Source organism: Corynebacterium amycolatum SK46 (assembly GCF_000173655.1).
In the GTDB taxonomy this organism is placed as follows: Bacteria; Actinomycetota; Actinomycetes; order Mycobacteriales; family Mycobacteriaceae; genus Corynebacterium; species Corynebacterium amycolatum_A.
In genome coordinates, this window is the sequence record NZ_ABZU01000001.1 from 1 (window position 1) to 115,343 (window position 115,343).

Sequence of the window (115,343 nt, forward strand, 5' to 3'; positions counted from 1 at the left end):
ACGCTAACTCCCTTGTGGTCCTCCACAAGGGAGTTTTTTGGCGAATCAAGGAAAAGGATGCTGCAGTGGATAGCTATTGCAGCATCCTTTCGTTTGAAGGATAATCCCTGATTAAACACCTTGTTTTCCGAGAGAAAGAACCACCTGCCATGTCAGAGTTCACAGCACAGGTTCAAGCACTTCGCTCGTTGATCGAGGCCGGAGAGTTTATCTCCGAAGACACTGATGGCCTCATCCAACTTGCTCAACCAGGCGTAACCCTTCCCTACTCCAACAGCACTCCCACCGACCATGGTTCGTACTTCGGTGGCAGGCCGTATCTTCCGGAAGGTGCGACATGGCCCATCGCAAAGAGCGGTCAGCCACTGCTCCACATCATTCAGCTGAATTTTGCGGATATTGTCGGTCATGTGCGTGCGGCGGGGGCGTCGACAAGCGAAGCAACTCTCGACGGATTGATTCCCGAATCAGGAATTTTTCAACTCTTTGTCGGCGCTGATCCCCTCAGCGGCGGATTTACTTCAGATTCGCCAGGAGACGGCATGGAGATTCGCTATATCCCTGAGCCTGCGGAAGGCTTTGGCAACCACAGCTTCCCTGGACCTCATACCGCGGAGCCAGCAGCCTTCGATGAAGAGCACGAGGATTACTGCTCCCCGTTCAACGAGGATATTGGGACGGTTATGAACTCTCCGATTTCCTTGTCTAGTGCAGTGGCAATGATCCCTCCCACTGACCAAGCAGTGTACGAGGCGTTGGAGTCCGAAAAGGACGATGACTTTCTTGATAACGATGACTACTTTGACGAGCTAGTTGAGTTGCGAGCCGCAGCCAGTAACCAAAGCAACATTATGCTTGGCGGTTTCCCCGCTTTCGCGCAAGACCCTTTTCAGCCTGATGGGTACGTTCACTTCCTAGAGATCGATTCCACATATCTCGAAGAAGAAGAGCTCCCCTTCGAGGCCATGTGGGGCGATCTAGGTGTGGCCCACGTATTCCTTCACCCAGACGCATTGAAGAAGATGCACGCCGGCGAGGCCGTGGTGTACCGCTCCGAAAATACTGGCACGACCGATGGTGCTGTTTTCTACTGGGATTGTGGCTAGGTTTGTTTTCCACAATCGCCCCATTTGGTTTGCCTTTAATCCAAACCACAGTTTCGACCATTACCTGGAGTAAATAAAGTGGTAGGCGACTTTCTTATATTCGCAGTTATTATCGTATTTGTATCCCTTTTAGTATTTTTTGTTGAATTCCGCGGATCCGATAAACCTGTGGAGTGGCCACAGGCGAATATTGGTGTTGGACAGATCGAATCCTTCAGCGTCACCGGCAAGCCCGATAAGAAGGGTTACTACACGGTCATCATGCAGATGGCAGTCGAGGCACAAGATGGGAGCCACTTTAAGTCGGTTTTGACCCGTCAACTACCGGAACATAAGCACTCCCTCCTGCAGCAAGGCATACTCGTCCCTGTGATGTACCGCCCAGACCGACCGGAGAAGGTCAAGATTGCCCGCGGCAGGCATGAGAAACGGGCTCAAGATTTCCTGAACCAAGTCAAGATTCGCGATGGAATTCTTGATCGCGAAATGTTAGAGGCTGATCTACGAGGACGTCCGACTTACTCACAGGTGAAATACATCAAAGACACCGGACGAAAAGTCCGTGGCCTCAATGAATATGAACTTGGACTGTCTGTCTTCCCGGCGCATGGTGAGCCCTACTCTGTCACTAAGACAATGGTGTTAATGAATTACGAGGCGGCAGCGGTAACCCCGGGGACCATCCTGCCGACACGATACCTTCCAAATCAACCAAACGCACTGGTAGTTAGCCTGCGTCCTAAGAATGAAAAGGCCGATGCAAAATGACGAACTATGAGTCGTGGGAAAACGAAGAACTAAATGAGCTGGAAAAATATCGGCGAACTGCAGACGTTGGCGGCCATAACCGTACCGGTACAGGTGCGAGCACCGGTGGCGACGGCAGCATTCCGGACTATTTCGACCAGTCGGACTTTGACTGTCCATTCTCTGAAACAGGAAGTTTTACCAACGGTTGGTGCGACGCTCTAAATTTCGGTGACGGCAGCGACAGCGGATACGGCGGGGACTCGAACAACAACAATAACAATAACAATAACAACAACAATAATAATGGCTAAGACAATACTTCCGTTACCGACGATTCCTACCGTCGGCGTGCCAGCACTTGATGAGACCGCTGCTGCGGACAACGCCACTTTTCAAGCAGCTGTAACCACTAAAGCTGGATTCAGACTTCACCACAAAGCAATTAAGCTGACCTTTGTTCCTAACCAGTATTGCAATCTTGGGTGCAGTTACTGCTACCTGGGCGATCTCACCGAGAACAAAGACAATCCTTCGGATGTAGTGTCACAATTCAATCGCATTGCGAACCATCTGGATCACCAGGGAATCCTCATCAGCTCGTTACTTTTGCACGGTGCAGAAATTTCGACTTTGCCAGCATCTGTATTGCGCGACCTGTTCAACGCATATACGGAGTATCGCTCTAAGTATCGCTTGCAGCTCAAAGCTTTAGGCAGCAACGGCGCAGCGATCCACATTAAAACCAATCTGTACAACTTCGATAAATTAAGGCCCCTCTACGAGGAGTTCGAAGTTTCCATTTCAGGCAGCTTTGATTTGCCATTTAGCCTGCATGAGAAACTGCGTACAACCAAGGCGGGGAAATCGACCCTCAAGCGAACAATTAACAATGTTTTGCTCCTTGGTGAATATCCATTCCGCAAGCAGATAAGCTGCGTAGTTGGGAAAGAACACCTCGAACGCATCGACGAGTTTATTCATGATATTGAATGGCTCGATGAACATGGTTTTGACATGGTTACCGACTTCTACATCATGTTTGCCTACGATAGCGTGAAGTCGGACTACACTTCCCAGCTCAACCAGCAGGAAATGGTTGAATTCTTCGAATCTTTGCGGCTCCATTTCGAAGGCACAAAGTTCGAACAAGCCATTTATTATGAGTGGTTCAAGGAATTTACCCACGGTTACTGCACTAATCAAATCAATTGCGGCACCAATAACTTTCTAGTGCAGAAGGACGGGGACGTTTACCCGTGCCACAGAGGTCAGGCAGAACCTGACTTGAAGTTTGGCAATATTCTCCAACTGGGAATGCCTGAGTTGATTACGCGCGGCGGCGATGCCATTCGCGCTTATGAGCGGGCCAATCCTGCTCTATCCAGTGACTGCATTAGCTGTGAGTATTTCTATCTCTGCCATGCCGGGTGTCCAATTCAACGCAACAACACCCAGCAGGACAAGGCCTATACCTGCGGTATCCAGAAGGCGCTTTATCGCGCCCAACCACATCGTTTTCCGCCCAAGCCGGAAGTTTCGCGCCGCCTTGTTGACTCATTCATTCGACAAAACCAGCCGCGTATTTACGATGACCTGTCAGTTCCTCGAGTAATTGAGTTTAATCCCGAGCTCTTCGAAGAGAAGAACTCGATTACATCGATTATCAACCGCGATTCTAATTTGGCAACGTTGTTCCGAAAAGGTGCGATACGTCTCCATGTCAACGAGGCGTCCTGTGACTTGTTCTCCAGCCGACTCTATGGTCGCATCACCCAGGCCAATATTTCGCCTAGCGATAGCATCAAGGTGTTTGTCGCAGACGACCTTTGGGCACTGAATGCAGGCGACGGCGCAATTAACGCGGTCCGGGTACAACTCTTGCGTGACAATCTCGTTGTCTATGGAGACGAGGCCCGAACAAAGATGGAGCACGTCGCCACGACCGATTTTTATGCCGCAGAACTGACTCGCGCGGAAGGTGGTTGGATTTTGGATTTAACCGGGTTTTTCAAGCAGTACGCACACACGTTCCTTCCCGATTATGGCAATCTCTTATCGATCACAACGATCAAAGCTCGTGAATACCACTACGCAAAGCACGCCAAAAACGCGTTCTACCACCTGGAAACGGTGAATCTTCCCTTCCACGAATTTCGGTTTGATTGGATGCCAGATCCGTCAATTGATATTCAGGCTACATAGAAACGACCGCCCCAGGAACTTCCCTGGAGCGGTCTTCTCTTTTCGAACTCACAAATCGAGTTTGACGTTAAGCTGCGTCGCGAGCGCCAAGCTCCCGGTCGATACGTAGCAGGCCAGCACCGTTGTCGCCGACAATCTCCAGGCGGCCGATGATGCCACGCACGGTGTCCTCTTCCTCAATCTGCTCAACCACGAAGCTGTCCAGCAGCGGGCGGGAGTCGAGATCACCCTCGCTATCAGCAAGCTTGCGGAGGTTACGGATAGATGCCGAAACCTTTTCTTCATGCTCAAGAGCGATGCGGAATGCATCGATTGCGGAAGTGACCTTCACCTCCGGTGCGTCGACAGCACCAATCTGCGGGTGGTTGTCGCGAGCATCGAGGTGTGCGATGAACTGGTTCGCGTGATCAACTTCCTCATCCGCCTGTGCACGCATCCACTCTGCCATGCCGGAGAGATCCAGCAGATCCAGCTCGATTGCCAGCTGGCGGTAGACGTGGGAAGCGGTGAGCTCCATAGTGATCTGGTCGTTGAATGCCTTCTCAAGAGTATCTGTTAGTCGCATGCCCCTACTATAAGCCCAACCCCCATAAATGACAACGATTATAATACTTCCCTTATAAGCCAGGCCTTGCCTATTTTGCAATCGTCGGCTTAACCTCGGCGGTATGGCTACACTCACCTCCAGAAGCCCATCAACCGATGAAGTTTTGCAGTTTCTTTCTCGACCTGCGCAAACGGCACATGATTCAGCAGCGGTACCCCTCGCCACCTCCACCGTCACTGCCATCGCCGTCACCAGCTTGGACGGACGCGGCGCCGTCGAAGGCACCTCAGGCCAGCTTGGGAATGACACCGATGCCACGGTTTTCAACACGCTTCGCGCGCTTGCCGACGTCGTTTTCGTTGGTACAGGCACCATCGCGGCTGAGGGTTACGGGCCAGTTGAGATACCGGAGTACCTAGAGACCGTTCGACAGAAGCTAGGTCGCTCCAAGCACGTGGCGATGTCCACACTCTCGCGCTCGTTGGATTTAGATATAAAATCCGACTTTTTCGCGAATGCAGAAGTCAATCCTCCGATAATCTTCACCCAGACTGAAGATGCTTTTAATGATGAAGAGGCAAAGACCGCTCACAAGGACAAAGCTAGAAAGATGGAATCGGCCGGGGCTCGCGTCGTTAAGCTCCCTGATCCCTCGGTAAAAGCGGCGTTAGCGTGGCTGGCTGAACATGGGTATCGAGACATTGTCGTAGAGGGTGGGCCGACGATGTATCGAGAAGCATTCGAAAACGGGTGCGTCGACGAACTGTTCCTGACGTTGTCGCCGATGTGGGTGGGTAACGGTCCCCTGACTTTCGGCGAGACCGCCCCTGATGAGGACTGGAACTCGACGAACCCGCAGGCTTTTGAAGTGCGGGATATCCTACGTTCCGACTCACACATCTTCCTACGCTATTCCCGCAGCTTCACCCAGTAGGGTGGAGTATTGTGAGTAAACCAAAAATCGACGTGAGCGCAAGCGCAACGGCATTAACGCAAACGTCCAAGGACACGCCAGAAACACCTTCGGTGGCTCGACGCCCTCTGACTCGGCAGGTATCACGAGGACTCAGCGCTTTCTTGTGGCCTATCGCAGCTGTGGTGATTTTTCACCGCACCTGGGTTTTGCCGAAAGACGTGTCTGGCACAGATGACTTTACGACGGTCTGGTCGGCAATTAATCGATTCGTATCGCAGGTACCCGTTTATTCGGAAGACTACGTAACAGCCGATCCGCACTATCTGTATTCCCCAGGCGCTACCCTACTTTTAGCCCCGATTGATTTGTTCGGCTCGCTCGAATCGGGCCGAATCTGGTTTGCGGTATTTCAGTCAGCTGCAATCATTGCGGCAATTGTGTTGCTACTCAGGTGGCTTGGTATTGCGCGCTCTGGCCCCATCATTCCAGCGTCGATAGCACTGCTCTACCTTACGGAACCCGTTACCAACACCCTTGACTTTACGAACGTCAACGGTTCACTGTTCCTTGCATTAGTGCTATTTTTTATTGCGTTGACCGAGCGACGCAATATCCTGGCCGGCCTGATTATCGGTATCGCAATCACTATCAAGCCCGTATTCTTGCCAATGCTGTTCCTACCGTTCATGCGCAGGCAGTTCTCTACGGTACTGACCAGTATCGGGGTGGTAATTGCAGCCAATGTCATTGCGTGGCCGCTCATGGTCCAACCACGTGACTACCTAGATATCACTGTCCCCTACCTGGGAGTTGTCCGTGACTTTGCAAATGCTTCGCTGACTGGGCAGCTTGTTTGGCTGGGTGCCCACCCGACACTGATTTTGCTGTGGCAAATCTTTTTCGGCATTTTCGTCTTGGTATCTGTCGTGCTCCTTCTTCGCTGGCTCGAAAGGGATGAGAAATTCTGGATTGCTACGACTTCCGGAGTTCTCTTCACCGGCGCGTTCTTCCTTTCCAGCCTGGGACAGCAGTACTACTCTATGACGCTCTTGCCAATGGTTCTCACCGTGCTTCGCCCATTGGTTTTGGATCGCGACAATGAAGGAAATATTGGTTCGACTGTCATGTTGAATTGGGGCGCAGGACTCGGAGTCGTACTCTGTTTCTTCTACGCCAATTGGTGGATTGATGAGGATGACCTGTTTTTCCCGTGGTTCATGGTCGCAATCGGCGGTATTGGATGGGCCGTTCTTATCCTCTCCATCACGGCAGCACTCATTCGAATGACGATTGTGGATGCCGTCAATGGGCGTAGCTTTGCATCCGGCTTCAGCTGGTTGAGCGACTGGAAGTTCGCAGGCAGGAAGTCTAATCAGGAATCTGATCTCAAGTCTGAGGAGACTATTCAGAATGGTTGATTCGCATAGCGAAGACTGGAATCTCAGCGAAGAAGAATGGCGCCAACGCCTCAGTGCCACGGAGTACCAAGTTTTGCGTCAGGCAGGTACTGAACGCGCCTTCACCGGTGAGTACACCGATACTAAAACTCAAGGTGTCTACCGCTGCCGGGCTTGTGGTTACGAGCTGTTTCGGTCGAACGAGAAGTTCGACTCTCACTGCGGTTGGCCATCCTTCTTTTCTCCACTAGCTGGAGACCGGATTATTGAGCGCCGAGACACGAGCCTCGGTATGGTCCGCACCGAAGTGCTGTGCAGTCGTTGCAAGTCTCACCTCGGCCACGTCTTTGAGGGGGAGGGTTACAATACTCCGACGGACCTGCGTTACTGCATCAATTCAATTTCACTCACTCTGGAACCGGACAAGACGGCTGAATAACTAGATAAAGAAGCAGCGCCGCTGGTCAAAATCCCGTCAGTTAACGGGCTTTGACCAGCGGCGCTGCTGATTCTCTCGTATAGCGCGCAGGCTACGGCAGAACGTTGATAATCTCCGCGATGTCATCGACGCGACGGCCCGTGTGGAACGGAATCTCTTCGCGGACGTGCAGACGAGCCTCGGTGTAACGCATCTTCCACATCAAGTCCACAATGCGGTCGAGCTCCGGCCCCTCGAATGCAAGGATCCACTCGTAGTCGCCGAGTGCGAACGCCGGGACAGTATTGGCGCGCACATCCGGGTAGTCACGACCGGCCATACCGTGTTCAGCAAGGATGCGGCGACGCTCGGTCGGCTCCAGCAGGTACCAGTCGTAGGAACGGACGAACGGGTAAACCGCAATCCATCGTCCCGGCTCTTCACCCATGATGAACGACGGCAGGTGCGACTTGTTGAACTCAGCTGGACGGTGCAGCGCAGCGTTCGACCAATGCGGAGTGGATGCCTGGCCCAGCGGAGTCTCGCGTAGGAAGGCGTTGTAGAACGCCTGCAGGTCTTCCATCTTCTCTGCGTGGATCCAGAACATGAAGTCAGCTTCAGCACGCATGGCCGAAACGTCGTAGAAACCACGGATGATCAAATCAGTGTCTTCGTAACGAGCTAGGAATTCCTTGGTCTTAGCCACTGCCTCTTCGCGGTTATCACCGAGTGCACCAGGGGTCACCTTGAAGGCAGACCACATGGTGTAGCGGATGGTGTCGTTGAGCTTCTTGAAATCGAGCTTGGCCATTAGTTGTCTCCTAGTTCGGTTGAAAAGTTTGTTTAAAATCGACGGTTCAGCGCCAGTTTCGTACTTAGCACTAACCTCGCAGCTTTATGCCAGCTCCGCAGCGATCTTGCTAGCCGCAGCTTTGGCGTTGGAAATACACTCCGGAATGCCCGGGCCACTGAGCCACGCCCCTGTTGCTGCAAGCTTAGGCACCTCGTCCAACTCCTGACGAGCAAAATCCATGAGGCCACCATGCCCCATATCGAAGCGCGGAATCCCCGCCCACCAACGCTGGACGAAAACCGCTGTCGGTTCAGCATCAAAGCCAGTCGCCTTAGCCAAATCCGCCTTTGCCCTGGCGATAAGGTCCTCGTCGCTGCGATGCACGTGCGAGTCATCATCAAAACGGCCGAAACTTGCCCTCACAACGGCACCGTAGCGCTCACCAATATGTGGCCACTTCCGGGACGACACTGTGAAAGCCTTCGCGGACAGATCCGCACCAATCTCGCACAACACGCCGTTGATCTCCGGCAGCCCTTCTGACGAGTCGAAACACATACCGACCACCGCCGAGTTCGACGTGTCTACCCCACCAATGAGCTCGGCCGCCTCTGGAACAAGGCTGCTCAACAGCTCCGATGTGGTTGCAGAAGGTGCCGCCAGCACAACACCGTCGACATCGATAGTGCTAACGCTCGTGCCGCTTTCCGACGGCAGTTCTACTGTCACCTCAAAGCCATTGTCATGCTGCCGCAGACCAGTAGCCTTCGTCGACAAGAGGAGTTCGGCTCCCGATTCGTCGACAAGCGTGTTGTAGAGAACCTCGAAGCCATCGCGGAACGTCTGGAAGACCACCGGTCGCTTCGTCTTCGTCGAATCTGTCGCAGCCTCACTGCTCAGACGCGCCTGCTGCGCCTGCTTACGTGCTTCCAGAACGCGCTGGACAGCACCGGTGAGGCTGACATGATCACCGACACTAGCCATTTCATCAAGCGCTGCCGCCAGCTGTGGGATGGTCGCACGCAGCCCCAGGTCGTATGCGGTGGTTGAGTAGACGCCCCCGAGCAGCGGGGAGACGATGCGATCGACGACTTCCTCACCGAGCCGCGCCGCGACCAACTGTCCGACATTCATGTCGTCTCCCAGTACCCAGTGCAAGGCTGGAGTGAGCTCGGAATTCGACTCGGCATCAATCTTGGCGAGGGTTGCCTCGCTGAGGAGGTAGTCCAACCCCTCCGAGCTTCCTGGAATACCGGTGACCGTGTTACGCGGAAGGTCCTTGAGTTCACCGCCAATGTAGAGCTTGGAAGGTAGCCCCGAAGGGGCGACTAGCTGATCCGCCAAACCGAGTTCCTTGAAAAACTCGGTGGCATCGTGACGGAATGCCAGGTACGCCTCAGCGCCCGCTTCAAGAGGGCCGTTAGCGCCTGGTCGAGTCTTCAGCTTGCCACCGACCCGTTCACTGGACTCGATGACAATTATTCTGGCGGCGGGTCCGAGCTTTTTACGCAACTCATACGCTGCGGTCAGGCCGGAGATACCGCCACCTACGACGGCAATGGTAGAAGGTTGTGCAACCACGGTATTTCGTACGCTTTCTCTGTGCCCGCACATCGAGCGGGCACGGTCGATAAGACTTGTAGGAAATTAGCTAGTGCGTGTTTTACACGCCTGTTGTGTCGGCTTTTACGTTGCGTGAATGATTTCAACGGCGCGCGTAATCGCGTCGGCGTCGGTATTCGGTAGTACCCCGTGGCCCAAGTTGAAGATATGTCCACGGGCGTCACCACGCTTTATTGCGCGGTCAGCCTCAGAGCAGATGCGCTGAATCTCTTGGGTCATTGCAGCTTCACCGGCAAAGAGAATCGCCGGGTCCAGGTTGCCCTGCAATGCAAGGCTGTTTTGCGCCGGGTCTGCGCCTCGGTGAACGTCGGAAAGCGTGGCACGAATGCGGTTGGCAGCAACGTCCAGTGGCACGCGCCAGTCGACGCCCATGACTTCTGGGCCGGTTTCAGCCATAGCACCGAGAAGCTCGCCGGTCCCCACACCGAAGTGGATGCGCGGAATGCCGGCGTCGGCGACGGCCTGGAAGATTTCCTTCGAGTACGGCAACACAAAGCGGCGGTAATCACGCTCGGTGAGATAGCCAGCCCAGGAGTCGAAGAGCTGAATAGCGTCCACTCCAGCACCAATTTGCGCGCGCAGGAAAGCAATCACCATCGGAGTGATCTTCTGCATCAGGTGATCCCACAATTCAGGGTCCGAGTGCATAAGCGCCTTGGTGCGCTCGTGATGGCGGGATGGACCACCTTCAATCAGGTACGACGCCAAGGTGAATGGTGCACCGGCGAAACCAATGAGTGCCTGAGTATCAGTCAGCTCTTGCAGAATGAGGCCGATACCCTCGGCCACCGGAGCGAGTTGCTCTTCCGTGACTTCCGGTAGCGCCTTGATGTCTGCTTCCGAGCGCACCGGAGTATCCATTACTGGACCGCGACCAGGAACAACATCCAGGTTGACACCCGCGGCCTTCAGCGGCACGACGATATCGGAAAAAAGAATCGCAGCATCAACGTCGTGCCTACGTACCGGCTGCATAGTAATCTCAGCGAGCAGTTCCGGACGGAAGCAGGAGTCCAACATACCGATGTCCTTGCGCACCTCACGGTACTCAGGCAGTGAACGACCGGCTTGCCGCATAAACCACACCGGGCGGCGCGAAGGAGTTCGACCGTAAGCTGCATCAAGAATCGGGGCATCAGTCAAAGTGCGACGATTGTTCATACGGACAATCATGCCCCACTTTCCTTAGAAATTAATGTGTGGGGTACTAAGAACAGGGAAATCGCTCGTCCTGCTGTGCGTTTTCGACGAACCGCTTGGTCGCTTTCCGCTCTTTTTCGGCGCGCCTCCCACTAACGCAAGCGTCATATGGCTAAGTTCAGGCGCGTGAATGGAACCGATTCAACGCCACAGAACTTCCGCGCCGCGGTCGAGTCAATGCACTCTGCTGAACTGCGACCTGAGATTGCTCTGGGCACCGTTCGGCCACCGCAGAAGCTGGCACCGTTTAGCCACGCTGTCTCGCTTGAGGTCACGCAGCCCGAAGCTGATATTGTCCCCGAGTCCTCGGACGATGATGCCTTTGGTCGTTTAATTTTGCTCCATGACCCCCGCAGCGAGGAAACCTGGGACGGCGACATGCGCTTGGTTGCATACATCCAGGCAGATATGGATGCCTCCCTCGCGGAAGATCCGCTGCTTCCCCAGGTTGCCTGGCAATGGCTCACCGAGGCTCTGGCTGAGAACAACGCCGAACTGTCGAACTTGGGTGGCACGGTGACAACTACGAACTCTGTCCGCTACGGCGAGATTGGCGGCAAGCCGCAGGCCTTTCAATTAGAAATGCGCGCATCGTGGACTGCTCGTGGCACCGACCTGCGCGCTCACGTTGAATCCTTCGCTCAGGTACTAGCGAACGTCGCTGGTCTGCCGCCCGTCGGCGTATCCCTACTGAGCTGATACCGGCAACTGCTGATACCGACGACCGAAGAGGCGTGCGATGAGCTCCGACGTGGAAACTGGTCCCGACGTAGAAGTAAGACTTGCCCCAGCCGAGGGAACTCCACGCGTGCTTTCCGACATCGACGACATTATTGACGCCGGTGAACAGCTGGCCAAAGGACACGGTTGGCTCGCAGTCGATACTGAACGAGCTTCGGCGTATCGCTACGACGACCGCGCCTTCCTGCTTCAATTTCGCCGCCGTGGAGCGGGTACCTTTCTCATCGATCCCGAAGACGGGCGCAAGGCGATGGCCGTTTTCGGTTCCTCAGTCAACAACCTGACCTGGATCATTCACGCAGCTCATTCTGACCTTCCCTGCCTCGCAGCTCTGGGCCTCTACCCCACCAAAGTCATTGACACTGAGCTGGCCGGCCGCCTTCTCGGACTGGAGCGAGTCAATTTAGCAGCTCTGACAGAAAGACTCCTCGGAGTTGGACTTGCCAAGGGGCACGGTCGAGAGGATTGGTCTACTCGTCCACTGCCGGCGGATTGGCTGGACTACGCAGCCCTGGATGTCGAGCTGCTCATCGAACTCGCCGAGGTTCTTTGTCAGGCACTGACTGAGCTCGACCGTTTGGAATGGCTAGAGCAGGAATGCGAACGCGAACTCGCTATCAACCGTAAATACCTCGATGGTCTACACGTCGGGCACTCGTGGCAAGGACTCAAAGGCATTGGGAAGCTGCGCACTCCCGAACAGCTTCACGTCGCCCGTGCACTGTGGACTGAGCGTGACGAAATCGCGCAGCAACGCGATGTCTCCCCAACACACGTCATGGGTCACAGCGTTCTACGTACAATCGCAGAACAACTTCCCGGTACGCAGCGTGAGCTGACTGCAATCCGTGGATTTCCACGTCGCCGTCGCGGTGCTGCGGACGCTTGGTTGAAGGTCGTTAATGAAGCCCGTCAGGAACCCAGGTCGTCATGGCCGAAGCCCCAGAAGCCGTCTCGCAACGAGATGCCCCACTTTCGACGTTGGGCTGAGCATGCCCCACAAGCCGCCGAGATTTTCGAAACCACGCGAGACTGCATCGACAACGTCTGTGCCCAAATACACCTGCGCAAGGACACACTCATCACTTCCGCGCAGACACGTGAACTGGTTTGGTGGATTCACAGCCGCGCAGTCGGCTCATTCGTTTTCCGCCACCACGACAACTACGCTGGCGGCCTGCCAGCCGTTACAGAAATCACCGCTCACCTCAGCGAACAGGGTTTCCGCCCATGGCAGGCACATTTGCTTGCCGACGTGATCGGTACCTACGTCCTTGCGCCCATGCGGCACCCTCTCTAGCTACAGCTGCTCCAGCACCGCGATGGTTTCAAAGTGATGCGTTAGACCAAATGCGTCCACGACCTCGAGGTGTTTCAACACGTAGCCGTAGTCAGTCCAGTACCGGGCATCGCGGGCAAAAGTCGCCGGATCGCAACCGAAATGTACGACCACGCGTGGCTTGGCCTCAGCAATAGCGGCGATAGCATCCTTACCAGCACCGGAGCGCGGAGGGTCGAGAACGACGATATCCGGATTTGGTGTTTCCTCATTAGCAACTTCGCGGCGCACTACCTTGGTGACATCCCCAGTAACGAACCGGACTGGTGCCGCAGGCGTCGCATTCCCACTGTGGTCAGCTGCAGTGAAGGCCTTGCGCCCTGCCGTCGCTGCCGCTGCAAAACCCTCTACAGAGAGTATTGAGCCCTCTTCGTCAACTAACTTGCGCAGGGCCGCCGACAGAACGCCTGCGCCACCGTAAAGATCCCAACCGCAGGAGAAAGACTGACCGGCCAATAGGTCAATGATGCGCGATCCATAGAACTCAGGGGCATGGCAATGGGCTTGCCAAAAACCGGTAGTCGGCACATCGAAAGTAATTCCGTGAACAGTGTGCTGTGTGGTTGGCTCGCCTTCAATCAACGTTTGCTTGCGGTTCCTCCCGCTGCCGAAAACGTACACAGCACTTCGGTTACCCTCCGTATCCATGGCCACATGGAGTTCTCCTGTCTGCGACTTCTTGCTCCCTCGACCGCGAGCTGGTTTAGCGACGGGGATGGTTCCGGCCGTCGAAAAGCCAGCGATGAGATTGGGAACTGTTTGGACACACTCGGAGACGATGACAAGCTCGTGGGAACGGGAACGACGTAACCCCGCTCGTCCCTGGGAATCCACGCCCAGCCGCACGCGCGAGCGCCAACGGGAGGTGGGAGCCAGTGGAAGGACATCGATAGCTGGCAGCTCGTCGGCGGTGAAACGTCCCAGACGGCGCAGGCAATCGGTCAAGACATCAGCCTTGAGGCGCGCCGCGTACTCAGGATCGATAAAACCCCAGTCGCAACAACCCGCGCCCTGCCGAGCTGCTTCGCAACTCTGCGGAATTCGATGCTCTGAGGCATCCAGAACCTCAACGACATTGCCGCGCCACAGCTTGGCATCAGGTTTGGCAATTTCGACAACAACGCGTTCGCCGGGGATACCGCCGGTGACGAAACCGATACGTCCGTCATAGCTGGCAATGAATTCTCCGCCGGCAGCGGGACGGTCAATAGTCACTTCGATGTTCACGCAGTGTGATACTACCCGTTGACAAGAGAAAAGCCGCCGTCGGGTGACGGCGGCGGACAGTGCACAGTGGCGCCGGTAGATTCTCTTCTACCTGGTCAAGCAGCTAGATTCTCTATGTTGGCGGGTTGACCAAACTAATTGGTGGAGCCATCCGGGTTGATACCTGTAGCGCCTGGCACCTGCCCGGGTTCATCTTCAGCTTGAGCAGCCTGGGTCTGCTGCTGGTATGCCTGACGAATCTGCTCGGCCATCTGGGACGGCAGCGTAACCGGAAGCGGCTGGCCTGCTGGCATCGGGTTCTCACCGCGAGAAACGAAGCTACGGGCAAGGAGACCGCGGGCGAGGTCCGCAAGTTCCTCCGCCCGATCAGCCGGACCGGAGGCCGTCATGCGAAGCATCCAACGCGGGCCGTCGGCGCCGATGATTCGCATTTCCATATCGGAGGTGCGACCTACGACCTCAGAACCCCACGGCCCCTGCTCGACGTGGACATCGAGGCCATCGGACTCAAGGCCGTCCTTGATTTCCTGAGCGGACTCCTCCCAGAGGCCACCCGACGTCGGAGCAGCGAATGCTACAGGAGTTACGCGGCCATGCTCAGTGGCGACGTGCAGCATGGTCGGACCTGTCGGCCCCATCTCCACCTGAATATCACCAACGTGAGGGATAGGCAGCAGCATCGAACCGAGGTTCAGACTGGCCTTCGCGAAGTCCGAAAAATCAAATTGCGTCGGGCTGGCGCTGTTGATGTCGAAGGGGCCGTTTGCTGGTGCATTCTCCGCGGCGGCTTCCGACGCGTCGTCATGCACGGTTGCGGTAGCTTCCTCAGAAGCTGGCGCCGCAGAGTCGGTGGTAACGGCCTCTGCCTCAGCAGCTGGTTCTTCTGGCTGGTTCTTCTTTCCAAATGGCCACATGGTGGTTTATTGACACCTCGCTAAAAAGAAATCTTTGTATACGCCTTTGCAAACGCTTAATTGAGCTCTTCACGCATTGAACCACACTTGGTGGGGTCCCCGCGCTGTCAGAGACGTTTTAAAGCGTCGTGGACACTCCGGTTGAGCCGTGACCGCCCGCACCGCGTTCAGTTTCATCGAGTTCATCGACTTCCACCATCGGGCTGAGCTCGACCTTCTGCACAACCAACTGTGCGATTCGATCGCCTTTGGCGATCTCCACCGCATTGGTCGGGTCCAAGTTGATCAGGCAGACTTTAAGCTCACCACGGTAACCGGCATCAATAGTGCCGGGAGCGTTGACGATAGATAGCCCCTTTTTGAAAGCCAATCCGGAGCGAGGATGAACCAATCCCACTGTGCCCGCCGGCAAAGCAATGGCAATACCGGTTCCCACGAGCGCCCGCTGCCCTGGTGCTAGGACGACATCCTCCACTGAGCTCAAATCCACACCGGCATCATCGGCATGCGCACGCTGGGGAATCACTGCGTCTTTAGCGAGTTTCTTCACTCGCACCGGGGCATAAGTCATCTCTTTGTATATCCTTCGCTGTCGCGTCTTTTAAGAACCGCACTTCGGCCTTGTCAGTACCGAGCATAGCCGTGCCCTAGAATGGATAACCGTGAGTGGAAAAGATAACCTGCAGCCTCGTCGCGACGACAGCTCAGCATCCGTCTCTGAAGGTGCGGCAATAGCAATGAGCTCGAGCGGAGATTCATCGATTGTCTATTCCGAAAAGCTCTGGGTTCCCTGGTGGTTCTGGGTACTCGGCGCTGCTGCTGTTTTTGTATGCACGGCCCAGATTGGCTTTAACCGTTCACCGATTTGGTTTGTCATCGGCGGCATTATTTGTCTGGCCGTGGGCGTGTGGGTGCTGTTGACTATGTCGAAGACCACGGTGTCCGTGGAAGTGGACAGCACTGGTGAACGCTGGCTTCACGCTGGCACGGCAGTTTTGCCAGCATCGGTTGTTGCCAAATCCCTGGTGGTCCCGAAGTCTGCGCAGCGCAATGCGTTGGGCCGTCAGCTCGATCCAGCAGCATTCCTGGTTACGCACACGTGGATTCCCACGATGGTGCTGCTAGTCCTCGACGATCCGGACGACCCCACCCCCTATTGGCTGGTCTCCACCCGCCACCCCGAGGCACTGCTTGATAGTCTCTTCGACCGCTAGGTCACAATCTCTCACCGCCGCTACACGCTTGCCGACGGCCCCAGCGCCGCCATAACCGTAGTAGTGGCGGTTTTCCTTTTCCTAGGAAGTTATCCCGGTTGTGCGGGGATTAGGCACAGTCCTGGCAGATGGGGAAACCATCGCCGTTATCGATTGCGATCATCGAGCGGTGCATCACCATGAAGCAGGAGCCACAGGTGAATTCATCTTCTCCCTTCGGGGCAACATCTATATCGAATTCTTCACCCGCGATGTCGGCGACCGGCAACTCGAACGGCTCGACAATTTCGCCGTCGTCAGTGTCGTCGATTTCCTTCTCAGCAGATGCAGCCTGAAGGCCCTCGAGGGAATCGGTCTCCAGCTCTTCGGTTTCACGAGTACGCGGGGCATCGTAGTTTACAGCCATGTCCCAAACCTTCTTTCTGGACCTTTGCTAGACATTGTGAACTGACTTTTTCTCGGAGAATACAACGCGTTGAGACGATTGACACCCTGTACTCTCCAGTGCCTTTCTCAGCGGATATTAAGGCAATTCACGCAATCTGTCATCTCTGCAGGTCAGAATAGGTTTCTATAGGTCAGAATAGGTTTCTATGCCTATTAGACGTGGAGACGATAACATGATGGCTATGAGTTCAGGCCCTGCGAGCACTTCGAGCGCATCACATCGACGAAAAATTGTTCCCTACGTGGTGGTTTCCGTAGTTGCTGTAGTGATTGCCGCTACGTCGTGGGTATTGGCATTCCGCAGCCAACCGGCCAGTTATCCGGTCCCCTGTTCCCTCCCCACAGCTGGCACCCCTGTTTCCTCCACCACGCTAATCGGAGAACACGTCGTTCCACCGTCGGATGTTCATGTGCGCGTCTATAACGCCAACGGCAAAGTCGGCCAGGCTACAACCGTCGCCGAGCAATTGCGGCAGCTCGATTTTGTTCTCGATGAGCAGGTTCCCTACGGCAACGACCCTATTGTGGAAAACCAAGACCTCGGCTGCTTCGGCCAGTTGCGTTATGGCGAACAGTTCAATGGCCACGCCGCAGCGCTTCACGCTCTTTTCCCCTGTTTTGAGCTCATCCACGATGGTCGGCCGGATGCAACCGTCGATGTGTCGTTGGGTAAGGGGTTTAAGGACCTCGAAGTAGCCAGCCAGGTTGAGGAAACGTTGTCCGCATTGAACCGTGGCGAACAAGCCGACCTAGAGGGGTTGAGCTCGTTAGGCTCGAGCACCTGCTCCTAGACCGACGCACTAATTCCTAGCCTTCGAGATAGCACCATCCAATGCCTCGTAGAACGCATCGGCAACTTCAGGGTTCGCCGCACCGACACCGAAGTTGAGCGGGTCTCCCTCCGGCCGGCCAGCAGCGTTGGCACACTCACTGAATTCCGGAATCCTAATCCTTGCGCCTGCTTCAGCCGCAATCAGAGCACCTGCTGCATAGTCCCAAATCTTGATGTCGTGTTCGTAATACGCATCAACACGGCCGTGTGCCACCATGCACAAGTCAAGCGCCGCCGATCCCATGCGCCGAATATCTCGACACTCCCCCAACAACTGCGACGCTATCCGACCCTGCACCTGCCGGAGACTAGCGGAATAGCTGAATCCTGTTGCCACAAGTGTTTTTTCCAGCTCGGTGGTTGGGGAACAGCTAAGCGCCTGCACAGTGCCGTCCCGCCGAGAAACCTGAGCACCCTCTCCCTTTGCGGCACAGTAAATCTCTCCCGAGTACACATTTGCCACTGCACCCGCCACTACCTCATCGCCTACGGCGCAGGCGATACTCACAGCAAAATTGGGCAGTCCGTAGAGGAAATTCACGGTGCCATCGATGGGGTCTACAATCCAGGTCACTGGTTCGGGCGCGTCAGTAGTTTGCGCTTGAGAGCCCGCGCCGTCGTCAAGCCCGCCTTCTTCGCCCAAAATACGGTCGGAGCTGCTAAACGCCTTGATGAGCGAACGAATGAGCTCCTCAGATTCACGGTCGACGACGGTGACAGGGTCCACAGCTGAGGACTTCGTTTCGGAACTTGCTAAAACGCCATCGGAGCCGAGTTCGACCCGACGACTGGCGATGTGCGCCGCGGCTGCGCGGGCGATAAGTACCGCGCGGTCACGCAATTCCCTGACGCTGGGCCGCACGGACCCGGGGCTATTCGGTGCAGCAGACCCCCTGCTATCCGCGCTGTTAGCGAGTTGTTCGGTGCCATGCGAGTTATTGCTCATGCCCCCATTGTGTCTGTTTCGTACAATTTGAGCTATGGGACAACGAATTGGATTTGGCATCGACGTCGGAGGCTCTGGAATCAAGGGGGGCCGCGTGGATCTTGATACTGGGCAGCTTATTGGCGACCGCATTAAGATTTTCACGCCACAGCCGGCAACTCCGGAAGCAGTTGCGAAGACCATTGCAGAAATTGTGGACATTGCGCAGTGGGATTCCGATGTCGGCATCACGATTCCGTCCGTCGTACAGAATCAGATTGCCTTGCTGGCCGCCAATATTGACGGTTCTTGGGTTAATACGAACTGCCAAGAACTCTTCGCTAAGCACCTGCCCAACAACAAGGCGCACGTGCTTAACGACGCTGACGCTGCCGGCCTCGCTGAAGTCCAGTTTGGCGATCCGGGCAATAAGACTGGCGCCGTCTTGTTGCTAACTTTTGGTACCGGTATCGGCTCCGCGCTTATTCATGACGGATTGCTATACCCCAATTCGGAGTTAGGCCACCTCATCATTGATGGCATGGAGGCCGAGCACTTTGCATCCGCAAGAGTTAAGGATGTGGAGGGGCTCGGCTTCGAAGAGTGGGCTGAGCGCGTGAGCAAGGTGCTTAAGACCTACGAGGCGCTGTTTTGGCCGTCACGGATTATCGTCGGTGGCGGAATCAGTCGCGAACATGAAAAGTGGATTCCGCTGTTGACATGTAAGACTCCAGTTGTCCCCGCAAGTTTGGACAATAATGCGGGCATCGCTGGCGCCGCCTTTGCTGCTGACCAGGGGATTTACCCTTAAGCAGTTTCATTTCTTATACGGGGATTGGTCGCTTCGTGGCGGGTGAGACACGTGGTTGAAGCCATGCCCCGTGGCGGCGATTTTCAGAATTGGTTTACAATAAGAAGTTGACTCACGGCACGGTTGAATAATCAACAGGCTCGAGGAGGATTGGGAAGATCGAATTCAAGCGCACTGCTTCGATGAGAATTTCACCGATTACTTCTTCGCTAGGAGCCAGAAAAGCAACACTGATGACCGTGGCACGAAATGGTCAGCTCTGAATGTTTTCCATTCGGCTAGCTGGCTATAGACGAAGTAAAGGCGCACCACTGGCGCGTTGAGCTTCTCTCTGACCGAGAGAAGCTGGCGGCGGCTTTGGCGGCGCACACAACGTACATCGTGAAAGGGCGTTCGTGGCAGGCAACGAACTGGGGCAAGCTCAGGACCAATCCACCGGGAGTGGCACCGGTTCAGCTACTCCTGCAAAGAAGGCTGTAAAGAAGGCCATCAAGAAGGCAGTGAAGAAGACTGCGGCAAAGAAGACTGCCGCGAAGAAAACTGCTGCCAAAAAGACAGCTGCTACCAAGGCTGCGGCGAAAAAGGCGACCGCTAAGAAGGCAGCGGCCAAGAAGACCGTGAAGAAAGCGGCTAAGAAGTCGGTCGCTAAAAAGACCACACGTAAGGCCGCCGCCAAGAAGGCAACTAAGCGGACAACGGCTGCGAAGGCCACCGCGGCCAAGGCTGCTGCAGCGAAGGCGAAGGACGCGCAGGCTCTCGACGCAACTGAGAACGAAGAGCTCGAGGACGAGGAACTCGACCACGACTTGGAGCAGGAGCGGGACTACGACCCGGATCTGGATGATGATCTCGAAGACGATGATCTTCACGACGATCTGGATGATGACGACCTCGAAGATGACGACCTCGACGACGATGAAGAAGGGGACGACGAGGACGAAAACGAAGACGAGGATGAAGAGGACGAGGGCGACGAGGTCTGGAACGAGGACGAGTCCGCTCGTCTGCGTCAGGCCCGCAAGGATGCTGCCCTCACCGCCTCCGCTGACTCTGTCCGCGCCTACCTCAAGCAGATTGGTAAGGTCGCGCTGCTGACTGCAGAGGAAGAGGTCAGCCTGGCTAAGCGTATCGAGGCCGGTCTGTACGCGCAGTACAAGATTGACGAGGCCAAGCAGGCCGGCGAGCGCATCGCCTACGCTCAGAAGCGCGACTTGCGCGAGATTTCTCGCGACGGTCAGCGCGCCAAGAATCACCTGCTCGAGGCCAACCTCCGTCTTGTGGTGTCCCTGGCAAAGCGTTACACCGGCCGTGGCATGGCTTTCCTAGACTTGATTCAGGAGGGCAACCTCGGCCTGATCCGTGCAGTCGAGAAGTTCGACTACACCAAGGGCTACAAGTTCTCCACGTACGCAACGTGGTGGATTCGCCAGGCCATTACTCGTGCAATGGCCGACCAGGCTCGAACCATTCGTATTCCGGTTCACATGGTCGAGGTCATTAATAAGCTCGGCCGTATCCAGCGTGAGCTGCTCCAGGATTTGGGCCGCGAGCCCACTCCGGAAGAGCTCGCTAAGGAAATGGATATCACCGAGGAAAAGGTTCTCGAGATTCAGCAGTACGCTCGTGAGCCGATTTCGCTGGACCAGACCATCGGTGACGAGGGCGACTCCCAGCTCGGTGACTTCATTGAGGACTCCGAGGCAGTCATCGCCGTGGATGCCGTTAGCTTCACGCTCCTCCAGGACCAGCTTGGCGACGTTCTGGAGACACTCTCCGAACGCGAAGCCGGAGTCGTCCGCCTGCGCTTCGGCCTTACCGACGGCATGCCACGTACGCTGGACGAGATTGGTCAGGTCTACGGTGTGACACGCGAGCGCATCCGTCAGATTGAGTCCAAGACGATGTCCAAGCTGCGTCACCCATCGCGTTCGCAGGTTCTGCGCGACTACTTGGAGTAACGCTTTCACTTGGCGTGTTAGTGAGCTAACAGCTAGACCCAGAGAATCGGGCTTGAATGAGGTTACACACCTTATTCGGGCCCGATTCTCTTTAAGGGGGGCTAGGGTCAGGGCCAGCGGGTTAATGACTGCGCTTATGGCTGGTGGCGGTGAGCAGGTGCGAGTTACTGACTGCGCTTATGTCAAAAATGGGCGGAAAAATGGCATGAAAGTGCTATAACCTCACACAGTTTCACATTTGCAGCCCAAAGCCCCGAACCACCACAGTGGAACGGGGCGAGGGGGAATCTAAGCAACACTAGGCGAAACAGTCCCATGGAGCGCCAACAAAATCAGCAAGCTCAATGCTGTATTCGTCTGTCCCTACCAAACGAATGTTTTCACGAACAATTGCGAACAGCTCATCGGGCACTTCGCCTCCGGTGAACTGTAGGCATTCCACAAGGCAATCATAAATCGCGTCTGCGGGCACTAGTACACGACGCCGAATACCCACTGCAGCAGGGTCAGCGAAGCCACCGAAATCACAATCAGTGCGATGATGTTCAGCCAGACACCGGCCTTGACCATGTTGTCCATGCTGACATAGCCGGAGCCGTAGGCGATGGCGTTCGGCGGCGTTGCAACCGGCATCATGAATGCCGAAGTAGCCGCCAGAGCAACCGGAACTGCGAAGATCATCTGGTCGTGGCCCAGGCCGATTGCCATTGCACCAACCAGCGGCAGGAAGGTCGCGGCCGTCGCGGTGTTCGAGGTGAACTCGGTCAGGAACAGCACAACGGCGCCGACGACAACCACGAGTGCCGCCACTGGCATCCAGCCGAGGGTAGACAGCTGTTCGCCAATCCAGTCCGACAGCCCAGAGGCACCGAACTGCGAGGACAGCGCCAGGCCACCACCGAACAGCAGCAGCACACCCCACGGTAGCTCCAACGCATTTTCCCAGCGCATGAGCTTCACGCCATCAGGACCGCCCGGAATAATGAACAGCGCAATACCCACGGTCATTGCGATAACCGCATCGACAATCTTGGTGTCGGGCAGCAGCACCGGAACAAAGACCCACGCCAGCGCAGCCGCGATAAATACCATGAGTACGCGACGCTCACCAGCCGACATACGGCCAAGGCGCTTCAGCTCTTCACGCATGAGTTCGCGCCCACCTGGAATATGCGTAATCTCCGGCTTAAACAGAACACTTGTCAGCAGGAACCATGCACAGAGCATGAGCACAACCGCCACCGGGACACCCAGTAGCATCCACTGGCCGAACCCAATGTTGACACCTTGCTCCGCCATGTAGGCCGCCAGCATCGCGTTCGGCGGAGTACCGATAATCGTGCCCAGCGAACCAATCGATGCCGCGTAGGCGATACCCAGCATCAGCGCGATACCGAAGTTCGACTTTGGCATCGGGTCATAGCTTGACGACGACTCCTCGGCCTCCTCCAGCGCATCCCCACCGGGGGTTTCGGCGACCGATTCACTCGCAGATCCCGCATCCTCTGCAGCAACTTTCTCATCGTGCAGCATTCGGACAATCAGGCTCAGGACGGACACACCGATTGGCAGCATCATCACGGCTGTAGCCGTGTTAGATACCCACATCGAGAGGAAGCCAGTAGCCACCATGAAGCCCAGAATCAGCATCTTTGGTGACGACCCCATGAACACCAGGACCCACAATGCGACACGCTTGTGTAGGTTCCAACGCTGCATCGCCAAGGCCAACAGGAAGCCGCCCATAAAGAGGAAGATGGTCGGGTCTGTGTACTTGCCCGAGAAATCCTTAATCTCCGCGAGGTTGAGAATCGGGAATAGCGCCAGCGGCAGCAGAGCCGTAACGGCAATCGGGATAGCCTCGGACATCCACCACACGGCCATAAGCACTGCTACACCTGCGGTTGCACGCAGGTTGTGATCGAGCTCAGCCGGCATAAAGAAGTACACCAGCAAGGACAGGATGATACCGAGTCCTAGACCGGTGCGCTTACGAAAAAGCTCCCGGCTGAGGTAACCACGATCTTGTTGGCCAGGTGACAGTTCCGGGGAGTTGTCGCGCGTAGATGTCGCTGCCACGATTCACGCTCCTATTTAATAATCAGCAGACATCCTGTATTGCACGTATGTTCAAACGTTTACCGCATGTAGGGGATGCCAAATGTGGGTACTTTCTGACACCAATATCATTACCAACACTCGGCCAAATATGAGATTTCACTAAGAAACCCCCGGTTGAAACTGCAGGCAGTTGGACTTCGGGGGTAATTTGCGGGGTTACTCTTTTTCGCGATTGTGCCTTTAGCGGCGGCCGATAGTGTTACTGGGACCGCACTGTGAATCTCAATCGCAACCGCTATTGCTACTACTAATCCTTCGGCTGGTCAGTGCCCATCTGCTTAGAAATACACTCGGCATACTCCGCCGTCGTACGCTCGTACTTCTCGCACTTAGACATGGCATCGGATGTCGAGGCGTACAACATCAAAGACACCACGACGGCAGCGATACCCGTCACAATGCCGACAATCCCCAGCCCGAACGAACCGCTAATAGCCGCTTCTCCCCCAGCGGCCTGCACGCGCTTTTTCACGCTCATTGCCTTCGCCATCGCGATGATGCCCAGAACAATGCCAAAGACTCCGAGGATGCCACCAACAATCATCCAGGACATCAAGAGTCCGCCGACGCCAAAGATCAGTGCCAGCACGCCAATAGTCCGACCGTCATTGCCTGGCACGGCCGACAAACCACCGACGGTCAATTCCGAGGGCCTCGACTTATCACTGCTTGCCGACATTCTTCTCTCCACCATAGATTGCTCAGTTCGCTTGAAACCCTACCAATTACGCAGGTAGCTAATGCGATCACGCAACTGTTCCTCCGTACACAGCGCAGTCGGCGGGCCACCACAGGCGCGCCGAACCTCATTATGCACCTGACCATGCGGCTTACCGGTTCGCGCCGCTGTCATCGACACCAGCGTATTGAGCTCCTTCCGCAACTTCGGCAACACCTCACTGGCCACCTTCTGCGGCCTCGGGTACGCCGATCCCTCAATGCGGTGCACCGCGCCGCCTTCGCCTCCGCTTGACGACGATTCCCTCGCCTCCTCGCGGGCTTCCTTCTCTCGGGCACTGGCGGCTTTAAGCTGTTCATCCTGTCGCTGACGCAGCAAGAGTCTCATCTGGTCGGCGTCGAGAAGCCCTGGCAACCCCAGATAGTCGGCCTCTTCGGCGGAACCGGCGATGGTTGCGGTGCCATAGGAGGAACCATCGTAAATCAGGTAGTCGAGTTCGGCATCCGCACCGATGGATTCGTAGGCAGGTAGTAGCTCGTCAGGCTCGTCCTTGCGACGATTGGCCTCGGCGACCAAATCGTCTTCCCACCCTTCCGAAGGGCGGTCCGGCTTGCCGAGCACGTGGTTGCGTTGCACCTCCATCTGCGAAGCCAAATCAAGCAACACCGGAATCGACGGCAGAAAGACAGAAGCCGTCTCCCCTGGCATGCGGCTTCGCACGAATCGTCCGATAGCCTGCGCAAAGAATAGCGGTGTCGAGGAGCTGGTCGCGTAGACGCCGACGGCCAGTCGCGGCACGTCAACACCTTCGGAGACCATGCGCACTGCCACCATCCACTCATCGGTGGACTCAGAGAACGTCTTAATTCGCTCCGACGAGCCCGGTTCATCCGAGAGCACTAGAGCCACCGGCGTGGAGGCAATCTGCTCGAGAATGCGTTTGTACGCACGAGCAGTTGCCGCATCGGAGGCGATAACCAGGCCACCCGCGTCCGGGATATGCTGCCTCATCTGCGAGAGACGGGTGTGCGCTGCCCGCAGCACAGATGGCATCCACTCGCCCTTTGGGTCGAGCGCGGTGCGCCAGGCTCGCGTAGTCTCCTCTGGACTCATCACGGTGCCCAGACGCGCAGCAAACTCATCGCCCGCACTATCACGCCAGCGGGCTTCACCGGAATAAGCCAGAAAGACTACCGGGCGGACGACGCCGTCGGCAAGCGCATTGGAATAGCCGTACGTGTAATCAGCGACAGAACGCGAGTAACCATCGCCGTCCGGCGAGTAGCGAACAAACGGAATCGCCGCGTCATCGGAGCGGAACGGCGTACCAGTTAGGCACAGGCGGCGTTCGACATCGCCGTAAGCTTCGGAAATACCGTCGCCCCAGCTCTTGGCATCGCCACCGTGGTGTACCTCGTCCAAAATCACCAATGTCGGCCGAGCGGTGGCTACGGCATGGTGCTTAAACGGATGCACTGCGACTTGGGCGTAGGTCACAACAATTCCCTGGTAGGAGGGGTTTACCACGCCCTTCGCGTTGGAGAATTTGGGATCCAACGCAATCCCCGAACGAGCAGCGGAGGCAGCCCACTGCACCTTCAGGTGCTCAGTGGGAACTACAACGATAATGCGCTCGACAATCCGGCGCGACAGCAACTCACTGGCGATACGCAGGGCGAAGGTCGTCTTACCTGCGCCCGGTGTCGCCACTGCAAGGAAGTCCTTCGGGTTAGTCGCCAGGTATTTGTCGAGGGCCTCCTGCTGCCATTTACGAAGCCCGCTCACTTGCGACGCAGGGACTTGTAAATCCGCTCGCAGTCAGGGCATACCGGTGAACCCGGCTTCGCCGACTTCTTCACCGGGAAGGTTTCACCGCACAGAGCAACGACGTAGGAGCCGTTGACCGCGGAGTTCACGATCTGGTCCTTCTTGACGTAATGGAAGAACTTCGGAGTGTCGTCCCTCGTCGACTCATCGACGCGGGTATCGGTGCGTTCAATCGTCTTTGTCGTCTTCAATGGAGTGCTCACAGATTCCAATTGTGCCCCATCGGTCAAATTATGCCTAGCGACCCAGGTGCTGGCCGCTGCTGACTGCTGACTTCCACAACCATCCACAACATCGCTACGACTACGCGAGCATGCGGCTGCAACGGGCATAGCCATTGAGACGACCCCACGCCACAGGCGTATGCTAGACAACCATGGCGCGAATCAATGACCGTCGCGACTCCGCGCTGCCGAAACGCGGAAGTTCCCGGCGACGCAAGAAAGACGCGGCGTTGATTACCGACGCCCGCGGCTCTCGGATTCGCAACTATGACCACCGCCGCCACGTCTACGCGGCCCTGCAATGGTCTCGCATACCGCTGCTGCTTCTTTCCGGCGCTTTTTATCTGTGGTGGGATGTGCCGTGGATCGCGGCGATTCTCATGGTTGTCTCCGTACCGATGCCGTGGATTGCGGTTGTCATCGCCAATGGCGTCGGAGAACCCGCTGACAAACGTAAGCCGCGCGTCTACAAGCCGGGAGTTGTACGCGAGCAAAACCGCAAGTGGGAGGAGCAGCAGCGCCAGCGCGCCCTCAAGGAAGCGGAGATGCGCGCTCTCAGTTCTGCCGCCAGTACCGAAGACACCGACGCACCGCCGCAGTCTGGAAACGAGACCATCTCAACCTCCTTCGATGACGCAAATGTCATCGATATGCCGGAAGAAGACGATCCGTCGTCAAGCTCCCCTAACTAGCCCCTCCGCCCCGCTTTACGACGAAGGTAGTGCCTACGATGACCTTTTCCCCCTCCACTTTCACCCCACCGACTGATCAGCAGCTTCGTGCATTTGTCGACTGCGCGGAGGAATTCGCCACCGCGCTCAGGCGCCTTGAGTTTTCCAGCGAGTCACTGCGCCGAGTCCTAGGAGCCGAAGGGTTGGCCGCGCTGGACCGCGGTGAGCCCGGTGTTGTCGATATTCTGCTTACCGAGACTGCGGGCGTTTCTGCGGATACCGTGACCGCGTTGCGTCTTCTCATCCTGGGCGACTTCGCCGACGCAGAGCAGCTATTTGGGGCTGAACTGACAGCCAAGTTGCTGGACAGCGGCATACTTGCCGGCACCGCCACCGACGCACAGGTGTGTATCGATGTGCGCCCGGTCGAGATTGCGGGAGCCGACCGTATTGTCTTTTCCGACCGCGACGCCTCTATGAGCGATCACGTTCCTGGACCCGATCATGTCTTAGGCGTAGGGAGGGCTTCCCGCTCCCTCCTCGATATTTCGCCGACCTCGGCGGTGGAATCCGTACTCGATCTCGGTGCCGGTTGTGGCATCCAGAGCCTTGCCCAGCCTGATGCAAAGTCGATTGTCGCGACGGACATTCACCCCCGGGCGCTGTTTTTTGCCCGCGCTACTTTCGCAGCAAATGGTTTCGACCAGGCGCAGGCCCTCGAAGGTTCGTGGTTTGAACCGGTTGCAGGACAAAAATTTGACCGCATTGTGGCCAACCCGCCGTTCGTCGTAGGGCTGCCAAGTGTGGAACATGTTTACCGTGACTCAGGATTGAATCTGGACGGTGCCACCGAGCTTATGATCCGCGGCCTGGCCGACCATCTCTCCGACTGTGGCACGGCGCATCTGCTCGGCGCTTGGGCCCATATCGAAGGCCAAAGTTGGCAACAGCGTATTGCCTCTTGGCTCCCTGCTGAGGGCCTCGAAGTGTGGGTAACGCAACGGGATGTCGCTACGCCGGCGGAATACATTGGCACCTGGCTTCGCGACGAGTCCATCGACCCCCGCAGTCCAGAGGGGTGCGAACGCTCCCGTGCCTGGCTGGAGCACTTTCGCAACAGTGGCGTGACAGGCATCGGGTTTGGCTACATCACGGTTCAGCGCATCGAAGGCCCGACTTCCGCCGTGTGTGAGGAAATGCCCCAGCCTTTGGGTGCTCCCTTCGCCGCCGAAGCCGAGGAGTATCTCGGCCGAGCCGAATGGCTTCGTACACAAACTCCTGACACCATCCTCGAAGCTGCCTTTACTGTGCGCCCCGGCGTCGCCATCGAGCGCGTTTCGCTTGCCGACGTCGAAAGCGGCCAGGGCTTCACTGAGTTCGATACGCGCATCTCACGCACCGATGGCCCCGCCTGGACACACTCAATCGATGAGTCCGTGGCAACCATTCTGGGAGCGCTGCATCCCGAAGCAGCTCTGGGCTCCGTCATCGACATCATGGCAATGTTTGGAGCCTTTGATGAGTCCGAAGTACCTGCCATTAAGGACGCCCTAGTTCCCATCGTCGTTGACCTGGTTCGCCATGGTCTGATTCTCCCCACCGAGCTCTTGGAGGATAAACAGTAAATGAAAGCCGTTCTTACCCGAGTTAAATCCGCGTCAGTCACTGTCGACGGCTCCGTTGTTGGCCACGTTGAGGGAGGCGATACCGGCGCCATTTTGGCGCTCGTAGGCGTTGGCCGCGCGGACGCAGCCGATGCTTGGGAAACGATGGCCCGCAAGATCGCGGAGCTGCGCATCCTGGATGGCGAGCTCAGCGCTGTCGATGCTGGCGCCCCGGTGCTCGTCGTTAGCCAATTCACGTTGATGGGGGCGACGAAGAAGGGACGGCGGCCGTCATGGGTAGACGCGGCTCCGGGCCCAGAGGCCGAACCCGTCATTGAAAAAATTGTCGAGAACTTGCGAAATCGTGGCTTAACGGTCGCAACGGGACAATTTGGGGCAATGATGGAGGTCGCATCAGTCAATGATGGCCCCTTTACAGTTCTCGTGGAATGCTAGTGACGGTAGTTTTTCTTAACATTATATTTGCATGGCAAAATTACCCTATTGACATTCATCAACTTTCACGGGAACATTTTCATGACTCCGTGCGTTGTAGTTTTTGAGTCCACTTAAAAATCCAGGAGGCAGATTCATGAAGAGTGCCGATATTCAAAATGACGAACTGGAAGGTCAGGCAAGGGACAAGGGGCGCCGCACTGGCAATAACTCCAACCCGTCCGCCGATTTGGTTCGTGTGTATTTGAACGGCATCGGAAAGACTGCTCTTCTCAGCGCTGAAGAAGAGGTGGAGCTTTCTAAGCGCATTGAAGCTGGCGTATACGCCGAGCATTTGCTGCAGACCGGCGCGAAAATGACCCGCGCAAAGAAGCGTGATGTCAAGATTTTGGCGAAGGAAGGTAAGGCCGCACGTGCCCACCTACTCGAAGCCAATCTTCGTCTTGTGGTCTCGCTGGCGAAGCGCTATACCAACCGCGGCATGCCGCTGCTGGATCTAATCCAGGAGGGCAACTTGGGCCTCATCCGCGCCATGGAAAAGTTCGACTACACCAAGGGCTTCAAGTTCTCCACCTACGCAACGTGGTGGATTCGCCAAGCTATTACCCGCGGCATGGCTGATCAGTCGCGCACTATTCGCCTCCCTGTCCATTTGGTTGAGCAGGTCAACAAGATTTCTCGTATCAAGCGTGAGCTCTACCAGCAGCTCGGCCGTGAGGCTACGAATGAGGAATTGGCAGAGGAATCCGGCATTCCAGAAGCCAAGATTGAGATGCTGCTCCGTCAGTCCCGCGACCCGGTGAGCTTGGACATGCCAGTGGGCACTGATGAGGAAGCCCCTCTGGGAGACTTCATCGAGGACTCAGAGGCAACTGATGCCGAGGAGGCAGTTGTCGCTTCCCTGCGCCACCACGATGTCCGCAAAGTTCTGTCCACTCTCGAGATTCGAGAGCAGGAAGTTATTAAGCTCCGCTACGGTCTCGACGATGGCCTGCCCCGCACGCTGGATCAGATTGGCCGCCACTTCGGCCTGTCTCGCGAGCGCGTCCGACAGATTGAGCGGGAAGTTATGTCCAAGCTGCGCGAGGGTGACCGTGCTGACAAGCTGCGTGAGTACGCAAACTAACGCCACATGGCGGTGACATCGATAGGGTTCCCGATTTCAGCCCTGAGATAGAGCTGGACTTCAATGCCGACCCCGTGCGGGAGTTTCATCCACACTGGCGGTCGGCGTTTTCGTCTGCAAGTCAAGCTTTCGACATCGCGTACGCTCCCTCCGTCTCAGCAGCGCCCACCGGAACCAAGCTTTTCACTGCCCAATCGGCACCAAAGCCACTGGATTTGCGAGCCCTAACACCTTTCTTACGCAAGTGTGGTTATCCTAATACTTGAGTGAAAACTTTTAAGACTGTGTTATCGGAGGAAAACCGTGAGGGATTTGGTTGACACCACGGAAATGTACTTACGTACGATTTTCGAACTCGAAGAAGAGGGCATCATTCCTTTGCGTGCTCGCATTGCCGAACGCCTTGAGCAGTCGGGGCCGACCGTTAGCCAAACCGTTGCGCGCATGGAGCGCGATGGCCTTCTCGTAGTTGCCCCAGATCGCAGCTTGCAGCTTTCCGACGAGGGCCGCAGGCTAGCCACGGCTGTCATGCGTAAGCACCGCCTAGCTGAGCGCCTACTTACGGATGTCATTGGCCTCGAATGGGACAAGGTTCACGATGAAGCCTGTCGCTGGGAGCACGTAATGAGTGACGAGGTCGAGTGCAAACTTCTCGACGTTCTTGACTCTTACACACGTTCCCCATTCGGCAATCCGATTCCCGGTTTGGAAGACCTCGGTGGGACTCAGTCACCAGAGCCCTTAGAGAACGTTCGCCGACTGTCCGACCTAAACCCTGGTGAACACACCATTGAAATCGTCCAGATTAACGAAATCCTGCAGGTCGAGCAGAGCTACATGAAGCGTCTCCACAAGGCCGGTATTATGCCGGGTAACGAGGCACTTGCCGAGGTTGCCGCCGGCCGCGTAACTCTCGCCCGCGGTGATCATTCTCTTGACATTCCGGATTCTCTATCTCACGCGATTATGGTGATTATCAAATGAAACTCCTAGTCACTGGTGGTGCCGGCTACGTCGGTAGCGTTTGCTCGGCAGTATTGATTTCTCTTGGCCACAACGTCACTATTCTGGACAACTTCTCTGTTGGCAACCGTGATGCGGTGCCGGAGGGCGCAACCCTAGTCGAAGGTGATGTGGAGGACAAAGCCTACGAGGTTTTGTCCTCCGACAGCTTCGACGGCGTCGTTCATTTCGCTGCGAAATCGCTCGTTGGCGAGTCCGTCGAAGTTCCTTCCGACTACTGGCACAACAATGTGGGCCAAACACTGAAGCTACTCGACGCGATGCGTGATACCGGTACGAATAACCTGGTGTTCTCTTCGACAGCTGCAACCTACGGTGAGCCAGAGAAGACACCAATTACCGAAGACATGCCAACCGCGCCGACCAACCCTTACGGTGCCACCAAGCTGGCCATGGACTACGCCATCGCGTCTTACGCCAAGGCATACAACATCGGCGCTACCAGCTTGCGTTACTTCAATGTGGCGGGCGCCTGGGGCGGTTTTGGAGAAAACCGTGAGGTGGAAACTCACCTCATCCCACTGGTACTGCAGGTTGCGCTCGGTCACCGCGACAAGATTATGGTCTTTGGCAATGACTGGCCGACTCCGGACGGCACCGCGGTTCGTGACTACATCCACATCAAAGACCTCGCCGATGCGCACGTCTTGGCACTGGAGTCCAACACGCCGGGTACGCACCGTATCTTTAACCTCGGTTCTGGCGACGGCTTTTCGGTTCGCCAGGTTATTGAGACCTGCCGTAAGGTCACCGGTCACCCGATTCCCGCTGAGGATGCACCGCGTAGAGCCGGCGATCCGGCAACTCTTATTGCCTCTTCTCAGCGTGCCATGGACGAGCTCGGATGGAAGCCCAATCACACGGAGCTGGAAACCATCGTCGCCGATGCATGGGAGTACACCAAGGCCCTCGGCGACCGAGCCCATTCGGCGCACCGCTAGGCACTGCAGCACAGAGTGCAGGGTCGCTAATCAATACGCGGCATTTTCACCTTGTATACCCTGCGCAGCACCTCTTGTGCTGCCCCAAGAATTGTGCCGATGCACCTCGGCACAATTTGATTGGCGACCGCAATTTCCAGCAACTGAGTCAGTGAATGATTCGGTTGCTCCCCCGCTGCCTCATCGAGGGCTGTTTGCGCATAGTTCTCCAGCCCAGCCGCGAACTTTGCGATGGCAAAACACGCTAAAGCGTTTGCACGCAGGCTGCCGCGGTGGACAATTGCGGCCTCGCGCCAAATTTCTCCCATTGGTTGCGCCAACTGCGTAGTAATGAAAATCATGGACATATCGCGCAAGGTGACGTTGGTCAGTGCTGCAGCAATGGCATATCCTGCGTTTTCATCGCGCACCGCCTCATGTGCATCCATCACACCATCGGCCACGTTTTCCACGGCGGTTTTTAGCATGTCGAAGTGCTCAATGAGCGCGGGATTGTCCGAACCAATTTTGAGTTTCCTCGGTTGCTCAACGGCTGTCGCTCGTTCCCGGAGGCGTTCAATCAGAGCCCTGTCTTTACTGTCGCGGAACTGACCACCTCGAAAATAGCTGCGGTACTCCTCATAGTTTTTGAAAATCTGCTCTCCCTGCCGAGAGATTAGATTTGCATTGTCGGTCATCAGGCTGTCACCGACAATGCCGACGATCTCTCCCTGCTCGTCCGTGACAACTTCCCCCGCAGCAATAGCGGCAACGCCCGCCAAACGCACCTCATGCAGGCCGCCTTCTCGCAGCCAGCCTGTAATGGGTGTGGAGTCTTTTTCAATCCCCCAGGATTCGTCGATAATAAACACATCTGCGTGAGTGCATCCTTCATCGAGCAGGAAATCCGCGGCTGCCCGCACCAAGTCAGGATTGCTCTCCATCGAGGCCACATCCTTGATCAGCATCGGGCCAGCATGCGCTGTCGGATCAAACTCGACCTTGCCATCGATGAGATCTTCGACCTGCTGACGATACAACGCCGCAATCACTACCTGCCCCCGCGGATAGAATCCAACGATTCCCGGCAGGTTCGTCAGAAATACGCTCGGCTCAATTTCAGGCATTTGTCCTGCACCGAAGTTCTTTTTGTTTCCCATTGATTCCTTACCCCTTTCCCCATTGGAATAGCTCGACAGAGGACACCCCTCTCGCCATCTGGTGGCTCTCATTGTTATCGAATCCGCAACAGCCTTGCTTGTGCGCGACCGGAAGAATCGGCCCATCTGTGGACTACTTTCAACTTGTGGATAACTGGAATAATTTCTGCGGTATCGTGGTTGTTTACTTCAAATGACGAAAAATGTGATGCAGGAGGTAGTCGTACGTGAGTAATCCGACCGACAAGCCTCAGGGCAATATGTACGAGGTAGTTTTTCCGGTTCCTGACGTAACGGGAAGCGAGGGGCATCTGACCCTGGTCATTGCACTTAGCGGTTATGCAGATGCCGGTAATGCCGTCTCGGAATCAGCCAGTTTCCTCTTGGATGCTCTCGAGCACCGCCCATTGGTGAACTTTTCTATCGACGAGCTGATTGATTATCGTTCCCGCCGTCCCGCTGTAACGATGAACCACGACCAGATTGTGGATGTATCCGATTTGAACCTGTCGCTCAATGTGGTTCGCGACAACGTCGGCAAGCCGTTCTTACTGCTTTCTGGCCCTGAGCCAGACATGCGGTGGGAGGCTTTTTCGACTGCCGTCGCAGATTTGGCAGAGCGCTACGATGTCGGTCGGACTGTGTCGCTGTACTCGGCGCCGATGACGGTTCCGCACACCCGACCGTTGGGCATCATCGCCCATGGCACAGATAAGCGGAAACTCAGTGATATGCATACCTGGGGCAACCGCGTCACGGTTCCGGGTGCTGCCAGCTTGAACATTGAGTACGAACTCGCAAGCCGCGGTTGTGATGCCTTTGGTTTCACCGCACAGGTGCCACACTATGTCGCGGCGTCTGAGTATCCGCTGGCGTCACTGCGACTGTTGCAGGAGGTAGCAAAGCTTGCCAAGCTCGAGCTCCCGCTTGAGGCGCTGGAGAAGGAATCCGCGCGGGTGGCGGAGCTGCTCAATACGCAGACGAATGATTCCGGCGAGGTCTCTCAGCTGGTCAATCTTCTCGAGGAACAGTACGACCAGGAAGTTCAACGTCGTCAAGAGCTGGAGACTTCTCCCCTGCTTGGGCCTGACGGCGAGATGCCTTCGGCCGACGAGATTGGCGCCGAGTTCGAGAAGTTCCTCGCATCTCAACCGCTGCGCCCAGTAGAAGATTCTTCCTCGCTTGACGACGGGGCGGAAACCCCGGCCAACGCGGATTCCTCGGCAACTACATCAGAGGACACTGACACACACTCGGAAGATCCCGAGTCGTCCTCTGCGGATGATAGGTCCGCGGAGTTTTCTGCAGACGACACTGCCGAACAGCCTGAGTCAGAACAGCCTGCGTCTGAACAGCTTCGGGACGAGCAGGCGGAAAGCGAAGAATCCGGTGAACCGGAAAAGCCTCGCCGTCGGCGCGGCTGGAAGCCCTGGTTCCGCTTCTAATCCGGGGTTACCGCTAGGGTGGGAAGCGTGTCACTATCTGAAATGCTTCCCGACCTAGCTGAGGTTCCTGAGTCCCTTTTCGACGATGCGATTATGGACTCTTTCATTGCCTGGACCAGGGATCAGGGCATCACGCTCTACCCGGCGCAGGAAGAGGCCGCAATCGGCTTGGCCGGTGGCGACCATGTAATCCTTGCCACTCCAACGGGGTCGGGCAAATCAATGGTGGCTATCGCCGCCCATTTCTGCGCGCTTGCCCGTGGCCAACGCAGCTTTTACACGGCGCCTATTAAGGCCTTGGTCAGCGAGAAGTTCTTTGCCCTCTGCGAAGTCTTTGGCGCAGAGAATGTCGGTATGATGACCGGCGATGCCACCGTCAACGGTGGCGCACCCATCATCTGCGCAACTGCGGAAATTGTCGCCAATATCGCCCTGCGCGACGGGGCCGACGCCGATATTGACCAGGTAGTAATGGATGAATTCCACTTCTATGCGGATCCCGACCGCGGCTGGGCATGGCAAGTGCCCTTGCTCGAGCTTTCTCGTTGCCAATTCCTGTTGATGTCCGCCACTCTCGGCGATACTCAAAAGTTTGAGACGGATTTGAAGGAACGCACGGGACTCGACGTCAACCTCGTTTCAGGTACGACGCGCCCGGTACCGCTGGATTTCCACTATGTCTACACACCAGTTCATGACACACTGGCGGAGTTGCTGGAATCCGGCAAAGCCCCAATCTACATCGTCTTTTTCTCCCAGCGCCAAGCAGCAGAACAGGCTCAAGCACTGACTGGTCTGAAGCTACTGACCAAGGAGGAAAAGGAGCGGATTCGCGAAGAAATTGGCGATTTCCGGTTTACCACGGCCTTTGGTCGAGTTCTTTCCAAGTTGGTGCGCCAGGGCATTGGCGTCCACCATGCGGGAATGCTGCCGAAGTACCGTCGTTTAGTTGAGCGTCTCTCTCAGACTGGTCTGCTCAAGGTCATCTGTGGCACGGATACCCTCGGCGTCGGCATCAACGTGCCTATTCGCACGGTGCTGATTACCGGTTTAGCCAAGTTCGATGGCCGTCGTAGCCGTATTCTCAAGTCACGCGAGTTCCACCAGATTGCTGGACGCGCCGGCCGTGCCGGCTACGACACCGAGGGCACCGTAGTTGTCGAAGCTCCTGAACACGAAATTGAAAACGCCAAGCTGCGTCGCCGTGCCGGCCAGGATGAGGCCAAACTGAAGAAGTTGCGGCTGAAGTCCGTTCCCAAGGGCGAAGTGACATGGTCGGAGAAGACTTTCGACAAAATCGTTTCGCAGCCACCAGAGCCGCTGACCAGCCGCTTTGCAGTTACCAACGGTATGTTGCTCAACGTCATTGCACGTGGTGGCGATACCTACAAACACATGCGTCATCTGCTGCGCACCAATCACGACACCCGCCACCAACAAAATGAGGCTATTCTGACCGCAATTGAGCTCTACCGCGGTTTGGTCAACGCGGGAATCGTCGTCACGCATGGCGAGGGCGATGACTGCCGCCCCGAGCTGACAATGGAGCTGCAGCGTGACTTCGCGCTCAATCAGCCGCTGTCGCCTTTCGCCATCGCCGCGCTCGAACTGCTGGATAAGGACAGCCCGAACTACGCACTCGATGTCATCAGTGTGTTTGAGTCAATTCTGGAAGACCCTCGCCCACTGCTCATCGCGCAGCAGAAAAAAGCACGCGGTGAAGAAATCGCCGCGCTCAAGACCGAGGGCGTTGATTACACCGAACGTATGAACATCGTCGAAGACATCACATGGCCGATGCCGCTTGCCGACGAGCTGGAGGGCGCATTCGACACCTATGCTCAAGGCCACCCGTGGGTGCGAGAGTTTTCGCTGTCGCCCAAGTCTGTCGTGCGCGAGATGGTAGAAAAAGCCATGACTTTCTCGGACGTGGTATCTGAGTATGGAATTGCCCGCTCCGAAGGTATTTTCTTGCGCTACCTCACCGATGCCTGGCGCACTTTGCGACACACTCTCCCACCGGAAGCCGCTAACGAGGAGCTCCGGGACATTGTGGAGTGGCTCGGCGAGCTCGTTGTACAGGTGGATAACTCCCTGGTGGATGAATGGGCGCAGATGGCCGATCCAGATAAGCCATTGGACGAGGAAACTCTCAAGGAAGCGGCTTTTGGCAACGACGAGTCGCGGCCCCTTACCGGCAACGAACGTGCATTTACCCGTATGGTGCGCAATCTCATGTTCCGCCACGTACAGCTCTTTGCCTTTGAAAAGGAGGAGGAGCTAGCCGACCTGGACAACTACCTCGACGATGCGCCAGATTGGCCTACCGCGATGGATGACTACTTCGATGAATACGATGATCTAGGCATCGATGCAGAGGCTCGCGGCGGCGATATGATTTCGATTGACCGCAAGGCTAGTGAGGGCCTATGGCATGTGATCCAGATACTCGATGATCCTGAGGGCGATCACGGCTGGCGCTTTGAAGCGGACATTGACTTGGCTGCATCTGATGAATACGGCGAGGTCAGGTTGGCATCGCTGCGAGTTATTCAGGGATAGACGCAAAAACCGGGCTGGAACTACCAGCCCGGTTTTTGCTTATTTCGTACGTTACTGCAGCACGCGCCAAGAGAGCTTTAGGCAACAGCGCCTATGTATGCCTGCCGTACCAGTTCGGCAATTCGATTGAACTCGCCGCCGCGTACCGATGATGCGCGGTGAACCAGCCCAATGGTGCGTCCCGGCCGTGCCGGACCTTCGAAACGCGCAACAGCCAGGCCGGGACGGTCGGCCTCAATCTTGACAGCTGATTCCGGCACAAGCGACTGCCCCAACCCACCGGCAACACACTGCACGACGGTCGATAGAGAAGCCGCCCGTGTTTCCAAGCTGGAGGTCTCGCCGTGAACAGCATCGACCTTGCGACAAATATCCAACACCTGGTCGCGCAGGCAATGACCGTCGTCAAGCAGGAGCAAGTCCAAGTCCCTGATTGCCTCAAGCTTTACGTCTTCCTTACCGGCCAGCGGATGATCCTCTGGCACGACGATGTAGAACTCCTCGTCGTAGAGGTAAATCTCTTCAAAGGAAGGCACATCGGACGGCAGTGCCATGATGGCGGCATCAATAGTGCCGGAGCGAAGTGATTCGATGAGGCGCTGGGTCGGCTCCTCGACGATCCGAGGCTTTAGATCTGGCAGCTCGTCACGAACCAACTGGAGGAAGTTGGGCAGCACGTATGGAGCAACCGTAGGGATAACACCAATGGATAGTGGTCCGGACAAATCATCTGTACGGCCAGAGGCGCGAGCAACAATCTCGTCAACAATTTCAGATGCTTGGCGTGCATATGGAATCAGACCGCGACCGAGTGGCGTCACCAGCACTCGGCGAGTCGAACGCTCTACAAGCTGCACCCCCAGCCCCTGCTCAAGGGTGGAAAGCGCTTGTGACAGGCTGGGCTGTGAAATGCCGAGGCGGGCAGCGGCTTGACCGAAGTGACCGGTATCGGCAATCGCGACAAAGGCACGTAACTGAGGCAAAGTGGGCCGATAATCTCTATTACGCATACCTATAAGCCTACACGAGCTTATTAACTTTTTCCTCTTGACGGTTCGGGAATCCATAGGCATAATGGTGTGTGACCCCAGAAGGAATACATTCAGGAGGATTCCATGGCAATTTTGACTGTTGGCGACAAGTTCCCCGAGTTTTCTCTGACCGCTCTCAAGGGCGGCAACCTGCGTGATGCAAACGCTTCTTCTCCGGATGACTACTTCGAGCAGGTAACCAATGAGTCCTACGAGAGTAAGTGGAAGGTCGTCTTCTTCTACCCGAAGGACTTCACCTTTGTCTGCCCGACTGAGATTGCTGCATTCGGCAAGCTGAACGAGGAATTCGAGGACCGCGACACCGTTATTCTCGGTGGCTCTGGCGACAACGAGTTCTCCCACTTCAACTGGCGCGCTACCCACGAGGATCTGCTGGACATTCCGTTCCCGATGTTCTCCGACATCCGCCATGACCTGATGCGCGCTCTCGGTGTCGAGAACGCTGACGGTGTTGCAGACCGCGCAACCTTCATCATTGACCCGGACGGCATCATTCAGTTCGTCTCCGTTACCCCGGACGCTGTCGGCCGTAACGTTGACGAGGTTCTGCGTGTTCTCGACGCTCTTCAGTCTGAAGAGGTCTGCGCATGTAACTGGCAGAAGAATGACCCGACCAAGAACATCGACAAGATGGACGTTCTGAAGCAGGAGCTGAAGTAACTCATATGAGCATCGATAACCTTCGTTCCGGTCTACCGGAGTACGCCAAGGACATGAAGCTGAACCTTGGCACTCTCACCCGGTCTACGGAACTCTCCGAGCAGCAGCTGTGGGGAACCTTGCTTGCATCCGCTGCCGCAACCCGCAACGAGACCGTTTTCTCCGAGATTGCTGAGGAAGCCAAGGAACACTTGTCTGCTGAGGCTTTTGAGGCTGCTCTTGGTGCCGCAACCGTTATGGGTATGAACAACGTCGCATACCGCACTCGTCACATGCTCGGTGATGACTACGCACAGGTCAAGTTCGGCCTGCGCATGAACATCATTTCCAAGCCCGGTGTCGAGAAGGAAGACTTCGAGCTGTGGTCGTTGGCAGTTTCCGCCATCAACGGCTGCGAAGCATGCGTTACCTCCCATGCACAGGTTGTCCGCGATGCTGGTCTGACTAAGGAACAGGTCTGGGAGGCAGTTAAGGTCGCCGGTACCGTCTCTGGCGTTGCGCAGGCTGTGTTCGCAGAGGCATCCCGCTAAATATTTGGAGCATAGGTTCGGCTTTTGATAGCCGAACGCTCCCCGCAGGATTACCTGCTGACGAAATAGCGCCCAAGGAACCAATTTGTACCGGTTCCTTGGGCGCTATTTCTTGTTCGTTTTTGGCTACTGCTGTGGCGGGTAATAACTCGGATTCTCCTGCGCTTCATTAATAACCCGCCTGCCACCGATGAGCTGACGGTAAATATGTACTTGCACGAGGAGAGCAAGCGGGACTGTGTACAACATACCGATATAGAAAAGCATTGCACCTGCGGAAGAAACAATCGACGTCAGAATGAATGCAACAAGCATCGTCCAATACTGAGGCTTCACCAAGCGCCAAGCGACGACCGGCGACTCAAGCGCGGTTGCTCGACCATCGAAAACAAGTAGTGGCATAGTCGCTGTGATTGGCATGATGAAGATCGACGTCAACAACAAAACCAAGTAGCCCAGTGGAATCATTGCCGCGGCAGCTTCACTGCCGTTGGCAGACAAGGATACTCCGCCGATGAAGAGCGCCATCCCCGGAAGCATGGCGAGCAGCCCCACCAGGAACGTGACAATGTAGACACTGATAAGAGAACCCCACCGGTTTACACGGAAGAAAGTACCGTAGCTCGGCACTCGCCCGTCGACAGCTTCGAATGCACCGCGCAGCATAAAAGCCTGCATCGCGAACATGCCCACGGCAAATAGGAGTGCCATCGCGCCGAGAGTCGCGAACATTGACCCTAGATCCTCAAACGGAACATCGCCTGGATAGTTCGGCTCAAAGTCTGGATCGAAGTCACCAGATGCAAAGAGAATTGCCGCTGCGCCAACAATCAGGGCGACTAGTATGGCGAAGAACGTCAGCATGATGCCAAGCCAGGAAACAAAATTGCTGTTTAGACTACGAAACGCCGCGGAAAAGGCACTTCCGATGTCGACCTTCGTCGGCCCTTGTGCCACCGGCTTCACCGGCGGCTCGTCACCTCCGGGCATGTTGACACCTGGAGCAAGCGCGCCGGCTGCAGGATTCCCACCTGCCGGTTGCTGCCAATAGCTCGAGCCCGCACCATAGGGTTGCCCGCCGTAGCTATCGCGCGACTCGCCAGTTCCATAAGAAGGAATTCCGCCATAAGCCTGTTCACGGCCGTAAGCCTGATTCCACTGTGGCGAATCCTCTGGTCCACGCGGGCCATGTTGTGCGTGCGAATCGAACCCGTAAGGGTTGTAGTCCTGCGAACCATTGTTGGGAAAACCGTGACTCTGGGAGTCATAGTTATTGGACTCATTATCCCGGCTGCCGTCACCGTAAGGATCGTTGTTGCTATATGGATCGTTTGGGGTATTCATGAAGCAAATTGCTCCTGCCAAATTGACGGATACATACAAATAATGCGCACAACGGACTATACGTGAGACAAACCCTTGATGAGTTTTTAAAGGCCGAAGTATAAGTCACATTGTGCGCATGGACGTATTTAATTGGACGTTCTTACACGAGCTCCACTGAGGCGACTCCCTCGAATTCGTTCAGTGAATCACCGACACCCAACGCGCTACCACGCACGATGATGTCATACTTGCCCGGCGCGACTCCTGCGGTCTCCCAAGTGACCTTGGCGGTGGTATAAATACCGTCCTTGGCAAATTCAATAACAGTTGCCTGGTCCCAGTCGTCAGAAACGATCTCACCGCGGTCATTCTTGACAAGTAGGTAGCCGTCTTCCAGTCGCAAGTCGTTATTCGGATTTGCCGCGACGAATTGGGCAACAGCCTTCTGTCCTACCGTGACGCTTGCAGTCGATTCGAGCACGTCACCAAAGTTCTTGCCCATTGGTGCGGAATCGATAATCTTTCCTCCTGCTGGCGACGGCGGGATGATGCCAGTGAGATCACCTGCAGCACTGCCCGGGTCGACGGCCATGCCGTCGGCAAGCGCGTGAGCGAGATCGTGATAGATGGAGATCATCGCACTGAGCGTGTACTTGCCGAATGCCGTTGCGCCGCCCTCGTAGTCCTGCTGATCGTATTCCTCTGGGGTAGCGACGTAGTGTCCATAGCTGTTGGTGTAGCCCTGGCAGATGACAGTGTCGATTGGAACGCCGAGGACTTCAGCGACGTGCTGACGCATGCGGTAACCCGACATCGTGGTGGGTTCAAGGCCGTTGGTAATCAAGGTGAAGCCACCGATGCGGGTGATGGAGAACATGTGGGTCTGCTGGAGAAGACCATCGATGTAGCCCACTGGCAGCAGGCATTCTTTCTCGCCCTGAATCTCCCGGATGTTTTTCGGGAGTACGACGTTATTGAGCTGACGTACCCACGGTGTGCCTCCGCGCTCGCCCTCGTTGAAACCTAGGGCTGGTTCGCCGCCGCCGTCCTCCTGGCTACTGGCTGCGAAGGCCGCACCGAGGATTGCAGGTCCAGTGCGGTGTGGCTGGCCGTCGGGCGTGAATTGGCCGGCGATGTCGACATCGCCGAGGTTGACCCACTTGTGGACGGTGGAGATTCCGCCTCCTGGCAGTGCAATGGTCTGGCCTTGGGTAGCGTCAATCTGACGCTGACCGAGAATACGGGCGGACTCTGCTTCGTCTCCGTTGCCTGGGCCCGAATTGGGCACGAGCCCCATGTTCGGGCTGATGTCACCCGGGCACGACATGGTAAATGCGGCGACAAAGGGGGCATCGGCCGGCTCACGGTGGGTAACCCCGCGGTCGACCTCGACCTTCCATGCTGCGTAGCCCTTGTTGTCGCCGTCGATGATGGTGTGTTCGGGGCCGAAGGTGGTCGGATGAATTCCGTACCAGTTAATGAAGCCGACTTCGCGACCACCGCGACTCACGTGCAGTGTATGGCTTTCCGGGTTGACTCCGTCGGGGAAGCGACGCAGTTCTTCTTCAGGGTTACGCTTGAATGCCTCTAGGGAGCGGTTGACACCCGCATCCTTGGCAATCCCCTTGGTCAGGTGGATAGTCGACGGCTGGTAATCAGCGTGTGCACGTTCAATTGCCTTGACCACACCGACGACTACAGCTTCGAAAGTGACGGGACGGAATCCGAGAGTCGTCAGGTCGACCATGAGGTGGCCCGATGTACCGCCCGGCGCAACGTGCGTGTGAGATGCGCAGATAAGCACGTTGCCCTCATGGTAGAGGTCTCCGAAGAGAGCTCGGAGACGCCGCAGAACTTCCATCTGGATGGACTGGAACATGAGCCCCATGTCTGCGGTGACGTGAACGACACGGTTGTCGTTGTCATCACCGAAAATGAATGCACGCGCCATCTGGCGAAGACGCAGACCCGAGGTGGTCTGATCCATGACCGCATACCCGTTCATGCCAGCGCCGAGTGGCTCGCCTGTCATGTCAGCCATTCCTCGACCGACATTCAAATTGGTGGTCGAATTCCCCGCGGCGGCAGAAGCCCCGTTTGCAGGAGCCGCGTTTGCCTTTGGTGCACCACTTACGGCAGGCATCATACTCGCAGCTGACACGGCAGTTGCTCCGACGAGGAAGCCTCGCCTGCCCACTTGGTACGGGGCGCGTGCGGTTGGTTCTGCCGAATTCGACGATGATGCCATCTGGGGATCGAGCATGTCACATCCTCTTCATATTTCTTTTTGAATATCAATACATGGGAGATTAATCATCCAATCCCCCACGCGTGGCCTAATGAGCCAAAGTTTCCAAAATTTCCCCCGCGACAGCAGTACCTGATACGACATTCGCAAGGCGGTATCACTACCATGGACACAGTAGAATTTCGCAAGCTTTAGCGCGCTCCCCGTAGACACAACTTCAGAAAGGGCACCATGGCTCAGGCTGTCGGTTTTAACCGCGAGAAGTACATTGAAATGCAATCCGCCCATATTAAGAAGCGGCGCGCAGACATCGCAGGTGAAGGCGGCAAGCTCTATCTCGAAATGGGCGGCAAGCTATTTGATGACATGCATGCCTCGCGTGTTCTCCCCGGCTTCACACCTGACAATAAAATCGCTATGCTCGATCGCCTCAAGGACGATCTGGAAATCATGGTGTGCATCAATGCCAAGGATTTGGAGCGCCACAAGGTCCGCGCTGACCTCGACATCACCTACGAGGATGATGTGCTACGCCTCGTCGACGTCTTTCGTGAACGCGGGTTTGTAGTCGGCAGCGTCGTCGTCACGCAGCTTTCCGACGACAACACCCTGGCAAAGAACTTCATTGAGCGCCTGCAGCGACTCGGATTGAGCGTAATCCGCCATCGCAATATCGAGGGCTACCCAACAAACACGGAGAAAATTGTCAGTGAAGCCGGCTTCGGGCTGAATGAATGGGCACAAACGACGCGGGACTTGGTCGTTGTCACAGCGCCGGGCCCGGGCTCCGGAAAGCTGGCGACCTGCCTATCGCAGATCTACCACGATCACAAACACGGGATTCGTTCCGGTTACGCAAAGTTTGAGACCTTCCCTATCTGGAACCTGGCGCTCGAACACCCGGTAAATCTGGCCTACGAGGCGGCAACGGCTGATCTCGATGACATCAATCTCATCGACCCTTTTCATTTGGCCGCCTATGACACCAAGGTCACCAGCTATAACCGCGATGTCGAGGTCTTCCCGCTGCTGCGCACTCTGTTGGAGAAGCTCGCAGGCGAGTCACCGTACAAGTCACCGACCGACATGGGCGTCAATATGGCCGGTTACTGTATCGACGATGACGAAGTGTGCCGAGAGGCATCGAACCAGGAAATCGTCCGCCGTTACTACAAGGCTCTTGTCGACGAACACAAGAACAGCGCAGACGACGAAGTCTCGCAGCGCATTGCCATGATTATGAGCAAGGCCAACGTGTCGACAGCTGCCCGCCGAGTCGTCGCACCAGCTCTTGAAGTTGAGAAATCTACCGGGGCACCGGGCAGTGCAATCGAATTGCACGATGGCACAATCATCACGGGCAAGACCTCTGAGCTGCTCGGATGCTCAGCAGCAATGCTGCTCAATGCTCTCAAGAAGCTCGCCAATATCGACCCGGACTTGCACTTGCTCTCCCCTGCTGCCATTGAGCCAATTCAAACGCTTAAGACGCATCACCTGGGCAGCCGCAACCCCCGCTTGCATACCGACGAGGTTCTTATCGCCCTTTCCGTGTCGGCGGCCACCAGCGACGATGCCCGCGCAGCCCTCGCCGAGCTGAAGAACCTTCGAAACTGCGATGTCCACACCACCACCATTCTGGGCAGCGTGGACGAAACAATTTTCCGTAACCTCGGTGTCCTAGTTACTTCGGAGCCCAAGTACCAGAAGAAGGCTCTCTATCAGAAGCACTAAACCGGACCAGCAGCTCACGCCGAAAATAGGATAACTGGGAGAGCAGACTAGAATAGTCCCCGTGAGCATCAGCAAGATTCTTCTGTACTACCAGTTCGCCCCGCTGTCCGATCCGCGTGCCATCATGCTGTGGCAGCGCGATCTTTGCGAGTCGTTAGGGCTCAAGGGCCGCATTCTGGTGTCTGAGCACGGCATCAATGGCACCGTCGGCGGTGATCTCGATGCCTGTAAGAAGTACATTAAGAAAACCAAGCAGTACCCCGCTTTTCACTCTATGCAGTTTAAGTGGAGCGAAGGCGGCGCTGATGACTTTCCGAAACTCTCCGTCAAGGTTCGCGACGAAATCGTCGCTTTCGGTGCTCCGGGCGAGCTTAAAGTCGATGCCGATGGTGTCATTGGTGGCGGCACACATTTGAAGCCTGAAGAGGTCAATAAACTGGTTGAGGAACGCGGCGACGATGTCATCTTTTTCGATGGCCGCAACGCAATGGAAGCCGAGATTGGCAAGTTTAAAAACGCCGTCGTCCCGGACGTAAAGACCACGCACGACTTCATCGACGAACTGGAATCCGGCAAGTACGACTGGATGAAGGACAAGCCGGTTATCTCCTACTGCACCGGCGGCATCCGCTGCGAGATCCTCTCCGCACTTATGAAGAACCGCGGTTTCGAGGAGGTCTACCAAATCGACGGCGGTATTGTCCGCTACGGCGAAAAGTTTGGCAATAAAGGGCTGTGGGAAGGCTCTCTATATGTCTTCGACAAGCGCATGCATATGGAGTTTGGCGATGGCATCGAAGACGAGGACTACATACAGCTCGGACACTGCGTCCACTGCGGCAAGCCCACGAACACCTTCCAGAACTGCATCAACGAAGATACCTGCCGTCGTCAGGTGCTTATCTGCGATGACTGCTGGGAGCACACCGAGACACAGCACTGTGGGCGCGAGGACTGCAAGGAAGTGGCCGAAGAGCTAGCGGCGGCAAAGTAGGACGCTCCCTGCTGCCATCGGACTATCTTGAGCGTCTCCGATCAGCACAAATGTGGGTTGTCTACCGAGACGCAGCTAATCTAGTAGGCAACCATGACTACTCCTAGCCGTTCTGATAAACCAGCTCCACGTGCCCAGTCGGGAAACCGCCACTCCGGCCACCGCAATTCCGCCAGGCCGCAGCACTCTGGCAAGCCTGCTAAGGACACGCGTAAAAAAGAGCTCTACCAGCTCGCTGATCAATTGCCGATTCGGGAAGCCCAGTCCTTCCGGCGCCGGCTAAAGCGAGCATCCGCGCCGAAGGCGCTGTCTGCAATCTCTGCAGACCTCAGCTTTGCGCTGGAGCGGTTAGAAGATCGTCGTAAAGCGATTCCTCGCATCACCTACCCTGCCCAGTTGCCGGTGTCCGCGCGCCACGACGACATTGCAGAGGCAATTGAAAACAATCAAGTCGTCATTATTGCTGGTGAGACTGGCTCTGGTAAGACTACGCAGATCCCGAAGATATGCCTCGAACTGGGCCGCGGCGTGCGGGGCAAGATTGGTCACACTCAGCCACGTCGTATTGCAGCGCGTTCCGTCGCGGAGCGCATCGCCCATGAGCTGGGTGAAAAGATTGGACAGCACGTCGGTTATGCCGTGCGTTTTGATGACCGCGTGGGCAAGGATACCTGCATCAAACTGATGACCGACGGTATCTTGCTGGCCGAAATTGGCCGCGACCGACTGTTGCGTGAGTACGACACCATCATCATCGATGAGGCGCACGAACGCAGCCTCAACATCGACTTCCTGCTGGGATATTTAAAGCATATTTTGCCGCAGCGCCCAGATCTGAAGATCATTATCACTTCGGCGACGATTGATCCGGAACGGTTCGCTCGTCATTTCTCGCCTGACGACGAGCACCCTGCGCCCATCATCGAGGTGTCAGGGCGCACCTACCCGGTGGAAATCCGCTATCGCCCGCTGGTGCGGACTGTTGTTGCGAAAAATGGGCAAGAAAAGGAAGTCGCCATTGAGCAGATCGATGGTGTTATCGCTGCGTGTGAAGAGCTCATGCGGCTTGGCGACGGCGATATCCTGGTGTTCTTTTCGGGTGAGCGAGAGATCCGAGAAGCTGCCGAAGCCATCGAGGGCAAACACTGGAAAGGCGTAGAAGCCGTTCCACTATTCGGTCGGCTCTCTAATGCAGAGCAGCATCGGATCTTCACTCCGCATTCCGGGCGTCGCATTGTTCTGGCGACCAACATCGCGGAAACGTCGCTGACGGTCCCTGGTATCGAGTATGTCGTCGATACTGGTACCGCGCGCATTTCGCGCTACTCCACCCGCACAAAGGTGCAGCGCCTGCCAGTCGAGGACATCAGCCAGGCATCCGCAAATCAGCGCTCTGGTCGCTGTGGTCGTGTAGCTGATGGTGTGGCGATCCGTCTCTACAGCGAGGAGGATTATCTCTCGCGTCCCGAGTTTACGGATCCGGAGATTCTGCGCACCAATCTCGCTTCGGTGGTATTGCAAATGATTTCTCTGCGGCTTGGCGCGATTGAGGACTTCCCCTTTGTCCAGCCACCAGAGCACAAGGCAATCCGCGATGGGATTAACCTGCTAACAGAGCTTCAGGCTATTACCACCACGTCGGGGTCTGGCGCCCCCGAGCTGACGGATATCGGCCGACAGATTGCCCGTATCCCAGTTGACCCGCGTCTTGCCCGCATGCTGGTCGAAGGGTACGAGAACACTACCCTCGGGGCTGTAACCGTCATTGTCGCCGCTCTATCTCTGCAGGATGTTCGCGAACGCCCGCTGGAGTTCCAGGCTCAGGCAGATCAGCTACATGCCCGTTTTAAGGACACCACCAGCGACTTCAACTCCCTACTGAAGCTCTGGGAATACCTGGAGGAAAAGCGCCGCGAGCTTAGCGGTAACCAGTTCCGCAAGATGTGCAAGCGCGAGTACCTCCATTATCTGCGCGTTCGCGAGTGGCAGGACTTGGTACGTCAGCTCCACCAGGCAACGGCTGAGCTGGGCTGGCATCTCTCGGCCCGCAGCTCAACCAGCGGTGTCGACAATCCCGACGAGGTGGCAAAGTCGCTGTTACCGGGTCTGTTGTCGATGATTGGTACGCGCGAGGGCGAGGGCAAGGAATTTACTGGCACCCGCAACACTAAGTTCCTCATTCACCCCTCGTCCGCGTTGGCAAAGAAGCCGCCTCGCTGGGTGATGGCTGCGGAAATCGTCGAGACCTCGCGAACTTTTGCGCGCAACGTAGGCACGATTCAGCCGCAGTGGGTAGAGAAGGTAGCTCCTCATCTGCTCAAGCACCAGTACTCAGAGCCTCACTGGTCTACTAAGCGCGGTGCAGCGATGGCTTACCAGAAGTCGACGCTCTACGGCGTGCCTGTGGTGGTTGATCGCCTGGTGCCATATCACCGAGTCGATGCCGACGCCGCCCGCTCGATCTTCATTCGCTCTGCGCTTGTCGACGGCGAGTGGAACACACACCACGAGTTCTTCAAGAACAACCAGGACAAACTTGCCGAAGCCGAGAAGATCGAGGAAAAGCAGCGTTCCCGCGGCATTGTCGTCGATGACGACGTGCTCTACGCGTTCTACGACTCCAAGCTGCCCGCCTCTATCACCACGGCCGCCAATTTTGACCGCTGGTGGAAGAAAACTAAGCCCAAGCAGCCGAATCTACTGGACTTTGACCCCAATAAACTGCTCAACCCCGAAGCCGGCGACATCGATGACAACGCCTTCCCCGAAATGTGGCAGCAGGGCTCGGTCGAGTTCTCACTGTCCTATAAATTCGAACCGGGCGCCCCTGATGACGGTGTGACTCTCCGTGTCCCCGTGCCTCTCCTTGCAGGTCTGCGTGAAGATGGCTTCGACTGGCAGGTGCCAGGTCTTCGCTCTGAGCTCGCAGAAGCCTACATTCGCACTCTGCCGAAGGCACTGCGGAAGTCCGTTGTCCCCGCCCCGGATTTCGCACGCCGCGCGCTGGAGACGATGACTCCGTACTCAGGCCGCTTCGTCGATGTTTTTGCCGATGCTTTACGACGACTCGGAGGCTCGGGCATCAATGGTGCAGACTTTGCCCCTTCGAAGCTGCCAGCACACTTGCGCTTTAACTACGCGGTGGTAGACCGCCATGGAAAGATTGTCGATCAGAGCCGGAATCTTGCTGCGCTTCGAGACAAGCATGCCACGACTGTCTCAACTGCTGTGTCGAAACGTTCGAAGTCTGCAGCTCGCGAAGCTGTGAAAAAGTGGACTTCAGACAACTTGGGCGCCGTCTCAGAAACGGTCAAAAGTACTGTCGACGGTCAGTCCGTCACGATGTATCCGACGCTGGTGACCACCAAGGATGGCGTGGCCATCGAGGTCAAACCAACTAAGGCGCAGGCAGAGGCGACGTTGGCGACCACAAATTTGACAATGTTATTGCGGGATTGCCCAGTAAATAGTGCACAAATGACTAAGGGGCTTCCACTGCAGCAACGTGTTGGCGTGGACGCATGGCCACATGGGGGCGCCGATGGGCTTGTCGAGGACTGCCGTGTCGCCGTGATTCGCGACCGTATGATGGCTGCCGGTGGGCCGGTCCGCGATCCGAAGGAATTCGACAAACTACTCGAACACGTTCGTTCTGGGGTCGCCTCAGAGGTGCGCCAATTGGTCGTCGGCGTTGCCCAGGCGATGCCCCGCTATGTCTCGGTGGTGAATCAACTAAACAAGTGGGAAGGCGATGCCATTGACGATATGCGTCGCCAGCTGGAGTTCATGTTCCCTAAGGGCGCTGTGGCAAGGCACGGTTGGCAGCATCTACGCCATTTGCCACGTTATCTCCAAGCGATGGAGATTCGACTTGAGGAAATGAACCGTGACCCGGACCGTGATGCTGAACGTGAGGATGAGGTCGCTGAGGCCCGCGAATACTTGGCGGCAAAGCTTCAGCAGCTGCCTAAGGCACGTTCGAATTCCGCCGAGGTACGGGATATTCAGTGGCTCATCCAAGAGCTGCGTGTCAGCCTTTTCGCACAACGCTTGGGTACCGCCCAGAGCGTATCCCTGACCCGAGTAAAGAAACGTGTGGATAAACTGCGTTAGTTCTTTTTAACCTCGTTGCCATTTACCTGCGGTCCTTTCCCCTTCCGCATGCTGGCAATCTCCTGCGCGAAATCGTCGGCGGAGGAAAAGGACTTGTACACTGAAGCGAAACGGAGATAACCAACTTCGTCCAGTTCTTTCAGCGGCTCAAGGATGGCAAGGCCGATATCGTTCGAGTCCACCCGGGGCGTGCCTTTCTCGCGTAGGCTCTCCTCCACTTTTTGTGCAAGTTTCTTCAGCTGAGACTCTGATACTTCGCGCCCCTGGCACGCACGTCGAACACCCTGGATAACCTTTTCGCGGTTGAACTCCTCGGGGATTCCATCCCGTTTAACAACCATCAGTTGGGAGCGTTCAATCGTAGAAAAACGTTTGCCGCAATTCAGGCATTCCCTCCGGCGACGAATCCCCATACCGTTATCTATCAACCGTGAGTCCAAGACTCGTGTCTGATCATGATGACAAAACTGGCAATACACGGTCTCCAGTCTACGTCCAACCCCAACGTCGGAAACCGGAATGATTACTGCGCGGAGTAGGAAGCGTACGTAGACGTAAAGGTGCTTTCGACTGCCTCACTTTGTCCCTGTTCAAAGACCATGCTGCCGAAAACCCCGAAGAAAGCACCGAGCCCTAGAGCCCATACCGCCATCAAACGAGTCAGATTTGTGCCTGCGGATACATCACTTCGATTGGACTGCTGCGCCCTGCTGACGGATAGAGATGGACGCCCGTAGTTGACCGAGACATGACCAGGCCGCGACCTGTCCCTACGCATTCGCGCCGATGAAGATCCATTGCGATTGCACTGTGCAATACGTGCACGCTGACCGGGCCGAACGATGTGCTGTGTGCAAGACGCACTACGTTCACCCCACACCAGCGGGGCTTTCCGTGTCGTCCGAGCAGGGAGCTCGGAAACTTGAGAAAAGTCAATATTAGATGTGCTGCTAACACCTAGTGCGGTTGAAACCGTAGACATCATGTTTTCTCCCTTTCCAACGTTGACTCTCCCACCTCTGCCAGACTGGAGAGCATAAGAGTTGTACGACCGTTTCCCGACGCTGTGGAGACTATGTCCAAGGGCGGATGCGGAGAATCCGTCTAGACCTTTTCATCAAACGACTGTTCGAGTAACTTGTCATGTTCGATTTATAACACCATGTTCGAACCATGTCTAGCGCTATCCGGATTTATTTTCGATTTTCGTTGTCGCCACCGCCCCCGAACACGGATAATGTACATCTTTCCCGAAGAACCAAAGGACGCACGGTGTTCGATGCTCGACGATTCGAACAGCTTTGAGTTATGATTCATTCGAAAGAGTTTGAGAAGGGATGTTCCATGGCTCAAAAGAAGAAAGCGAACCCTAAAACACTTACCGATCGGCAGCGTCGCATTCTTGACGTCATTTCGGATGCCGTCGTACTTCGCGGATACCCACCGAGCATTCGAGAAATTGGAGATGCCGTAGGCCTGAATTCCACCTCGTCGGTGGCATACCAACTCAAGGAGTTGGAAAAGAAGGGCTTTCTCCGCCGCGACCCACACAAACCACGCGCGGTAAACGTAAGGGATTCGAAGTCCTCGGCTGGCACTTTCACTCCGGTAAAGCCTGGGCCAAAGGCTACTGGCAGCACCCAAACTCCTGAGATGCCAGAGGACATGCCAGAACCAATCTTCGTTCCTATCGTTGGACAGATTGCGGCTGGCAACCCCATTTTGGCGGAGCAGCATGTGGAAAGTCATATGGCACTCCCTATGGAGATCACGGGCTCTGGTCAGCTATACCTACTCAAAGTCGTGGGTGATTCCATGGTTGACGCGGGCATTCTCGACGGAGACTGGGTGGTAGTCCGTTCCCAAGACGTGGTCGAACAGGGAGACTTTGTTGCAGCCCTGTTTGAAGATGAAGCAACAGTCAAGGAATGGCACGAAGACGCTGCTGGCAAGTGGCTCATGCCCCATAATCGCGCATTTGACCCACTTCCCGCGGAGCACGCCAAGATCCTCGGCAAGATTGTCAGCGTCCTACGCAGTCTCTAATTTCCCACATTTTCGTTGCCCGAAACAGACATAAACGGGCATACTGGAAACAGGTAGTAGAGCTGAGAATTCTTAACAGCTAAGGAGCGGGGAATGTACGCAGAGGAACGCCGCCGGAAGATTGCGTCTTTGACAGCAGTGGAAGGGCGCGTGACGGTCGCTGATCTTGCGGAAGCTTTCGATGTCACAGCAGAGACGATTCGCCGTGACCTAGCTCAGTTGGATGCAGAGGGCGCAGTTCACCGCGTACACGGTGGCGCCGTAGCTACTCGTTCTTTTCAGACTGTTGAGTTTTCAGTTGCCGCTCGAAAGAACGCGCAGAAGGACGCGAAGCTCTCTATCGCCCGCTGTGCTGCGGATTTTCTGCCTGACTCTGGCGGTGGAATTTTTCTCGATGCCGGAACTACCACCGAGGCTCTTGCAGAGCTGATGGTCCACTCCCCTGATAACCGCCGTTGGTCGGTTGTCACAAACTCTCTTCCCAACGCCATCACACTCGCAGGATCGAACCGCATTGAGCTTCAACTCCTTGGCGGCCAAGTTCGCGTCATTACTCAGGCGGTTGCTGGCGATACGGCACTCCGCACTCTCGCAGTTATGCGTGCCGATGTAGCTTTCATTGGATCTAATGCCTTGACAATTGACCACGGTCTTTCTACTGCTGATCCACAGGAAGCAGCAGTAAAGCGCGCGATGATTACGAATGCGCGCAAAGTCATCGTCATGGCGGACTCGACGAAACTTGGCCGCGACTTCCTTGTCAGCTTTGCGGCATTGGAAGATATCGACGTCGTGATTACAGATTCCTCTGCCCCGGAACAATTCGTAAACGATCTCAGGGAGCAAGGTGTCGAGGTCGTGATTGCTTCATGATCCTGACCTTGACTGTAAATCCGTCGATCGATCGACTTGCTCGACTCGATACGGAGCTCAAACGAGGTGGAGTGTTCCGCCTACCAATGGCTGAGGACATGGCTGGCGGCAAGGGAATTAATGTGTCCAAGGCCTTGCACTACGCGGGAGAAAAAACGCTCGCGCTCTACCCGGCATCGGACTCCGGAAAATTCACGCGTCTGTTGGAAGTCTCTGGCATACCCCATGAAGCCATCAACACGACTAACGAAGCCCGCGTTAATCTCACACTCGCAGAGCCAGATGGGACGACCACCAAGCTCAATTCCCCTGGCATGACATTGACGAAAGCGCACCGTAGGCGTGTCCTGGAGAAGCTTATCCACCATGCTAAACGCGCCACCTGGGTAGTTTTCGCAGGTTCACTGCCCCCTGGTGTCCCCCGGGATTTTTACGTTCAATGCACCGAAGCGGTGTATTCGGTCAATCCGAATATTCGTGTTGCGCTGGACACTAGCGACGGCCCACTGACTGAGGTCGTTCGCGCATTTCCGAAGGTGCGGCCTTTTTTGATGAAGCCAAACGCATACGAGCTTGGCCAAATCATTGACCAGGATGGCGAAGTGCTAGAGGCCGCTGCAGCCGAAGGGAACTATCTTCCCGTAGCGCAGGCTGCACGTGCGCTGAACGAGCTTGGCGTTTCCGAAGTCCTTGCCACTCTCGGCGAAGCAGGGGCGGTACTTTCGGTGAAATCAGGCGATTGTTTCGCTGCTACCTCCCCCTCGATAGTCGCTCAGTCCACGGTCGGTGCTGGAGACTGTGCTTTGGCCGGCTACGTTATGTCCCGCGAACGCGGTGATAGCTACCAAGATGCACTAACCACGGCCGTGGCTTATGGGGCGGCGGCAACCAGTCTTCCCGGTACGACCATCCCCTATCCAGAACAGGTTCACCCCGAGGCCGGCCGGTTATGGCAGCTCGACGCTTAGCTTTTCGATGCCTAGATAAGGAGCATTAGAAAACCATGTCTTCTTCGGCAGATTTTTCCGCTATTGCATCAGACCTGGCCGATGAGTCGACAGTGTTCCTTGACCTTGATATCGGTCCGCAAAAGGAGAAGATCCTTAACTACCTCATCGCTAAAGCTGTAGAGACCAGCCGCGCCACCGACAGCAACGGCATCGTCGCAGCAGCCCTCGAACGCGAAGAGAAGGCCCCGACAGGTCTGCCGGGCGGGATAGCCATCCCCCACTGCCGCCATGAGGACTGGTCGAAGCCGACCCTGATATTTGCCCGCTTAACCGGCGCTACGGAATTCACCACACCAGACGGGCCGGCGGACCTGCTCTTTTTCATCGGTGTCCCATCTACTAACAGCGATGTCCACGTCGACATTCTGGCTGCACTCGCAAAAGCACTTCGCGATAAGGGGTTTCGCGCAGCTCTTCGCGGTGCTGAAAACGACGATGAGGCCGCCCAGATTATTAGCGAGCACATCACCAAAGCGCCTCGTCGGAAAGCGAAAAATCCTCCGACGAAGACCAATATCGTCGCCATTACGGCCTGCCCCACTGGTATCGCTCACACTTACTTAGCAGCCGAAGCGCTTACTGGCGCGGCAGAAAGCATGGCTGATGTCACGCTAACTGTAGAAACTCAGGGCTCGGTAGGAACCCAGGACGCCCCCACAGAGGCAATTGACCGGGCCGACGTGCTGGTAATCGCTGCCGATATTGGAGTCACGGGGCTCAAGCGTTTCAGCGATAAACCACAGGTCAAAGTGCCAATTCGTAAGGCAGTCAATGAACCCACTGCGGTTATTGAACAAGCGAAAGCGGTAGCAGAACAATCACGCGTTCGCGCCTACGACCGAAAGGCGCCGCAGCCTAAGGATGACCACGACAAAAAAGCCGGTTCGCAAGCCGGTGATGCAGGCGCATACCCTACATCTGAGAGAGCACGGGCTGCTACGGAGGCAAGGGCGCCTAAACCGTCGTTACGCGGCGACAAAGCCTTTGGACACTGGGTTCGTGATGCCATTATGACCGGTGTCAGCTATATGGTGCCGTTCGTGGCCGCTTCTGGTTTGTTGATTGCGCTGGGATTCCTCGTCGGCGGTCATCAGGTTGGTCTAGTGGCTGACGCCGTGACTAGGGATTTGCGGCTGCCGGAGGTTATCGGGCTTGATGCTCCGATTGCTGTGCCGACGAAGGATCTCGGCACCGTGCTAGTTGATCGTAGTGGTCTGTGGCTGTATCTCGGCTCGGCGCTTTTTGCCATTGGCAACCACGGCATGCAGGTCATTGTGGCTGTAATGAGTGCTTATATTGCCTTTGGCATGACTGGCAGAGCCGGTATTGCACCAGGCTTCATTGGCGGTGCCATCGCGGTCACGGTTGGCGCCGGCTTCCTTGGGGGCCTAGTGACAGGGATTCTGGCGGGACTAGTCGTAGCCTTACTGTTGAGGATGAGAGTCCCGGACTGGCTACGACCGCTAATGCCGGTTGTCGTGATTCCTATGCTCGGGGCTATGACCGTTGGGCTCACCATGTACCTGCTTCTCGGGATGCCGCTGGCATGGCTGATGACAGCTCTGCAGCAGTGGCTGCAATCACTGGATACGGCAGCGGCGTTCCTGTTCGGTGGTCTTCTCGGCGCAATGATGTGCGTGGATATGGGCGGAATGATCAACAAGGCTGCTTATCTTTTTGCCGTCGCAAACATCGCCTCGGCAGATCCAGCATCATGGAAGGTCATGGCCGCTGTGATGGCGGCGGGCATGGTACCTCCATTGGCTACATCTCTGGCAGTTGTGCTCCGACCAAAGCTGTTCAGTTCGGCGGAGCGTCAAAACGGCAAAGCGGGCTGGGTGCTCGGTGCTGCCTTCATTTCAGAGGGAGTGATTCCCTTCGCCGCCGCAGATCCGCTACGTGTGATTCCGTCGATTGTGATTGGCGGTGCCGTCACCGGTGGCACCTCAATGGCTTTGGGTGCGGCCACACGTGTTCCGCACGGAGGTATTTTCGTGCTGTTTGCAATCGACAACCCTGTCGCATGGCTTGCTGCAATCGTCTTGGGCAGCATAGTGGCAGCTATTCTCGTTGTGGCAGCTAAAAGTCTGTGGCCGCGGCAAGTCAGCACCGATAGTCAAAACGTAGAAGGATTTCTGCAAACTTCACCAAACATGCCCCATCCCAACCTGCCAAGCGATTAAGCTCTGAACAGGTGTCGAGGAAATCGATAAGCAGAAAGGCAAGGTGCCGCCCCATGGCTACGCAACACGTCCACGTCGGCTCCAAGGTGGGTATTCATGCCCGCCCCGCGTCGGTAATCGCTGAGCGTGCCTCCCGATTTCAGGAAGAAATACTGATCGAACTCATTGATTCACCCGAGCCCGACAACGAACCGGCTGATGCCTCCTCAACTTTGATGCTAATGGCACTCGGCGCAGGATATGGCGATGAAGTCGCCGTCACCAGTACAAACGCAGTTGCGGTGGAGAAGATAGCACAGCTCATTGCCCAAGATTTGAGCGATTAAGAGCAATCAGCTTAACGACGAAACATCGTGGCAACGGTCACGGGGTTCCGTCGTTAAGCATTCGTGCAAGATCTTGCCCTGGACAGGAGGCCTACGAGCGGTTCTCGCCGATGCGGTTGTAGAGCCAGTTCAAAATTGGATAGCCGATAATAATGCCGACCGAACCCCAAGCAATGCCCTCCAGCGTCAGCGAACCAATGTCGAGGGTGAGGTTGCCGATACCCGCAATCAGCGCGGTGGCGGCAGCGGTGAGATTGACCGGGTTGTTGAAGTCGACCTTTTCGTCCATCCAGATGCGCACACCGAGCAGACCGATCAGGCCGTAGAGCACCATCGTTGCCCCACCGAGCACGCCGGTAGGAATGGTCAAGATAAGTGCGCCGAACTTTGGAATGAAAGCCAGTGCAATGGCCGTGAAAGCTGCCACCCAGTAAGCGGCGGTCGAATAGACACGGGTAGCGGCCATAACCCCGATATTCTCAGCGTAGGTAGTGGTACCAGAACCACCAGCTGAACCGGCGATGGTGGTGGCTAGACCGTCTGCAATAAGAGCATCTCCAGCGATGTCATCGAGGTTTCGGCCAGTCATGGCAGCAACAGCCTTGACGTGACCGACATTCTCGGCAATCAGCACCACGATGACAGGCAGACCAATCAGCATCGCATTGACGTGGAACTCCGGTGCGTGGAATGCGGGCATACCAATCCAGGCGGCATTGCCGACGGTTTCTGTAGCCTCGGGCGAGAGATTTCCGGTGGCAGCGGCGAAGATCCAGCCGATTAGTACGCCGATAAGGACTCCCAGACGGCTGACCATACCGCGGCCAGCGACGGTTGCGAAGACAATGGATGCCATCGTGACAAATGCGACCAACGGCTGAGTGGCGAAGTTCTCCGTGGCAGCAGGCGCCAGATTAAGTCCGATGAGAGCGACGATGCTTCCTGTTACTACAGGGGGCATGATCATATCGAGGACACGCTTGCCGGCGAACTTTACTACGAAGCCAACGAGCATGAGCGCAATGCCGGCGCAGAGCACGACACCGAGCTGAACACCAATACCCTGCGCCTGTGTCGCGGTCAGTGGCGCGATGAAGGCAAACGACGAGCCCAGGTAAGAGGGCAAGCGATTTCGGGTGATCAGCAGGAAGACAATCGTGCCGATACCCGAGAACAGCAGTGTGGTGTTGACTGGAAAACCGGTCAACAACGGCACCAGAAGAGTTGCACCAAACATGGCAATGACGTGCTGTGCGCCGATGCCAATCGTGCGAGGCCAATCGAGGCGTTCGTTGGGAGCCACCACGGCTCCCGGTGCGATCTTTCGACCGTCACCGTGAATATCCCAACCGAAAAGACGGCCACGTTCGGCGTTTTCAGCAGACGGATTTGCGGAGGTTCCCTGTCGGGTCTCCGCGTCAGAAGTAGAATTCATGGTCTTAATGCTAGTGGATGCCCACCGCAGATCACGCCACGGATACCGCCTCAACCCCAGGACTGCCGGAGCTCTTTTCCGCTCGCACTATTCCGGCTAGGAGTCAATGCTACTTTCCTCATTCGCATCAGCCGTGAAGTCAGTATCTGCTGCAGGTTCAATGTGGTACGCCGACAGTTCATCCGCGAGGCTAGTGGGCAAACGCACATCCATCTGGGTGCCTTGCTCCGTCCATGTCTCCGACAGCACGGTCGCATCTTCGTGGAGCATGGAGACAATATTGCCCTTGTCATAGGGGATCAACATGTGAACGTGAGACTCCAGCTCATTGAGAGCAAGCTCGAGTCGGGTCTCCAGTTCACCGATCCCCTCACCCGTTCGCGCAGAGACAAAGACCGCATCATCGAGCTGGTGGCGCAGTTGTGCCAGGGTAATGCCATCGGCCTTGTCCACCTTGTTGACTACCAACAGCTCGGGCGGAATCTCAGCCTTTTCTTCCTCCGCGATTTCGTTGATGACTTTGTTGACAGCCTTAATCTGATCCAGCGGGAATGGGTCAGAGGAGTCTACGACGTGCATGATGACGTCGGCTTCGAGTACCTCTTCCAAGGTCGAGCGAAAAGCTTCAATGAGCTGGGTCGGCAAGTGGCGAACAAATCCGACCGTATCGGTCATAATCACCGTGCGGCCGTCGCGAAGCTTGGTGCGACGAGTCGTCGGATCCAGCGTTGCAAACAGCGCGTCTTCCACCAACACCCCAGCGTCTGTCAGCGCATTGAGCAACGAAGACTTGCCCGCGTTGGTGTAGCCGACAATTGCCACGCGCGGCAGGTGCCCAGCCTTACGACGTGCGCGCTTAATCTCACGCGCAGTCTTCATGCCGGCCAATTCCTTGCGAATCCGCGCCATATCTTGGCGCAGTCGCCGACGATCGGTTTCAATCTTAGTTTCACCCGGACCACGCAGACCCACGCCGCCGTTAGAGCCCGCGCGACCACCAGCCTGACGCGACAGGTTGCCACCCCAGCCGCGCAGACGCGTGTACAAGTACTGCATCTGTGCCAGCGAGACCTGCGCCTTGCCCTCCTTGGACTTCGCGTGCTGAGCAAAGATATCCAGAATCAGCATGGTGCGGTCAATAACCTTGGCGTCAAGCCGGTCTTCCAGCGCCACCAATTGGCCGGGGGACAGCTCACCGTCGCAAATAACTGTATCTGCGCCGGTAGAAGCGACAATATCGCGAAGCTCGTTGAGCTTGCCAGATCCCACGTAAGTGCCAGGGTCCGGCTTATCGCGGCGCTGCAGCACCATCTCTAAAACTTCCGAACCTGCAGTCTCTGCCAGTGCGGCGAGCTCCTCCATCGCCACTTCGGCTTCCTGAAGGGTCCCGGATGTCCAGACACCGAGCAGCACCACGCGTTCTAGGCGGAGCTGACGGTACTCGACCATCGCCTCTTCAGACTCAGTATGTGCTACTGACCTGGTCAGCCGGCGCAGAGAGGAACGCGCCTCCAGATCCAAATCACCGACCGTAGGTTCCCTTTGCGTGCCGACGTTCGTTGCGAACGCATCCCCGGAGGCACTATCGGCGTTTTCGCCAGCATCATTAGCGTCGATGAGAAAATCGTCCATCTCGTGCGAGGTGCTAGCCTGCTGCGACATTTCGTCGCTGACCTCATCAAAGTTGTTGGAAAAATTCGTCATACTAGCTGCTATTGTCGCATGACAAGCCAAATTCTCCGCATTGTGTGCGGAGAATACCGAGCTGAAGCTCAAGACTTAGGCTGCAGAAGGTGGCCTGCGTGTCAGAACCAGTGCAACCGGACCACTGTTAGTACTACCGCCAGCACACGTACCACTGTCGGACACTCCGCAGTTGGAACAACCTCCGCCTGGGCACATGCCACCGAGGGATTCCCGGCGCAGTTGGCCGGTGTGTTCCATGCGGTCAAGGATGAGGTCTACCGTTGCTCGCTGCAGGCCGGTGATTTCGCAGATTTTGCGCCGGGAGCTAATGCCCTGCGCAATTGCATCCTGGACGGCTTCTGTAGGCCGACGAGTAACCGTCGTATTCTTCCTGGCTCTAAAGAGTCCCACGGCGATAGCTCCTTTCCGTATCGGGATTCTTGTTGGACCTGATTTCTAGTTGGAAAATGTGTCCTAGTAGCTTTGCCGAAGCTCCTAGGAATTTACGAGGCTTTACAGGAACAGTTTCAACCCTTGGAAAACAATCACGGCCAGTGCCCATGCAACGACCAGCTGCGCTAGCAAACCGAAGCCCGTCCACTTCAAGCCGATCTCGCGGCGTTGTGCCGCGAGCGTAGCCACGCACGGTGTGTAAGCCAGCAGGAAGATCATGTAGGCCCAGACTGCTGCCAATCCATTTCCATCGGATGCATTGTCAAAGTCACGTCGAATATTCTCCGCGAGCGGGCTGGAGGCCTGTTCGCTCGAATCCGAGTCGGTGACGTCCTCCACTGCATAGGTCTGTGCCCAGGTAGAAATGACGGCTTCCTTGGCCACAAAGCCCGTCACCAACGGACCTGTCAGAGACCATGTGCCGAAACCTGCCGGGTTAAAAACAGGAGCAATAGTTGCGCTGACTGTACCGTATGCGGAGTCCTGCGGTGCCAGGTCTTCATCGGCAAAGGAGTGCCCGGAGACAACCGGGATAGACATCAGTAGCCAAACGACGATGACGGTGCTGACGATGATTCCACTAGCGGTCTGCAGAAAGCCCTTCAGACGCATCCACATCACTGATAGTGCCAGTCGTGCAGTCGGTAGCTGGTAGGTTGGCAGGTCAATGACCAGCGGTTCCGACGGCATGGTGCGCCACAGAGTCTTACGCAGCGCAAGGCCGGTCAGAACGATCAGCAGAATCGAGATCACGTACATAGCGAAGACGACGGTGCCCGCGTGTTCCGGGAAGAACACCGCACCCAGCATGACATACACGGTTAGGCGCGCCGAACAGGAGGTAAACGGAACCAGTAGTGCCGTCAATATGCGGTGGCGCGGATTACTTAGCACACGTGTCGCCGAAATCGCTGGCACGTTACAACCAAAGCCGACGATGAGCGGAATAAATGCCTTACCCGGAAGACCAATTACACGCATGACACGGTCCGCCACCACGGCCGCACGCGCCATATACCCTGAATCCTCGAGCACTGCGAGGCACAGGAACATGAGTGCCATCAGCGGAACAAAGGTCAGCACCATGCCGACACCGCCGATGATGCCGTTCACAAGCAGCCCCGTGACAATCGGATGGTCCCATCCCATCGCTTCTAATCCGCGGGTAACCAGATCTGCGAAATTACCGGTAATAAGGGTTTCTAAACCGTCCTGCAACGGCGCTGCCACCGTGGTCGTGATCTGGAAGACTGCCCACATGACCGCCAGGAACACAATCGGTCCGAGAACCGGATGGAGAACCACGTTATCAATGCGGTCGGAGAACGTCTGGCGATCTTCTACCCCGCCCGTAGCTGCCGCAACCGCCGCATCAATCGCGGCAAAGCGTGCGTCGTCCAGGCGTTCAATCGAGTCACCATCGGCCCGGCGAATCGGTGACGATACCGAACTACATCCGTCCAGAGCCGCAGCTACCGCGTCGGCCAACCGCGCCATTCCCGCTTTACGACGGGGATCCAGCGCCACCACTGGCATCCCCATAGCTGACTGCAATGCGTCCGGATTCACATCGATGCCCTTGGCCTTGGCAACATCGAGTTTGGTCAGGGCCAGAACGATGCGCTGGGGCTGCTCCGCCAACTCCGCAGCCATGTAGAGGCCACGCCCCAGTGCCGTGGCGTCGACAACGACAACGACGAGATCCGGGCGTTCTTCTTCCGGTTTCTCGATGAGCATCTCGCGAGTGAGCTCTTCGTCCGGGCTCATGGCATCCAGCGAGTAGGCACCCGGGAAATCGATGACATCGTACTCAGCGGCATCGGTCTTCCACGCGCCGCGACTGACCTCCACGGTCGTACCAGGCCAATTGCCCATCTGCGCTTTCGCACCAGTCAAACTATTGAACAGTGTTGACTTACCGGAGTTCGGAGCGCCGACTACGGCAACAACAGGTGCACCCTCCTTTGCTGGTGCACCGCCGCTGCACGCATGACAGCTGGGCGTAGATGCGAATTTTCGCGTTGAAGAATCCGTAGGTGTTGTCATTGTTAACTTTCAGGAGGGAGGTGAGAAAAGAGATGTACGGGACTAACCCGCGATGGACATCTTGTGCAGCGTGCTGGCATCGATGGCGTAGCGCGTTGCGCCAGCATGGACGATTCGCCCACCGCCGCTGGTGCTCCGTCCCACAGTGACACTCATTCCAGGGCGAAGCCCCAGTTGCGAAAGCCTGCGACACAGGCACTCATCCACATGCGACGCTCCCAGAGTGACGGTTACCCCCACCGGGACGTCGGCAAGCGACTGAATGTCATCCGACTGTTTTCGAAACCGCAATCCGAGCATGAGAAACCTCGCTTACATAGATAAGAATTAAGCTAAGCATTGAGTGTTTACGGAGATGAGCTTACTCTTAGGCATGCCTAAATGGAATAAACCGGGCACACCTAAGGAAAGTTATTTATACCACACTTAATATTCACCTATTTAGCGTGGCAGAATTGTTAGTCCAATCCGAATAGTTACCGCGGTGTGAAGGAATGGTTTTAGGCGCCCCAGAGCACAATGTGCTGACGTGCGATTCGTTAGTTCGCAGATGAAGATATGGGAAGTATTATCGAGAAGTATGACTACTGACTTGCTAAGCATTGGCATGGACTACCCCAGCTGGCGAGACGCGATGGAAGCCGCGATTGCCAGTGACAATCTGTCGGTCATCGGCGAGGTCCGCGGCGGCCAGCTGGTCCGTTTCGAAGATTCCTCTGGTGCGCGTCTGCACATCCTGGGTGTTGAACCATTTTCTACCTACGCCGGCTTCGCGGGCAGCCCGACCGTCACCGCCCATGTATCCAGCGTGGACGATGTCTTGGCACTCGTGGAAATCGTCGAGGACGATCCCTCCTCAGATAACTTTGACAAGGTCATCGAGGTCGCTACCTGCCTGCTGTCACAAGGGCCGATGATTGTTGATGCCGGAACTCAGACTTTTGAGCACGTCGCGCTATCAGCTCTGGCAACTGATTTCACCCTCGACGCATCCGCCGAAGAGTACGAGAAGCGCACTGGGGCAACCCCGACAACATTGGACTTCGAAGGTGCTAAGGCAATTGTCGGAGATCAGGTCGGCAAGGCATCGCCTAGTGCAACCGTCAAACTGGCCGGTGTTATCAATAACTCCCGCAAGCATGTCAATGAGCTAACCGGCAAGAAGTTCTGGGTGCTCAATCTTGCTCTGCCGACTCCCATGGACGTACTTGTCCCCGGCGGCGACGAAGCTCCCCAGCCGGGCATGGTCGTCTCCGGCACTTTCTCGCTGACGGGTGAAATTATCCCTCCGCAGGGCTGTGGTGGCGGTTGTGGCGATGGCGGCTGTGGTTGTGGCGATGGCGGCTGCGGCGGACACTAGTCCGATAACTCTCCCCCCCCCACCGCCTCCGCTACCCCGCTAGCGCTCCTGCTGCACTAGCTATCAGTCACAGGGCTTCCAGCTCAATATCGCCGAGCGTGTGAATCACGCTCGGCCCGGTCAAGGTCGCTGAGAAGGCCCCATCCGCATTGCTGGCTTTGTGGACATCCACAGTCACCACACCGCCGGACACCTTGACTGTCACAGCCCCCTCAGTCCGGCCGGCATCGGCCAGCGCGGCAATTGCTGCGGCAACCGTGCCGGTACCACACGAACGGGTCTCACCAACTCCACGTTCAATTACTCGCATGGACACCGAATCAGAGGCATCCAGCGGGGTGACAATTTCCAGGTTGAGGCCGTTCGGGAACATGGCTTCGTCGGCACGCACTGGCTTCGCGACACTACCCGCCGCTTCCAATTCCAGCTCCGCCAGACCGGCGGCACTCAGGCCCGGCATGACGCAGGCCAAATGCGGATTTCCCACGTCGACACCAATCCCGGCGAATTTCAGTGCATTGTTGCCCGAGCCAATGAACGCAGTAGCGAGGCCAAGGACCTCCGGCTGCCCCATATTCACCCCGACGACCGCATGCCTGCGGCTGAGCTCATCAATCGAAACAGCGCGCAGCCCTGCTCGAGTGCCCACCCGCAGAGTTCCGTCGACGACACTGTCCGGGCTGTGAATCGCGGCAATATAGTGTCCAAAAACGCGGACACCATTCCCGCACATCTCGGCAATAGAACCGTCACTATTGCGGTAGTCCATAAACCAATCGTCGGCTTTAACTCCCTCCGGCAATGCCGTCAAAACACCGGCATCGACGAGTTTCCCCGCTCGGGCAACCCGCAGGACGCCGTCAGCGCCAAGACCCCGCTGTCGATCGCACACTGCTGCGACGAGTGATTCGGTCAATTCGATCGACACCAAATCATCTGGAAAAATCAAGAAATCGTTTTGAGTACCGTGGCCTTTGGCAAATGAAACCATGCCCTTGATGCTAGCGGGAGGTCCTCATCTCTTACAGACCAAGTGCGGAAAAGGCCTGTCCCGGCACGTCACCGGCAGCGTTTAGCCACCCGATTCGATGATCACGGTTGAACCAGGAGCGTTGACGTCGCACATACCTGCGCGTACCAGTAATCGTTCGTTCACAAGCCGTATCCAGGTCGTAAACGCCATCGAAGTAGTCCAGCACCTGTGCATAGCCAATCGCGCGACTAGCGGTCACACCTTCGCGCAACCCTTGCGCAATCAATCTCTCAGTTTCTTCCACCAGGCCAGCGGCAAACATGCCCCGCGTCCGCTGTTCAATCCGCGGATTTAGCCATTCCGCCTGTGTGCGCAATCCCAATATGCGCGTATTCCACCGCGGTGGCTTATCAATCGACGGCTTCGACGCTGCAAAAGGTTTACCTGTCAGCTCGATGACCTCCAAGGCACGGACAGTGCGCCGCGGGTCGTTGGTCTCAATAATTGCCGCCGCATCCGGATCAATCTCTGCCAGCCGATCATGCAACGCCGCCGGACCGATCTCGTCCTGCACTGCCTCCCATTTCGCACGTACCTCGGGGTCCGTAGGTGGGAACTGCCAGTCGTCCACCAACGCCTGCACATACATCATTGACCCGCCGACAAGGATGGGGACTTTCCCCCGCGCGCGAATGGCCTCAACATCCGCGACCGCCTCACGCTGATACGTCGCTACACTCGCCGGCTGCGTCACGTTCAGAACATCTAGTTGGTGGTGCGGAATCCCCCGCCGCTGATCCACCGACAGCTTTGCCGTTCCGATATCCATTCCTCGATACAGCTGCATCGAATCAACATTGACGACCTCACCGCCAAGCTGCTCCGCAAGTACCAGCCCCAAATCCGACTTTCCGACGCCGTCGGCCCTACCACCGCAATCGGCACCGGCAAGCTCTCACTCTCGAAAGCCGTCACTACCCAGTTCACACTCCTGCACAAAAACTAAAAATGCGAGCTCTTACTCCGCAACACACTGCCAGCTGGCCACGTGGTAACCGATGCCATAAGGCGCCCCGTCATAGTAAGAACGCTTTACGACGGTCATTCCAGACCCCATCCAGCTTGCAGCAGCTTTACTCAGCTGCTGCCATAACTCGGCCGCGTACGCGCCGGGAGCTGGAAACACAATATTTTCCACATTAACGGTTGAGCAGTCCTGCCCAGCAATCAAACTGCACAGCGCATCAACCTCCGCTGCACCCTCAACTACGCCGACCGGGGAATCGTCCGCAAGGCCGAATGCGCCGTCGACAAGCACGAGCAGACGCGTGTGACCGGCAGCGAGCGCCTCGGCGATAGAGTCGAAGCACGTTGCCTGCACGACGCGGCCAGTGTGTCCTTCAGAATTCCGTCGTGCGTAGTCTTCGATAAGCCAGCGCCCCAGCAGCTCAGGTAATTCGGTTCCACCGGACACCGTGACATCAACCCCATACGGGGAGAAGCTGCCGGGTGTGCTGCTCTGGTGCGGGGACTTCGTCTGCATTCTGCCAGTGATAATAGCGACCGCGCCGGGCTCCCCGGGTGCGTCACCAGCCCACAGCATCGCGACAGCTTCACGGGCGTGACGGCGCAATTCCGTGGCTGTGGATGCAAAACCACCCAGCTCCTCGACGATGAGGAGCGCACGCGGAACACTAACAAGCCGAGGCAAACGCGAATTCACGTCCTCAACGCTACCGTGAGGGGCTAGTCGATGCCTTATTCCGGCGGTGTTACGCGCGCTGTGCCAAAATTTTTGGGATACTCGAGCACATACCGTAAGTGTTTGATGGCAGCCGTGTCGCGCGGCAGTTCTGCATGAAGATTGGAAGAGGTTTACCCACTATGACCGGTACCAGCAATTCCCCTAAGCCAGGTCCACGCCCGGGTCCACGTCCGGGACCTCGACCAGGCGCAATGCCGGCTCATCGTAAGGCCCCTGGAGCCGCTCCAGCGCCTGCGGGGTCCGCCGCTGTGACACATGCTGTCCACAATGATCCGAAGAAGTTTGGCCGCATTGATGAAGACGGCACTGTTTGGCTGGTCACCAGTGCCGGCGAACGCAATATTGGTTCCTGGCAGGCTGGCACCGTAGAAGAGGGCTATGCCCACTACGGCAAGCGCTACGAGGATCTGGCCACCGAGGTCGAGCTACTGGAATCTCGTGTAGTTTCCCACCCGCAGGAGGCAAAGACCATTTCTCACAACGCAGTTGAACTGCGTGAGAGCCTTGCCACCGCCACGGTCCTCGGCGATATCGATGCGCTGGATAAGCGCCTCGCAGAGGTCATTGCCGCCTCCCACGTCGCAGAGGAAAAAGTCGCTCACGACAAGGCAGAGCGCCGTAAGAACGCCATCGCACGTAAGGAAGAGCTCGCCACGGAGGCCGAGGAGCTCGCAGAGAACTCCACCGAGTGGAAGGTCGCCGGCGACCGTATCCGCGAGATTCTCACGGAGTGGAAGCAGATTCGCGGCATCGACCGCAAAACTGATGATCAACTCTGGCGCCGTTACTCCCGCGCGCGTGATTCTTTCAACCGCCGCCGCGGTGCCCATTTTGCGGAACTGGACCGCAACCGTGCGGCTGCTCGCCGCGCTAAGGAGGACATCATTGAGCGAGCTGAGGCCCTGAAGACCTCCACTGATTGGGGTGGCACCGCTGCTGCCTTCCGTGACCTGATGGCTGAGTGGAAGGCCGCTGGTCGAGCCCCACGCGAGGTCGATGACAAGCTGTGGGCGCAGTTCAAGGCCGCCCAGGATGAGTTCTTTGGTGCTCGCAACGCGGTCAATGAAGCTCGCGACAAGGAGTTCGAGCAAAACGCTGCGGCCAAGGACGCACTGCTGGCTGAATACGAAGACCGCATTGATCCGTCCAAGGGCCTCGATCACGCTCGCAACGAACTGCGTCAGTTGCAAGAGAAATGGGAGGCCATCGGCTTTGTGCCGCGTGGTCGTGTGCGTGAGTATGAAAACCGCATTGGCGCACTGGAAAAGCGCGTCTCCGATGCTGCTGATTCGCAGTGGCGCCGCACCGACCCCGAAGCACAGGCTCGCGTCCAGCAGTTCGCCGACCGCGCGGCAGAGTTTGAGCAGAAGGCGGCCGAGCTCGAGGCGAAGGGCAAGGCTTCTCAGGCAGCCAAGGCTCGGGAGCAGGCCGAACAGTGGCGACAGTGGGCAGAGCAGGCTGCGGAGACTCTCAAAGAGCTCTAACAGAAACTAGTTGTGTGTCGGGGAAGCAGCTTCCTGCTCTCCGGCGTCCTCAACAGAATTCTGGCTCAGCTATGCGCTGGCAACGCGTCGATGGTTAAAACGTCTCACTACTCGTCACAGACCTGTTCGTCCTGTTCGCCGGTCTGCTGAGAGACATTCTCCGCGCTACTGCCCTGCTGGCCACGATTGCGTCGGCGAGCGCGTTCACGGCGGTCGTCGACGACCTCAACATCCGTAGTCGTATTCGGTGTCAGACCCGCCCGCAGGTAAACCTGCTGCGCGCGCAGTACCGGATCGGTGTCAGCGTGCTTGCGACGTTTCGTCGCGATTGCAAGCTGCTCCTTACTGCGTCGGAAAGCGATGAAAGTCACGGAAATGGCCAGTAGAAAACTGCAGAAAATACCGAGTATTAGTCCGAAGGAAATACCCTCGCCGGCCAGTTCCTGTGGACGAGACTGTCGCATCCAACCAGCGAAAACTGAGTAGACCATCTGGATGCAGGCAAAAAACCAGGTAACGAACGCGAGAATCGTCGTCCGCGTAATCAGCGTGGCAATAGCTAGCAAGACACCTACCACCACGAGAATGGAGTAAATTCGCTCCGGTCGGGTCGTGAAGTACTGATGCGCAACATCCGTATCCAGCAACACATCAAAGCCCAAAACGACGCCCGAGTGCGGAAGGAAGAAACTCGTAATGAGGCCGATGACGGCAACCATCATCGGAATCACCGCACGGCCGAGATCCAGCTCGCCAGCGGCCTTGCGCTCCTGAACCCGCAGTGCCTGCGCAGATTCCACCGACTGCTCGCTAGTGGATTCCATATCACTTTCCGGCGAAGCCTTGTCACTACTCACAGCCGCATCCCTCACTTACACTCGTTTTCTCCGGGCGCCCAATCTTCGGCAAGCCCAGACCTACTCCAATCGGAGCGGTCGTCGGAGTCTGACCGACCTCTACATTATCCCCCGCCTTAGTGCGGCGGTGTGTGAGCACACCGGAGTCAGCAATGAGGAAGTGCGGTGCGGAGTCGGTCACGCGTACTGTCACGTAATCACCTGGGCGAATCTTTCGGTCGACGACGCCTGGTTCGCTTTCCGACGGGCTGAAGTGCACCAGGCGGCCATCCCGACTCCGACCAGACATGCGATGAGTCTCCGCATTCTTACGGCCATCGGACTGGCTGACCAGCAGCTCTACTTCCCTGCCGACTAGCTTGGCGTTTTCTTCCTCGGAAATGCGCTCTTGAAGCGCTAACAGCCGACCATAGCGTTCCTTCACAACCTCTGGAGGAACCTGATCCGGCATTGTTGCCGCCGGAGTTCCCGGGCGTGGCGAGTATTGGAAGGTGAACGCCGAACTAAAGCGAGCCTTTTCCACTACGTCGAGAGTTGCCTGGAAGTCCTCTTCAGTCTCACCGGGGAAACCGACAATGATGTCAGTGGTAATGGCCGCATCCGGCATTTTCTCCCTAACCTTGTCCAGAATTCCCAGGAATTTCTTGGTGCGGTAGGAACGGCGCATGTCTTTCAGCACTCGGTCGGAACCGGACTGTAGTGGCATGTGCAACTGATGAACCACATTCGGTGTCTCCGCCATGGCGTCGATGACATCATCGGTGAACTCAGCTGGGTGCGGAGACGTAAAGCGCACACGCTCCAACCCCTCAATCTGGCCGCAGGCGCGCAGCAACTTGGAAAAAGCCGAGCGGTCGCGTTCCATGTCAGGGTCGGCGAAGTTAACGCCATAGGCGTTGACATTCTGGCCGAGGAGGGTGACGTCAGTAACGCCCTGCTCCACGAGTGCCTGCACCTCAGCGAGAATCTCGCCCGGACGACGATCGCGTTCCTTACCACGCAAGCTGGGGACGATACAGAAGGTGCACGTGTTATTGCAGCCTACAGAAATACTCACCCAACCTGCGTAAGTGGATTCACGCTTGGCCGGCAGCACCGAGGGAAATTCTTCCAGCGCGTCCTTAATCTCGACTTCAGCCCGGTCATTATGAGCGGCGCGTTCCAACAGTGCTGGCAGCGAACCCAAGTTATGTGTACCGAAGACGACGTCCACCCATGGGGCCTTCTTTACGACGACATCCTTATCCTTCTGGGCCAAGCAACCACCGACGGCAATCTGCATGCCTGGGTGAGCATCCTTGACCGGTTTGAGCTGTCCCAATGTGCCATAAAGGCGGTTGTCCGCATTCTCTCGAACGGCACAGGTGTTGAAAACGACCAGATCGGGATTCTCGCCTTCTGCAGCCGCTACATAACCGTTTTCTTCCAGCAAGCCAGACAGTCGTTCCGAGTCATGGACGTTCATCTGACAACCGAACGTACGTACCTCATATGTGCGAGGCGAAGACTGCTGCTGAGAGTTCAAAGAAGGGGTAGTCACGGCAGTTTAGGTTAGCTGTTTATGGCCCATTTCCCCAATCAGCGGTCCCTTTAAACCTGGCCGGTGCGCCGTCGGCGTACTAATCCGGCGTGTGGTGGCACCGACGCTAATCTGTGTCCTCTTCCAGTTCTCGGTATCGCTCTTCTAACTGGTCCCGAGCAATGCTCATGGACAATTCGGAGGGGAAACCGCGCCGCGCCAGCACACCGACAACCTTGCGTAAATCCTTTTGCTTGGAGTTGAAGTCAGGTGCCACTGATTTAATAGTGGCCGCTTTCTTCGCCGCTAGCTTCCGGGCGACTTCTTCTTCCGCGTTGTGCGTAATCTGTTCCAACGCATCAGCACGAAGCGAAGCATCAATGCCCTTTTCCTTCAGCTCCCGGTTCAAAACCATCTTCGACTTACCGCGACTGGCAAAGCGCTGCCGCACCCATTCGGATGCGAAAAGCTCGTCATTGACCAATCCGCTTCGGGTCAGGTCATCAACAACTTCTTCAATCATCGAGGTTGGAAACTCCTCGACTGCCTCGAGCCTTTCTACGAGTTCCTTGCGGGAGCGCATTCGCTGATCGAGCAAGCGCAGCGCCTTAGCACGAATCGGAGCCTTGGATTCCTCACGACCCGCATCGTAGAGCGAACTACCGTCAGCTGCCGCAATCTGCTGAGCAAGCTTTTCGATAGTCTCCCGCACATCGCGGCCGTTACGATCCTCCACTGTCCTCACTTTTCATGTGTCGCGGCACTACGCCTCAAGCTAGCTAGTCTTCCAAATCATCGAAGTCGATGTCCGGCACGACATCGACAGGGGCATCGATATCGGTCTCGTCCTCGACCTCAGCGAATTCCCCGACCCCGAGCTTCTTCTTAATCTTGACTTCGATTTCCTGGGCAATTTCTGGATTCTCGCGCAGGTGCATACGAGCCTTTTCCTTGCCCTGTCCCAACTGATCGCCCTCGTAGGTAAACCACGAACCGGACTTCTTGACGATGCCGTTATCAACGCCCATGTCAATCAACGAGCCCTCACGCGAAATGCCCTCGCCGTAGATGATGTCAAACTCTGCCTGCTTGAACGGCGGTGACACCTTGTTCTTGACTACCTTCAAGCGCGTGCGGTTACCCACCGCATCCTGGCCGTCCTTCAACGTCTGAATTCGGCGTACGTCACAGCGAACGGAAGCGTAGAACTTCAGTGCTTTACCACCCGTGGTGGTCTCAGGAGAGCCGAACATGACGCCAATCTTTTCACGCAGCTGGTTAATGAAGATGGCAGTGGTGCCGGTGTTAGACAGCGCACCCGTCATCTTTCGCAGCGCCTGACTCATCAACCGCGCCTGCAGACCAACGTGGGAATCGCCCATTTCACCGTCGATTTCAGCCTTCGGCGTCAACGCGGCCACCGAGTCAACCACAATGATGTCAATAGCGCCGGAACGCACCAACATATCTGTGATCTCAAGTGCCTGCTCACCGGTATCTGGTTGGGATACCAGAAGGTTGTCCGTATCTACCCCAAGCTTGCGCGCATAAACCGGATCCAGTGCATGCTCCGCATCAATAAATGCGGCAATACCGCCCTGCCGCTGCGCCTCTGCAATAGCATGAAGTGCGACTGTGGTCTTACCTGAGGATTCTGGACCATAAATTTCTACGATACGACCACGTGGGAACCCACCCAGGCCCAAGGCCACGTCGATGGCGATATTGCCGGAGGGAATAACCTGAATTGGAGGACGATTGTCGTCTCCCAGGCGCATAACTGCACCCTTACCAAAGTCCTTCTCAATATTCGCCAGAGCTACATCGAGCGCCTTCAGGCGATCATTGCCCTGGTTCGAAGCCGTAGCCTTCTTACGAGCCATAGTTCGTTGTTCTTCCTCATTGTCATTGTCGCATACGGTATCGGGATCTGGAGCCGTACTCAGAGAATGTGTGTCCCGATTTTCATCCAAAACAGAAACTTCGCTCACACTTAATTAGGCGCAAAACTAGCCGTTCCGGTTCCAAATTGGTCCGCGACACCTCTACTGCCGGTTACACCCGGAAGTTATACCGAATCAGACGGATTGACTTCATCAGCACTTTCGATAATATGCGAAACCCTGTTCGAATGGCAACGACACGCAAGAGCCACAGGCAAGCATTCTCCGTCGTCTACGCCGGAACCTATTCGTCAGGACCGTACCAACGGTCTTCAGGAATATCGTGTTCCCTACACAGTGCCCACCAGATATCTCGAGGTTCGACCCCGTCTTCGAGCAATTCCGCGGGAGTTTTTCCATATTCCATCAGTACATGGGAATGCAACAGCCACGGGCCGTGCTGAGGCCCAAATTCGTGGTTGACGAAGTTGTGAAAATCGGCCAATCGCATGAGACCAACGTACAAGATACCTGTCACTGATACCTACCTGGCCACCCTTATTTCATAACCTAATCCCCGCGCCCCCGCCTGAACAGTGCTCAACCCAGGGGTTTAAGATGAAAGCTGTGAATAACTCCAAGGTGTATGACCTCACTATTATCGCTGCTTTCGCAGCACTGATCATCGTTCTCGGCGGGATTGCCATTCCCGTTGGCGGACTGGGCGTGCCAATCGTGCTACAGAACATGGGCATCGCACTGGCCGGGATGATTCTCGGATTCAAACGCGGCGGCCTCGCCACTGCCCTGTTCCTGGCAGTTGGTCTCGTGGGTGTCCCTAACATGGCGGGCTGGAAACCACTTCTCGCCGCACTGCCCGGCCCTACCGTGGGCTACATTGTCGGCTACTTAATTGCCGGTTTCGCAATAGGCGCGATTGCCCAGCAAGCACCACGGGCGAAGGTTTCACGTATCAGCGTCTTCATCGGCGCGGGCCTCGTCGGAGTTCTACTGCAGTACTTCTTCGGATCTGTCGGATTGGCATGGCGTATGGGGCTTAGCTTCACCGACGCGCTGATTACGAACGTCCCGTTTATCCCGGGCGACGTTGCAAAGGTTGTCGTAGCCGCGCTTATTGCTACTGCCGTACTGCAGGCTTTCCCTGATTTGCTTCCCGACGCTGCCAACCGAAAGCAAAGTCGTTTGGTTAAGGAAGCAGCCACTTCGGGCAATTAACCCACAGGCTTAGAAAGGTCCTCGAGTCGCACTATGCCCACCATCGCTTTTGACCGCGCTTCCGCAACCTATTCGGGACGCCAGATACTGAAGCCAACCACCCTAACTCTCACAGAGAACCGCATCGGCATTATCGGCGAAAACGGTGGCGGTAAGTCCACGCTGGTGCGACTTATTAACGGCCTTGGCCCAGTCACCGGCGGCACGGTCACATATGAGGACATGAATGTCGCAGAGCAGGCAAAGGCAATTCGCAAGAAGGTCGGCTTTATCTTTTCTGATGCGGATAACCAAATTGTGATGCCGACAGTCGCAGAGGACATTGCCTTTTCACTACGCAAGCGAAAACTGTCAAAGGATGAGCGTAACCGACTGGTGCAGGAAGCCCTCGAGCGATTTGGACTCGCCGATCATGCTGACGCCTCGCCACACGTGCTCTCGGGTGGACAAAAACAGCTTCTGGCGCTGGCGGCAGTGTTAATTCTTAATCCCACGACCATTATTGCCGATGAGCCCACTACGCTCCTCGACTTGCGCAATCGTCTCCACATTCGGAAAATTTTCGCCCAGCTTGAGCAGCAAATTATCGTGGTCACTCATGATCTGGATTTTCTTATGGACTTCGACCGAGTTATCCGTGTAAGCGCAGGTGAAATCGTCGACGACGGTGCGCCGAAGGGTGTTATTGACCGATACGTCAGCGATATGACTCGTGCGGAAGAAGGCCGCTCATGATTCATCCAGCCGATGTCCCGTTAGGGCTTTACCTCAACCATAAGTCGCCTGCGCACAGGCTCCCGACGGCCCCCAAACTCATCATTGTCATCGCATTTTTATTACTCACCGGAATTCTCGTGGATACCTGGCTAGGCGGGGCGATTGCCCTGGCAATTGTCACCGTCGCTTATGCGGTGGCCAAGGTGCCACCCATGGTTGCTTTCCGACAGCTCCGTGGAGCCGTAATCATTTTGGCGCTGCTTTCGCTTCTCCTGTGGTGGCGCGCCGGAGGTGAGCAAGCGCTGACGACCTTCCTCGCGCTTCTCGCTGCAATCGCAGCGGCGATATTGCTAACGCTGACGACCCGCGTCAGCGACATCATGGATACTTTGACCACTGCGATGCAGCCGTTCGCCCGTTTCGGCCTACCAGTCGACACCATCGCGCTCGCACTATCGCTGACGCTGCGTATGATTCCGCTTCAGGTTATGGCCGCTGCGGAGGTTCTGGAGGCTCGAAAAGCCCGAGGGGCTGCCGGCTCAATCATTGCCTTCGGCGTACCTGTGGTCATCCGAACCATTAACCGCTCGAAGGCAATGGGCGATTCGCTAATCGCACGTGGCGAAGGTGAGTAGCAGAATTAATTGCCCTCGCGCAACTGACGCATGCGCTCAGCGACTGCAGGGTCAACGTTGGAGGCAGCACTTCCCTCGATGGACTTCTGAGCCTCGCCACCAGAGAGCTCGTTGCCGCCGTTCATTTCCGCGCGAATCTGCTCCAGGCGAGAGTGGCCGGCAAGCTGAACACCTGCGGCTTCTACCTCAGCCATACGCCCCTGAACGGAGTTCTGAGCCAGCTCAGCCTGACCAAGAGCGTTAGCGTAACGACGCTCAATCTTGTCACGAACCTGATCCAAATTAGGTGTAGCCCCCGAAGAAATCTGATTCATCGACTGCAGGGATTCGGAAACCTTCTCCTGCATCTTTGCTTGCTCCAGCTGACTGAGGAGCTTTGCGCGCTCCGCGACCTTCTGCTGCAGCTGCATAGAATTACGCTCGACGGCCTTCTTAGCCTGAGCTGCCTGCTGCAGCGACTGATCGTGCAGAGCCTTCAAATCTTCTACCGACTGCTCAGCAGTAACCAACTGAGCTGCAAAAGCCTCAGCTGCGTTCTCATACTCCGTAGCCTTAGCAGTATCCCCTTCAGCACGAGCCTTGTCAGCGAGCTGCAATGCCTGACGAGTATTCCCCTGCAGCTTCTCAATCTCAGCGAGCTGGCGGTTAAGGCGCATTTCCAGCTGGCGCTGATTACCAATCACCGCCGCTGCCTGCTGCGATAGTTCCTGGTGCTGCCGCTGGGCATCTTCGATAGCCTGCTGAATCTGCACCTTCGGATCAGCATTTTCCTCAATCTTGGAATCAAAAGCGGCCATCAAGTAATTCCACAGCTTTACAAATGGATTAGCCATAGCGTCCCATACACCTTTCTTATTGCAACTACCTCAAAGCAGGTCTGTGCTTATCGCGCACCCAATCTTAACTAAAGCCGAGCGTCTTCGGGTGCTAAGTGCCGGAGCAATGGAATGAAATTCCACCGCCGCAACCGATTTTTACATCGCTGCCAGTTCCGGGCTCGCCGAATGCAGAGCCATCGCTGTGGCCGCTTCCATCATCAAATCCGACACCGTCACACCAAGCGCCGCGCATACCGACGCCAGCAGCTCAGATGAGACTTCTTTCCGTCCACGCTCAAGCTCAGACAAATAACCAGGGCTAATAGCCGCATTTTCAGAAAGCTCTCGCAGCGTCTGTCCACTTCGCGAGCGAATATCACGCAGCGTCTCCCCCAGTGCCTCTCGCAGCAGTGGCTCACGGGATTCTCCCCGTTCCGCCAAATCCTGTGCCGTTAACTTTGCAACCGATCCAGGCTGCTCCGCTACAGCCACCCCCGTCGACGGTGCTGCTGCATCCATGGATGCCTCCAAAGCAGCAGCGCTATCTGCCGCTGGGTAGCGAATGGTCATAAGTGCAGTATTGTTGGTCATCACTTTCTCTAACGCTTTAGAGGGCCGACCTGTTCCCGATTTTCAAAAATTCTACTTACCGTCGAGTTTCTGCATCAACAGCGCTAACGCCAATACCACTGCTTGACGACGAATCTCCGCGCGCGAGCCCTCTCTATTCACCGGCAACCTAACAGCGGTTACTCCATCAAGGTACGAAACCCCCGGCGGTTTCAGACCACACCAGACTTCACCTACTGCGTGCCCATCCTGCATCGCTGGACCAGCAACGCCAGTTAGCGAAATCCCCCAGTCCGCCACTGTCTTATTCGCCACTCCAAGTGCCATATACCGGGCCGTCAAATCGGACACGGGGCCATATACGGCCAAAACATCCTGCGGCACGTCGGCAAGCAACGCCTTCGTGTCAGTGGCGTAGGTGACAACACCACCCCGCAGAACGGCGGAGGCTCCCGGTACGGAAGCGACGGTGGCGCAGAGAAGACCTGCGGTAAGTGATTCTGCGGCTGCAAAAGTCTCGCCGCGGGAGGTAAGCGCTTGGACGAGTTTAAGCGAAACGTCATCGACACCGTCAGCGTTGTCGTCGCTCTGGGCGAGGTGTTCGACTGTGTTCACAACTTTAACCTCCACTTAATTCTTCTACGAGACCTTACGCGCATCCACGATGTACTGGATTCCGGTACCGATGGTGACGACAATCGCGGCAATCATCACGATCCAGGACGGCCAGAACAACCAGTCCACTGGCATCAGGAATAGTCCCACTGCTACAGACTGCAGGACCGTCTTTATCTTGCCGCCCCGAGAAGCCGGAACAACACGCCCCTGGCGCAGTGCGAACATACGCCAGATGGTGATGCCACCTTCGCGAATCACGATGATGACAGTCACCCACCACGGCAGAATCTCGATGATGTTCATACCGATCAGCGCGGCCAGCATCAGAGCCTTATCGGCAATCGGATCGGCAATCTTGCCAAAGTCGGTAATAAGATTACGGCTACGTGCGAGGTGCCCGTCCAACTTGTCAGTCGCCATCAGAAGCGCGAAGACGACAAACGACCACCAGCGCCAACTGATGGCTTCGCCGCCCTCCTGAAGTAGTACCCACAGGAACACCGGCACTCCGAGGATGCGAAGCACGGTCAGGAAATTGGGCAAGTTCCAGTTGGAAACACGGCTTGTATCAGCACTTGGAGCAGTCACAGTTGTTACCTTATCTCACAATCGTGTTCGATTAATGCCCAGGCTCGTTCTTACCGTTGTGCGAACCGTTAGTTTCGTTTCCGGCCGACACTGACTCCTCACCGCCAGAGGTAGAGGAAGCGTGAGAGCCAAGGCCATCGTCGTTTCCATGATCATTGTGGTGAACACGTGGAAGCGCAATCGCACCCATGTTTTCATCACGCTTAATCTTGAGCCACGATGCCAGGACAGTAACCACCAGCACGATGACAATGAACGCCAGCGACCCCCAAGTCGATACTTCAGGCACCGACACGTTCTCACCGCCGTTAATAAACGGCAGGTTGTTTTCATGCAGTGCGTGCAACAGCAACTTCACACCAATAAAGGCCAGGATGACACCAAGACCATAAGCCAGGTACACCAAGCGATCCAACAGACCGTCAAGCAAGAAGTACATCTGACGCAACCCCATGAGAGCCAGGGCGTTTGCAGTAAAGACGATATATGCCTCATCCGTCAGGCCGTAGATTGCCGGGATAGAGTCAAACGCAAACATCACGTCGATAAAACCGATGGACACCAGCGCGATGGCAAGTGGCGTCAAGTAACGCTTGCCGTTTTCCTTAACGGTCAGCTTGTCCCTGTTGTAATGGTCCGAAATCGGGACGATTCGACGCAGCCATTGAATCAGCTTCATATCCGACGGATCGGGTTCCGGCTTGTCGACGGCTTCGTCGTACACCGTCTTGATAGCCGTGTAAATCAGGAAGATGGCAAACAGGTAGAAAACGTCAGACCACTTGGCAATAACGGCAGCACCAGCCCAAATGAACAAGCCGCGGAATACCAGCGCCATCGCAATACCGAACAGCAAGACCTTTTGCTGGTACTGGCGTGGAATCTTAAATGCGCCGATGATGAGTGCAAAGACAAATAGGTTGTCTACGCTGAGCGCCTTTTCGGTGATATAGCCCGAAAGAAACTCAATGCCTCGGTGGTGATCCCATAACCACCACACCATTCCGCCGAAAATTAATGCCAAGACTACGTAGAAAGCGGTCCAGGTGCCGGCTTCCTTCATAGTTGGGTTATGCGGCGTGCGAACGTGTGCATAGAAGTCAAAGGCGATAAAACCCATGACGACCACAATGGTGATGATCCATACCAATGCGGAGACATGCATATTAAAAAAGACCTCCGGTCGTGCGAACATGAACCGGAGGTCTCTCCTGCTTCTGCCAAAGTGGCAAAAGTGACGGCACCGGGATTGGATCTGCACAAAGCGAGTCTGTGCGTCCAATCCGTGCTGACGATAACCGTCACGGGCTAGCGGAAATCATCCGCTTTTACCGGGGATACTCCCCTCCACGTGTGCCGACTATACACGCAATCAGAAACGGCGGTGAGGCTGGGTCATCCTACGCCATAGACTGATTCGGATCAGCGTCGACTACGTTTACTTCTTCCTTAGGGGCATCCTCCGGATTTGCGCCCTTGATCATCCACTTAATGGTTTCGAGCTCCTCCGGCTTGACCAGCACCTCACGTGCCTTAGACCCCTCTGACGGTCCAACCACTCCGCGAGTTTCCATCAGGTCCATCAGCCGACCAGCCTTGGCAAAGCCGACTCGCATCTTGCGCTGCAACATCGACGTCGACCCGTGCTGTGCGGTGACCACCAGCTCGACTGCCTGAAGCAAATCTTCCAGGTCATCTCCGATATCGGGGTCAATGTTGCGCTCAGCTTCAGCGCTCTTATCCTCAGTGACACCCTCGGTGTAATCCGGCTCGGCCTGTGCCTTAGCTGCATCGACTACGGCCTGAATCTCCTCGTCTGTGACGAAGGAACCCTGTAGACGTCGCGGCTTGCCTGCACCCTGTGGGATGAACAGGCCATCGCCCATACCAATGAGCTTTTCAGCACCGCCCTGGTCAAGAATGACGCGGGAGTCCGTAAGTGACGAGGTAGCGAATGCCAATCGCGATGGCACGTTCGTCTTAATCAAACCGGTGACCACATCCACAGACGGACGCTGCGTAGCCAACACCAAGTGGATACCGGCGGCACGGGCCTTCTGCGTGATGCGCACAATCGCATCTTCGATATCGCGGGGTGCGGTCATCATCAGGTCTGCCAGCTCGTCGACGACACAGACAATGTACGGGTACGGACGGTACTCGCGTTCCGAGCCAAGTGGCGTCGTAATCTCACCGGACTTGACCTTACGGTTGAAGTCCTTGATGTGACGGACGCGGGCGGCCTTCATGTCCATGTAGCGCTGTTCCATCTCTTCAACCAGCCACTGCAGAGCCGCCGCGGCCTTCTTCGGCTGAGTGATGATTGGCGTAATCAGGTGAGGAATCCCCTCATAGGGAGTCAGCTCGACCATCTTCGGGTCCACCAGAATCAGGCGGACATCCTCCGGGGTCGCACGAGTCAGCAGTGACACCAACATCGAGTTTACGAACGCGGACTTACCCGAACCGGTCGAGCCGGCAACGAGAAGGTGCGGCATCTTCTGGATGGAATGCGAGATGAACTCGCCCTCAATATCCTTACCGAGGCCAATCAGCATCGGGTCATCGTTCGCAACGGTCTTGGGCGCGTTGAGTACGTCGGCAAGCCGAACCATCTCACGGTCGTTGTTCGGCACCTCGATACCAACGGCCGACTTCCCCGGAATCGGAGTCAGCAGACGGACATTGTCGGTCGCTACCGCGTAGGCAATGTTGGACTGCAGGTTCGTGATCTTCGAAACCTTCACGCCCGGGCCAAGCTCGACCTCGTAGCGAGTCACCGTCGGACCGCGAGAGAAACCAGTCACCGCAGCGTCGACCTTGAATTCTGCGAATACCTCAGTAATCGCCTCAATCATGCGGTCGTTCGTCGCCGTACGCGTCTTGGGGCGCTCACCTGGGATCAACAAGTTTGTCGATGGCAGGTGGTAATCAGACTCCGGCGTGCGTGCCGACGAAGCGGAAGTACCCTCGGCATCCTTTTCCAATTCAGACTTCGGAGTTGTGGCCGGAATCTTAGAGGCATCGATGCCAGAACGAGCGGCAATGGCATCCATAGTGCGGCGCGTAGCCTCAGAAACCGCATCCCGCGAATCATCGACAGACGACTCGCTCTGCGGCGCACTCGCCGGCGCTACGGCCTGAGGCTGAACAGCGGGCTGTTTCGGAGCTCGGGAAGCGGAAACACGATTGCGTTCACTGTTGCTAGCTGCAGCAGCCTCCTGCGTCGGGTACTCGGAGTACTCGTCATATTCTTCGTCGGCAGCGTGGTAGTTCGTGCCCCCGACAGCAGGAATAGTCGATTCTGTTTCGGCGGTGTCCCGATGTACAGCATCCGACTGAGTTTCCTCCACGTACTCAGCTGCCGGAAACGCCGGCTCCACCGGGGAGACTCGGTTGGAGTGCTGTGCCCCATTCCGGACGTCAAACACTGTGGTCTTTGCCGAATCGTAGTCGACATCCTCAACCTGACGGGCAGGTCGCGGAGCCTGTCGGGGCCTCTGCGGCTCTTCGTCCAAAAGATCGTAAAGGTTACCGTCAGCATCCGGTTCGTCGTAAGGCGCGGGTTCGGGTACAGGCATACGGCTATCCGCGCCACGGCGAGGCGCTCGGTAAGCAGAGCGAACGGTCGAACGCGACGAGGAACGCTGCGTGCGGCTGCTGTGGCTTGGGCGACGCTCGATTAGCTGCGTCGGCTGGTCAAAGTCCTCATCGGCATAAGCGGTATCAGAATCCCAGCTTGCACGGCGTTCCAGCATGTCATCGACATTGCCGTAGGGATCGTCCGATTCCAGCTCCTCGCCGGCACGACGCGAAGACCATTCGGAAAAGTTGAAGTACTCCTTAGTGGCATCGATAAGTTGACGCACCGTCGCGCCAGAGAGCACCAGAGCGCCGTAAAAAACGATGCCCAGCAACAAAACTACGGCGACCCACGAGGTAAACCCGGCTGCTAGCGGCGAACCGATATAACCACCGATTGCGCCACCAGCTGCACGCCGCCCCTGCCAGTCCGCAGGACGACCCGAGCCGATATGCACAATTGCGAGCAGCCCCACCACGATCAGCGAAGCTCCAGTGATGGTAGGTGTCAGACGTTCACGGCGCGGCATAGCATCCAGCATCATTAATACGGAAACAACACCGAGTAGCACCGGAAGTACAAATGCGCCGATACCAATGAGCGTGCGCACGGCCGTTTCAATGAACTCCCCCACTGGCCCTGCCAGGTGGAACCATGTCGAGCCAGCGAGCACAATCGCCAACGCCAGCACGAGCAGCGCCAGGCCGTCCTTGGATCCCGGTTCGCCACTTTCATCCAAGTCTGCGTCGTACTCGGCAGCTGGCGCGGAGGCCGGTGCCGGCGGTTCAATTACATCGTCATAGCCGCTAGCTGCTTTACGACGCTTCCTACGCGGCTTCGTCGAAAAATCGGCGTCACTTTCGCGCCGCGACATATTCTCCTCTTCATTTCGCTTATTTTTGCGACCGCTTACCCGCCGGGCAAGACCGGCCACGCCGCGGGCAGTTTCAGTCCAGGCGCTGGCCAAGCTATTGCCCACGAACGACATGGCGCTAGGAGTGCGCTCGAATTCCTCCGTGGCGCTGTGCACGGGGTATCGCCGCGTGGCATCTGTCTCCGCAGAGCGGGAAGATCCACGACGATTGTCAGTTCTGGTTCGGCTGGTCGCAGACATGACCATTACCTTACAGCTAACACCGGATCGTTTTCACATTAGTCACACGCGTGTCATTGTTTAACAGGCATGCTGTCGTGACCGTCCAGAACTGAGAACGTCATCTTAAAGACTGTTGCGCTTGATGCCCGATTCGTCGCCGTCGATGGAGACGCGTACCTCGTCACGGCCATAGAGCCACAACACCAGTTCACCGACGCTTCCGCGAACAGTCACAACCGGAGCACCTTTAGCACTGTTGTCGATTAAGGTCACCGCAACTCCGTCGTCGCGCATTAGCACCACGGTCGAGGTCGAACCGCGCAACATCATACGGCCGGCAGTAGTGACCAGACGCCACAGGTCCGAAACTCCGGAGGGTGGCAGCTGACGAACGGTCCAGCCTTCCTGGGCACGACGGACATCCTCGTGGTGGACGAAGTTCTCCGCAGTGTTGACGTAGCGGTCTGCCCAGTTCATTGGATTCCATCGCGGAGCACCACTGCCCCACTTCCCCACCACTTCGACGTAGGGCATTCGATTGACCTCAGCGGTAACAGCATCGAGGCGGTCCAAAAGCGCCTTGACGAACATTCCGCCAGCGGCATCCAGACGGTTTTCGCGAATGTACAGGTGGTTAGCAAGATCCCGGGTCGTCCACCCCTCGCATAAGGTCGGCGCGTCGGGGCCGACGCTGAGCAGTAGGTTAGCTAGGTCTTCACGTTCCCGTTCTGCAAAAGTCATAGCTCCAGCCTAAACCAGGCACGGAGAAGCCCGCATCCACACGGTTTTAGGTGGATGCGGGCTCTTACGCTAAAAGACACTCTAGAGACTTAGATGCTTTCGCGCGACTCCTTGATTTCCTCATCGGTAACCTCTTCGGCTGCCTCAGAGGACATCGGCACGATGGTCGGAACAATCATCGGGCTGCGACGCCACTTCTGGTTAATGACACGCTCGGTGCGACGACGAACTTCCTGAGCCATACGGTACGGGTTGTTCTCGCCACTGCCAGCCAGATCAAAGAGAGTATCGTCAACGACCTGCTCGACGGTTTCGAGCACCTCCTTGGCGTCGTCCGAGTAACCGCGAGCCTGAGCCCGTGGCTTCTCCAACGGGCGACCAGTGCGGTTATCGATGACGGCTGTGACGGTGATAAGACCACCTTCACGCATTTCAGCACGGTCTGCCAGCACGTCAGCGTCGACATCACCCATTGTGACGCCATCGACGTAGAGGTTACCGACCGGAACCTGGCCCACTACACGAGCGCGGCCGTCAACGAGGTCGACAACCACACCGTTCTGAGCCAGGACTACATTTTCTGGCTTCACGCCAGTGGACACAGCCAGCTCCTTGTTGGCACGGATGTGGCGCCACTCACCGTGAATCGGCATGACGTTCGACGGACGCGCTGCGTTGTAGAGGAATAGCAGCTCGCCGGCAAAGCCGTGACCGGAGGTGTGAACCTTCGCATCCTTGCCGGTGATAACCGTGGCACCAATTTGGGCCAGCATGTTGATAACGCCGAAGACTGCCTCTTCGTTACCCGGTACCAGCGAAGAACTGAGGATAATCAGGTCGCCATCACGGACGGTGATCTGACGGTGCTCACGGCGGGCCATGCGAGACAGCGCAGCCATTGGCTCACCCTGCGTACCGGTAGTCACCAGCACGACCTTGTGGGGCGCCATGCGAGCGGCCTCGTTCATTTCCACAATGGTATTTTCCGGTGCAGTCAGCAGCCCCAATTCCTGCGCGATGCGCATGTTGCGAATCATTGAGCGACCGTTGAAGGCGACCTTGCGGCCAGCCTTAACAGCTGCGTCGATGACCGCCTGCACGCGATAGACATTCGAAGCGAAGGCCGCGACGATAACGCGCTGCTTGGCATCCATAATCAGGCGGCGCAGAGTTGGAGCCAACTCCGCCTCGGATCCCGAGAAACCCGGAATCGTAGCGTTGGTGGACTCGCACAAGAAGAGGTCGATTCCCTCATCACCGTAGCGGCTCAACGCCGGCAGGTCAGTCGGCTTTCCATCCGGCGGGGTCTGGTCCATCTTCACGTCACCGGTGTGGACGACCATGCCGGCTCCCGTCTTAATGACGATGCCAAGGCACTCCGGAATCGAGTGGTTGACATTGAAGAAACGCAAATCGAACGGACCACGCTGAATATGGCTGGTGTCGTTGACCTCGATGACCTTCGGGCGCTGACGATGCTCCTGTGTCTTGGCCTGAATCAGTGCCAAGGTAAAGCGAGAAGCAATAATCGGGATGTCCGCGCGCTGCTTGAGCAACCAAGGGATAGCACCGATGTGGTCCTCGTGACCGTGGGTAACCACGAGAGCTTCCACGCGATCCCACTTGTCTTCCATGTAGGAGAAGTCAGGCAGAATCAAGTCAACACCCGGCTCATCCGAGCTCGGGAACAGCACGCCGCAGTCGACGATAATCAGGCGGTTCTTGTACTCCAACACGGTCATATTGCGACCGATTTCGGAAATACCGCCCAGTGCAACCACGCGCAGGCCGTCCTTGGGGGCCTTCGGCGGCGAGGGAAGACGCTGAGTCAAGTCTGCACCCTGCATCGACTGCACTACGTTACGACGGTTGCCACCACGTCCGCCACGGCCACCCCGCGAATTATTTCCGCGGTTACCTCCACGGCCACCGCGACCGCCGCGGGAACCGCGGTGGGAAGAATTCGACGAACCTTGGGACTTCTTAGCGTTACCGGAGTTCTTACGCTCACCGGAACGCTGCGAGGACTTCGAGCCGTTGGAATTAGCTCCACCCTTGTCGGAGCCCTTGGATGCAGAGTTATTGGACTGCTCTGCTGCAGCCACGTCGGACTCGGAAGGCGGACCAGCCTTACGAGTTACCTTGCGGGCGCGATTGCGTCCTTCAGCCACTACAGAACACCTGCCTTCCGCATAGCTTCCTCAAGCACCTCAAGCTGCTGGTCATTTGCTGCAATTTGCGGCAAGCGCGGATCTCCTATCTCAATGCCCTGCAGACGCAGAGCGGACTTAGCAAAACTTACACCGCCAAGTGCAGCCTGAGCGGCAAACAGCGGAGTCATCTTCGCGTGGGCAGCCTGCGCACCAGCAAGGTCTCCCTTGTCAAAACAAGAGCGCACCTCAGCCAGCAGCTGCGGGGCTGCATGTCCAATAACGGAAATGAACCCGGTGGCGCCAATCGACAGCCACGGAAGGTTCAGCACATCGTCACCGGAGTACCACGCCAAATCAGTATTAGCGATAATGCCAGCGGCAGCTCCCAAGTCCCCCTTGGCGTCCTTAACAGCCTGGATTCTCGGGTGCTCCGCCAACCGGTAAATGGTATCAACTTCAATCGGAATAACCGAACGCGGCGGAATGTCATACAGGCACACCGGCGCCTCGGTTGCGTCAGCCACTGCCGTAAAGTGACGGTACAGCCCCTCCTGAGACGGCTTGGAGTAATACGGCGTGACGACGAGCAGCGCATCCGCGCCCGCCTCCACAGAAGCCTTCGCCAGCTCGATGGACTCAGCTGTGTCATTGGTGCCGGCACCGGCCACGAGCTTGACCTTGTCGCCCATCTCTGCGCGGACAGCACGGAGAAGCTCGAGCTTTTCCTCAACCGTCGTAGTAGGCGACTCGCCGGTGGTACCGGCCAGAATGAGTGCATCGCAGCCACCGTCTACAAGATGACCAGCGAGCTGCACACCCGCCTTGACATCGAGGTTTCCGTCCTTATCAAAAGGGGTCACCATAGCTACGGCGACGGTGCCGAAAATGTCAGCACCGCGAGTTGACGCAATTCCTGTGCTCATTGTTGACTACCTTTTCTTAATAATTTCAATCGACTATATCTTCACACTGTACGTGCGATTACCCCTCGAAGGCGTAAGGACTCGACGCGACGACCGACCCATCCTTCAGAGTGTTAATCTCAAAATCCCCAAAAGCAACAGGAGCGCAGCGCTGCAGCTCCCGCAGGCAAGCCACTGCCAACTCCCGAATTTCGGCGTCGGCATGCTCGGTCGCACGCATCGAAATGAAGTGGCGCCAAGATCGGAAATTACCAGTAACCACGATTCGAGTTTCGGTGGCATTGGGCAAAACCGCTCGAGCTGCCTGGCGTGCCTGCTTTCGCCGCAAGATAGCGTTGGGCTCGTCGGCCCACTTCTCTTCCAGTGCGTCTAATAACTCACCATAGGCGAAACGGGACTGATCAACCGCGCTTTCGAAAACTCGCAACAGATCCGGGTCCTCCCCAATTGCGGGAGGAACAACAACATTGTTGGAACTGGCCGGCACAAACCGCTGCGACAACTGCGAAAAGGAAAAGTGACGGTGCCGTGTGAGTTCATGTGCACACGAGCGCGACAACCCACGAACATAGATGCTTGCGTTAGCGTGTTCAAAAAGTGAGGTGTGGCCTACCTCGAGCACATGCCGCAGATATCCCCTATTCGTCGCCGTTCGTGGATTGGGCTTGTCCCACGTTTCATAACAAGCCCGGCCGGAGAACTCAATCAATGCCTCCCCACCATCGGCATCGGTATCAAAGTCGATGTCCTCTGGCGGGAAGAAGTTGGTCGCGGCGATAAGCTGCGCCTTGAGAGTGACGTTTTCAGACATTTTCAGTTAACTCCCGGCCATTAAAGTCCCAGGAACGGCTCCAGTCCCACAGTCAGTCCCGGAAAATCCTCAATCTTGCGCACACCCAGCAGAACGCCCGGTACGAAGCTGGTGCGCGAGTAGGAGTCCTGCTTAATGGTGAGTGACTGCCCTTCGGCACCGAAGATAACGGTCTCGTGAGCCACTGAACCGGTCATACGGACTGCGTGCACCGGAATGCCCTCGACCTCAGCACCGCGAGCACCATCCAGAGTCTGCTCAGTGGCGTCCGGCTGCTCCCCCATGCCGGCTTCTTTGCGAGCACGAGCAATAGCCTCAGCAGTGTGGATAGCGGTGCCTGAGGGGGCATCCTTCTTAAAAGGGTGGTGCATTTCGATAACTTCAGCGGAATCGAAGTACGGAGCAGCAAGCTCTGCCATCTTCATGGTCAATACTGCGGAGATCGCGAAGTTCGGCGCAATAAGGACATTGGCATCACCGTCGGCGTCGTCAAGCCAGCGCTGCACCTGATCGAGGCGCTCCTTGGTAAAGCCCGTAGTACCCACGACGGCGTTGATGCCATTTTTAATGCAGAACTCAAGATTGCCCATCACAGAGTCGGGCTGGGTAAAATCGACGATGGTCTGGACACCAGCGGTGACGAGTTCATTCAGGTCATCGCCAGAATCAAGCCCCGCTGCCAGCTCCAAATCGTCGGCGGCTTCAACTGCCTCGCAGATGGTGGACCCTACCTTGCCCTTGGCGCCGAGTACGCCGACCTTGAAATTGCTCACAGCTCTCTTGTCCTTTCCCAACGGGTTTATCTTTATCTCTTACCTTAGAATGTGTTGGGCAACTTGTGTGTCAATGCCCCGTCCGCTTCGCCAATTTATCGGCTAGTGGCGGAGAATTCTTGCGCTAACCCGCAATATCCTTGTATATCCTTTAATCCACAAAACGCTATTTAGAAAGAGACTTCTCTTGGTTTCTGAATCTCACGATTCCGAATTCAGCCCAAGCTCGGAAGCACCACAGGCCACAGCGCCAACTAACGCTTACATGGCCATCTACGTGCTACTAGCTGCGGCTTTTATGGCAATCCTGAACGAAACGGTCATGAGCGTCGCGATTCCGGTCGTCAAAGCTGACCTCGGCATCAGTGCAGCCACTGCCGGTTGGCTGACCACATCATTTCTGCTGACCATGGCCGTCATCATTCCGATGACGGGCTTTCTCATTTCAACTGTCCCGATTCGCACTCTATTTGCAGTTTGCCAGGGTCTCTTTGTCGCGGGTACCGCCATCGGAGTTTTCGCTCCGAACTTCGCGGTTGTACTACTAGCCCGCATCGTGCAGGCATCCGGTACCGCAGTGCTTCTACCACTATTAATGACCACCGTCCTCAATGTCGTGCCCGAGAATGAACGCGGTCGAATGATGGGACGCATGAGCGTGGTCATCGCCGTGGCTCCCGCTATTGGCCCGACTATCTCGGGATTGATTCTGCAGATTGCGAATAACAATTGGCACGCGCTGTTCGACACCATGCTGCCATTGGGCCTCATCGTCTTGGTCATCGGCGTCATTCTCGTGCCGAAAATCGAAGAGAACTCCCAGAAACACGTCGATGTCCTCTCGGTGTTCCTCAGCGCTGGCGCATTTGGCCCGCTGGTCTATGCACTGAGCCGTGTGGGGGCGGAATTTTCGCTTATCGACGGAATCCTGGGTGCGGTCGGAATCGTGCTATTGGTTCTCTTCGTACTGCGTCAACGTCGCCTCGCACCAATGGAACGTGCTCTCCTGGACCTGCGCACTTTCCGTACAAAGAGCTTCAGACTGTCGACAATTATCCTGTCAGTCGGCTTCATGCTGATGTTTGGCGTCATTATTATCCTGCCGCTCTACCTGAACCAGCGCGGTGTCGATGTCAAGACTATTGGCTTAATTGTCATGCCAGGCCCACTGATTATGGGCCTTATGGGCCCAGCTATCGGTCGGCTCTTTGATAAATACGGTCCCCGGCCCCTGGCGATTCCAGGCGCTATCTTGCTCTCGCTCGGTCTGTTCGGTCTCGGCTTTATCTCTGCATCCACACCGCTGGGGTGGATTGTCACTTGCCACATCGTCTTCGAAATTGGCCTTGGCCTGCTGTTTACGCCGTTGTTCACCTTCGGCTTAGGCGATCTTCCTCGTTCCCTGTACCCAGATGGTTCTGCAATCATGAACACGCTGCAGCAAGTCGCCGGCGCGGTGGGTACAGCACTATTCGTTGCAATGTCGGCAATTGTTACCTCTGGACTGGCCGGTACGGGAGTCACCAAGCCAAGTAGCGACGATGTTATCCGAGGCTACGGAACCTCCATGTTCATTTCGGCAGCACTTGGAGTAATCCTGGTTTTCCTGACCGCAATGCTAAAGCGCAACCGAGTGAAGACCCAGTTGCGCTCCGACTAACAGTTGCTCAGCTAGCTAATGCGAGTGGCACCACGTGACGGGGTGGCAACGAGAAATTCGGGCTCCGGCATTCCGCAGTCACGGAATGCCGAAGAAATGGCCTTCGCGGCATCGGCCACCTTATCCTTAGCAATCAGGGCAATGGCGCTACCGCCAAAACCACCACCAGTCATACGTGCGCCGATGGCCCCCTGCTCCAACGATTTGTCGACGGCAAGATCAAGCTCAGGGCACGAAACCTCGTAGTCATCTCGCAACGACAGGTGGCTAGCAATCATCAGCGTGCCGAATGCCTCAAAATCGCCGGCCTGCAACTTTTCGATGGCCGTTGTAGTACGACTAATCTCAGTGATGACATGGCGTACACGGCGAGAGACCACATCCAGCCAATCCTGTTCAGAGTAGTCGTCCGGAATATGCCCCTTCGCCCATGCCTGCGCTTGGCCGACCGCATCATCAATCTGACGCAAATTGGCCACTCGGAGTCCTTCGGTTACGGCATCGATAATGCCTCGTCGTGAAGCATATTGACCATCTGCCAGGCTGTGCCGAACATTTGTATTAATGACCAGAATCTCCAGGTCCTGTCCGGAAAATGCTGCCTGAACCTGACGGTCCGAATCGTCCTCGAAGTCGATTGCCAAGGCGTGGTCGGCAGCACCTTTCATGGCAATGCGCTGGTCCAGCCCCCCAGTAGAAGCCCCGACCACCTCATTTTCAGCGCGAATAGCAGCGTCGATAATTCCGTTAACCTCAGCTTCACTTGGAGCATGGCCCACAACCAGCTCAAAGGCCGCCAAACCGACCGCGCATTCGAGAGCTGCCGAGCTGGATAGACCGGAACCAATCGGAACATCGGAGGTAATGGCGATATCGAAACCGGGCATGTCCTCTGGCAGCAGGCCGGAGGCCTGCATCGCCCAGATAGTGCCCACGGCGTACCCTGCCCAATTGCTTGGGCTATGTGGCCCGACCTCGGAGAGCTCAATTGTGAATGGCTCAGTGTCGTTGCCCAGATCAGAGATTACGCGCAGCTGCTTGTCCGCCCGCGGACGCACTGCGGCAAAGGTGTTCTGGCTCAGTGCGAAAGGTAGGCAAATGCCGGCAGCGTAATCGACGTGTTCGCCGATGAGATTCACACGACCTGGCGCAGCAAAAATACCTTCTGGCTGTTCACCATACGAATGCTCGAAGAGATCTGTTACATCGGCAATTGCATCGGTTTCACTACGGCTATTCATCCATAGCGGCTCACCGACCTCACGAAACCTATTTGCGATAGCCTCCGGAGTCGTATCAGAAATCCATGCTCCCTGGCCAGACTCAGAACCAGCCAGGAACTTCATGCGACCTGCCGATCGCATCATGGAGTACAGCTGCAGATGGAAGCGACCGAATTCATGGTCTTCTCCGATCGGTGCCTGATTCCACGCGGCAATGTATGGAGTCTTATCGATACCCGGGAAGAAACGATCAATACGACGCAGCAAATCCAGGTACATCACGGCCAGCTCGTCCTTTTCAGCATCGGTGAGTTCATCAAAGCCTCCGACCGCGCGATTGGCCATCAGCATGACTTCAACCGGCCACTTAGCAGCTGCCGGCACAAATGCGGTAAAGAACTTTCCGCGATTGATAATGCGCTTGCCCGATTTCTGCTCTGCGGCGAGTACGTCATCGAAGAGATCACGGCCAGTAGCCTCTCGGTGCGCCTTTGCTCGGGAAACAATTGCTGCTGCACGCGGTGGTAAATACGGGTACGAGTAGATTTGCCCGTGTGGATGCTGCAGCGTGACGCCAATCTCTTTCCCCCGATTCTCAAATGGAAAGACCAAGCGCACGCCATCGATTTCACTCAGTTCCGCAGTCCGGTGTGCCCATGCTTCTATAACTGTGCGGGCTCGGTTGAACGACAGGTTCCTAAAAGAATCAGTGACCTGAGGAGTAAAACAGACCACTTCACATCGCGCCAGCGCAGGGCGCCGATGAAAGATGTCTGCACCGTCGACGGTGCTGGCGAAATCCTCCGGTACATCCATGTGCATGGAAAGCGAAGGAAAGCGATTTTCAAAGACCACTACGTCGTAATCGCTGGCGGGTACCTCAGTCGGCAGCTCGCCAGGGCGAGTCGGAGCCAACGGATTCTCATTCGCTGGGGGCATGAAGGTACGGTTCATGCGGTGTGCTGCATAGCAGTACCAATCCCCCGTCAACGGATCCTGGCGCAGCTCAGACTCTGTAATTGCCTTTGGCAGTTCGCGCTCATCATTTAGCTTGCGCGTCTTCTTGCCAGAAACGTAATCGGGTTCATCATCGAAATAGAGCAACTCGCGACCGTCGGCAAGCGATGTCCGCGTTACCCGAAAAGCGTGGGCACCTGAAGTTTCGAAAGTCATTCTGCCTGGTCAGCCTCCTCAACTACCGTCGGACAAATTTTCGTCCAGACGAAGAAAATCACGGCAACAACAATCAGCGCAATACCTGCGTAGAGATTGTAGAGAGGTTGTTTGGCCTCATTAGTTTCGGGATTGACACCAGCGTCTAGAAATAAGTACGCCAACATCAGGATTAGTCCGTAGAGCCCGAGAAGAGCGCCGATGACGTTGCGGATGTCAAAGGCTCCCGCCTTTTTGTTTTGTGTTTTCTGTGTACTCGACATGACTTATCAGTGACTCCTATGCGAATACGACGTTGAGGACGATAACCAGTGCCAAGCACAACATGCCCAGTGGAACGGTGCGCTGCAATAGTGGAAGCTTGGCTTCGGCGGCATCGGTGAGGTTGGCCTTTGGAGTGACAGACTTGACGAAGCCCACCAACTCCTCGTCAGGCTTCGGTGTAGTAAACAGGGAGACGACGACGGCGACGAAGACGTCGACGACGAAAGCAATAGACGCTGCGACGAATGCCGTGCCTTGACCCGGCAGATCGAAAATAGTCGCGCTTGCCGACGTGAATTCGCAAATGTACCAGTACAGAATTGCCGAGCCTGTACCTGCGATTAGGGAAGACCAACCTGCGGCGGGCGTCATCCGCTTCCAGAACATACCGATGAGGAAGGTTGCAAACAGTGGTGCGTTGAAGAAACCGAACAGAGTTTGCAGGTAGTCCATCACGTTGCCGAAATTATCGGCAATCAAAGCGGTGAAGACAGCGATGATAGTCGCGCCAACAGTGGCAATACGGCCGACCGTGAGGTAATAGTCGTCATCTCGATTTTTAATGACGTAGGTTTGCCAGATGTCGTAGCTAAACACCGTGTTAAAGGCGGAGATATTAGCTGCCATACCAGCCATGAACGCTGCGAGTAGGCCGGCGATTGCAATACCGAGCAAGCCGTTCGGCAGCAGATCGCGCATGAGGTACAGAATCGCATCGTTCGGCTTAGCGGTCTCATTCATAATCGGAGTGACGGTAGCGCCTGCAATCATGCCCGGAATAACCACGATGAATGGCACAAACATCTTCGGAAATGCGCCAATGATTGGGGTCTTACGAGCGGACGACAGCGAATCAGCAGCCATAGAGCGCTGAACCTCGACGAAGTTAGTCGTCCAGTAGCCGAAGGAGAGCACGAAGCCCAGGCCGAAGACCAAGCCGATAACGGAGATTACTGGGTTATCAAAACCGGAGATATCCGTTCCGGGCCAGGTATGCATATGAGATGCAGCAACACTGGCCTTCAGCCCATTCCAACCGCCGACATTGTGAAGACCAATCAGTGTCAGTGGCAGAAGCGATGCGACGATGACGAAGAACTGCAACACTTCGTTGTAAATTGCAGCCGAGAGGCCGCCCAGAGTGATGTACGACAGGACGATGACGGCTGCGACAATAAGGGTCACCCACAGCGGCCAGCCGAGGAGCGAATTGACTACCTTGGCCAGTAGGAGCAGGTTAATACCGGCGATTAGCAGCTGGGCGATGGCAAATGACAAAGCATTGACCAGATGTGCTCCCGGTCCAAAGCGGCGCAGCATGAACTCCGGTACGGATCGAACTTTGGAGCCGTAGTAGAAAGGCATCATCACAATGCCCAGGAACACCATGGCCGGAATAGCACCAATCCAGAAGTAGTGCATGGTTTGGAAACCGTATTGCACACCGTTGGCGGACATACCGACGATTTCGACGGCACCGAGGTTGGCTGAGATGAACGCCAACCCTGTCACCCAAGCCGGCAGTGAGCGCCCCGAGAGGAAAAAGTCAATGGAGCTGGACACTTTGGCTCGTGCGGCCCAGCCAATGCCGAGGACGAATAAAAAGTACAGTGCAACGATGGAGTAATCCACCCATGTCGCGTCGAGTCTTAAGGCTGATTGCGCCACTATCACGACGGCCTCCTTGCGGTTAGGCGGTTGAATCTTTTTCACAAAATGCACGAATAGGGATTTCCCGTATTTCGGCACCTAGAATCTGGCGCACACCTAACAATGGCCGTGAAAGTGGCTAGACCTACCGCAAACTATAGGGGCAAATCGCCACTACCCGCACAAAAGGAAGACCTATTCTTTTACATTCGTCACCCAGTGTATTTTTCTTTCTTAATTCAAGGTGAATTAATTAAGAAGGCGTTAACCCAATTGAGGGGGATACAGTCCTCTAAGCTGGGAAAAACTATTTCTCACCGGTTAGCGCACGTAGACCCATCGCCAGAGTTTTTGTCTCTCCTGGCTGAAGCCGCAGCAAACCGATACCGGAGCGCAACGCATCCGGCGGGCATGTCATTGGTTCCACCGCAATCGCACTTCCATGCCCAGGAAACCCCTCTCGACGCCCCGGGTCGGCAATGTAGACCTGGAAGAACCGAAATTCATCATCGGCCCAGAGCGCTGCACCCTTGCCACTTGGTCCAACCAAGTGCGCTTCACGACGGCGCGGTGAGTCACCCTCCGCTGTCTCCTCGGCAGCAAAGAAGCAGTGATCCAGCCACAGTCCATCCAGGGATACTCCCTCTCGAAGGCTGGGAACCACTGTCTCCGCTGGCACCGCGGGGCCGGCGGGCAAGTTTCGAATTGGCTCCAGTGGCAGATTCTTATCCACAGGCAACCGCAATGCGCAACTGCCGAAATCAGCGCCGAAAGCGCTTAAATAGGGATGCCAGCCCAGACCAAATGGGCACTCCCTATCGCTGCGATTATGCACTGTGCACTCTGCCGATAGGCCATCTGCAGCCGAGACCTGCCAGCGCACGGTCATATCGAATTCCCAAGGCCAACCCGGCTGCGGCTCGACTTCCACCCGCAACGTGACACTACTGTCATCAACATCCACCACGGACCAAATGCGGTCGGCAACAAAACCGTGAATAGCATTGGCCCGCGACGGCTCCGAAATATCTAGCCGATGGACTTCCCCATCGAAGATAAATACTCCATCAGCGACCCTGTTGGGCCATGGAGCCAGGAGCGTGCCCGCGGACAGCGGTGGATTGAATCCCTTGGGATAGTCCGTCAGCATTGGAAAACCACGGTACTCCAGTGATCTCGGGCCGCCACCGAACTGAGAAATGCTCGCAACATAGTCACCGGCAGCGATGTCGATGAAATCATGATCGTGCGCGAAAAGTTGCATGCGCAAGTCACCTTCCACGTGGGTTCGAAAAATAGTCCCTTCCGGCCCGAGATTAGTCCAAAAACAAAAGCGCGGTTAGGCCTTACTTGGCCTAACCGCGCCGTCACTAATCGCGTTGGCGGAGGCTACATACAGCACATCCGCCGTCGTAAAGCGCTAGTTTTCCTCAACCGGAACCAGCGAAATCTTGCCGCGGTTGTCGATATCAGCGATTTCGACCTGAATCTTGTCGCCGACGTTGATGACATCCTCGACCTTCTCGATGCGCTTGTCGCCACCGAGCTTGGAGATGTGAATCAGACCGTCACGGCCCGGAGTCAAGGAGACGAAAGCACCGAAAGCGACAGTCTTCACGACAGTACCCAGGTAGCGCTCGCCGACCTTCGGCAGCTGCGGGTTAGCAATCGCATTAATCTGCTCGATTGCAGCGTCCGCGGCCTTACCGGAAGTTGCCGAGACAAATACGGTGCCGTCGTCTTCGATGGAGATATCAGCACCAGTTTCCTCGGTGATGCCGTTGATGGTCTTGCCCTTCGGACCGATGAGCTCACCGATCTTGGACGCCGGAACCTTAACGGTGGTGATTTTCGGAGCGAGACCGCTCATCTCGTCCGGAGACTCGATGACCTCAGCCATGGTGGACAGGATGGCCAGACGTGCATCACGAGCCTGGGACAGAGCATCGGCCAGAACCTTCGACGGAATACCGTCGAGCTTGGTGTCCAGCTGCAGTGCGGTAATGAAGTCCGCAGTACCAGCGACCTTGAAGTCCATGTCACCGAATGCGTCTTCGGCACCGAGAATATCGGTCAGTGCGACGAAGCGGTTCTCACCGTCAACCTCGCCGGAAACCAGTCCCATGGCGATACCGGCAACCGGGGCCTTCAGAGGCACACCGGCGTTGTACAGCGACAGGGTCGAAGCACAGACCGAGCCCATGGAGGTCGAACCATTGGATCCGAGAGCCTCGGAGACCTGGCGAATGGTGTACGGGAACTCCTCGCGGGACGGCACTACCGGCAGCAGGGCGCGCTCCGCCAGTGCCCCGTGACCAATCTCGCGGCGCTTCGGAGAGCCAACACGACCGGTCTCGCCGGTGGAGTACGGCGGGAAGTTGTAGTGGTGGATGTAGCGCTTGGAGGTAACCGGAGTCAGCGAGTCAATCTGCTGTTCCATCTTCAACATGTCCAAGGTGGTGACACCCAGAATCTGGGTCTCGCCGCGCTCAAACAGCGAAGAGCCGTGGGCACGCGGAACCAGGCCGACCTCAACGCCCAGGTCACGAATGTCCGTGACACCGCGACCATCGATGCGGAAGCCCTCAGTCAGAATCTTCTCACGGACAATCTGCTTCATCACTGCGTTGTAGGCAGCGCGAATCTGCTTAGATGCAGCCTGCTCGTCGACATCATCGGAGACGAAGCGCTCCAGCAGCTGCCCCTCGATGTCCTCCATGTACTCGTTGGTGGCGTCATCTCGTTCCTGCTTGCCGGCAATGGTGAGCAGTTTAGCCAGCTTCTTAGCCGACTTCTTCTCAACCGCAGCAAAAACCTCATCGCTGTATGCCGGGAACAGCGGGAACTCCTGAGTGTCCTTCGCTGCGCGCTCAGCCAGACCCTTCTGTGCCTCACACAGAACCTTGATGTGCGGCTTTGCAGCCTCGAGGCCAGCGGCGACGATGTCCTCAGTCGGTGCCGGTGCACCGTCAGCAATACGCTTGACGACGGTCTCCCCTGCTCCGGCCTCCACCATCATAATGGCGACATCTTCGACGTTCTTGCCGCGACGCTTACGGGTGACGATACGGCCAGCGACGACCATCTCGAACAGAGCCTGCTCGTGCTGCTCCTCGGTCGGGAAAGCGACCCATGCACCCTCCGGGTGCTTGTCATCAGCAACAAGCGCGATGCGGACGCCACCGACAGCGCCGGAAACCGGCAGCCCCGAAAGCTGAGTTGCAGCTGACGCACCGTTGATTGCGACAACGTCGTAACGGTCCNTCGGATCCCAGGACATGACGGTGACGACAACCTGTACCTCGTTGCGCAGGCCCTTGACGAAGGTCGGGCGCAGCGGACGGTCAATCAGACGACATGCCAGGATGGCGTCGGTGGACGGGCGGCCTTCACGTCGGAAGAAGGAGCCCGGAATCTTGCCCGCAGCGTACATACGCTCTTCAACGTCGACCGTCAGCGGGAAGAAGTCAAAGCCCTCGCGGGGCTGGTTTGAAGCGGTGACGGTGGACAGGAGCATGGTCTCCTCGTCCAAGTAGGTAGTCACCGAACCATCGGCCTGACGAGCCAGCTGGCCCGTTTCAAAGCGAATGGTGCGGGTGCCGAAATCACCATTGTCGATGGTGGCAACGGCCTCGGTAATACCGAAATCCTCATCAAAGAAAAATTCAACAGCCTTGCTGTTGGCCATAGGTTTCTTACTCCTAGAAATAGCGGCGATCATCGATGTCGCCTGTAAAAAATCGAATGAACTTCGTTTGCGTCACGCATTCTACCAGCTAACGCGGAAAGTTCTCGTATTGGACGGATCGGAGATCTCTCACTGCCATCTGGGTTTTTGCACCTACGCGGGGTTCTAGGAGTTTGCGGAGCGGGGGGGCACTTATCGATGACTTCTCTTCACTCATCGATGGATTACCGTGTCTTGTCGACGAATTACCGTGTCTTATCGATGGTGCTCCGGCACTTATGCGCACGCTGTCGATCAGCCCCCTCCACATGTCGATGAGGTATTCACTTGTGGCCACGCTACAGCGCATCGATGAGTGAATACCACAACGACAAGTGACCAAAAAGACCCGCCGTGAGCTTCCATTCAATGGAAACCCAAACGGCGGGTCTAAAAGCTTAAAGCCTTGAATTAACAGAGCAACTTACACCAATGAAGCTCTGACAAACAGAATCATAAGGGAAATCTTAGCGACGCAGGCCGAGGCGCTCAATCAGCTTACGGTAGCGCTCCACGTCGTTGTCCTGCAGGTACTGCAGCAGACCCTTGCGGCGACCGACCAGCAGCAGCAGACCACGGCGGGAGTGGTGATCGTGCTTGTGGAACTTCAGGTGCTCGGTCAGCTGACGAATACGAGCAGTCAGCAGTGCAACCTGAGCCTCCGGGGAACCGGTGTCGGTCTCGTGCAGGCCGAACTCCTTGAGGATCTCTGCCTTCTCAGTAGTGTTCAAAGCCATGGAAATCTAACTCCTTGAATCAAGTTATGGTCGTTGTTTCAGTCCACATACTTGGCCTTCTCGGAACCGCACAGCATCTTGCCGTTAGCTCCTTGTAACTGCTTGTGGACCGCAGTCACAGCCGACGGGTTACTTTACCAGTTAATTGGCCTTAGCCAAAATGGCCTCGGTGTCAGCGACATCCTGGTTCATCCGGTCAATGAGCTCCTCGACCGAGTCGAACTTCTCCATTCCGCGAATCCGGTCGACAAACTCAACCTGCCCGGCGGTGCCGTAGAGGTCCGCATGACGGTCAATCACGTAGGCCTCGACCGTTCGATCAGTGTCTCCAAAGGTCACATTAGTGCCCACCGACACGGCCGCTGGGTAGCGCACCCCAAACTCGATATCGCCCTTCGGATCCGGCTCCGGACGGGCTGCCGTCGGCTGAGCCGTGAACCATGCCGCGTAGACACCATCAGCCGGGATTGCCAGGCCCTCAGCGAAGTCAATATTGGCAGTCGGAAAACCCAGCTGCGCTCCCCCACGCCCCTGACCTGGAATAACATCACCATCGACACGGTGGAAGTACCCGAGACACGAGGCGGCTGCGGACACCGCTCCGTCGGCAAGCAAACCGCGAATGCGTGTCGACGAAACACGTTCGGTCGAGTCCGCGGCAGTGACGTCGAGGAGGTCGACGATGGTGACGTCGACCCCACACTTACGGCCGTGCTCCGGCAAAGTTTCGGCAGTACCCGAAGCTTTCTGACCATAGGTGAAGTTCTGGCCAACAAAGACCGCCTGTGCATTCAGCTTGTCGCGCACAACGGTGCGGACAAAGTCCTCAGCGGGGATACTGGAGAAGGTCTTGTCAAAGGGCACGACGAGCATGACATCAATTCCCTCCGCCTCTGCCAGCTCGGCACGACGGGACACGGTGGACAGTGCCGGCGGCACCTTATCCGGGGCAAACAGCGCTACGGGGTTGGGATCGAAAGTCATCAACAGCGATTTCACGCCACGAGCGCGAGCGTCACTGACCGCAGCAGCTATCAGGCGCTTATGTCCTAGATGAATACCATCGAACACTCCGATGGTTACGACCGTGTCCCCCAGGTCTTCGGGTGCATTGTCCAAACCATACCAAATCTCCACAGAGAGCCAGTGTAACTGGTCACCGTTTAACACACCGCATATAGCGCAACATAGGATTGCGTCTATGACCGACTTCGATCCGATTGCAGACTCCGGCATTGTCATCGTGGACAAGCCTCAAGGCTGGACAAGCCACGATGTAGTGGGCAAACTCCGTCGAATCTTCCGCACCAAGAAGGTCGGCCACTCCGGCACCCTCGACCCAATGGCCACCGGTGTGCTCGTCCTCGGCATCGGCCGCGGCACACGTTTCCTGCCGCATGTTCACGCCGACACGAAGTCCTACCGTGCGACTATTCGTCTTGGCGCAGCCACGCTTACCGACGACGCCGAAGGCGAGTTGCTCTCCGAATCCTCGGCGGCATCGGTGACCGACGAGATGATCCGGGAGAAAATTACTGATTTCACCGGCACTATTATGCAGAAACCTGCGGCGGTATCCGCGGTGAAGATTGACGGTGTCCGCGCCTACGAGCGCATCCGCCGTGGTGAGAAGGTCGATATCCCTGCGCGCCCGGTGACAATCACCCGTTATGAGGTTCTGGACATCCGCCATGACTCCGATACCTCCCGTCCCGGGGAGTGCATCGATATTGACGTGGAGGTCGACTGCTCTGCCGGCACGTTCATCCGCGCCTTAGCTCGTGACTTGGGGGATGCACTGGGGGTCGGTGGTCATCTCACCGCGCTGCGACGTACTGCCGCAGGCGTTTTCACTATTGATGAGGCATTGACTATCGATGAGCTCACGGCGAAAGCCGAGCAGTTCGACACCGCCAATCCAGAAATTGCTGAGATGCGACGCCCAATCCCCGACCGCGCCGCTTCCTTGCTGCCGATGAGTCTGGACGAGGCCTGCTTGCGTTGCTTTGATACCCGCGAAATTACGGAACAGCAGGCGGCTGATTTGGCTCAGGGCAAGTGGCTTGAGCCAATCGGAAAACCTGGAGTCTATGCGGCGGTGTCACCAACGGGAAAGGTTCCGGCGCTGCTAACAGAATCTGGCAAACGGGCTAAGACGGTCTTCGTGGTGCGCCCGGCCACGCTGTGACTACCTCTCAAGGCTTTTTAAGGCTGCTCGAGCCACACCGCGGTGACAACGACGCCTGCACCGCGACCCCAGAAGCCCTGTACTCCGAGGAAGGCGTCGGGAATCTCACGGTGAAACGTTAGCTGTAAAGGTCCGCCTTCGAGTCCTCGAGAAAAACCTCGCGCTGCTATCCGTTTCTTCCTCGGTTGCACGGAGACTTCGTCGAAGTCTAGCCACTGCCCGACCATCGGCTCCCAGAGTTTGTACATTGATTCCTTGGCGCTAAATTGCACCAGCGGATCCAAGCGAGCTTCATCAGTGCGCAAGACTGCATCGATTATTCCTAACTCTAGAGTCTGCTCGACCTCGACATCGATGCCAATCCCCTGCAGCTGTTCAGCGCTCGCGGACACGGCTGCCACGGCCCCGTCGCAGTGGCTAATTGACCCCACGACTCCTCGCGGCCACAGCGGCGCTCCGGTGGTCGACATGCCAATCCCACCTGGGGCAGACTCTCCTAGCCGTTGCAACGTCTCATGCGCAGCGAGGCGCCCTCGGGTGAAATCACGGATTCGAGCAGGTACTGCACTATCAGGCAGCCTCAATTCAGCACTACGGAGCTGCTGCAATTCCGCATCACTAAAAGGACGCTCGGCATTGGAGTCAATAACCAGCCGGCTACCGGCGGGTAAATGCCCGGCCAGGTACTCCTGAACGTCGGCAAGCACACTCATGCGCTGACGCCGTACCATTTCTCTCCACGGAAACGAGTAGCGACAAAGATGAGTCGCAGAATCATGAAGGCCAAGAGACCGCACCACACGCCAGTCAGCCCCCAGCCAAATGCCTGCGCCAACCAGACCGGTGGGAGGAATCCGCACAGGACCGCGCTAACGGTGGCGTTACGGAGGAAAGCTGCGTCGCCGGCGCCGAGCAACACGCCATCGAGCGCAAAGACGACACCGCCGATAGGAATCATTGCGACAAGAATCCACCATGGTCCGGCGGTGACTGCGTCAATCACGCCTGTGGCGTCGGTAAAAATGCGGACGATGCTGCCATTACCCACTGCGAAGACAGCCGCTAGGCCGAGGGCAATGACGCTCGACCAGACAGTAACGCGCTTGCCAGTCCGGCGGGCAACGGCCGTTGAGCTACCTCCCAACGCTGCACCAACGAGCGTCTGTGCAGCAATCGCTAGCGAGTCGAGCACCAACGAGATCAGATTCCACAGCTGCAGCATGACCTGGTGCCCACCGAGCGTGGTCGGCCCAACGCGACCGGCAACCGCTGCGGCAGAGAGGAACGCTACCTGGAAGGACAAGGAGCGAACGATGAGATCGCGGCCGAGGACCAGCTGGCTTTTGATAATGGCGCCATTCGGGCGCATGGGGAGCTTGCGGTTAGAGCACTCTTTGAAAAGTCTGCGGAGGAACAGCCCGCCGGTAATCAATTCGCCGAAGAGAACGGCCATCGCCGAGCCTTCGAGACCGACGGCGCGGACCAGCGGCACAATCACAATGGCGGCCGGAACAAGGCCTGAGAGCACATATAGCAGCGGCGCGCGGGTGTTTTGGATACCGCGCAGCCAACCATTTCCAGCCTGCGCAATCAACGTCAGCGGAATGGCGAAAGCAGCAACTCGCAACCATTGCCCGGCATCATGAGCGACCTCCGGATGAGGAGCTAACCAACCGGTAAATACCGGTGCCAACCCCACGATGATGGCAAAGAGACCAAGGCCCACAAAGACGGCGACCCACGTCGCTTGCAGTCCCTCTTCGACCGCCTCGTCCACGTTGCCTCTGCCAAAGGCTCGCGCTGATCGGGCGGTCGTGCCGTAAGCCAAGAAAGTAAGCTGCGTAGTTACCACGGAAAATACCGTCGAACCAGCGGCAAGCGCCGCAAGCTGGACGGCTCCGAGCCGACCGATGACAGCCGTATCCAGCAGCACATAGAGTGCGGGCGCGGCAAGAACGCCCAACGCTGGTAGCGCCAGCGAAACGATTGCGCGAAGGCTGACATCTGACTTCGCACTGTGCCCAGTTCGCTCTATGTCAGTTTTCTCAATCTCAGTGCGCTTCTTGGTTTTTCGCGAGTCCGACAATCCCCTAGGCCTCGCTCGTGCCTCGTCGTACCTGGGCTGCGACATCGCTGGTGTCCAGGAGGGCCTGCAGCAGCTCATCCTTGCTGCACTCGCGAGTCAGACCGGCGGCACGCTCGTGGCCACCGCCGCCGATTTCCAGGGCGACCTGGGAGACATCGACAAGCTCTCGAGAACGCAGCGAGACCGCCCACTGGCCTGGCTCATACTCCTTAAGTACAGCACAGACGTCGGCCGCATTAGTCGTACGCACAATGTCCACGACCGATTCAATCTCATCGTGGCCAACTTCGGCGGTCTGGTCGTGCTCAATGACGACGTGGATTAGGCCAGCGCCGTCGCCCCACTCGGGCACCAATGTCGCGGTGGAAAGCACCTTGCCCAGGAACGGCAGGTAGGCAAACGGATGCTCTTCCAGCAGCTGTGCACCAATCGTGCGCGGATCGAGCCCCTTATCCAGCAGGCGCGCCGCTGCAGTGTGCATGCGAGAACGGCCGAACTGGAACGACGCGGTATCCGTCAGCAGCCCGGCGTAGAGAGCATGAGCCATCGGCGTGGTCAGCTTGATACCCCAGACACCGAAGAAGTCCAGGAGCACCATGGTCGAGGACTCTGCCAGTTCATCAACCATATTGACGGCCCCAAAGCGAGTGTTGGTCGCGTGATGGTCAACATTGATAACGCGATCGGAGGCCATCACGCGATCTTCCAGCGCACCGAGGCGCCCCGGGCTTGCGCAGTCGACAGTCACCCACGTGTCAATGTCTTCATCCAAGTCCGTGTATTCGACAAATCGCTCCCAGCCGGGAATAGTCAGCAGCGATTTAGCTGGCAAATCGCTCTCACCGTAGCTGGCGACAGCCGAAATGCCACGCTGTACAAGAGCCATGACCATCGCAGATGCAGCGCCAATCGCATCCGCATCGGGGTGAACATGGGCAATGACGCCGACTTTCTTAGCGTCGGCAAGCATATCCTGCATCTGCTGAATCGGCTTGGACATGCGGCGATTAATCGCCTGGGAAAGCTGGTGAGCTGCCTGCTCCTGAGCCTGCGGAGAAGTGGTCACGTGGGTGCCCCTTTCATCGATAGATGTGGCCGGTGGAGAGTTTTACTCCTCGTCGCGGTATGGGTTGACATCGCCTGCGGGCTTTGCGTTTCTAGCCTGCTCAGCCAATTCCGCGTCGCGCGCGCGAGTCTTATCGAGCAGCTCCTCAAGGTGCGCGGAAATCTCCGGCACCGTGTCAACCTCAAAAGCCAGCGTCGGTGTGTAGCGCACACCGGTGCCACGACCGACCAGGGAACGCAGCTGCCCCTTCGCCTTTTCCAGCGCTGCTGCGGCCGACTCGTAGTCCGGTTCCTCGTCGAGCGTACGTCCGCGCACAGTGTAGAAAACTGTGGCGTCGTGCAAATCGCCGGTGACGCGGCAGTCGGTGATAGTCACAAACTCCAGCCGCCGGTCCTTAATCTCACGCTCAATTGCACTGGCGACAATCTCCTGAATACGCTTGGACAGCCTGCGCGCGCGTGCTGGATCTGCCATTTTTGGCTACTCCCTATCTATCTATACCTGTGCGTAACGATTCGTAGCTAGACCCCATATAGCGTGGAGCCTGAGGCGCCCCTTCGCTGACAAAGACCCATTTGGGATCCGGCAAAACGGTTCAATACAAAGGACTGCTAATACTAACACGCAAAACACTACTCAACTTCGAACCGTATATTTCGCGACTTCGCCTGAGCCCGTCTACCGGGTGCAGTCACTTGCTTCGCCGCACGCTTGCCCTTTGTTCATACCCCATGAATCATCACGACAACACTGCCGCCACCGTCGATACCATCGACGGCATGGGGAGTCGCTACTACGGAATTGCGCAGCTGAAACGCGGCCTACCCAGTACGCTCTTAACCGCGCTCCACGAAGTTGTACATCGGTAACCCATTAATATGAGAGCAGTCAGGCAGTGAATCCATCACGCTGTCCTGCAACGGTGTTTCTCCCTCGATGCCGAAAATCCATTTAACCGCAGCATTACCTAGATCCAGCGGATGGAAAAGGTAACTTACCTCACCGTTTCTATCCTTGGGCGCCACACTGCCATGGGTTTGTTCCCATTCAGCCACATCCGTCGGATGAAGTACCTCGACGTGTTCACCGTTAGCGAACGGTACCTCGAAATCCAACAGTCTTCCAGAGCTGAAAAACCGCTGCATGTCAAAATCATAGTCTTCGCAGCTTGCTCCTAATTCCCTGGTAGGAGTCTTGTAGTGGCAGAAATCGACAACACTATTGATGCACAGTGACCAACTTTCGCGAGGATCGTTCGCCAACGCTGGGTCCTCAATAAGGTCGTATACGTCGTCGGTCCCGAAAAGCAGCGTTGGCCCAAACGCTACTGCGTGGAAGTACCAATTATGACCATCCTCAATAGTTTCTTCGGAATCAAAGGCGAATCTCCCTGGCCAAATCTTGTCCAATTGCGCAAGCGTCTCCTCTGCGCTCGCAGGAGGATAATTCAAAATACTCGTTCGCGGCAGTTCATCCGAGAGTGCAAAGAGATTAGTTTTGAAGCCCATAACGAACACGATACGCAAAAAGGCGCTCCCCGAAGGGAGCGCCTTATCAAAGTTCACGCAGTGTTTAGCTTACGTTGCTACGTGCGCGGAACCTCGACCATCTCGTAGACCTCGATAACGTCGTCCACCTGGATGTCCGGGTAAGACAGCACCATACCGCACTCGTAACCGGCTGCGACCTCGGTAGCATCGTCCTTCTCTCGCTTCAGCGACTCGATAGTCGCCGAATCCGTAATGACGTTGCCGTCACGAACCAGGCGAGCCTTCGCGTTGCGGCGGACCTTGCCGGACTCGACCATACAGCCGGCGATCAGGCCAACTGCGGAGGACTTGAAAATGGCGCGAATCTCTGCACGACCAATCTCCTTCTCCTCGTAGACCGGCTTGAGCATGCCCTTCAGAGCAGACTCGACATCCTCGATAGCACGGTAAATCACCGTGTAGTAGCGGATGTCAACGCCCTCAGCGTTGGCAACCTCGGTGGCCTTGCCCTCGGAGCGAACGTTGAAGCCGATGATGACGGCGTCAGACGCAGCAGCCAGCGTGACGTTGGTCTGAGTAACAGCACCGACACCACGGTCGATGATGTTCAGCGCGACCTCGTCGTCGACCTCGATCTTGAGCAGGGCTTCTTCCAGTGCCTCGACGGTACCGGCGTTGTCGCCCTTCAGAATCAGGTTGAGGGTGTTGGTCTCCTTCAGGATCTCGTCCAAATTCTCCAGGGAGACGCGCTTGCGACGACGTGCCTGCAGTGCATTACGACGACGTGCGTCGCGGCGGTCTGCAATCTGGCGGGCCGTACGATCCTCGTCAACAACCAGGAGGTTGTCACCAGCACCCGGTACGGAGGTCAGGCCGAGCACCTGAACCGGACGGGAAGGACCGGCCTCATCGACATCGTTGCCGTACTCATCGACCATGCGGCGAACACGACCATATGCGTCACCGACAACGATGGAGTCACCGACGCGCAACGTACCGCGCTGAACGATAACGGTTGCCACCGGACCACGGCCGCGGTCAAGGTGAGCCTCGATGGCGACACCCTGAGCGTCCATATCCGGGTTGGCGCGCAGATCCAACGAAGCGTCGGCAGTCAACAGCACTGCTTCGAGAAGCTGATCGATGTTGAGGCCCTGCTTAGCGGAGATATCGACGAACATAGTGTCGCCGCCCCACTCTTCGTCAGTGAGACCGTATTCAGTCAGCTGACCACGAATCTTCTGCGGATCTGCAGTTTCCTTATCAATCTTGTTGACTGCAACGACAATCGGCACATCAGCGGCCTTGGCGTGGTTAATAGCCTCAACCGTCTGCGGCATGACGCCGTCATCAGCTGCGACAACCAGAATCGCGATATCGGTCGACTTGGCACCACGAGCACGCATGGCGGTAAACGCCTCGTGACCCGGGGTATCCAAGAAGGTAACCTTGCGCTTCTCGCCTTCGAGCTCCACCGGCACCTGGTAGGCACCGATGTGCTGGGTAATACCACCGGACTCGTGGCCACCGACGTTGGCCTTACGAATCGTGTCCAACAGGCGCGTCTTACCGTGGTCGACGTGACCCATCACAGTTACCACTGGCGGGCGCTGTTCCAGGTCCTCATCGTCGCCCTCATCCTCACCGAATTGGAGGTCGAAGGACTCAAGCAGTTCGCGGTCCTCATCCTCAGGCGAAACAACCTGGACCTTGTAGTCCATCTCGTCACCGAGCAGCTGCAGGGTCTCGTCGGACACCGATGCAGTTGCCGTAACCATTTCACCGAGGTTGAACAATGCCTGAACCAGTGCTGCGGCATCGGCATTAATCTTCTCAGCGAAGTCGGAAAGCGATGCGCCGCGTGCGAGGCGAATGGTCTTGCCCTTACCGTTAGGCAGCTTAACGCCGCCCACCACGGATGGTGCCTGCATTGCCTCGTACTCGTTGCGCTTCTGGCGCTTCGACTTCCGCCCGCGACGCGGGGCGCCTCCTGGTCGCCCGAATGCACCTGCGGTTCCACCACGACGTCCGCCGCGACCACCGCGCGGTCCGCCACCCGGGCCGCGACCACGGCCGCCGAAGCCACCGCCACCGCCGCCGCGGCTTGCCTTTGCAGGCATCTGCCCCGGGTTCGGGTGCGAAGGCATCATTGCCGGAGTCGGACGATTGCCGCTTGGCTTATTACCGCGTCCCTGTCCCCCCTGCGGGCGAGGGCCACCCTGGCGTCCACCCGGCTTCGGGCCCGGACGGCCGTTTCCACCCTGCGGGCGAGGGCCACCCTGGCGTCCACCCGGCTTCGGGCCCGGACGGCCGTTTCCACCCTGCGGACGCGGCATGTTGGACGGCCGCGGTGCCGGACGGGAGGATCCGCCGGTCGAGAATGGGTTGTTCGCCACACGCGGTGCGCGTGCGCCTGGCTTCGGCCCCGGCTTCGGGCCAGCAGGCTTCGGCGGACGTGGCATTTCCTGTCCCGGCTTCGGCGAACGGGACGGTGCAGCTGGCTTGGCACCTGGTTTTGCTGCCGCTGGTGCAGCAGGTTTAGCGCCTGGCTTTGCAGCTGGCTTGGCACCCGGTTTTGCTGCCGCTGGTGCAGCAGGCTTGGCACCTGGCTTTGCTGCTGGCTTGGCACCAGGCTTTGCAGCAGGTTTAGCACCCGGCTTTGCAGCAGGCTTGGCACCAGGCTTAGCTGCTGGCTTGGCACCAGGCTTTGCAGCAGGCTTAGCTGCAGCCTTGGTCGCTGGGGTCTGTGCGGACGCGTCAGCACCTGCGCCAGCATTCTTCTCTTCGTAGACCTTCTTCATCTTCCTGACGACGGGTGGTTCCACCGTCGAAGAAGCGGTCTTAACAAACTCGCCCTGAGCCTTTAGCTCGGCGAGTAGTTCTTTGCTGGTGACCCCGAGCTGCTTAGCGAGCTCATGGACACGTAGCTTTCCGGACACTGCTCTCCTCACTAGTGGGGGCCGAGCAGCGCCCGATGGCGGATTCGTCCGCGCACCGAGAGCGCCTGCAGGGCTCCCTCTTATCTATTGCCGTTCATCGCTGATGCTTCATCGTGTGCTCATCAGTGTTCAGGTCTTTCTGTTGTCATTTTTCCTGCCTCCCTGCTTAGCGACACGCGCATCGTCAGCGGGGGCGAAACCCTCCGCCGCTTCGTAGTGCGTGGCGATAAACTGTTTAACCGGAAACGCATCTACCTGCGTAGATACCTTCAGTGCGCGGCCAAATGCACGGCGCTTGTCGGCGATCTCCCAAGCTTTTAGTGTTGGGGTAATCCAGGCACCTCGTCCCTGCATCCGACGATGCGGATCAGCAACGACAGCTACTGAGCCATCTGAACGGGTGGTAGCGACAATGCGCAGCAGCTCCGAGCAATTGCGGCGCTGCTTAGTTGCAATACAGGTACGTGTGGGTGCAGGTGTATGAGTTGTCGAATTCGGGTTTAGCACCCGCGAAGTCGTCATACTCCTGACGCACCCACCTTCCTGCTAAGAAATTCAGCGCGAAAATTCGCATAGGAAAATCACGCCTTGTCGTTTGGCCACCTCCCAGCATAACCCGAAAAGGCGGAAAAGTGCCAACCCCCTAGGCACTTTCCCGCCGTTTTCGCAACCGCTGGGACGCTGACGTTGCGTCTACTCCGCGTCGGAGTGGATATCGATTCGCCAGCCGGTCAGACGAGCCGCCAAACGGGCATTCTGTCCCTCCTTGCCGATAGCAAGAGAGAGCTGGTAGTCGGGCACCACAACGTGTGCACGTCGCTCATCCATGTCCAAAATCTTGACACTAACTACCTTGGCTGGCGCCAGCGAGTTACCAACGAACTTCGCCGGATCCTCGTCGTAGTCGATGATGTCAATCTTCTCGCCCTTGAGCTCATTCATAATCGAGCTCACACGCTGACCACGAGGCCCAATGCAGGCGCCCTTAGCGTTAAGGCCCTTGACCGTGGGCCGTACAGCAACCTTGGTGCGGTGACCAGCCTCGCGTGCGATCGAAATCAATTCCACTGCCCCATCGGCAACTTCCGGAATTTCAAGTTCGAAGAGCTTACGAATGAGCTCCGGGTGCGTGCGCGACAGATGAATCGCAACACCCCGCGGCGTCTTGTTCACACCGACGACGTAGCACTTGATGCGGTCACCGTGCTTGAGTTCCTCACCCGGCAGCTGCTCAGCCGGCATCAGAATACCGTCGCGACCATTGGCCTCCGAACCGATGTGGACGACGACAATACCCTTTTCATTGGCATAGACATCACGCTGGACCACGCCGGAAATGACCTGGTTAGACAGGTCTGCGTATTCGTCGAGAACCTTGTCGCTCTCGGCATCCCGCAGACGCGAAAGGATGGTCTGACGAACAGCGAATGCAGCGGTACGCTCAAAGTCCTCCGGAGTGTCGTCCCATTCGGAGATGAGATTGCCCTCGTCGTCTCGCTCCTGGGCAAAGACTATGACGTCACCGGTCTCACGGTCGATTTCGACGCGCGCATACTGTGCCGGTGCGGTGGTATTACGGTAGCTTTCACGCAATGCCCGGGCGACCAGTCCCAGCATTTCGTCGACAGGAATGCCCTTTTCCTTCTCCAAGGTTCGCAGGGCAGCTAGTTCAATCTTCACTTGTTATCCTCCAGCCTGGTCAAGGCATCGTCATAGTCTAGTCCCGCAAAATCTTTCTCAGCTGCGGGCGGATTAGAGAATTCAACTTGTACCACTGCACGGGCCACATTGGTTAATTGGACACGCTGACCAACAGCCTTCAAACGCCCCTTTGGCCCTTTAGAGGTAACTAGAATGATGGATTCTTCATCCGGCGACAGCGCACCGATGCGGGCTGCAATCGCGGAACCGTCGGCAAGCGAAATCTCCGCAATACGACCACGGTTACGACGCCAGTGCCGAGGCTGAGTCAGCGGTGCGTCAATACCTGGAGTGGAAACTTCCAAGGTGTAGCCCTGAGCACCGAAGTCGGCTTCACCACGTGCCTCCGCGGCATCCAGAGCCGAAGATACTTCATGCGTGGCCTGTTCCAGAACATCGAGGTCAGGACGCTCATCTGCATCAATCAACACAATGACCTGTGACTTAGCGCCGGCGCGAACGACCTTGACATCTTCAACATCCAGGCCGATTTGTGCGAGCGCCGGGCTCACAAACTGTTCAATTTTCTCGGGTGCGGGTATCGCCATAGTCGTAGAGTCTACAGGTCAAGTACTCGTAACCGCGCACTTGGGCACTTTCCCCACACCGCATTGACACAAAGTGCCGCCCGCCGTGGCACCATAGTGAGGTGATTGTTGAACCTCCCGCCCCTAGTTCTGCTTCCGCAGCGCGTCGCACTCGTACTCTCTCGCGCCGTGGCTTCCTCGCTGCCGCCCTCGCCGTGGGATCACTGCCCGCGCTCTCCGCGTGCTCGCATCTGGTGGCACCACGCCCGGATTACGCCATTGAGGTTCTCCACGCGCTCGCGGCGCGCGATGCACATTCGCTTAACGACGCCAATCCGGACCTCGCTGCCGTACGCTCCGCGCAGGTGACCGAGCTAGATGCGGAAATCACGCGTGCCTGCGGTACCCGCAAGGATGGCAAGTCTGTCGAGGAGTGTCGTTCCGACGTCGCGGTCCCTGGTTCCCTGATTGCCGGCGCCGACGCGAAGCTGCTGCTCACGGACTCACGGAACAGTCCCATACTGACGAAGGCCCTGGATTCACGCACTGCATTGCGGGAAGAGCACACTGCGCGCCTTGCCACGGCTGTCGATGGTGGTATCGTCCTCGCCCTGCGTGCTGCGGGCGCTGAGTGGGAGGAGCTCGTCCCATTGATTCCCAGTGACAGGGATGAAATCTCGGGTGCCGAAGAGCAGATGACTAAGGCACTGCAAGCCGAATACATGATGATTTACGGCGTCGGCGTAGCCGCACCACGTGTCGGAGGCGATACCACTACTGCGCTTTTGGCCCGTGGCGAGCGCCACCGAATTTTGCGCGATCGTGTCCGACTTATTTTGGAGGATTCCGACGTTGAGGTGCCGGAGAGCGCACCTGGCTATATGCCGGAAGGTGCTCCTTCGCCAGATACGGCACCCGTCGATTACATGATCGCGTTGGAGCGCTATTGCGCCCAGGCGTGGGAAGACGTATTGCTCGCTGCTAATAACCCTGGGATGCGTATGTTCGCGCTGCAGGCAGCTGGCGTAGCTGCCGCCGGAGCGGCAGCGCTAGGTGGCAACAACTTAGAGCCACTGCCGGGACTCTAACGCTGCCGAGACTCTAAGCCTTGCTAACCAGCTCCGCGACGTGAGCTGCAATGCCATCAGCGGCGACCTCGTCAGTCTCGTTGGTCAGGCGGTTACGCAGCTCCACCTTGCCGTCCGCGTAGCCACGGCCGAAGATGACCACAAACGGCATACCCAACAGCTCGGCGTCCTTGAACTTCACACCGGGGCTGACCTTCGGACGGTCGTCGAAAAGCACCTCAATGCCCTGCTGACTGAGGTCTTCCGCCAGCTGTTCCGCAGCCTCAGCTGCTTCGGCGTTCTTGCCGGCCACAGCGATGTGAACCTTGTACGGTGCTGCGGCAACTGGCCACTTGAGGCCCTTTTCATCCAACTGCTGTTCTGCGAGGACAGCGACCAGGCGGGACACGCCAATGCCATAGGACCCCATCGTCGGACGAGCACGCTTACCGTTGACATCAAGGATGTCGATTTCAAAGGCGTTGGTGTACTTGCGGCCCAACTGGAAAATGTGACCGATCTCGATGCCACGCTCGATCTTTAGCGTGCCGTGTCCCTCCGGAGCCGGGTCACCGTCACGCACCTCTGCGACATCGCAAATACCGTCAATCTGGAAGTCGCGACCAGCGACCACATCGACGATGTGCTTGCCCTCCTCGTTGGCTCCAGTAATCCAATTCGTTCCCTCCGCCACGCGTGGGTCAGCTAGGACTTTCACACCGCGATCGGCGAGCCCCTGCGGGCCGACGTAGCCCTTGATCAGGAAGTCATTAGCTGCGAAGTCCTTGTCCTCCAGCAAGCGCGCCTCACCCGGTTCAAATGCGACTTCGAGACGCTTTTCATCGACCTCACGGTCACCGGGAACCAGGATTGCGGTGAGCTGTTCCGGCAGGGCATTGCCCTCCTTATCGACCTTCTTCGGGTCGACGGCGACGAGAACGCACTTCAAAGTATCGGCAGCGGTGACCTCGCGTCCAAGATCCGCACCATTGGCCCAATCGACAAGCGCTGCAATGGTGGTGCAGTTCGGAGACTCGTAAACCTTCGCCTCCGGCTGTCCCTCAATCGGCTGCGGTTCGACTGCCGGAATCTTCACGGCTTCAACGTTGGCGGCGTACTCACCGTCGGTGGAGACTACGAAGGAGTCTTCGCCATTTTCGCTGACGGCCAGGAACTCCTCGGAAGCCGAACCGCCCATAGCGCCGGAGGTGGCGTGGCAGATTTCGTACTTGATGCCCAGTCGGTCAAAAATTCGCTGGTAGGCACCGCGGTGCTGCTGATAAGAATTCTCTAGCCCCTCGTCGTCCATGTCGAAGGAGTAGGAGTCCTTCATCACAAACTCGCGGCCACGCAGAATACCCGCGCGCGGGCGGGCCTCGTCGCGGTACTTGGTCTGAATCTGGAAAAGCGTTGTCGGGAAATCCTTGTAGGAGCTGAAAAGATCCTTGACAGCCAGCGCGAACATCTCTTCGTGCGTCGGCCCCAGCAGGTAGTCTGCGCCCTTGCGATCCTTCAGACGGAACAGCTCGGGGCCATATTCGGTCCACCGGTTCGTCGCCTCGTACGGTTCACGCGGGAGCAGTGCAGGGAATGCCAGCTCCTGTGCGCCAATGCCTTCCATCTCCTCGCGCACAACCTTCTCTACGTTGCGCAAAACCTTCAAGCCCAGTGGTAGCCAGGAGTACACACCAGGGGCAGTTCGCCGGATGTAGCCGGCACGGACGAGCAGCTTGTGGCTAGGGACCTCGGCGTCAGCAGGATCCTCGCGCAGTGTGCGCAGGAACAGCTGGGACATTCGCGTAATCATGAATGCTGATTTTACCCGTCAATCATTCTTCGCAACATGCGGGGCATTACTATGGTGCCCATGCTCGTAGTCCTACCCCCATCTGAAACCAAAGCCACTGGTGGCAGCCATCCCGCAGTGGACTTTTCCTCGCTGAGCTTCAGCTCTCTCAACCCCGTCCGCGAGCGAATTGCGGCCGATCTCGTGGCGCTAAGCGCGAACAGGGAAGCCGCGATGGAAACGCTTAAGTTGGGGCCACGTCTTGCTGACGAGGTCACGGCTAATGCCGCACTCCTAGAGTCGCCGACCATGCCGGCTCTCGAGCGTTATACCGGGGTGCTCTACGACGCACTCTCCCCCAGCGATTTGCCAGAAACCGGCCGTGCTCGACTCGCCATCGGGTCAGCGCTCTTCGGTGTCATTGGCGGAGACGACCTCATCCCCCACTACCGTCTCTCCGGCACGGTCAAGCTCCCCTTCGCGGATCAGCCTGCCGACGCAGCTCCCACGATGAAGCGCCGTTGGGGCACCGCCATCACCGAAGCTCTCAATGACGTCGACTTCCTCATCGACCTTCGCTCCGGCACCTACGCCAATTTGGGCAAAGCCAAGACCGCGACAACGATGACCGTGCTCACCGCCGAGGGCAAAATCGTCAGCCACTTCAACAAGCACTACAAGGGCCTATTTGCCCGCGCCATAGCCCTTTCCGACACGGCACCGACCTCCCCCACAGAGGCCGTCGATATCGCGCGCGCCGCAGGATACGACGTCTCGCTTGACGACGACAGCCTCATCTTCCGCGTCCCGGAAAACTAAATGTCGTCGTTGTAGCGCTTCCGACCTGCCACAATGGCAGCAATGAGCGCAATGACAGCGATGAAAATGCTGTCGTATCGCGAGCCTTCTCCGCCGAGGAGAAGGAGACGGAAGATGATCATGGCTCCGAGGTAGAACACCAGGAAGGTCGCAGCGCCCATCCAGATAGCGCTACGCAGCTGATCGTCGGCAAGCAGTCGAGTAACAAGCCCTGCCTTTTCCTGCTCTGGCTCTGGTTTCTTCGACTTGTTGTTGCTCGACTTGTTGTTCTTACTCATCGCCTTCATCCAGACCGGCGACTTCACCGATGACGATAACGGCGGGCGGCTTGATTGCCTCTTCGACCATTCTCTCGCCAAGCTCGCCGAGCGTGCAGCGTAGCGACCTCTGATTCGGCAGCGTACCGTCCTGGATGACCGCCGCCGGAGTCTTCGGGCTGCGGCCGGCCTTCATCAGAGCCTCGGCGATCTTCGGCCCGTTCTTAACTCCCATAATGATGGCAATAGTGCCGTGCATCCGGCCCAGCGCATCCCAATTGACCAGGGACGTCTTGTGCCCCGGTGGGACGTGACCGGACACGACAGTGAATTCGTGGTTGACGCCACGCATGGTAACTGGGATGCCAATCGTTCCCGGTACCGCCAGCGCCGAGGTAATACCCGGCACAACGCGAACCGGTACCCCTGCCTTCTGCAGCTCCTGAAGCTCTTCAAAACCGCGGCCGAAGATGTACGGATCGCCGCCCTTGAGCCGAACCACAAAGTAGCCCTCGCGGGCACGATGAACTAGCAGTTCATTGATGCGCTCCTGAGCCATGGCGCGACCGTAAGGAAGCTTGCCGGCATCAATAATCTCGACATCCGGCTCCAAGTCACCGAGCAGCGACAGTGGACCGAGGTGGTCTGCAACGACGACGTCGGCAAGCCGGAGCATGCGACGCCCCTCAACGGTAATCAGACCAGGATCGCCCGGGCCACCGCCTACGAGTGCGACCTGCCCAGCGAGGTCCCCAGCTCGCGACGCGCGACGGCCAGTCAGCGCCACAGGAGTAAGCGGGCTCGAAGACCCGGTTTCATCGTCGACGAGAATACCTCGGCGGTGTCCCTCGAGCGTCACCTCACGTAGCAACGCCTCGTCACAGCAGACCATGAGAGCCTTGCCCCAGCTCATCGCCTCGGTAAAACCGGTGCGGGTCAAAGTAATACGGCCGTCTGCAGCCCAAGCCTCAATCGCAGTTGTTACTTCCCCACCTTCACACACAGTGACATCAGCGCCAGAGTCCAACAACCGAGGAATCACGCGCTCTGCAGCCGTGGAACCGCCAATCACCAACACACCGTAGTCTTTGAGAAGCAAACTCATAGCTAATACTTTACCCGGCGCACGAAGCGACAAAACGACTGACGTTCCCCGGCGCACCCGCCGGATGAACATGCAGGTAACCGGCATGAATCCGCCCAGACTCAGAAACGAAGCCGTCGCGAACTGTCTCACCTTGATATCCACGCCAACCCCAGGCTGGTTGCCACCCGGCCGCAGCAGCGACGCTTGCGGTGTCATCGGTGAGGGCTGTCTTGTGGAACTCGTGACCACGCACGCGCGTTCCTACCGGGCACAGCGCAGAATCAGTCAGAGCCACAGCCTCTCGGTACCCCAGCTTCAGCCGTGCCATGTGCGCTCGCCCCGGGATGATGCCACACATACGGCGCCCACCGAGATCTTCAAGCAGCCAGAGCAGCCCGGCGCACTCACCGTGAATCAACGCACCATCGTCGGCAGCCTGACGTAGATCGCGGCGAATGTCATCACGAACAGATAGCGCGTCGGCATGCTCTTCCGGAAATCCACCGGGCACAATGTAGCCTTCGGCTTCCGGCAGTTCGTCAACCAATGGGTCAAAATCCACGACCTCGGCTCCAGCGGCCCGCAATAGCTCACGGTGCTCTGCGTAGGTAAACGAGAACGCAGGGCCCGCCGCGACCGCCACGCGCACACGGCGCTGAGTAGCCAGCGGTGCAACGAACCGTGCGGGGTCCCATGGCTCAGCTGGATAGGGCTGCCGGGCAAGCTGGATAATCCGGTCGATGTCGATGTAGGTCTCCACCAAGTTGGCCATCGATTCAATGACCGTTTCTAGCTGCTCACCCTGTTCGACTGCAGTGACCAGACCCAAATGCCTGCTGGGCACCTCAATATCAGTCACTCGCGGAATAGCGCCGAGCACCTCGACCCCCATGGCTTCCA

Annotated in this window: 100 protein-coding genes and 2 pseudogenes (1 of these 102 running past the window's edge); 40 read left to right on the top strand and 62 right to left on the bottom strand. The window is 56.9% G+C overall.

Annotation, left to right across the window (positions count from 1 at the left end):
* The first annotated feature begins 149 nt into the window (after positions 1–149).
* The 4 genes from CORAM0001_RS00005 to CORAM0001_RS00020 all read left to right on the top strand — a co-directional run bounded on the left by CORAM0001_RS00005 (position 150) and on the right by CORAM0001_RS00020 (position 4,058).
* Positions 150–1,106: a DUF1963 domain-containing protein gene (locus CORAM0001_RS00005; protein WP_040360640.1), complete on the top strand. Its 957-nt coding sequence runs from the start codon at positions 150–152 to the stop codon at positions 1,104–1,106.
* Between the two features lie 78 nt (positions 1,107–1,184).
* On the top strand, positions 1,185–1,874 hold the full coding sequence (locus CORAM0001_RS00010) for a hypothetical protein (protein ID WP_040360643.1): 690 nt from the start codon (positions 1,185–1,187) through the stop codon (positions 1,872–1,874).
* Positions 1,871–2,167 (top strand): hypothetical protein, encoded by a 297-nt coding sequence (locus CORAM0001_RS00015; RefSeq protein ID WP_005509593.1) that lies wholly within the window; start codon positions 1,871–1,873, stop codon positions 2,165–2,167. Before CORAM0001_RS00010 ends, CORAM0001_RS00015 begins: the two co-directional genes overlap by 4 nt.
* Positions 2,160–4,058, top strand: coding sequence for a radical SAM/SPASM domain-containing protein (locus CORAM0001_RS00020; protein WP_005509506.1), 1,899 nt, complete (start codon positions 2,160–2,162; stop codon positions 4,056–4,058). The genes CORAM0001_RS00015 and CORAM0001_RS00020 overlap by 8 nt, the downstream gene beginning before the upstream one ends.
* Before the next feature lie 67 nt (positions 4,059–4,125).
* On the opposite strand, the gene CORAM0001_RS00025 is transcribed toward CORAM0001_RS00020, so the two are convergent.
* Positions 4,126–4,623 (bottom strand): ferritin, encoded by a 498-nt coding sequence (locus CORAM0001_RS00025; RefSeq protein WP_005509579.1) that lies wholly within the window; start codon positions 4,621–4,623, stop codon positions 4,126–4,128.
* A 103-nt stretch (positions 4,624–4,726) separates the two neighbouring features.
* Here CORAM0001_RS00025 and CORAM0001_RS00030 point away from each other — a divergent pair, with 103 nt between their 5' ends.
* Genes CORAM0001_RS00030 through msrB form a run of 3 tightly spaced genes read left to right on the top strand, consistent with a single transcriptional unit; the run spans position 4,727 to position 7,357 of the window.
* Entirely contained in the window at positions 4,727–5,539 is an 813-nt protein-coding gene (locus tag CORAM0001_RS00030; protein ID WP_050773557.1) for a dihydrofolate reductase family protein, read from the top strand.
* A gap of 11 nt (positions 5,540–5,550) precedes the next feature.
* On the top strand, positions 5,551–6,939 hold the full coding sequence (locus CORAM0001_RS00035) for a glycosyltransferase family 87 protein (RefSeq protein ID WP_244261949.1): 1,389 nt from the start codon (positions 5,551–5,553) through the stop codon (positions 6,937–6,939).
* Positions 6,932–7,357: a peptide-methionine (R)-S-oxide reductase MsrB gene (gene msrB / locus CORAM0001_RS00040; protein ID WP_005509421.1), complete on the top strand. Its 426-nt coding sequence runs from the start codon at positions 6,932–6,934 to the stop codon at positions 7,355–7,357. The genes CORAM0001_RS00035 and msrB overlap by 8 nt, the downstream gene beginning before the upstream one ends.
* 91 nt (positions 7,358–7,448) lie before the next feature.
* Here msrB and hemQ read toward each other — a convergent pair whose 3' ends face one another.
* The 3 genes from hemQ to hemE all read right to left on the bottom strand — a co-directional run bounded on the left by hemQ (position 7,449) and on the right by hemE (position 10,925).
* Positions 7,449–8,147, bottom strand: a complete 699-nt coding sequence (hemQ, locus tag CORAM0001_RS00045) for a hydrogen peroxide-dependent heme synthase (protein WP_005509333.1) — start codon at positions 8,145–8,147, stop codon at positions 7,449–7,451.
* Positions 8,148–8,231: 84 nt separating this feature from the next.
* The gene (hemG, locus tag CORAM0001_RS00050; RefSeq protein ID WP_005509353.1) at positions 8,232–9,710 is read right to left on the bottom strand and encodes a protoporphyrinogen oxidase; all 1,479 of its coding nucleotides are present in this window, start codon (positions 9,708–9,710) and stop codon (positions 8,232–8,234) included.
* A 105-nt stretch (positions 9,711–9,815) separates the two neighbouring features.
* Positions 9,816–10,925 carry a uroporphyrinogen decarboxylase gene (gene hemE / locus CORAM0001_RS00055; protein WP_005509725.1) on the bottom strand — a complete coding sequence of 370 codons (1,110 nt, stop codon included), beginning with the start codon at positions 10,923–10,925 and terminating at the stop codon, positions 9,816–9,818.
* 135 nt (positions 10,926–11,060) lie between these two features.
* Here hemE and CORAM0001_RS00060 point away from each other — a divergent pair, with 135 nt between their 5' ends.
* Complete coding sequence (locus CORAM0001_RS00060) at positions 11,061–11,651, top strand: DUF3000 domain-containing protein (protein WP_040360650.1); 591 nt, start codon at positions 11,061–11,063, stop codon at positions 11,649–11,651.
* A gap of 40 nt (positions 11,652–11,691) precedes the next feature.
* Positions 11,692–12,993, top strand: a complete 1,302-nt coding sequence (locus tag CORAM0001_RS00065; RefSeq protein WP_005509416.1) for an HRDC domain-containing protein — start codon at positions 11,692–11,694, stop codon at positions 12,991–12,993.
* On the opposite strand, the gene CORAM0001_RS00070 is transcribed toward CORAM0001_RS00065, so the two are convergent.
* The 3 genes from CORAM0001_RS00070 to dut all read right to left on the bottom strand — a co-directional run bounded on the left by CORAM0001_RS00070 (position 12,994) and on the right by dut (position 15,744).
* On the bottom strand, positions 12,994–14,259 hold the full coding sequence (locus CORAM0001_RS00070; protein WP_005509343.1) for a class I SAM-dependent RNA methyltransferase: 1,266 nt from the start codon (positions 14,257–14,259) through the stop codon (positions 12,994–12,996).
* A 134-nt stretch (positions 14,260–14,393) separates the two neighbouring features.
* Positions 14,394–15,173: a DUF3710 domain-containing protein gene (locus CORAM0001_RS00075; RefSeq protein WP_005509327.1), complete on the bottom strand. Its 780-nt coding sequence runs from the start codon at positions 15,171–15,173 to the stop codon at positions 14,394–14,396.
* A gap of 118 nt (positions 15,174–15,291) precedes the next feature.
* Entirely contained in the window at positions 15,292–15,744 is a 453-nt protein-coding gene (gene dut / locus CORAM0001_RS00080) for a dUTP diphosphatase (protein ID WP_005509732.1), read from the bottom strand.
* 166 nt (positions 15,745–15,910) lie between these two features.
* Here dut and CORAM0001_RS00085 point away from each other — a divergent pair, with 166 nt between their 5' ends.
* A complete protein-coding gene (locus CORAM0001_RS00085) occupies positions 15,911–16,387 on the top strand; it encodes a DUF3093 domain-containing protein (protein ID WP_005509521.1) in 477 nt (158 codons plus the stop codon).
* A gap of 109 nt (positions 16,388–16,496) precedes the next feature.
* On the opposite strand, the gene CORAM0001_RS00090 is transcribed toward CORAM0001_RS00085, so the two are convergent.
* The gene (locus CORAM0001_RS00090) at positions 16,497–16,793 is read right to left on the bottom strand and encodes a DUF4193 domain-containing protein (RefSeq protein ID WP_005509384.1); all 297 of its coding nucleotides are present in this window, start codon (positions 16,791–16,793) and stop codon (positions 16,497–16,499) included.
* Positions 16,794–17,016: 223 nt separating this feature from the next.
* Here CORAM0001_RS00090 and CORAM0001_RS10940 point away from each other — a divergent pair, with 223 nt between their 5' ends.
* Positions 17,017–17,625: a LytR C-terminal domain-containing protein gene (locus tag CORAM0001_RS10940; RefSeq protein ID WP_157752510.1), complete on the top strand. Its 609-nt coding sequence runs from the start codon at positions 17,017–17,019 to the stop codon at positions 17,623–17,625.
* 9 nt (positions 17,626–17,634) lie between these two features.
* On the opposite strand, the gene CORAM0001_RS00100 is transcribed toward CORAM0001_RS10940, so the two are convergent.
* Positions 17,635–18,612 carry an inositol monophosphatase family protein gene (locus CORAM0001_RS00100; protein WP_100066749.1) on the bottom strand — a complete coding sequence of 326 codons (978 nt, stop codon included), beginning with the start codon at positions 18,610–18,612 and terminating at the stop codon, positions 17,635–17,637.
* A 34-nt stretch (positions 18,613–18,646) separates the two neighbouring features.
* Here CORAM0001_RS00100 and ppgK point away from each other — a divergent pair, with 34 nt between their 5' ends.
* The gene (gene ppgK, locus CORAM0001_RS00105; protein ID WP_005509627.1) at positions 18,647–19,402 is read left to right on the top strand and encodes a polyphosphate--glucose phosphotransferase; all 756 of its coding nucleotides are present in this window, start codon (positions 18,647–18,649) and stop codon (positions 19,400–19,402) included.
* Positions 19,403–19,797: 395 nt separating this feature from the next.
* Positions 19,798–21,360, top strand: coding sequence for an RNA polymerase sigma factor (locus CORAM0001_RS00110; RefSeq protein WP_005509514.1), 1,563 nt, complete (start codon positions 19,798–19,800; stop codon positions 21,358–21,360).
* Between the two features lie 471 nt (positions 21,361–21,831).
* Here CORAM0001_RS00110 and CORAM0001_RS00115 read toward each other — a convergent pair whose 3' ends face one another.
* The 4 genes from CORAM0001_RS00115 to CORAM0001_RS00130 form a co-directional block, all read right to left on the bottom strand.
* A complete protein-coding gene (locus CORAM0001_RS00115; protein ID WP_005509709.1) occupies positions 21,832–23,439 on the bottom strand; it encodes an SLC13 family permease in 1,608 nt (535 codons plus the stop codon).
* 289 nt (positions 23,440–23,728) lie between these two features.
* A complete protein-coding gene (locus CORAM0001_RS00120; RefSeq protein ID WP_005509507.1) occupies positions 23,729–24,160 on the bottom strand; it encodes a hypothetical protein in 432 nt (143 codons plus the stop codon).
* Positions 24,161–24,199: 39 nt separating this feature from the next.
* Positions 24,200–25,945: a DEAD/DEAH box helicase gene (locus CORAM0001_RS00125; protein WP_005509552.1), complete on the bottom strand. Its 1,746-nt coding sequence runs from the start codon at positions 25,943–25,945 to the stop codon at positions 24,200–24,202.
* Positions 25,942–26,190, bottom strand: coding sequence for a DUF3039 domain-containing protein (locus tag CORAM0001_RS00130; protein ID WP_005509477.1), 249 nt, complete (start codon positions 26,188–26,190; stop codon positions 25,942–25,944). The genes CORAM0001_RS00125 and CORAM0001_RS00130 overlap by 4 nt, the downstream gene beginning before the upstream one ends.
* A 173-nt stretch (positions 26,191–26,363) precedes the next feature.
* On the opposite strand from CORAM0001_RS00130, the gene CORAM0001_RS00135 reads away from it, so the two are divergent.
* The 6 genes from CORAM0001_RS00135 to galE all read left to right on the top strand — a co-directional run bounded on the left by CORAM0001_RS00135 (position 26,364) and on the right by galE (position 32,032).
* On the top strand, positions 26,364–26,903 hold the full coding sequence (locus CORAM0001_RS00135; RefSeq protein ID WP_005509610.1) for a DUF3099 domain-containing protein: 540 nt from the start codon (positions 26,364–26,366) through the stop codon (positions 26,901–26,903).
* Between the two features lie 38 nt (positions 26,904–26,941).
* Complete coding sequence (locus CORAM0001_RS00140; protein WP_005509688.1) at positions 26,942–28,507, top strand: DUF7782 domain-containing protein; 1,566 nt, start codon at positions 26,942–26,944, stop codon at positions 28,505–28,507.
* Positions 28,508–28,942 carry a D-aminoacyl-tRNA deacylase gene (gene dtd, locus CORAM0001_RS00145; RefSeq protein ID WP_005509370.1) on the top strand — a complete coding sequence of 145 codons (435 nt, stop codon included), beginning with the start codon at positions 28,508–28,510 and terminating at the stop codon, positions 28,940–28,942.
* Between the two features lie 136 nt (positions 28,943–29,078).
* Positions 29,079–30,068: a sigma-70 family RNA polymerase sigma factor gene (locus CORAM0001_RS00150; protein WP_005509499.1), complete on the top strand. Its 990-nt coding sequence runs from the start codon at positions 29,079–29,081 to the stop codon at positions 30,066–30,068.
* 303 nt (positions 30,069–30,371) lie between these two features.
* Positions 30,372–31,052 carry an iron-dependent transcriptional repressor DtxR gene (locus tag CORAM0001_RS00155; protein ID WP_005509739.1) on the top strand — a complete coding sequence of 227 codons (681 nt, stop codon included), beginning with the start codon at positions 30,372–30,374 and terminating at the stop codon, positions 31,050–31,052.
* Positions 31,049–32,032, top strand: a complete 984-nt coding sequence (gene galE / locus CORAM0001_RS00160) for a UDP-glucose 4-epimerase GalE (RefSeq protein WP_005509402.1) — start codon at positions 31,049–31,051, stop codon at positions 32,030–32,032. Before CORAM0001_RS00155 ends, galE begins: the two co-directional genes overlap by 4 nt.
* Before the next feature lie 26 nt (positions 32,033–32,058).
* On the opposite strand, the gene CORAM0001_RS00165 is transcribed toward galE, so the two are convergent.
* A complete protein-coding gene (locus CORAM0001_RS00165) occupies positions 32,059–33,171 on the bottom strand; it encodes a DUF4192 domain-containing protein (RefSeq protein WP_005509464.1) in 1,113 nt (370 codons plus the stop codon).
* A gap of 227 nt (positions 33,172–33,398) precedes the next feature.
* Between CORAM0001_RS00165 and CORAM0001_RS00170 the strand changes: the two genes are divergently transcribed.
* Positions 33,399–34,616, top strand: coding sequence for a PAC2 family protein (locus tag CORAM0001_RS00170; protein WP_005509341.1), 1,218 nt, complete (start codon positions 33,399–33,401; stop codon positions 34,614–34,616).
* 42 nt (positions 34,617–34,658) lie between these two features.
* Positions 34,659–37,178, top strand: a complete 2,520-nt coding sequence (locus tag CORAM0001_RS00175; RefSeq protein WP_208854616.1) for a DEAD/DEAH box helicase — start codon at positions 34,659–34,661, stop codon at positions 37,176–37,178.
* 77 nt (positions 37,179–37,255) lie between these two features.
* Here the strand turns inward: CORAM0001_RS00175 and CORAM0001_RS00180 are convergent, their stop codons facing one another.
* Entirely contained in the window at positions 37,256–38,188 is a 933-nt protein-coding gene (locus CORAM0001_RS00180; protein ID WP_005509551.1) for a hydrogen peroxide-inducible genes activator, read from the bottom strand.
* Between the two features lie 105 nt (positions 38,189–38,293).
* Between CORAM0001_RS00180 and CORAM0001_RS00185 the strand changes: the two genes are divergently transcribed.
* Entirely contained in the window at positions 38,294–38,890 is a 597-nt protein-coding gene (locus CORAM0001_RS00185) for a peroxiredoxin (protein WP_005509452.1), read from the top strand.
* A 5-nt stretch (positions 38,891–38,895) separates the two neighbouring features.
* On the top strand, positions 38,896–39,420 hold the full coding sequence (gene ahpD, locus CORAM0001_RS00190; RefSeq protein ID WP_005509349.1) for an alkylhydroperoxidase, AhpD family: 525 nt from the start codon (positions 38,896–38,898) through the stop codon (positions 39,418–39,420).
* A gap of 126 nt (positions 39,421–39,546) precedes the next feature.
* On the opposite strand, the gene CORAM0001_RS00195 is transcribed toward ahpD, so the two are convergent.
* Together CORAM0001_RS00195 and CORAM0001_RS00200 are read right to left on the bottom strand one after the other, a co-directional pair.
* Positions 39,547–40,764 (bottom strand): hypothetical protein, encoded by a 1,218-nt coding sequence (locus CORAM0001_RS00195; RefSeq protein WP_005509443.1) that lies wholly within the window; start codon positions 40,762–40,764, stop codon positions 39,547–39,549.
* A gap of 142 nt (positions 40,765–40,906) precedes the next feature.
* The gene (locus tag CORAM0001_RS00200; protein ID WP_005509676.1) at positions 40,907–43,009 is read right to left on the bottom strand and encodes a neutral/alkaline non-lysosomal ceramidase N-terminal domain-containing protein; all 2,103 of its coding nucleotides are present in this window, start codon (positions 43,007–43,009) and stop codon (positions 40,907–40,909) included.
* A 216-nt stretch (positions 43,010–43,225) separates the two neighbouring features.
* Here CORAM0001_RS00200 and CORAM0001_RS00205 point away from each other — a divergent pair, with 216 nt between their 5' ends.
* From CORAM0001_RS00205 to hrpA, 3 genes are all read left to right on the top strand, one after another.
* A complete protein-coding gene (locus CORAM0001_RS00205) occupies positions 43,226–44,728 on the top strand; it encodes a DUF1846 domain-containing protein (RefSeq protein WP_005509323.1) in 1,503 nt (500 codons plus the stop codon).
* Between the two features lie 61 nt (positions 44,729–44,789).
* On the top strand, positions 44,790–45,722 hold the full coding sequence (gene trhO, locus CORAM0001_RS00210) for an oxygen-dependent tRNA uridine(34) hydroxylase TrhO (protein ID WP_005509678.1): 933 nt from the start codon (positions 44,790–44,792) through the stop codon (positions 45,720–45,722).
* Positions 45,723–45,815: 93 nt separating this feature from the next.
* A complete protein-coding gene (hrpA, locus tag CORAM0001_RS00215; protein WP_005509409.1) occupies positions 45,816–49,835 on the top strand; it encodes an ATP-dependent RNA helicase HrpA in 4,020 nt (1,339 codons plus the stop codon).
* Here the strand turns inward: hrpA and nrdR are convergent.
* Entirely contained in the window at positions 49,832–50,314 is a 483-nt protein-coding gene (nrdR, locus tag CORAM0001_RS00220; RefSeq protein WP_005509396.1) for a transcriptional regulator NrdR, read from the bottom strand. The genes hrpA and nrdR overlap by 4 nt on opposite strands.
* Before the next feature lie 865 nt (positions 50,315–51,179).
* Between nrdR and lexA the strand changes: the two genes are divergently transcribed.
* From lexA to CORAM0001_RS00245, 5 genes are all read left to right on the top strand, one after another.
* Positions 51,180–51,881, top strand: coding sequence for a transcriptional repressor LexA (gene lexA, locus CORAM0001_RS00225; protein WP_005509663.1), 702 nt, complete (start codon positions 51,180–51,182; stop codon positions 51,879–51,881).
* A gap of 93 nt (positions 51,882–51,974) precedes the next feature.
* Positions 51,975–52,754, top strand: a complete 780-nt coding sequence (locus tag CORAM0001_RS00230; RefSeq protein WP_005509486.1) for a DeoR/GlpR family DNA-binding transcription regulator — start codon at positions 51,975–51,977, stop codon at positions 52,752–52,754.
* The gene (locus CORAM0001_RS00235) at positions 52,751–53,722 is read left to right on the top strand and encodes a 1-phosphofructokinase family hexose kinase (RefSeq protein WP_005509628.1); all 972 of its coding nucleotides are present in this window, start codon (positions 52,751–52,753) and stop codon (positions 53,720–53,722) included. Before CORAM0001_RS00230 ends, CORAM0001_RS00235 begins: the two co-directional genes overlap by 4 nt.
* Before the next feature lie 35 nt (positions 53,723–53,757).
* Entirely contained in the window at positions 53,758–55,947 is a 2,190-nt protein-coding gene (locus CORAM0001_RS00240) for a PTS fructose transporter subunit IIABC (RefSeq protein ID WP_005509694.1), read from the top strand.
* A gap of 53 nt (positions 55,948–56,000) precedes the next feature.
* Complete coding sequence (locus CORAM0001_RS00245; RefSeq protein WP_005509351.1) at positions 56,001–56,273, top strand: HPr family phosphocarrier protein; 273 nt, start codon at positions 56,001–56,003, stop codon at positions 56,271–56,273.
* Between the two features lie 91 nt (positions 56,274–56,364).
* Here CORAM0001_RS00245 and CORAM0001_RS00250 read toward each other — a convergent pair whose 3' ends face one another.
* The 5 genes from CORAM0001_RS00250 to CORAM0001_RS00265 all read right to left on the bottom strand — a co-directional run bounded on the left by CORAM0001_RS00250 (position 56,365) and on the right by CORAM0001_RS00265 (position 62,193).
* Positions 56,365–57,708: a uracil-xanthine permease family protein gene (locus CORAM0001_RS00250; RefSeq protein WP_005509433.1), complete on the bottom strand. Its 1,344-nt coding sequence runs from the start codon at positions 57,706–57,708 to the stop codon at positions 56,365–56,367.
* 96 nt (positions 57,709–57,804) lie between these two features.
* A complete protein-coding gene (hflX, locus tag CORAM0001_RS00255) occupies positions 57,805–59,412 on the bottom strand; it encodes a GTPase HflX (RefSeq protein WP_005509377.1) in 1,608 nt (535 codons plus the stop codon).
* A 75-nt stretch (positions 59,413–59,487) separates the two neighbouring features.
* The gene (locus CORAM0001_RS11150) at positions 59,488–59,805 is read right to left on the bottom strand and encodes a FeoC-like transcriptional regulator (RefSeq protein WP_100066752.1); all 318 of its coding nucleotides are present in this window, start codon (positions 59,803–59,805) and stop codon (positions 59,488–59,490) included.
* Positions 59,806–59,907: 102 nt separating this feature from the next.
* On the bottom strand, positions 59,908–61,893 hold the full coding sequence (gene feoB, locus CORAM0001_RS00260) for a ferrous iron transport protein B (protein ID WP_005509407.1): 1,986 nt from the start codon (positions 61,891–61,893) through the stop codon (positions 59,908–59,910).
* A gap of 42 nt (positions 61,894–61,935) precedes the next feature.
* Positions 61,936–62,193, bottom strand: a complete 258-nt coding sequence (locus CORAM0001_RS00265; protein ID WP_005509474.1) for a FeoA family protein — start codon at positions 62,191–62,193, stop codon at positions 61,936–61,938.
* A gap of 280 nt (positions 62,194–62,473) precedes the next feature.
* On the opposite strand from CORAM0001_RS00265, the gene CORAM0001_RS00270 reads away from it, so the two are divergent.
* Positions 62,474–63,253: a hypothetical protein gene (locus tag CORAM0001_RS00270; protein WP_005509632.1), complete on the top strand. Its 780-nt coding sequence runs from the start codon at positions 62,474–62,476 to the stop codon at positions 63,251–63,253.
* A gap of 67 nt (positions 63,254–63,320) precedes the next feature.
* Here CORAM0001_RS00270 and dapF read toward each other — a convergent pair whose 3' ends face one another.
* The 3 genes and pseudogenes from dapF to CORAM0001_RS00285 form a co-directional block, all read right to left on the bottom strand.
* Complete coding sequence (gene dapF / locus CORAM0001_RS00275; protein WP_005509372.1) at positions 63,321–64,244, bottom strand: diaminopimelate epimerase; 924 nt, start codon at positions 64,242–64,244, stop codon at positions 63,321–63,323.
* Between the two features lie 31 nt (positions 64,245–64,275).
* A pseudogene (gene miaA, locus CORAM0001_RS00280) lies at positions 64,276–65,177 on the bottom strand (tRNA (adenosine(37)-N6)-dimethylallyltransferase MiaA).
* Positions 65,178–65,244: 67 nt separating this feature from the next.
* Positions 65,245–65,949, bottom strand: a complete 705-nt coding sequence (locus CORAM0001_RS00285; RefSeq protein ID WP_005509459.1) for a hypothetical protein — start codon at positions 65,947–65,949, stop codon at positions 65,245–65,247.
* A gap of 290 nt (positions 65,950–66,239) precedes the next feature.
* Between CORAM0001_RS00285 and CORAM0001_RS00290 the strand changes: the two genes are divergently transcribed.
* Complete coding sequence (locus tag CORAM0001_RS00290; protein ID WP_005509456.1) at positions 66,240–67,475, top strand: DUF349 domain-containing protein; 1,236 nt, start codon at positions 66,240–66,242, stop codon at positions 67,473–67,475.
* Positions 67,476–67,582: 107 nt separating this feature from the next.
* Here the strand turns inward: CORAM0001_RS00290 and CORAM0001_RS00295 are convergent, their stop codons facing one another.
* From CORAM0001_RS00295 to CORAM0001_RS10945, 5 genes are all read right to left on the bottom strand, one after another.
* Positions 67,583–68,332, bottom strand: coding sequence for an Rv2732c family membrane protein (locus tag CORAM0001_RS00295; protein WP_100066753.1), 750 nt, complete (start codon positions 68,330–68,332; stop codon positions 67,583–67,585).
* The gene (gene miaB, locus CORAM0001_RS00300) at positions 68,325–69,872 is read right to left on the bottom strand and encodes a tRNA (N6-isopentenyl adenosine(37)-C2)-methylthiotransferase MiaB (RefSeq protein WP_005509644.1); all 1,548 of its coding nucleotides are present in this window, start codon (positions 69,870–69,872) and stop codon (positions 68,325–68,327) included. Before miaB ends, CORAM0001_RS00295 begins: the two co-directional genes overlap by 8 nt.
* Positions 69,873–69,978: 106 nt before the next feature.
* The gene (locus CORAM0001_RS00305) at positions 69,979–70,587 is read right to left on the bottom strand and encodes a regulatory protein RecX (RefSeq protein WP_005509587.1); all 609 of its coding nucleotides are present in this window, start codon (positions 70,585–70,587) and stop codon (positions 69,979–69,981) included.
* Between the two features lie 43 nt (positions 70,588–70,630).
* Positions 70,631–71,734 (bottom strand): recombinase RecA, encoded by a 1,104-nt coding sequence (gene recA, locus CORAM0001_RS00310; RefSeq protein WP_038628758.1) that lies wholly within the window; start codon positions 71,732–71,734, stop codon positions 70,631–70,633.
* A 304-nt stretch (positions 71,735–72,038) separates the two neighbouring features.
* Positions 72,039–72,272: a DUF3046 domain-containing protein gene (locus CORAM0001_RS10945; protein WP_005509697.1), complete on the bottom strand. Its 234-nt coding sequence runs from the start codon at positions 72,270–72,272 to the stop codon at positions 72,039–72,041.
* A gap of 80 nt (positions 72,273–72,352) precedes the next feature.
* Here CORAM0001_RS10945 and CORAM0001_RS00315 point away from each other — a divergent pair, with 80 nt between their 5' ends.
* Genes CORAM0001_RS00315 through CORAM0001_RS00325 form a run of 3 tightly spaced genes read left to right on the top strand, consistent with a single transcriptional unit; the run spans position 72,353 to position 74,322 of the window.
* Entirely contained in the window at positions 72,353–72,970 is a 618-nt protein-coding gene (locus CORAM0001_RS00315) for a biotin transporter BioY (RefSeq protein ID WP_005509531.1), read from the top strand.
* Between the two features lie 33 nt (positions 72,971–73,003).
* Positions 73,004–73,705: an energy-coupling factor ABC transporter ATP-binding protein gene (locus CORAM0001_RS00320; RefSeq protein ID WP_005509508.1), complete on the top strand. Its 702-nt coding sequence runs from the start codon at positions 73,004–73,006 to the stop codon at positions 73,703–73,705.
* Entirely contained in the window at positions 73,702–74,322 is a 621-nt protein-coding gene (locus CORAM0001_RS00325) for an energy-coupling factor transporter transmembrane component T family protein (RefSeq protein ID WP_005509704.1), read from the top strand. Before CORAM0001_RS00320 ends, CORAM0001_RS00325 begins: the two co-directional genes overlap by 4 nt.
* A 5-nt stretch (positions 74,323–74,327) precedes the next feature.
* Here the strand turns inward: CORAM0001_RS00325 and CORAM0001_RS00330 are convergent, their stop codons facing one another.
* The 11 genes and pseudogenes from CORAM0001_RS00330 to dapB form a co-directional block, all read right to left on the bottom strand.
* Positions 74,328–75,155, bottom strand: coding sequence for a PspA/IM30 family protein (locus CORAM0001_RS00330; protein WP_005509356.1), 828 nt, complete (start codon positions 75,153–75,155; stop codon positions 74,328–74,330).
* Positions 75,156–75,296: 141 nt separating this feature from the next.
* A complete protein-coding gene (locus CORAM0001_RS00335; protein ID WP_005509475.1) occupies positions 75,297–75,731 on the bottom strand; it encodes a helix-turn-helix domain-containing protein in 435 nt (144 codons plus the stop codon).
* 51 nt (positions 75,732–75,782) lie between these two features.
* Entirely contained in the window at positions 75,783–76,325 is a 543-nt protein-coding gene (locus CORAM0001_RS00340; RefSeq protein WP_005509337.1) for a CinA family protein, read from the bottom strand.
* A gap of 24 nt (positions 76,326–76,349) precedes the next feature.
* Complete coding sequence (pgsA, locus tag CORAM0001_RS00345; RefSeq protein ID WP_005509359.1) at positions 76,350–76,916, bottom strand: CDP-diacylglycerol--glycerol-3-phosphate 3-phosphatidyltransferase; 567 nt, start codon at positions 76,914–76,916, stop codon at positions 76,350–76,352.
* Between the two features lie 31 nt (positions 76,917–76,947).
* Positions 76,948–78,081 (bottom strand): TerC family protein, encoded by a 1,134-nt coding sequence (locus CORAM0001_RS00350; protein WP_040360785.1) that lies wholly within the window; start codon positions 78,079–78,081, stop codon positions 76,948–76,950.
* Positions 78,082–78,316: 235 nt separating this feature from the next.
* Positions 78,317–79,855: pseudogene (locus tag CORAM0001_RS11635) on the bottom strand (DNA translocase FtsK); the annotation flags it as partial.
* Between the two features lie 1,863 nt (positions 79,856–81,718).
* On the bottom strand, positions 81,719–82,336 hold the full coding sequence (locus tag CORAM0001_RS00360) for a TIGR03085 family metal-binding protein (protein ID WP_005509648.1): 618 nt from the start codon (positions 82,334–82,336) through the stop codon (positions 81,719–81,721).
* An 89-nt stretch (positions 82,337–82,425) separates the two neighbouring features.
* On the bottom strand, positions 82,426–84,507 hold the full coding sequence (locus CORAM0001_RS00365; RefSeq protein ID WP_005509425.1) for a ribonuclease J: 2,082 nt from the start codon (positions 84,505–84,507) through the stop codon (positions 82,426–82,428).
* A complete protein-coding gene (gene dapA / locus CORAM0001_RS00370; protein ID WP_005509580.1) occupies positions 84,507–85,412 on the bottom strand; it encodes a 4-hydroxy-tetrahydrodipicolinate synthase in 906 nt (301 codons plus the stop codon). The genes CORAM0001_RS00365 and dapA overlap by 1 nt, the downstream gene beginning before the upstream one ends.
* A 58-nt stretch (positions 85,413–85,470) precedes the next feature.
* Complete coding sequence (gene thyX, locus CORAM0001_RS00375; RefSeq protein WP_005509646.1) at positions 85,471–86,223, bottom strand: FAD-dependent thymidylate synthase; 753 nt, start codon at positions 86,221–86,223, stop codon at positions 85,471–85,473.
* 20 nt (positions 86,224–86,243) lie between these two features.
* Positions 86,244–86,996, bottom strand: a complete 753-nt coding sequence (dapB, locus tag CORAM0001_RS00380; protein ID WP_005509516.1) for a 4-hydroxy-tetrahydrodipicolinate reductase — start codon at positions 86,994–86,996, stop codon at positions 86,244–86,246.
* A 187-nt stretch (positions 86,997–87,183) separates the two neighbouring features.
* Here dapB and CORAM0001_RS00385 point away from each other — a divergent pair, with 187 nt between their 5' ends.
* Positions 87,184–88,656: an MDR family MFS transporter gene (locus tag CORAM0001_RS00385; RefSeq protein ID WP_005509500.1), complete on the top strand. Its 1,473-nt coding sequence runs from the start codon at positions 87,184–87,186 to the stop codon at positions 88,654–88,656.
* Positions 88,657–88,667: 11 nt separating this feature from the next.
* Here CORAM0001_RS00385 and galK read toward each other — a convergent pair whose 3' ends face one another.
* The 7 genes from galK to CORAM0001_RS00420 all read right to left on the bottom strand — a co-directional run bounded on the left by galK (position 88,668) and on the right by CORAM0001_RS00420 (position 98,567).
* A complete protein-coding gene (gene galK / locus CORAM0001_RS11640) occupies positions 88,668–91,052 on the bottom strand; it encodes a galactokinase (RefSeq protein ID WP_005509617.1) in 2,385 nt (794 codons plus the stop codon).
* The gene (locus CORAM0001_RS00395; protein ID WP_005509719.1) at positions 91,049–91,315 is read right to left on the bottom strand and encodes a hypothetical protein; all 267 of its coding nucleotides are present in this window, start codon (positions 91,313–91,315) and stop codon (positions 91,049–91,051) included. Before CORAM0001_RS00395 ends, galK begins: the two co-directional genes overlap by 4 nt.
* A 16-nt stretch (positions 91,316–91,331) precedes the next feature.
* Positions 91,332–92,990, bottom strand: coding sequence for a sodium:solute symporter family protein (locus CORAM0001_RS00400; protein ID WP_005509398.1), 1,659 nt, complete (start codon positions 92,988–92,990; stop codon positions 91,332–91,334).
* 283 nt (positions 92,991–93,273) lie between these two features.
* A complete protein-coding gene (locus CORAM0001_RS00405; RefSeq protein WP_005509522.1) occupies positions 93,274–94,230 on the bottom strand; it encodes an aldose 1-epimerase family protein in 957 nt (318 codons plus the stop codon).
* A gap of 156 nt (positions 94,231–94,386) precedes the next feature.
* Positions 94,387–96,654, bottom strand: a complete 2,268-nt coding sequence (locus CORAM0001_RS00410) for a polyribonucleotide nucleotidyltransferase (protein ID WP_040360670.1) — start codon at positions 96,652–96,654, stop codon at positions 94,387–94,389.
* 506 nt (positions 96,655–97,160) lie between these two features.
* Positions 97,161–97,430 carry a 30S ribosomal protein S15 gene (gene rpsO / locus CORAM0001_RS00415; protein ID WP_005509554.1) on the bottom strand — a complete coding sequence of 90 codons (270 nt, stop codon included), beginning with the start codon at positions 97,428–97,430 and terminating at the stop codon, positions 97,161–97,163.
* Positions 97,431–97,571: 141 nt separating this feature from the next.
* On the bottom strand, positions 97,572–98,567 hold the full coding sequence (locus tag CORAM0001_RS00420; RefSeq protein WP_005509467.1) for a bifunctional riboflavin kinase/FAD synthetase: 996 nt from the start codon (positions 98,565–98,567) through the stop codon (positions 97,572–97,574).
* A 64-nt stretch (positions 98,568–98,631) separates the two neighbouring features.
* Between CORAM0001_RS00420 and truB the strand changes: the two genes are divergently transcribed.
* Complete coding sequence (gene truB / locus CORAM0001_RS00425) at positions 98,632–99,618, top strand: tRNA pseudouridine(55) synthase TruB (protein ID WP_005509310.1); 987 nt, start codon at positions 98,632–98,634, stop codon at positions 99,616–99,618.
* Between the two features lie 17 nt (positions 99,619–99,635).
* Here truB and CORAM0001_RS00430 read toward each other — a convergent pair whose 3' ends face one another.
* From CORAM0001_RS00430 to rimP, 9 genes are all read right to left on the bottom strand, one after another.
* Entirely contained in the window at positions 99,636–100,349 is a 714-nt protein-coding gene (locus CORAM0001_RS00430; protein WP_005509543.1) for a 4'-phosphopantetheinyl transferase family protein, read from the bottom strand.
* Entirely contained in the window at positions 100,328–101,704 is a 1,377-nt protein-coding gene (locus CORAM0001_RS00435) for an MATE family efflux transporter (RefSeq protein WP_005509419.1), read from the bottom strand. Before CORAM0001_RS00435 ends, CORAM0001_RS00430 begins: the two co-directional genes overlap by 22 nt.
* A gap of 4 nt (positions 101,705–101,708) precedes the next feature.
* Entirely contained in the window at positions 101,709–102,770 is a 1,062-nt protein-coding gene (locus tag CORAM0001_RS00440; protein ID WP_005509569.1) for a DHH family phosphoesterase, read from the bottom strand.
* A 42-nt stretch (positions 102,771–102,812) separates the two neighbouring features.
* Positions 102,813–103,244, bottom strand: a complete 432-nt coding sequence (rbfA, locus tag CORAM0001_RS00445; protein WP_005509635.1) for a 30S ribosome-binding factor RbfA — start codon at positions 103,242–103,244, stop codon at positions 102,813–102,815.
* Positions 103,245–103,606: 362 nt separating this feature from the next.
* Positions 103,607–104,335, bottom strand: coding sequence for a hypothetical protein (locus CORAM0001_RS00450; protein ID WP_081451073.1), 729 nt, complete (start codon positions 104,333–104,335; stop codon positions 103,607–103,609).
* Between the two features lie 20 nt (positions 104,336–104,355).
* Complete coding sequence (infB, locus tag CORAM0001_RS00455) at positions 104,356–107,199, bottom strand: translation initiation factor IF-2 (protein WP_005509673.1); 2,844 nt, start codon at positions 107,197–107,199, stop codon at positions 104,356–104,358.
* Positions 107,200–107,328: 129 nt separating this feature from the next.
* Positions 107,329–107,721 carry a YlxR family protein gene (locus tag CORAM0001_RS00460; protein WP_005509324.1) on the bottom strand — a complete coding sequence of 131 codons (393 nt, stop codon included), beginning with the start codon at positions 107,719–107,721 and terminating at the stop codon, positions 107,329–107,331.
* Positions 107,722–107,892: 171 nt separating this feature from the next.
* Complete coding sequence (gene nusA / locus CORAM0001_RS00465) at positions 107,893–108,879, bottom strand: transcription termination factor NusA (RefSeq protein ID WP_005509434.1); 987 nt, start codon at positions 108,877–108,879, stop codon at positions 107,893–107,895.
* Positions 108,876–109,448, bottom strand: coding sequence for a ribosome maturation factor RimP (rimP, locus tag CORAM0001_RS00470; protein ID WP_005509582.1), 573 nt, complete (start codon positions 109,446–109,448; stop codon positions 108,876–108,878). Before rimP ends, nusA begins: the two co-directional genes overlap by 4 nt.
* Before the next feature lie 101 nt (positions 109,449–109,549).
* Between rimP and CORAM0001_RS00475 the strand changes: the two genes are divergently transcribed.
* Positions 109,550–110,515, top strand: coding sequence for a DUF4439 domain-containing protein (locus tag CORAM0001_RS00475; RefSeq protein ID WP_005509689.1), 966 nt, complete (start codon positions 109,550–109,552; stop codon positions 110,513–110,515).
* Between the two features lie 13 nt (positions 110,516–110,528).
* On the opposite strand, the gene CORAM0001_RS00480 is transcribed toward CORAM0001_RS00475, so the two are convergent.
* The gene (locus CORAM0001_RS00480) at positions 110,529–112,301 is read right to left on the bottom strand and encodes a proline--tRNA ligase (protein ID WP_005509715.1); all 1,773 of its coding nucleotides are present in this window, start codon (positions 112,299–112,301) and stop codon (positions 110,529–110,531) included.
* A gap of 60 nt (positions 112,302–112,361) precedes the next feature.
* Here CORAM0001_RS00480 and CORAM0001_RS00485 point away from each other — a divergent pair, with 60 nt between their 5' ends.
* Complete coding sequence (locus CORAM0001_RS00485) at positions 112,362–113,099, top strand: YaaA family protein (RefSeq protein ID WP_050773572.1); 738 nt, start codon at positions 112,362–112,364, stop codon at positions 113,097–113,099.
* On the opposite strand, the gene CORAM0001_RS00490 is transcribed toward CORAM0001_RS00485, so the two are convergent.
* The 3 genes in view from CORAM0001_RS00490 to CORAM0001_RS00500 are tightly spaced (at most 10 nt apart) and all read right to left on the bottom strand, a layout consistent with a single transcriptional unit that may run on beyond the window.
* Complete coding sequence (locus tag CORAM0001_RS00490) at positions 113,096–113,377, bottom strand: hypothetical protein (RefSeq protein ID WP_100066760.1); 282 nt, start codon at positions 113,375–113,377, stop codon at positions 113,096–113,098. The two genes, CORAM0001_RS00485 and CORAM0001_RS00490, sit on opposite strands and share 4 nt — an antisense overlap.
* On the bottom strand, positions 113,370–114,461 hold the full coding sequence (gene cobA / locus CORAM0001_RS00495; protein ID WP_005509566.1) for a uroporphyrinogen-III C-methyltransferase: 1,092 nt from the start codon (positions 114,459–114,461) through the stop codon (positions 113,370–113,372). The genes CORAM0001_RS00490 and cobA overlap by 8 nt, the downstream gene beginning before the upstream one ends.
* 10 nt (positions 114,462–114,471) lie before the next feature.
* Positions 114,472–115,343, bottom strand: partial view of a cobyrinic acid a,c-diamide synthase CobB gene (locus CORAM0001_RS00500; protein ID WP_005509449.1) — the 3' portion only. It continues 505 nt past the right edge of the window; only the last 872 of its 1,377 coding nucleotides appear in the window; its start codon lies beyond the right edge, outside the window; its stop codon occupies positions 114,472–114,474.

Excerpts from the sequence above, each read along its gene's own strand:
- CORAM0001_RS00005 (WP_040360640.1), top strand. The coding sequence starts at position 150 with ATGTCAGAGTTCACAGCACAGGTTCAAGCACTTCGCTCGTTGATCGAG.
- CORAM0001_RS00015 (WP_005509593.1), top strand. The coding sequence starts at position 1,871 with ATGACGAACTATGAGTCGTGGGAAAACGAAGAACTAAATGAGCTGGAA.
- CORAM0001_RS00020 (WP_005509506.1), top strand. The coding sequence starts at position 2,160 with ATGGCTAAGACAATACTTCCGTTACCGACGATTCCTACCGTCGGCGTG.
- CORAM0001_RS00025 (WP_005509579.1), bottom strand. The coding sequence starts at position 4,623 with ATGCGACTAACAGATACTCTTGAGAAGGCATTCAACGACCAGATCACT.
- CORAM0001_RS00030 (WP_050773557.1), top strand. The coding sequence starts at position 4,727 with ATGGCTACACTCACCTCCAGAAGCCCATCAACCGATGAAGTTTTGCAG.
- msrB (WP_005509421.1), top strand. The coding sequence starts at position 6,932 with ATGGTTGATTCGCATAGCGAAGACTGGAATCTCAGCGAAGAAGAATGG.
- hemQ (WP_005509333.1), bottom strand. The coding sequence starts at position 8,147 with ATGGCCAAGCTCGATTTCAAGAAGCTCAACGACACCATCCGCTACACC.
- hemE (WP_005509725.1), bottom strand. The coding sequence starts at position 10,925 with ATGATTGTCCGTATGAACAATCGTCGCACTTTGACTGATGCCCCGATT.
- CORAM0001_RS00060 (WP_040360650.1), top strand. The coding sequence starts at position 11,061 with ATGGCTAAGTTCAGGCGCGTGAATGGAACCGATTCAACGCCACAGAAC.
- CORAM0001_RS00065 (WP_005509416.1), top strand. The coding sequence starts at position 11,692 with ATGAGCTCCGACGTGGAAACTGGTCCCGACGTAGAAGTAAGACTTGCC.
- CORAM0001_RS00075 (WP_005509327.1), bottom strand. The coding sequence starts at position 15,173 with ATGTGGCCATTTGGAAAGAAGAACCAGCCAGAAGAACCAGCTGCTGAG.
- dut (WP_005509732.1), bottom strand. The coding sequence starts at position 15,744 with ATGACTTATGCCCCGGTGCGAGTGAAGAAACTCGCTAAAGACGCAGTG.
- CORAM0001_RS00085 (WP_005509521.1), top strand. The coding sequence starts at position 15,911 with ATGAGCTCGAGCGGAGATTCATCGATTGTCTATTCCGAAAAGCTCTGG.
- CORAM0001_RS00090 (WP_005509384.1), bottom strand. The coding sequence starts at position 16,793 with ATGGCTGTAAACTACGATGCCCCGCGTACTCGTGAAACCGAAGAGCTG.
- CORAM0001_RS10940 (WP_157752510.1), top strand. The coding sequence starts at position 17,017 with ATGAGTTCAGGCCCTGCGAGCACTTCGAGCGCATCACATCGACGAAAA.
- CORAM0001_RS00100 (WP_100066749.1), bottom strand. The coding sequence starts at position 18,612 with ATGAGCAATAACTCGCATGGCACCGAACAACTCGCTAACAGCGCGGAT.
- ppgK (WP_005509627.1), top strand. The coding sequence starts at position 18,647 with ATGGGACAACGAATTGGATTTGGCATCGACGTCGGAGGCTCTGGAATC.
- CORAM0001_RS00120 (WP_005509507.1), bottom strand. The coding sequence starts at position 24,160 with ATGTCGGCAAGCAGTGATAAGTCGAGGCCCTCGGAATTGACCGTCGGT.
- CORAM0001_RS00135 (WP_005509610.1), top strand. The coding sequence starts at position 26,364 with ATGGCGCGAATCAATGACCGTCGCGACTCCGCGCTGCCGAAACGCGGA.
- CORAM0001_RS00140 (WP_005509688.1), top strand. The coding sequence starts at position 26,942 with ATGACCTTTTCCCCCTCCACTTTCACCCCACCGACTGATCAGCAGCTT.
- dtd (WP_005509370.1), top strand. The coding sequence starts at position 28,508 with ATGAAAGCCGTTCTTACCCGAGTTAAATCCGCGTCAGTCACTGTCGAC.
- CORAM0001_RS00150 (WP_005509499.1), top strand. The coding sequence starts at position 29,079 with ATGAAGAGTGCCGATATTCAAAATGACGAACTGGAAGGTCAGGCAAGG.
- galE (WP_005509402.1), top strand. The coding sequence starts at position 31,049 with ATGAAACTCCTAGTCACTGGTGGTGCCGGCTACGTCGGTAGCGTTTGC.
- CORAM0001_RS00165 (WP_005509464.1), bottom strand. The coding sequence starts at position 33,171 with ATGGGAAACAAAAAGAACTTCGGTGCAGGACAAATGCCTGAAATTGAG.
- CORAM0001_RS00175 (WP_208854616.1), top strand. The coding sequence starts at position 34,659 with ATGCTTCCCGACCTAGCTGAGGTTCCTGAGTCCCTTTTCGACGATGCG.
- CORAM0001_RS00180 (WP_005509551.1), bottom strand. The coding sequence starts at position 38,188 with ATGCGTAATAGAGATTATCGGCCCACTTTGCCTCAGTTACGTGCCTTT.
- CORAM0001_RS00185 (WP_005509452.1), top strand. The coding sequence starts at position 38,294 with ATGGCAATTTTGACTGTTGGCGACAAGTTCCCCGAGTTTTCTCTGACC.
- ahpD (WP_005509349.1), top strand. The coding sequence starts at position 38,896 with ATGAGCATCGATAACCTTCGTTCCGGTCTACCGGAGTACGCCAAGGAC.
- CORAM0001_RS00195 (WP_005509443.1), bottom strand. The coding sequence starts at position 40,764 with ATGAATACCCCAAACGATCCATATAGCAACAACGATCCTTACGGTGAC.
- CORAM0001_RS00200 (WP_005509676.1), bottom strand. The coding sequence starts at position 43,009 with ATGCTCGATCCCCAGATGGCATCATCGTCGAATTCGGCAGAACCAACC.
- CORAM0001_RS00205 (WP_005509323.1), top strand. The coding sequence starts at position 43,226 with ATGGCTCAGGCTGTCGGTTTTAACCGCGAGAAGTACATTGAAATGCAA.
- hrpA (WP_005509409.1), top strand. The coding sequence starts at position 45,816 with ATGACTACTCCTAGCCGTTCTGATAAACCAGCTCCACGTGCCCAGTCG.
- lexA (WP_005509663.1), top strand. The coding sequence starts at position 51,180 with ATGGCTCAAAAGAAGAAAGCGAACCCTAAAACACTTACCGATCGGCAG.
- CORAM0001_RS00230 (WP_005509486.1), top strand. The coding sequence starts at position 51,975 with ATGTACGCAGAGGAACGCCGCCGGAAGATTGCGTCTTTGACAGCAGTG.
- CORAM0001_RS00235 (WP_005509628.1), top strand. The coding sequence starts at position 52,751 with ATGATCCTGACCTTGACTGTAAATCCGTCGATCGATCGACTTGCTCGA.
- CORAM0001_RS00240 (WP_005509694.1), top strand. The coding sequence starts at position 53,758 with ATGTCTTCTTCGGCAGATTTTTCCGCTATTGCATCAGACCTGGCCGAT.
- CORAM0001_RS00245 (WP_005509351.1), top strand. The coding sequence starts at position 56,001 with ATGGCTACGCAACACGTCCACGTCGGCTCCAAGGTGGGTATTCATGCC.
- CORAM0001_RS00250 (WP_005509433.1), bottom strand. The coding sequence starts at position 57,708 with ATGAATTCTACTTCTGACGCGGAGACCCGACAGGGAACCTCCGCAAAT.
- hflX (WP_005509377.1), bottom strand. The coding sequence starts at position 59,412 with ATGACGAATTTTTCCAACAACTTTGATGAGGTCAGCGACGAAATGTCG.
- feoB (WP_005509407.1), bottom strand. The coding sequence starts at position 61,893 with ATGACAACACCTACGGATTCTTCAACGCGAAAATTCGCATCTACGCCC.
- CORAM0001_RS00265 (WP_005509474.1), bottom strand. The coding sequence starts at position 62,193 with ATGCTCGGATTGCGGTTTCGAAAACAGTCGGATGACATTCAGTCGCTT.
- CORAM0001_RS00270 (WP_005509632.1), top strand. The coding sequence starts at position 62,474 with ATGACTACTGACTTGCTAAGCATTGGCATGGACTACCCCAGCTGGCGA.
- dapF (WP_005509372.1), bottom strand. The coding sequence starts at position 64,244 with ATGGTTTCATTTGCCAAAGGCCACGGTACTCAAAACGATTTCTTGATT.
- recA (WP_038628758.1), bottom strand. The coding sequence starts at position 71,734 with ATGGCTCGTAAGAAGGCTACGGCTTCGAACCAGGGCAATGATCGCCTG.
- CORAM0001_RS00315 (WP_005509531.1), top strand. The coding sequence starts at position 72,353 with ATGAAAGCTGTGAATAACTCCAAGGTGTATGACCTCACTATTATCGCT.
- CORAM0001_RS00320 (WP_005509508.1), top strand. The coding sequence starts at position 73,004 with ATGCCCACCATCGCTTTTGACCGCGCTTCCGCAACCTATTCGGGACGC.
- CORAM0001_RS00325 (WP_005509704.1), top strand. The coding sequence starts at position 73,702 with ATGATTCATCCAGCCGATGTCCCGTTAGGGCTTTACCTCAACCATAAG.
- CORAM0001_RS00330 (WP_005509356.1), bottom strand. The coding sequence starts at position 75,155 with ATGGCTAATCCATTTGTAAAGCTGTGGAATTACTTGATGGCCGCTTTT.
- CORAM0001_RS00335 (WP_005509475.1), bottom strand. The coding sequence starts at position 75,731 with ATGACCAACAATACTGCACTTATGACCATTCGCTACCCAGCGGCAGAT.
- CORAM0001_RS00350 (WP_040360785.1), bottom strand. The coding sequence starts at position 78,081 with ATGCATGTCTCCGCATTGGTATGGATCATCACCATTGTGGTCGTCATG.
- CORAM0001_RS00360 (WP_005509648.1), bottom strand. The coding sequence starts at position 82,336 with ATGACTTTTGCAGAACGGGAACGTGAAGACCTAGCTAACCTACTGCTC.
- dapA (WP_005509580.1), bottom strand. The coding sequence starts at position 85,412 with ATGAGCACAGGAATTGCGTCAACTCGCGGTGCTGACATTTTCGGCACC.
- thyX (WP_005509646.1), bottom strand. The coding sequence starts at position 86,223 with ATGTCTGAAAACGTCACTCTCAAGGCGCAGCTTATCGCCGCGACCAAC.
- galK (WP_005509617.1), bottom strand. The coding sequence starts at position 91,052 with ATGACTTTCGAAACTTCAGGTGCCCACGCTTTTCGGGTAACGCGGACA.
- CORAM0001_RS00395 (WP_005509719.1), bottom strand. The coding sequence starts at position 91,315 with ATGTCGAGTACACAGAAAACACAAAACAAAAAGGCGGGAGCCTTTGAC.
- CORAM0001_RS00405 (WP_005509522.1), bottom strand. The coding sequence starts at position 94,230 with ATGCAACTTTTCGCGCACGATCATGATTTCATCGACATCGCTGCCGGT.
- rpsO (WP_005509554.1), bottom strand. The coding sequence starts at position 97,430 with ATGGCTTTGAACACTACTGAGAAGGCAGAGATCCTCAAGGAGTTCGGC.
- truB (WP_005509310.1), top strand. The coding sequence starts at position 98,632 with ATGACCGACTTCGATCCGATTGCAGACTCCGGCATTGTCATCGTGGAC.
- CORAM0001_RS00430 (WP_005509543.1), bottom strand. The coding sequence starts at position 100,349 with ATGGTACGGCGTCAGCGCATGAGTGTGCTTGCCGACGTTCAGGAGTAC.
- rbfA (WP_005509635.1), bottom strand. The coding sequence starts at position 103,244 with ATGGCAGATCCAGCACGCGCGCGCAGGCTGTCCAAGCGTATTCAGGAG.
- CORAM0001_RS00460 (WP_005509324.1), bottom strand. The coding sequence starts at position 107,721 with ATGACGACTTCGCGGGTGCTAAACCCGAATTCGACAACTCATACACCT.
- rimP (WP_005509582.1), bottom strand. The coding sequence starts at position 109,448 with ATGGCGATACCCGCACCCGAGAAAATTGAACAGTTTGTGAGCCCGGCG.
- CORAM0001_RS00480 (WP_005509715.1), bottom strand. The coding sequence starts at position 112,301 with ATGATTACGCGAATGTCCCAGCTGTTCCTGCGCACACTGCGCGAGGAT.
- CORAM0001_RS00485 (WP_050773572.1), top strand. The coding sequence starts at position 112,362 with ATGCTCGTAGTCCTACCCCCATCTGAAACCAAAGCCACTGGTGGCAGC.
- CORAM0001_RS00490 (WP_100066760.1), bottom strand. The coding sequence starts at position 113,377 with ATGAGTAAGAACAACAAGTCGAGCAACAACAAGTCGAAGAAACCAGAG.
- cobA (WP_005509566.1), bottom strand. The coding sequence starts at position 114,461 with ATGAGTTTGCTTCTCAAAGACTACGGTGTGTTGGTGATTGGCGGTTCC.